We start from the raw sequence: 95387 nt of genomic DNA, 5'->3' as shown, positions 1-95387 counted from the left end.
TTAGAGCTTATCCATACTTTGGGTAATCTGAAATGCCATGATTACCCAAAGTCCTAACACGAAAATGTCCAAAAGTGATTTAGGCGCTTAAATAATACTTGCCTACAAACTTCTCTAATACAAAAAAAGCAGCTAACCACGGTTAGCTGCTTTTTAAAATTCTTTAATTCTTATGTGTATTCAGAAGAATAAGTTTCTGAATAAGAATGAGAATATAGTTCAAATAAGTTTCCAAATGGGTCTTCTAAATAGACCATTTTGTAAGGCTTATTATCATCTTCTGGATGATAGCGCATGATGTCCATTCTGACTTTACCGCCGAATTTTTCAACTCGCTCGATAACGCCTTCAAAGTCATCTGTTTCTAACGAGTAATGGAAGATACCGATTTTAGTGAAGTCGACATGATGTCTTTCTTCGCGGTCTTTCATTTCAAATAACTCAAAGCCGATGCCATCAGAAGTGACGAGGTGGGCGATGTTAAAACCTTTAAAACCATCACCAAATACCGCAATACACATTCTACCAATGGCAGTTTGTTTTTCTTCGATGACTGCTGAATTGCCCATGACAATTTCAAGACCTAATGCTTGGGTATAAAACTCGACGGCTTTATCCATGTCACCAACCATAATACCTACATGACTCATTTTCATAATAATCTCGCTTTATACGTTAATTGCTAAGTTGTTGCTTGTTCGTTTTGATGGAAGAAGTATAGGGCGAAGTAATGATTTAATAAAATTATCAAATTTTATAAAGATAATAATATTTTGTTATTAAATGTATAGTTGGATCTAGTGCATGCTTGGGTCAATTGTATGCTTGGGTCAATTGTATGGTTGGAGCCGAAAGAGATTTGCTGAAGCGGTTCGTGGTTAAGGCTTAGCACCTTTCGCCAGTCATCAGCTAACTGGCTTTAAAGGAGGTTTTGAATATAAAAGTAGATTACTGAGCTTTCATTGAGCGCCAAAATAATTCAAAGCTTGCTTGGCGCTGGCTTGGGTCATTGCCCCATTGCGGGTTGTCAGTAAAATAGCGAATAGCGGCAAGGTATTGGCCGTGACAGTTTTCAAGCATTAGCGCAACTGGAAAATCAGCAATAATCTTTTGTTGCTGGCCTTTACTAATAAGCTGCACTACAAAATGCAAAATACCGTTCATGGCTTGACCGCGAATTGCCGCATCAATGTCGCTGGACATAGAAAATTGCAAAAAGAAGCGCTGCTTAATAGGGTGCTTTAAGGCCCAATCAATCGCTTGTTGCCAAAGGTATTCGGCATCGGTTTTTAAATCTTCGCCAGCATTGTCAAAGGTGGACAATGCTTGAGTAATGTCATCAGCAAATTCTTGTTTAATTGAAACAAATAAATGATTGAGTAAATCATCTTTACTGGGAAAGTGATGAAATAATGTCCCAGTGGCGACAGCGGCTTTTTTAGCGATGGATGCGGTGGATGTGCCATGAAACCCTTGCTCAACAAATAGCTGTAAAGCGCTATCGAGTATCGCTTGTTTCTTGTCTACTTTAGGTTTTTTGTTGGCTACAGTTTGGGTCATATGCTGTTCGTATTTTCAATGAGCTATTTATTAATGGGCTCTTTATTAAAGGAGTGTTGATGAATGAGCGATTTATTAATCGGGATTTTGAGCGTGCGAGTTTATCACCAAGGCGATAATCGCACACTCAATTATTGGTATTTATCTAGCGCGTTAGCGTAAGAAAAACTTCATCAACAAGGCTTGGATTTTAGTGCCATAAGGCGGGTGCACCAGTAAACCTGAATTGAACTTGCCGCTTTTTAACACCGTTTTCGCATGGCTAAAAGTCAAAAAGCCTTCTTTACCGTGATAATGGCCCATACCTGATGGGCCAATGCCGCCAAACGGCGCGTCATCGGCTGCCACATGGAAGATAGTTTCGTTAATACATACGCCGCCAGAGTGAGTTTGTTGGATAATATTTTGCTGGGTTTGTCTGTTAAAACTCATGATATAAAGCGCTAATGGGCGCTCATTGTTATTGATATATTCAATGGCTTCATCAAGGTCTTTATACCCGATTATCGGCAGTAATGGCCCGAAGATTTCTTGTTGCATAATGGCCATATCTGCACTGACATTGGTCACTAGCTGTGTTGGTAATTTACGTATTTCGCTATCAATGTTGAACTCAGTTGCGGGGTGAATGGTCGCGCCTTTTTGTTTGGCGTCATCAAGTACCGCGAGTAAGCGACTGTATTGGCGCTGGTTAATCACATTGCCATAGTCTTCATTACTGGCAAAATCTGGGTACATGTTATTAAAACGAGTTTTGTAGGCACTGATTAGCGCATCGATTTTGTCTTCTGGACATAAAATATAATCGGGTGCGACGCAGATTTGGCCTGCATTTAAACACTTACCGTAAATAAGGCGCTCAACAGCAGTATCGATATCAATATCAGGCGCTACAATGACTGGTGACTTACCGCCTAGCTCAAGAGTCACTGGGGTGAGGTTATCAGCAGCTGCGCGCATGACATGGCGACCCACTGTTGTAGAACCTGTAAATAATAGGTGGTCAAAGGGTAGGGCTGAGAATTGCGCGGCAACATCGGCTTCGCCTTCCACTACGACCACTTCATCTTGGCTAAATATCTCTGCTAATAAGCGAATCAATACTTGGTTGGTGGCTGGGGTAAATTCTGACATTTTAAGCATGGCGCGATTACCTGCCGCAATGGCGGTAATTAACGGGCCAACAGCCAGCATGACTGGGAAATTCCACGGCACGATTATGCCAACAACGCCAAGGGGTTGGTAATGCACTGTGACCGAAGAAGGGGACAGTAATAACCCGGCATGGCGTTTATTGGGTTTCATCCATGATTTTAGATGTTTCAGACTGTAGTTGATGTTATTCACACAAGGCATGATGTCTGAAATCATGGTGTCATTGGCTGAGCGATGGCCATAATCTGTGGCTAATGCACTAACAAATTGCTCACTATAACTGAGCAACCCGGCTTTGAGTTTATTGAGTTTATCAACTCTGGATTGGTAACTAGGCGCAGGCATTGACTGATAGGCTTGGCGTTGCTGCTGAAGTAATTGTTGTAATGGACTTTGCTGAACATTGTTAGCGGCCATATTCATAAAGCGCTCCTAGAGTGATATTGATACTGACATCATTTCAATAAATTAAAAAAAACCGACTGATTAGTCGGTTTAGTATGTGCTGAGTTAGGTCTAATTGCAAGCCTTTGGATTCTTGAGCTGGGTCAAGGTGGTTTTTTACTATTTGCACTACACTTTAATTAGGAGGATATTTAAGTAGTTTGTATCTGAAACTATCATGCTATCTTTGATGCTAACTATCATGCTAACTATCATGCTAACTATCATGCTAACTATCATGCTAACTATCATGCTAACTATGATTGTTATTTATCACTATAGCCATGATTACATTGGTGATGCTTACTTTATAGCGTGAGCTATATTCAGCTAACGATATTCACATCGGTAAGTTGGATAAGTTAGTTTAATGCTCAAGCTTAGTTATTTTATCTACAGGAGGAACTCACATGCGTTCACGTTCAATATTATGGCCAACAGATTTTTCTGAAACGGCATCCCATGCGCTGCGATATGCCATTGAAATGGCCAATTTATATGAAGTGGGTATTCGTATTTTACATGTGGTTTCTCAGCCCCTTGGTGACGAGAACTACATGATTTTGGCTATTACTCCTGAGGAACTCGCTAAAAGCATGGAAGAGGCTGCAGCCACCAAAATGCAAAATTTACTTGCTGATTTAAATACTGACTTGAAGGTCGAAACCGTAATTAGGCGTGGTGATGCCATTGAAGAAATTGTCGATGAGGCCAACAAAGGCGACATTGGTATGGTGGTGATTGCCAGCCATGGACGCAGTGGTCTAGCGCATTTTCTGCACAGTAATGTTGCTGAAGAGGTGGCTAATCAGGCCAGTTGTCCTGTGCTTGTGGTTAAGTAGCGCTAGTTAACAAGTGCTAACTAGCGCTAACTCGCATTGGTTGATCATTTAGTGCCCGCTATTAGTTATTCTTCATTAGCCAATATGCCATTAAGATAAGCGTTTATATCCAATTACGGTAATCTTGCTTAATGGTTTGCATGGCTTTTTCGGCAATGAATAAGGCGTCTTTTTCAGCGATATAGGGCAGAGTTAAGCTGCCGCTAGCTAGGCCAATTTCGATATAGGCATGACCGCTGCGTTGTTGCCCTTTTGTTTGGGTGATAGATACGTGCTGTATTTTTTCATAAGGGATCCGTTTCCAATGATGGCCAAATAAGCCGCTATGTTGCCATAACACTTCATCTTCAATCACATAGCCCCACTGCTTGTACCGCAAAAATGTTAGTCCCATAACCGCAGTAGCAATCAATAAAGCCACTTCAGAGATCGGATTTAAGCCGGTAAAGATTAAAATTAATAGCGCTGGAATGTACATTAACAAGCCGCGTCTTAAAAACCATGCCAAAGCAATAGCTTGGTATCGCGCTGGGATATTAGTTGTCCCGCCTGCTAATTGCGGTATTTGCGCCAATATTGCAGCAATCTCTGCAGTTTTAACGCTGGGCAGTAACATATGCTCAGTAGTTTTTTGCTCAACCTCTTGGCCTTTAACCTGCTTAAAATACAGTGTCCATAAGCCTAATAATTTAGCTAAAAATGGCTGACTAAAGTGCACTAGCTGCACTCGGCGAATAGCTAATGCGTCTTGCTGGTGGGAGATCACCCCGCCGCTGCGCTGCAGGGTTTGTTGCTGTTTTTCTAATGTATAAGGATGATATTTAAGTACTGCCGCCACAATAGAAATTATTGAAAACAGGCAATATACCAACAACAATGTCAGCATAATGGCAATGGCTTGTAGAGCAATACTTGGGCCGCTATAGCTGACAACAGCGCTCCAAAATTGTTGAATAATAGGAAGCTCGACTATCTGCTCCCATTTAATTTGTCCCATAATGGGGCCTGCTATCACCGCAAACCAAATCAAATTATTTTGATAAAAACCAAATTGGATTAGCTGCTTTAAATTACGCACTACAATCGTGTTGTGGGTTTTATTGCTAGGTGTGTTAACACTATCGGCAGTGTTTTCAGTGCTGATTTCATCGATAGCGTCATTAGTTGCAAGTTGATGCTGGGGAGCGAGTTGCAGTAATTGCTGTTTAAGCTTGCTGGCTTGGGTTGAGTCAAGCGCCGATAAATGCGCTTCGTCATCTTTTGAGCCTGCAGTTTCAACGATTAAGGTGCCGAGCTTAAATGGCTTGAAATAAAATGGCTGGCTGTAACGAATATTTTGAATTTTGTTGAGTGGGATTTCATCTTTGCGGGTAAAAAACAGCCCACGTTTAATATTGAGTTGTTGCCCTGAAAGCTTAAAGCGGTAGGTTCGCCATTGAATGAATGAGAATATTGTCAGTAAAAGTATTGCTACAACAAAGCCGAGTAGACCCATTTGTAAATCAAAACCACTCTGCCAACCGGCATACACAACTGGAATGATGGCGTAACCATTAGATAAAATGGCTTTTGCGCTGCCAAAAATAAAGCTTAGCATTGACCAAGGAGACAGCGATTGCCACTGGGTTAAGGCATTGACATTTTTGTCAGCTGTAGTGGATTTTGAGCTTGACGTTGAAGTCGCTTTTTTTGCTTGTGATGAAGGATTCTCAGAGGTTTGCAGTGAAGAATGCGCTACTGAAATCTTGTTATCTTTTTGAGGCTCATTTGGCTGGTTACTCATCAGCGGCCTCTTTTGTTAGCGGCTTTTCAGTGTTTATTGCAGGGCTTATATTTGAGCTTGTATCTGAACTTATGTCAGAGCCTATATTAGAGCTTATGTCGGAGCCTAAATTAGAGCTTATATTAGAGCTTGTATCTGAGTTTATGCCAGATCCTATATTAGAGCTTATGTCAGAGCTTATATCTGAGGAGAGCGGTTGTTGATGATAAGAGGCTTTATTCAGTAAGTGCTGCCTTAACTTTTCTGCCAAGGTAAAGCTCAGTCCCGGGAGGAAAATCTCTGCTGCGCCACTGCCAGCACTGAAGCACTTTATGGTGGCTAAGTTGAAGCGCCTTTGCAATGGGTTTTGCGACAAACTCACATGCTGCAAGCGGCTATAAGGTAAAGCTGTGGTCTTTATCCACCATAAGCCTTGGCGTATTAATATTTCATGTTCAAGTACGCCGTAGCGCAACTTTTTAGCCGCCAAAAAGCGGATCAATGTCAGCACGACTCCGGCAATCAATACTCCACTAATGATGAGGTATTCATTACGCCCTAAGGCTTGGTTTAATGTCATGACGACAACTAACGCGGCTAATATTAACAGTAACAGCCCAATGCTTTGGCTGAATATTTGCTTCGGGTAGTTTTTATCTACCTTGGTTAATGTCACTTCTGTATAGCTCTGCCACTTTGCCTCAGCTATGAGCAGTTTTTCTGAGGTGCTAGCTACTGTCACATCTGATTCTGGTGTGGCCGACATATATAAATCCTTTTGCTAAGTTAGTCGCAACTGTTTGCTAAAAGCTTGTTTACTAAAAGCTTGATTGGTAGAGATTGATGAATAATAAGTGTCGATTAGTCTTTCTTAACCACTCATAATCCATTACTTTAAGCTTATATAGTATATGGGATTGAGTAATATGGAAAAAGTAACTGCTGCAGCGGCTAATAATGGATTTTTAGTGCGACCTGTCTCTAAAGCGCAAAAAGCGTTTTTACGTAAAATCTATCTGGCGGGACTCATTGAGCAGCAACAGCATAATTTGTTGTCATTACAAAAGCAGACCCAAATGCCAAGACGCACCTTGCAAGACAACATAGCAGCTTTCACTGACATAGGCATTGATGTGCAATTTGTACAGCAGGGGCAAAGACACAATGCGGGTTTTTATCAGCTGCTGGATTGGGGGCCGATTAATGGAGCTTGGGTAAACAGTCATTTTGATAAAATTACATTAGCACTTGAGCTATCTTTAACTGGCGACGCTATGGGTTAATGCCTGTTCACTATTACATATTCTGTTTCTGCCGGCTCGTTTAGCTTGATATAGGTGTTTATCGGCTTGTTCAATTAAGGCTGGTAATTGATAGATTTCAGCATTACTGGTCACTATGCCAATACTGGCTGTAACCTGCACTTTAACGTGTTGGTGCTGCAAATTGAGTTTGGCAATATTTTCACAAATCCGCATTGCTAAACTATCGGCCTCTTTTGCAGCCGTTTGCGGTAAAAAAACAATAAACTCTTCGCCACCCCAGCGCGCCACAATATCATTTTTTCGTAGGGTATCTCTAATGATAGATGCGACTTTAACCAAGACTAAATCACCAAAAATATGCCCATATTTATCATTAATATCTTTAAACTTATCGATATCAATCATTACGATAGAAGGGGTATTACTCGGCGATTCCATAGTGCCATTGGCTTGATTAAATTGCGGCTCCACTAATTGGTAAAAAGCGCGGCGATTATTAAGCAGGGTTAACGGATCCATTTGAGCCATCTTTTCTGCGATCAGTTTTTCATTTTCGATTCGTCTAAATCGCTCAGTTAATGCTAATGCCAGTAAAAGTACATCAATACCTACCCCTATTTCAGCAGCGCGATAAGTAAAGTCATTAAATGGAATATATGACCACACCGCAAGCGCGGTTATGGCAATACCTATCATTGATGATATTGAAGCCAGTAAAAATAACCGTGCGGAAATCTTGCCGAAATTTAATGACAGCACCCCTAATACAATCATCAAGCCACTGAATAACAGCATCAAATCAAAAGCAAAAATCAACCCTAATACTCGGTCTTGCAGTATCACTGCCAACAGCATCAATATTGGAAAAAGTACGCATAAGCTTTTTAAGATCTTATGTAATAGCGGCAGTTGATATCGCAGACGTAAAAAGTGGCACGCGAATACAATGCCACTGGAGCAGAAGGTGACCATAAGGATTGGCACAGCCCATTGTTGCCAATAAGGCGAATTTGGCCAAAGCCATAACGAACCATGACCGCTATATGCCATATTTAATATTAGAAAGTTAAGCAGGTATAGGCAGTAGTAAAAGTAGCTTCTCAGACGTAAGCCTAAAAATAAAATAAAGTTATAAATCAGCAGCGCAATAATCGCGCCGTATAAAAAACCGTAACTATAGGAGTTAAATATACTGTTTTGAGCGCTTTGGCTTTCATCAAATAAATATACCGGAATGACCATGGCATCTAAGGTTTGAAGCCTAATTAATACCGTGGTTATACCTGGTGGATAGCTATATTGAAAATTATAGCTGGGTTGAAAAGTCGGTTGTTTATAAAATAGCGATAGATCACCTTGGTGCTCAAAATGAGCAATTCTATCTGAGCTTAGCCAATAAGCACTGACTTCATCGAGCCAGTAATTATCAAAGTGGATGATGCGGTTTATCAGAGTTTGAGTTGGATTATTAATGGATAGACTAATCCATACAGGGTTAGAGCCGATGCCGTAGTTGCTAATTTCCTCGCTGCCTGACTGGAAGTGGCCATTACGGAATAATTGATAAGCTTGCGATGCGTTAATACGATCTGTTTCGGTGTAATACCCTATAGATTGGCCTATTGGCGCGGTGTAAGTCTCAGTTAAGTTGAGCTTTTCAGCATGGGCATTGCTGATGTTGAACATGGCAATGCTTAAGCTGAACATAATGCTTAGATTGACAAGCAGATCCAATATCCATTTCATAAGTGCAATAAACTACCTTTATCTTTTATAGACTAACAGTGCTAAAACCGCCGATAAGATAGTGGCGGCGCTGCTGCAATGACGGTGTTGGGATAAACATTAAGGCGGTTCACCTAGCTTAATAAAACAGCTTACGTTGTAATTTTAGGCTCTCATAAAGTTTAGTGAGTTAATATTAAAAAAATGTAAAATAATGTATTGGTATACTAAAGGATTAGTCACAAAGTGTCGGTTGTCAACGTTAGCCTCTCTTTAAGAGGCAAAAGGAGGGCGGGGGTGAAACAAATCGAGTTTAAATTATCTGTTCAGCACAGCAGTGACAATCAAAATAGCCCCAGCGCTAAATCCAAGAGCCATGGCGCGCCAATAACTGCGCCAATAACGTATATAAAGGGCTTTTTATCACGCGGGGAGCAGCAACAGTTGCTAGCCGATGCCGATAGCTACCCCTTTGAAAAACCGATAATTACGCTTTTTGGTAAACAGCATCCTATCCCTCGCGCTCAAGTATGGTTTGCTGATCCTGGTTGTGAATATCAATATTCTTCTTTATTAATTTCACCGCAGCCTTGGCCACACTTATTAGCAGATTTAAGGCAGCGGCTGCGGGATGAACTGCAGTTTAATTGCAACGGGGTATTGGTTAATCGTTATCAAAACGGTTTAGATTCTATGGGCTGGCATAGTGATGATGAGCCTGAAATAGTAGCCAATAGCGCAATTGTGTCAGTCAGTATTGGCGCCAGTCGAACTTTTGCCTTACGGCATAAAAGCCTCAATATAAAACAAAACGTTGAGCTTGAAAGCGGTGATTTACTCATTATGCATCAAGGGATGCAATCACAGTGGCAGCATGCAGTACCAAAGCGTTTAAAGGTGAAAACATGCAGGCTCAATCTGACCTTTAGGCAATTGATTGTCGGCTACCATCAATAGTCGGCTATTATCAATAGCAACAAATGCTTGCTGAGATGTGCTAGCTAGCATTGTTAACTTAAATTGCCACTTAAATCAGATTGCCGGCTCGCTAGTTTGATTTCTAGGGAGTTAAGCAGTAGTCTTCAAACTTTCAAATGTAGTTATAAAGAGTTTGTTATGTCAGTTGAAAAAATCATTAGCGAAAAACTGAACCAGTCCTTTAGCCCGATACATTTAGATGTACTTAATGAAAGCAATCGCCATCATGTGCCGCCTAACTCAGAAACTCACTTTAAAGTAGTGGTTGTCAGTGAGCAGTTTGAAGCGCAGCGATTAATTGCTCGCCATCGAGCGGTTAATGCAGTGTTAGCAGATGAGTTAGCTAACGGTGTCCACGCGCTCTCAATTAATGCGTATACTCAGGCTGAGTGGCAAGCATTAGATGTCGTGCCAAAAACACCAAACTGTAAAGGCTAATTACGATAGCGATACAGATACCAGTCGTGTTTGTTTAGCCGTTTTAGTTTAAATAAGATAAAAATAAAACCTCGTCATCCCGATGAGGTTTTTTGCTTTTTATTGTTTAGGTTTGAGTGCATTCAAAATGAAACTTGTCATCACAGTGTCTTTTTAATTTGCTATTACATGAAGATAACTCCTATTTACAGAGCTGTCGGTAGTGTTTTTTGATGCTATGATGCCAAACATCTTTTACTTAGCCTTAAGGAATGAGTCATGCCTTTACTTGATAGTTTCACTGTTGATCATACACGAATGGAAGCTCCTGCTGTGCGTGTCGCAAAGCATATGAGTACACCTAAAGGTGACACCATTACGGTATTTGACTTGCGTTTTTGTACGCCAAATAAAGATATTTTAAGTGAACGTGGTATTCATACCCTTGAGCACTTATTTGCCGGTTTTATGCGTGATCATTTGAATGGTGACTCGGTAGAAATTATTGATATTTCCCCTATGGGTTGCCGCACGGGTTTTTACATGAGCCTTATTGGTCAGCCCACTGAACGCGTCGTTGCTGATTCATGGCTAGCTGCAATGGGTGATGTACTTAAAGTGGTTGAACAAAGTGAGATCCCTGAATTAAATGAGTATCAGTGTGGCACTTATGACATGCACTCACTTGATCAAGCCCAAGATATTGCTCGTGCAATCATTGCCGCTGGTGTAAGTGTCAATCGTAATGATGACCTTAAATTGAGTGACGACATTTTAGGTACGCTATAGGCTAGCTGTTAATCCTAGGTTTTAGTTTGACACCAAAGCGGCTTCGGCCGCTTTGTTTTTTTTGTGGTTAATTTTATTAAAATACTGTTTTTATTTGCATGAAAACGTTATTGTTAAAAGTTAGTAATAGGATGTTATTTATAATAATAAAGGCGTAGCGGATTGCGATGCCGATGATGTATTTTGGGAGTTAACCATGTCTAAAGGCCAATTCAGCTTGTCTGTAATTGCTTCTGCTGTGCTGTTTGTGTGTCATTCTTCAAGTTTTGCTGCAAGCTCTGTGACGGCATCCTTGGATGAATCAAATAATACTGTTGTACTCGACCAGCCTCAGACAGCTCCATTTCATTATCGCAGCAGTACAATACCCCTAGCATTGTCAGGAATGACAATCATGCCTGCTGCCATGGGGCAAACCACTGACATCAGTCATCGCGGCGCGGTCAATGGCATTGCGATTTCTCAAGATAGAGTATCCTTTTCACCGTCTCCTTATTCAGCGCCTCATTTAGTGTTACAACCGAATTTAGCCTTACAAACCCAAGTGACTACAGCCAGCATGACTGGAGTGACAAAAGGCGGTAAAGGGGCTTTTGGTAGTGTGGATTACACCACGGCGCAGATCAGCCCAACAAAATTAGATGCTCAGGCTAACATCGAAATTAATGATAATGGTGGTGGCCGCGTGGGCGCCATTGCCAGTGGCTTAAATAAAGAATACGGCATGCTGTTTGCGGTGGATTACCAAAATACCGCCGAAGAAACAGGTTTTGTGACCAACCTTGATAGCGACCACAGCCAAACCGATATCATGTTCAAAATTAATGCTGATAGTCTTGCTGGCGCTAGAAACCCACAAACGACAGAGTTTATGTACCAATACACTAACTCAGAAAATGATCACTCCAATATCGGTTTAACCAGCCAAGATTGGCAGGCTAAACCGGGTAGGGCGTATTCGGCTACCGAAAATGATAACCGTGAAGGCCAGCGCCATAAGTATCAAGTGAGCCATATTGTTAATCTTAGTGATGGCTCGGTGGTGATGTCCGATTTTTATTACCAATCCTATGATGAGCAAATCTCGCAATTAAACTCGTTATCTGGCGTGTTTATTGGTACAACAGAATTATCAGCGATTTCAGCTTTTGATAAAGCCCCGACTACAGGCGGTTTGGCTTTAGGCTCTATGCTTGAAGATAATCAATATTCGGGCTATGGCTTGCAAACGGAAGGTGTAAGTCAATATGGCGCTCATCAAGTGACCTATGGTGCGCTGTTTCATTCAGATAAAGCCAAAATGCGTTTTGGCCAGCAAGATTGGACCTGGAGCCAAGATAGAAGTCTTGCGAGCACCAATATTGATAATGCGCTGCTAGCTTATATCGACGATGTTAACGTACTCATTACCAGCGCTGACGCCAAACTCAACTATGGCGCTTTGTCGATAAACTTAGGCTTGAGCTTTGAAAGTGTCAGTACTACTCGCGAAATTGACGTTGAAGCCTATGGCATAGAGGCGGCTGATTTTTCTGATGATGGCTGGATCCCGGCAATCGAAATTGCCTATACCACAGGTGCTTGGAAAGCGGCTGTTTCAGCTAAGCAAGCTTGGACAGCTGCATCAGCGGGCAATGCATTGCAACAAGCGCAGGAGTCGCTGCAGTATCAATTAGCACTTGGCTATAGCAATGATGCACTAAATGTTGGTTTAAATGCTTACGTACAAGACTTTGATAATCAACATGTGACTTGTATGTGGAGTATGGCGTGTGATTATTCACAGCGTTATGTACAAGACAATTTTAACGATACGTCCGTTAACGGCATCGACTTGTCGGTCGATTACACTGTCGGCTTTGATAGCTTTTCAATCCCTCTTTCTGCTCAATACCAATACAGCCAAGCTGAGTTTGGAGACTCTGGTTTTAACGACTTAATCGGTCTTTATGTAAAAGGCGAACAACTTCCTTGGGTACCTGAGCAACAATTAGCTTTAAATGCGGGCTTAATAATGGGTCAATTTAGTGTCATCGCCCAAGCTTTATATCAATCAGAAATGGGTTATGCCACTACCATTAATGGCGGTGAACAAATTGATACACAATGGAAGCTAGACTTAGCAGCTAACTATCATATTTCTAATGTGCACGAAGTTTATTTGCGTATAGAAAACTTACTTGACGAGGATTTAGTCAGTCAACAGTCTAATTTAGGCATTACTTCTCAAGGCGAGATGCTGAGTTACCTTGGATATCAGGCCAGATTTTAACTGTCTCACCTCTTCTTCCTCTTGTAGGTGCTTGTTTTAATTCTGCTTTAGTATGGGCTATTTTAGCTCGTACTAAAGCGAATTTTGTTAACAAATCCGTAAATCACTTCTTATATTATTTCTTTTAAAATTAATGTTATAGTGCCTGTGTTACTGAAATATTGCATTCAATGACGTTAAATCAGACTGTTCCACACCCTATTTGAGTGAATTGTTTAAAAATGAACAATCTAAAAATTCAATCACTGGTTTTTTTCGTGGCGATAGCGCACATTTTGGGGTAAAATGCGCGCGACCAGCGTGATTGCGATCGCATTTCCGTGATAAATCTGCGCTAGCTCAACACTGAAGTGTTTGTTAACACTTTGTTTTCTTTTGGGTAGGAACGCGGCGCATTGTCTTTCCTTCAAACGTAGTGCTTGTGGATATGATTACAATAAAGAAAGGATTGGAACTACCTCTAGCAGGTGGCCCTGAGCAAGTTATCCATAATGGCCCAGCCATTAAGAACGTAGCGACTTTGGGTGAAGAGTATATTGGCTTACGTCCAACGATGAAAATCAAGGTTGGCGAAAAAGTCTTGAAAGGTCAGGTGATTTTTGAAGATAAAAAGAACCTTGGCGTTAAATATACTGCTTTAGCTAGTGGTACTGTATTAGAAATTAACCGGGGTGCGAAACGTGTACTTCAGTCAGTGGTTATTGGCGTTGAAGGTGATGATAAAGTCAGCTTTACTCAATATAGTGCTGATGAACTTAACACGTTAGATGCTAACGTTGTCAGAGAAAACTTGATTGAATCAGGTCTTTGGACAGCTTTACGAACTCGCCCTTTCAGTAAAGTACCTGCTGTTGATTCAGTCGCTGCTGGTATTTTCGTCACCGCAATTGATACTCAACCACTTGCTGCAGATCCTGCTGTAGTGATTGCTGAGCATAAAGATGATTTTGCTAACGGCTTGACGCTACTAGCGAAATTAACAGAAGGCAAACTTTTCCTTGCTAAAGCGCCTGGTGCTGATATCCCTTCTGGCAATGCTCAAGTTGAAGAGTTTGCAGGTATACATCCTGCTGGCCTAGTGGGCACTCACATTCATCATCTTCTTCCTGCTTCTGCAACACGTACGGTTTGGCATATTGGCTACCAAGACGTGATTGCTGTTGGTCAATTATTCACTCAAGGTGAACTTAACACTCAACGTGTTATTGCGATTACTGGCCCTGAAGCTAAAAACCCACGTTTAGTTCGTACAGTATTAGGTGCTAGCACTGTTGAATTAACTGCTGGAGAAATTGAAACTGACAATGTTCGAGTTATCTCAGGTTCAGTATTAAGCGGGCGCCAAGCGGCGGGTCCTCATGGCTATTTAGGTCGCTATCATCAACAACTTAGCTTGTTGAAAGAAGGCAATGAAAAAGAATTATTTGGTTGGGCTATGCCTGGTGCTGATAAGTTCTCTATCACTCGCGCATTCTTAGGTCACTTAAACCGTACAGGTCTGTTCAATATGACCACAACTACGGGTGGTTCAGATCGTGCCATGGTGCCAATTGGTAACTATGAACGTGTTGTTCCATTAGATATCTTACCGACAATGTTACTTCGCGATCTTGTTTCTGGTGATTATGACGGTGCTGCTGCACTGGGCGCACTAGAGCTAGATGAAGAAGATTTGGCATTGTGTACCTTCGTATGTCCAGGCAAGTATGACTATGCATCATATCTGCGTGATTGTTTAGATACGATCGAGAGGGAAGGCTAATGAGCTTGAAAGATTTTATCGAGCGTATTGAACCGCAATTTGAAAAAGGCGGCAAGTACGAGAAGTGGTACGCCCTTTATGAAGCGGCTGCTACTGTGTTTTACACTCCAGGTAAAGTAAACAAAGGCACCACGCACGTGCGTGACAGCCTTGATCTAAAACGTATGATGATTACGGTTTGGGCCTGTACTTTCCCGGCAATGTTCTTTGGTATGTACAACGTTGGCTTGCAAGCTCAAGATGCGCTGATGGCTGGCTTTGCAACTCCTGATGTATGGCAAGTCAGCCTATTCAGCCTATTTGGTACTGAATTAACCGCAAGTTCAGGTGTGCCTGCACTGATGTGGTATGGCGCTTGTTGGTTCCTACCTATTTATGCGGTGACTTTTGCCGTTGGTGGTTTCTGGGAAGTCTTATTCGCGTCTGTACGTGGCCATGAAGTTAACGAAGGTTTCTTTGTAACTTCCATTCTATTTGCGCTGACCTTACCAGCAACTATTCCATTATGGATGGTTGCACTGGGTATTACCTTTGGTGTTGTGGTTGCAAAAGAAGTGTTTGGCGGCACAGGTCGTAACTTCTTAAACCCAGCGTTAGCGGGTCGTGCATTCTTATTCTTTGCGTATCCGTTAAGCATGTCAGGTGACACAACATGGGTTGTGGCTGACGGTTTCTCTGGTGCTACGGCATTGAGCCAAGCTGCACAGGGCACGTTTGAATATACTAGCGCTAACTGGTGGGATGCCTTCTTAGGTTTCATTCCAGGTTCCGTGGGTGAAGTCTCTACCTTTGCTATTTTGCTAGGTGGTGCAGTTATCGTTTATACCCGTATCGCCTCATGGCGTATTATTTCAGGTGTGATGTTGGGCATGATTGCAGTTTCTTACCTACTTAACTTTATCGGTAGCGACACTAATGCAATGTTTGCAACACCTTGGTATTGGCATCTTGTTTTAGGTGGATTTGCCTTCGGTATGATGTTTATGGCGACGGACCCAGTTTCTGCGTCTTTCACTAACAATGCTAAATGGGCTTACGGTATCTTAATTGGTGCAATGGCAGTGTTTATTCGCGTCATTAACCCAGCGTTCCCTGAAGGAATGATGTTAGCCATCCTGTTTGCTAACTTATTTGCACCGTTATTTGACCATTTCGTGGTTCAAGCAAATGTGAAGCGGAGGATTGCTCGTGGCCAGTAATAAAGAATCAATCGGCAAAACATTATTTGTTGTAATCGGCCTGTGTTTTATCTGCTCAATGTTGGTATCAACTGCAGCAGTATTACTTAAGCCAATTCAGCAAGAGAATAAATTGCTAGATAAGCAAAAGTACATTCTTGAAGCGGCAGGTTTAGTGGATACTAAAGCTGGCAAAGTTGAGAAAGACGTTATTATTGCAAAGTATGGTAAGTACGTTGAAGCTCGTCTTGTTGATTTAAAAACCGGTGAGTTTGTTGAAGGTGATGCTGATACTTTTGATGTTGAAAAAGCGGCACGTACGCCTGCAACGTCTTTTAAGCCTGAAAATGACATTGCCTCTGTTAAGCGCGTTGCAAATCAAGGTGTTGTTTATCTAGTTAAAGATGACAACAATGAACTACAAACCGTGATTATTCCTGTTAAAGGCTACGGTTTATGGTCAACCATGTTTGCATTCTTAGCGGTTGAAGCGGATATGAATACCATTCGCAGCTTAGTGTATTACGACTTCACTGGTTCTGGTGAAACACCGGGCCTAGGTGGTGAAGTTCAAAACCCTCAGTGGATTGCTAAGTGGGAAGGTAAAAAACTTTATGACGACAATGGCGACTTAGCTATTCAAGTCACTAAGATCCCGACAATTGCATCTTCAGTTCACGGTGTTGATGCCTTATCTGGTGCGACGTTGACCAGTAACGGTGTTCAGTACTCGCTAACGTTTTGGTTAGGTGAAGAAGGTTTTGCACGCTTTATCGAAAAAGCACGCAATGGAGGACTAGGCTAATGGCTGACGTTAAAGAACTTAAACAGGTTCTGACTGGACCTATCATTAATAACAACCCAATTGCTCTGCAAATTCTGGGTGTATGTAGTGCACTGGCTGTTACCGCTAAAATGGAAACGGCTATTGTTATGACATTAGCATTGACTGCGGTGACCGCGTGTTCGAACTTATTTATTTCGTTACTACGTAATCATATTCCAAGCAGCGTTCGTATTATTGTGCAAATGACAATTATTGCTTCATTAGTAATTGTTGTAGACCAAGTATTGCAAGCTTACGCCTATGACGTAGCGAAGCAATTATCAGTATTTGTTGGCTTGATTATCACCAACTGTATTGTAATGGGGCGCGCAGAAGCATACGCAATGAAAACGCCGCCTCTAATGAGCTTTATGGACGGTATTGGTAATGGCTTAGGCTATGGCGCCATCCTATTATCAGTTGGTTTCTTCCGTGAACTACTCGGTAATGGTTCATTGTTCGGCGTTGAAATCCTCAGCAAAATCTCTGACGGTGGTTGGTATCAGCCTAATGGCTTGTTACTTCTTCCTCCAAGTGCGTTCTTCTTGATCGGTATGCTGATCTGGATTATCCGTACTTATAAGCCAGAGCAAGTAGAAGCAAAAGGGTAGGCGCAATGGAACATTATATTAGTCTGTTAATTCGTTCGATTTTCATTGAGAACATGGCGTTAGCCTTCTTCCTCGGTATGTGTACTTTCTTGGCGGTATCAAAGAAAGTCACCACTGCTATGGGTCTAGGTGTTGCGGTAATTGTGGTACTGGCAATTTCAGTGCCTGTTAACCAAATCATCTATCAAGGTTTACTGGCTCCTGGCGCATTAGCTTGGGCCGGTGTACCTGATGCAGATTTGAGCTTCTTGAAGTTCATTACCTTTATTGGTGTTATTGCTGCATTAGTACAGATTCTGGAAATGGCATTAGATAAGTACTTTCCACCTTTGTACAACGCATTAGGTATTTTCTTACCATTGATCACGGTTAACTGTGCAATTTTTGGTGCGGTTTCATTCATGGTTGAGCGTGATTATAACCTTGGCGAGAGCTTGGTATTCGGTATCGGCTCAGGTGTTGGTTGGGCATTAGCAATTGTATTGCTTGCCGGTCTACGTGAGAAAATGAAGTATTCTGATGTGCCTAAAGGGCTACGTGGTTTAGGTATTACCTTCATCACTTCTGGCTTAATGGCGCTAGGTTTCATGTCGTTCTCAGGTGTGTCTCTTTAAGACACCCGTACGACGTATTAATTTGAACCTTAAAGGATAAGTTAATGGATATTCTTAAAGCTACTCCGATAGATGTTTATCTAGGTGTGAGTATGTTTACCGCGATTGTACTGGTTTTAGTATTAGTGATTTTATTTGCTAAATCTAAACTAGTAGCCAGTGGTGATATCACTATCTCAATTAATGATGATAGCGAAAAAGCAATTAAAACCGGTGCTGGTAGCAAGCTGCTCGGCGCACTAGCTAACAATGGTATTTTCGTTTCAAGTGCTTGTGGTGGCGGTGGCTCATGTGGTCAGTGTCGGGTAAACATTAAGTCTGGTGGTGGTGATATTCTGCCTACTGAACTTGATCACATAAGCAAAGGTGAAGCACGTCAAGGTTGTCGTTTAGCCTGTCAGGTTAACGTTAAAACTGACATGGAAATCGAACTTGATGAAGAGATTTTCGGCATCAAAAAATGGGAATGTGAAGTTATCTCTAACGATAACAAAGCGACGTTCATTAAAGAGCTTAAGCTGCAAATCCCTGATGGTGAGTCTGTGCCGTTCCGCGCGGGTGGCTATATTCAAATTGAAGCCCCAGCTCACCACGTTAAATATGCTGACTTTGATGTACCAGCGCAATACCGTGGCGACTGGGAACACTTTGGTTTCTTCAACTTAGAATCTAAGGTTGATGAAGAAACTATTCGTGCATACTCAATGGCTAACTACCCAGAAGAGTTTGGCATCATCATGTTGAACGTGCGTATCGCTACGCCGCCGCCAAGAAACTTAACTTTACCTTGCGGTAAGATGTCATCGTTTATTTGGAGCCTCAAAGAAGGTGACAAAGTAACGATTTCTGGTCCATTTGGTGAGTTCTTTGCTAAAGATACCGATGCTGAAATGGTGTTTGTCGGTGGTGGTGCAGGTATGGCGCCAATGCGTTCACATATCTTTGACCAACTTAAGCGTTTACAGTCTAAACGTAAGATGAGTTTTTGGTATGGTGCTCGTTCTAAGCGTGAAATGTTCTACGTAGAAGATTTCGATGGCTTAGCGGCTGAGAATGAAAACTTTAAGTGGCATGTTGCGTTATCTGATCCGCAAGCGGAAGATAACTGGGATGGCTACACAGGCTTTATTCATAACGTATTGTACGAAAACTACTTACGTGACCATGACGCACCAGAAGATTGTGAGTTCTACATGTGTGGACCTCCAATGATGAATGCTGCGGTAATTGGTATGCTTAAAGACTTAGGCGTTGAAGATGAAAACATCTTACTCGATGACTTTGGTGGTTAGTGACTAACTGCTAACCCTTTGCAAAAGACATTGAACGTCATAAATTGCAGCTAGCTGACACGGTGGTCACCATTGTTAAGCTAGCTGCAATTTTTATTTTAGGGACTTTGTAGTTTAGTCGTTGTTGCTTTAGCCACTGTTGCTTTAGCTAAGAATGATTTAAACATTAACCATATAAAAATTGAGAATTTGAACATTTACATGATAAAAATTTCGATGAAGACGCTGGCAGTATTTTTTGGTTTGTTGATTTTAGTCGGCTGTGGAACTGAAGATAAGATAGTGTCACTGTCAGGCAATACCATGGGGACCACTTATCATATAAAAGTGGTACGTAATGAGCGCCTGCCAACCACTCAACTACTACAAGCTGAAATTGATATCGCTCTTGAGTTAGTTAATGATCAAATGTCCACTTACAGACCGAAGTCAGAACTATCACGTTTTAACCAGCTAGGTGTTAATCAACGCCTGAAAGTTTCAGCGGATACAGCCAAGGTTTTAAATGAAGGCTTACGCCTTTACGACACGACTCAAGGCGCGCTGGATATTACCTTAGGGCCATTAGTTAACCTATGGGGCTTTGGTCCTGATAAGCGCCCAACAGCGATCCCAAGCGCTGAAACGATTGCCGAGATGAAAGCTAAATCGGATATTCATGGTTTTAGTGTCAAAGATTTAACTGTCACCAAGTTAAGCCCTGATCTCTACATTGATTTATCTTCCCTTGCTAAAGGCTATGGTGTCGATAAAATTGCTGCACTACTCAATAAATACCAAGTAGAGGGATACTTAGTGGAAATTGGTGGTGAGATTAGCGTTAAAGGTGTTAAAAATGACGGCAGCCCATGGCGTGTTGCAGTTGAGAAACCTTCGAGCCAAGGGGCGGCTATTCAACAGGTGATAGAGCCTGGTAATATGGCGCTAGCGACATCTGGCGATTACAGAATTTATTATGAAGAAAACGGCGAGCGTTTTTCGCATTTAATTGACCCTAGAAGCGGTTATCCAATAAAGCATAAGTTAGCGTCAGTAACCGTTTTGCACCCTAGTAGTATGACTGCAGACGCTTATGCAACTGCAATGATGGTATTAGGTACGGAAGAGTCTTTAGCGTTAGCTGAGCGTGAGAAACTGCCAGTTATGCTGATTGAAAAAGACGACGATAATTATGACGTATTTTATAGTGAGTCGTTTGCACCTTACATTCGTTAATGGCATTTAAAGATTTATTTGATGACCAATTTAGCTTGGAGAATATGATGAGTACTTTTATCGCAGCATTTGTGGTGTTGTTATTATTTTTTTTATTAATGTCCGTGGGCTATATCGTGAAGCGCAAGGCGGTTGAAGGCAGTTGTGGTGGTTTAGGTGTTTTGGGTATTGAGAAAGCTTGTGATTGTGATGACCCATGCGATAAACGCAAACGCCGCATGGCTGAAGCTGAAAGAGAAGCAAAACTGAATCAAAACCGGATTATCTAGTGCGCCAGCATTAACTTTAAGCCCACTTTCAAGTGGGCTTTTTTACGACTGTTACAAAATTTACAAAACTAATTACAGCTAACATTTACCCTTACTAGTGTGATTATTGTCACTATTAAAAACCAGCAGAATTAGCTAGAGATGTGATTCTATTAAGAAATATTCAAACGTGAAAATGCTGAAGCGAGATAAGAACCTAAGTTATAATGATAATAGTTATCAATGACTAAGTTTATGATAATAAAGGGGAATTGTTTTTTGAAGTCACATGTACTATGCTGGTCGAAATTGATCCAGATCAATCTAGCATTTAAGGACTAAATCATGAAAGGCCATCCAAAAGTAATTAGTCAGCTTAATCGTGTACTGACATGTGAGCTCACTGCCATTAATCAATATTTTCTTCACGCGCGTATGTTCAAGCATTGGGGACTCGAAAACCTCAATGAGAAAGAATATAAAAAATCTATTCAAGATATGAAACATGCAGACAAGTTAATTGAGCGGGTATTGTTTTTGGAAGGTTTACCTAACCTTCAACAATTAGACAAGTTACGCATTGGTGAGCATTGCGAAGAAATGTTTGATTGTGATCAGCAAGCGGTAGTCGAGCAGTTGGTCGTTTTACGAGAGGCGATTAAGCTTTGTGAAACAGAGCGCGATTACGTTACTCGTGATTTATTAGAAGATTTACTTGAAGATGAAGAAGAGCATCTAGACTGGATTGAAACCCAAAAAGAGCTGATTAACCAAACCGGTATTCAGAACTATCTTCAATCACAAATTAAAGATTAATAGGACATTATCATGAAAGGTAATCCAGAAGTTATTGCAGCTTTAAATGCATTATTAACTGGTGAGTTGTCAGCGATGGATCAATACTTTGTACATGCACACATGTACGAAGATTGGGGATTTGATGAGCTTTATACGCGCATCTTACATGAGTCAGATGACGAAAAAGCCCATGCTGCTAAGTTAGTTCAGCGCATTCTTTTCTTGGAAGGCACGCCAGATGTTGCAAGTCGTGAAGCATTAAACATCGGTAAAGACGTAGAAGAGATGCTTAAAAATGACTTGAGCTACGAATATCAAGTTGCTGATCATTTACGTGAAGTCATCGCTTTATGCGAAGTAAAAGGCGACTTCCAAACCCGTGAAATCTTAGAAGTACTACTTGATGATACTGAATCTGATCACATGTATTGGTTAGAAAAACAAATTCGATTAATTGATCGCGTTGGTTTACAAAATTATCTGCAAACCAAAATGTAATCATTGAGTTTGCTTCAAAACAAAATGTAATCATTGAGTTTGCTACAAAACAAAAGCCTAACTGAGTTAGGCTTTTTTTATGGGATTTTTAAGCGTTATATGTATTGGTAACGCTATAGTTTGAACTGATTAATCATATTGGTTAGCTCCACATTGATTGTGGCAATATTATCCGTTTCATTTCGCTGCATAATGCCTTCATCATTTAAGGTTTCAACCATATCGTGAATTTGGTGCATGCTTCGATTAATTTCCTGAATAACAATATTTTGCTCATTTGCTGAAGTGGATATCTGGCTATTGAGGGCATTGATTTGAGCAACAATAGTACTCATGGTTTGTAAATTATCAGAAGTATTACTGACCTCAGTAACCGTGTCTGAGCAGGCTCGTTCAGTACTGCCAATGGCCGCCACCACCGCAGTGGCTTCAGCTTTTAATTTTGCCAGCGCGATTTCAATTTCACTGGTACTTGTTTGGGTGCGACTGGCAAGGGCGCGCACTTCATCTGCAACCACAGCAAAACCACGCCCTTGCTCTCCGGCCCTTGCAGCTTCAATCGAGGCATTAAGCGCTAACAGGTTGGTTTGCTCTGCAATACTCCCAATCACATCAACAATGCTTTGAATACTGCTGGTTTCATTATTCATGTGCTCGACATTACCAGCAGTTTGATGGATTTCAGCAGCTAAACCTTGGATACCCACTTGGGTTAAGTTAATGGTCTTCAGTGATTGCTCGCCAGTAATATTAGCCTCATTAGTATGCTTGGCTGCGGTTTCGGTATTCTCAACCACAGTGACAGCGGTATTTGATAGCTCTTCAATGGCGGTCACAATTTGGGTTGTTTCATTGGTATGGGCTGTCAAAATTTGTTCGCTGTTTTGGCTATAGTGCTGCAGCTTATCAATACCGGTAGATAATTTAATTGTCGATTTATTGATGGCTAACAACATGGTTTGTAGTTGTGAAATAAAGGCGTTAATTCCGAGGGAAATTTTTCCGATATCGTCATCATTTTTGACTTCCAAACGACGGGTTAAATCACCATTACCTTGAGATAAGCCAGTGACTAAGTCACGTAGTTCATTAATCGGTTGATAGAGCTTATTCAGTAGTATTAATAACGCCACAACAGATAAGCCAAGTACCAATAATATGATGCCGCTGAGTTTTAATGTGGCATTAACAAGCGGTGCGAAAGCTGTTGCTTCATCGAGGGTGACAATCACATACCATTGGTTGTTATCAATTAAAGGGATTTTTTGACTAGCAATAATCGTGCTAACGTCATTTATATCACTGAGCGCCCATGAGCTATCCTGACCGAGAATACTTTGATAGATCTCGCTTAGTTGGCTATTGCTGCTGATATTGTCTTTTTGATTAGTTAAGGCTGAATTAGAGGCTAACACTAAGCCATTTTTATCAATAATAAAGCCAGTGGCACCTTCAATATCTGCTAATGCTTGTAGTTGCAGTTGCAAGTAGTCAAAACGTAAATCCGCCATGATGATCCCGCCATCAATTGGGTGCATAACCCCGACCATAGGTATACCGTCTGTACGGGTAAAAAACACTTCGCTGAGGGACAAGGTATTTTTTTGTTTGCCGTTTTGGTACCAAGGACGAGTGCGGGGATCATATTTATCGACTACACCGACGCCGTCAGGAAAAGACTCTGAAGCAATAGAGGCAAAGGATTGGCCATCATCAAACCCCATAATGACTTTAGAGACGCCACCTAATTTCGCTGTGTATTGAGTCATGGCGACATGGCCGGCATCCACATTGTTATGACGGTATAGACTCGCGAGTTCAGTTACCGCGGAAGTGGTGCGATTAAATGAGCTTTCTATTTCACTGACTTTGGTTTTTATTTGGTGGTGGATGTCGGTTGTCAGCTTGTCTGTTATTTGTTGTTTTAATAATTGGTGAGTGACCAGCCCGCTAATGATCAAGGCGAAAGCTAATAGAATTGTTAACGCAAATAGTAAACTCGCTTTAAAGCCAAACTTGTTCATAACTCACCTAATTGTATTATTATTTTTGTTTGATTGTACCTGCTTATAAATCAAAATATACCCTAAGCTTATAAAAAAGTTAGTGATTTGCATCATGTAATGTTGATTTTGTTTTTGTGTTGTCTGATGTTTAGTGTTCTTACTGTTATTTATTTGTATTGCAAATTAGCGCTATTTTGTAATTTGAAGCTTTCAACGCGACTGGTGATAAAGGTTTAATTTGAACACTGTTTTTATATACAGTATCATGATGTCATTCAGTGACTTCTTTATGAAAACGCCATGCGTAAAATTATCCACATTGATATGGATTGCTATTATGCCGCAGTTGAAATGCGTGATTTTCCACAATTGCGTGGTAAACCTATTGCTGTAGGTGGGCGCAGCGATCGCCGTGGTGTTATCAGTACCTGTAGTTATGAGGCGCGTAAATATGGCGTTCGTTCTGCTATGTCGAGTTATCAGGCATTAAAACTCTGCCCAGATTTGATATTGGTGCCAGGCAGGATGGAGGTTTACAAAGCGGTTTCGCTGCAAATCCGTGAAATATTCCATCGTTATACAGAATTAGTTGAGCCGTTATCATTGGACGAGGCGTATCTTGATGTTACTGATTGTGATGCATGTAAAGGTAGCGCCACCTTAATTGCTGAGCAGATCAGAGCTGAAATCTTTACGGTAACCGGGCTTACTGCTTCCGCGGGAGTCGCACCGATTAAGTTTTTAGCTAAAATAGCTTCTGACTTAAATAAGCCTAATGGTCAATATGTGATCACGCCTGCTGAGATCCCTTCGTTTATAAAATCATTATCCTTAAGTAAAATCCCTGGGGTGGGAAAAGTAACCTCGGCTAAGCTTGCAGCGCTCGGGCTTGAAACCTGTGAAGACGTGCAGCGCTACCCGAGTGACAAGCTCATCAGCGGTTTTGGTAAATTTGGCCGCGTGTTAATTGAGCGCACTCAAGGTATCGATACACGTCAAATAAGCCCAAATCGTATCAGAAAGTCGGTTGGGGTTGAGACCACCTTAGCCCAAGATATTTTTACTATAGAGCAATGCAGCAATGTCATGCCGCAGTTAATCCAAGAGCTTATTAGCCGGGTGCATCGCAGTGCTAAAGACCGGCAAATTCATAAACAGGTAGTAAAACTTAAATTTAACGATTTCAAGCAAACTACCATTGAGCATCGCAGTGATGAAATGTCGCTTAACTTATTCCAGACATTGTTAACTCAAGCACTAGAGCGGGCCAATGGTCGAGGTATAAGATTAATCGGTGTCAGTGTTGGTTTAGCTGATAATAGCCAGCCAGAAGTGGTTACAGATGATAATAGCGAGCAATTAGATTTGCAGTTCTAGTGATTATCGCTAGAAACAAAAAGGCTGCCTTTTCTTATATCAAGAATAGAGCAGCCTTTTTATTAAGCGCGTAATTTAATAGAGAGTTAAAGCTCAGCCTTTTGCTGGAATACGCTCTAGTACCGCAAGCAGTAGTTCCCAATATTGGCCAACAGTGGTGATGTTCACCATTTCGTCAGGGCTATGTGGGAAACGAATGGTTGGGCCAATAGAGACCATATCCATGGTTGGGTATGGTTCTTTAAATAGTCCACATTCAAGACCGGCATGGATAACCATAATCGTCGGGTCTTTCTTATAAATATCATTATACGTTTCACGGACAATGGCCATCACTGGTGAGCTATTATCAGGCTTCCAACCAGGGTAAGCGCCTGATAGATCAATGCTAGCACCTGAAAGGTTTGCTAATGCCGTTAATTGCGTTTCAATTTGCACTCGGCCTGAGTCAATCAATGAGCGGATAAGACATAGCACTTCAACAGATTCGTTGTCAGTGTTAATCACTCCGACGTTAAGCGATGTTTCAGTCACACCTTCAACTTCATCGCTCATACGCATTACGCCGTTAGGGCAGGCGTGCAGTAAATCGATTAAGGTATTTTGCGCATCTTCACTCATGACTTTTGCTGGAGCGTCAATGGCTGCAAGTGTTAGCAACATGTCAGGGTCAGCAATTGCCAGCTCTTCACGAACAATCGCTTGATATTGAGCAATGGCTTGCTCAAGCTTGGCTTTATTTTCGCTTGGCAGCATAAAGTTGATGCTAGCTTCACGGGGGATAGCATTACGTAAAGAGCCGCCAGTGAAGTTAACTAATTCAATTTGTAAATCATCACCATAACTAAATAAGAAACGGGCTAATAATTTATTGGCATTGCCGCGACCTAAATGAATGTTGACGCCTGAATGGCCGCCCTTTAAACCTGAAAGGGTTAAGCTAAAGCTGGCATTGCTTTGCTCAGGTGCTTGCCATGACATAGGAACGCTTAGCTGTGCATCAACACCGCCAGCGCAACCCATGTAGATTTCGCCTTCTTGTTCTGAGTCAGTATTAATTAAAATATCAGCATCAAGGTAACCAGCTTCAAGGCCGAAAGCGCCAGTCATGCCCGCTTCTTCATCAATGGTAAGCAGCACTTCTAATGGACCATGTTTAATGTTGTCAGCGCCAAGAATTGCTAACGCTGAAGCCATACCAATACCGTTATCAGCACCTAAGGTGGTGCCCTTGGCTTTTAGCCATTCGCCATCTACATAGGCTTCAATAGGATCTTTTTCAAAATCATGCACTTTATCGGCATTTTTTTGTGGAACCATATCAATGTGGGCTTGTAATACCACAGTCTTGCGTTCTTCCATTCCAGCATACGCTGGCTTTTTAATGATCAAGTTACCGACTTTATCTTCGACGACAGGCAAACCTTTCGATTTAGCCCATTGCTGGATATGTTCACTAAGTGCTTGTTCAAACTTGGATGGATGCGGAATCGCACAAATTTGTTCAAACCATTGCCATAATGGCTGGGGATATAATTGATTAATGGCGGTCACGAAGACTCCCTAAATGCTATGAATGTGGGAATAGATGCGCTGAAGTTTACCATATTGTCGTTACTAAGTAGTGACCTAGAGCAAGTAGAGAGGCTGGATTAAATTAATTTTTGTAAATATATTTTAACTCTATCGTAAAGCTAAGCTTATATACTTTAACCACCATTGGTCGTTATGATTTGTGATTCAGCACCTGAAATTACTGATTAGCAAGCAATAATAACAATCTATTTAAAAAGGATGCCCCATGTTTCAAGTCAATATCGTTGATGTAGCAAATGATCAAGCCATTTTTGAAGGCCATGGCTGGGACGCCGTAGTGGTAGTCGCCACCGATTTAGCCGCCATTGCCCAAGATGAAATAAAAATACTCGCCAAGCATGCGAAACAAATCGATCAGCGCATTGGTCAGTCGGCAACATTGTTACTGGCGCCCGGACTTGCGGGTGGCAGACTGATTGTCGCCCCAGTTGTTAATGCCACTAATGAATACAGTGATGTGAGTGTGTTTGCCAAAGCAGCTAGAGAAGGCATTGTTATTGCTAAGGCTGCGGGAGCAAAACAACCGCTGTTGGTGGTAGAAACCAGCCAAGATAAGCGCTATCAATTTGCTAAACAGGTTGCTGCACTTGCCTGTGGTCAGGAACTATGGCAATCACTGGAGCTGCGAGAAGCCACAGCAATTACCCCAGCATTTAGCGCCATTGGTTTGCTTGGCAGCGACAATTGCAGTGGCCTGCTCAATGCTGTCGAAGCCGGTAAGATTTTGGCAAGGGATCTATGCGGCACTGAGCCAGAAAGAATGGCGGCGCCAGCATTTGCTGATTATTGCGTTGAGGCGCTAAAAGACAGTGGTTTAGCAATCAGAGTCATTGAAGAACGTGAAGAGTTAGAGCGCGATTACCCGCTGCTTTGCGCAGTAGGGAGAGCCTCATTTAATGTGCCTCGGCATCAACCTCGCGTGGTTAAACTGGAATATGTGGCAGAGGGCGCCATTGATCGCACCTACTTGTTTGCTGGTAAAGGAGTTATTTACGATACTGGCGGCGCAGATATTAAAGTCGCCGGTGGCATGGCGGGTATGAGCCGAGATAAAGGCGGCGCTGCAGCGGTGGCAGGCTTAATGAAAACCTTATCTATCTTAAAGCCCAAAGGCATTAGAGTGATAGCAGAGTTAGGTTTGGTGCGAAACAGTATTGGCAGCGATGCCTTTGTTCCTGATGAAATCATTACCAGCCATGGCGGTGTTAGAGTGCGTATTGGTAATACTGATGCCGAAGGGCGCTTAGTGCTGGCAGACTTATTATCTCACTTAAGACTTCAGGCAATGACAGCAATTAAGCCGCAAGTATTTTCTGTGGCAACCTTAACCGGCCATGTGGTGCGCTGTTATGGCGGCTATACCGCACTAGTCGAGAACAAAGTGGCACAACAAGCTGGTATGGGTCACACCCTAGCTGGCATTGCTGAGCAATGGGGCGAACCATTTGAGTTATCTAGCTTGCGTCATGATGATTTTGCCAAGGTACATAATATCTCTGGCCAAGGGGAGTTATTGTCATCTAATAACGGCCCTTCTGCCATTACTGCCAGAGGCCATCAATATCCCGCAGCATTTTTAATTAATGCTTCAGGCTTGGGCCAACATGGCACAGGCTCTGCCATGCCATTGCCTTTTGCGCATCTTGATATTGCCGGTAGTGCCACAGAAGGCCATAGTTTGTATGGGAAACCCACAGCCTCGCCTTTGGTAACTTTATTACAAAGCGTTTTGGGCGGCAATGTGTAGTTTGTTTTTTGCTCAACCACTATATATTGTGCTATTTAGTGGTTGATTGTTTGCTAATGAGAACTCTAAATTCTTAATTTGTCATACAAGTGTGCTTTTATTTCATTTTTTGATTGAAATATAAAATAATTAAATAAATACTTGTAATAAAATTACACTTTGGTATTATTCCTCTCGTTGGACAGCGACGGTGCTTTCCAATTCTAGTTAATCCAGGATGGATATAGTCTCCAAGGAATCGAGTGATGAGTTGTCTCAATGGATTGAGAAAAGTTTGTTCCAAGGAACCGAGCCAAGCAAGACTAGGTTTTCGCAACTTTATTTGGAGTATGATTATGTCTTCTACAGACAGCTATACTATTTATGGACAAGGCACTTGGTTAAATCCAGCTGTTCTGTCTTTTGGCATTTATGCCATGACGTTTAAGGGCTAACCCTCCTTATTCATTGATTTACCGTATCAACCCTTTTTTCTGTCGCCTTTGGGCGGTTTTAGACAACAAGTAAATTGGTTCTCTATTGCCAATTTACTTTTTAAGTTTTATCACTTAATTGTGATGCAGTTTTCCTCTCCCCATACGGAAAACTTTTAACTTGTCTGCCTACTCTTTTGAGTAGGCATTTTTTTTGCCTGAAATTTATCAACCACTGGCTTTTCATTGAGTTAAATTGTCTTTCATACGAATATAAGTGTTTAGTTATCTAACATGGCTATAAACCTTATAAGTACCTATAATCCGAACGAATTAATTCACCTCTGATTTTGACTGTAATTAGCCAGTAGCGGCTATAGCAGCCAATTACACCCCCTTTTCAAGGAACAAGGCTTCATGTTAGAGAAACTGTTTAAACTCAAAGATAATCAAACGAATTTAAAACAAGAAGTTGTCGCGGGTCTCACTACCTTTCTCACCATGGCTTACATTATTTTTGTTAACCCTATGATGTTAGCTGATGCCGGCATGGATCATGGTGCAGTGTTTGTGGCCACTTGTTTAGCCGCGGCAGTGGGCTGTTTAGTGATGGGCTTAGTGGCCAATTACCCCATCGCATTAGCGCCGGGTATGGGGCTTAATGCTTTCTTCACTTATACCGTTGTCGGCGAAATGGGCTATAGCTGGGAAACTGCACTTGGCGCAGTATTTATGTCTGGTATTTGTTTCTTAATTTTATCTTTGGTGAAAATTAGAGAATGGATAGTTAACAGTATTCCAATGAGTCTGCGATTAGGTATTGCCGCGGGTATCGGTTTGTTCTTGGCCTTTATTGGCCTTAAAAGCGCCGGTATTGTGGTGGCAAGTCCGGCAACATTAGTCACTATGGGGGATATCACTTCATTCTCAGCTGTGATGGCTGCGGTGGGGTTTTTCTTGATCATTGCTATGGTACAGCGTGGCTACAAAGCGGCGGTGATATTAAGTATTTTCATTGTCACAGCCATTGCATTGTTAGCTGGTGAAGTGAGTTATAACGGCGTTATGTCGATGCCACCATCGATAGCACCGACATTCATGAAAATGGATTTATCCGCAGTGCTTGAAATCAGTATGATTTCAGTGATATTTGCCTTCTTGTTTGTGGATTTATTTGATACCTCAGGCACCTTGGTTGCAGTCGCGCAGCGTGGCGGATTTTTAGATGAACAAGGGCGTTTACCAAGAGTGAAACGCGCCTTAAGTGCAGACAGCTTAGCCACCATCGCAGGGGCGACGTTAGGAACATCAACGACCACTAGTTATATTGAAAGCACGGCAGGCGTTAGCGCCGGTGGCCGTACTGGCTTAACCGCTGTTGTCGTCGGTTTGTTGTTTATTGCTGCATTATTTTTTGCCCCACTTGCCGGCATGGTACCCGCTTATGCTACCAGTGGCGCCTTGTTTTATGTGGCGATTTTGATGATGTCTGGCTTAGTCAATGTTGAGTGGGAAGACTTAACAGAAGCGGCGCCTGTGGTCATTGTGTGTTTATTGATGCCATTAACCTTTTCAATTGCTAATGCCATAGGGTTTGGTTTTATCTCTTATGCGGTGATTAAACTACTTACTGGCCGTTTTAAAGAGTTAAATCTTGGTATCTTGTTTATTGCGGCACTATTTTTAGCTAAGTTTATTTGGGGTTAACCTTGGCTTTGCTCGCCATAACACCTGCTGGCTAAGCTCATGTGTGGGTTATCAAGCTGTAATTAAGCAGCAATGATAAATTAGTGATTTTTGTTAAGGGTTATGCAATGCATAGCCCTTTTTTATGCTGTATAACAAATAAATATAGTATTTGTTTACTCAATTATGGGCTTTACTATGAATTATTCGCTGAATTAGGTATAAAAATATTTCAGTCAATATTTTTGAGTTTGAAAAGGCAGTCATGACTTACAAGCGGGTCGTCGTAAAATTAGGGACCAGTGTCTTAACTTCGGGCAGTAACAAGCTCGATAAAGCACATATGGTGGAACTGGCCAGACAGATGTCTGTGCTTGTGCGTTCAGGTATTGAAGTTGTATTGTGCACATCTGGCGCAATAGCGGCTGGTCGCGAACATCTGCAATACCCCGTATTGCCCGATACTATGCCCAATAAACAATTATTAGCCGCCGTGGGTCAAAGTCAGCTTATTTTAGCTTGGTCAGAACTGTTCAGTATTTATGGTTTGCACGTGGGACAGTTATTGTTAACCCGCGCCGACTTACATGATCGTGAACGCTATCTAAATGCTCGAGATACACTCAATGCATTGTTAGATAATAATATTATTCCGATTATTAATGAAAATGATGCCGTTGCCACCAATGAAATTAAAGTGGGCGACAATGACAATTTATCAGCTAGGGCCGCATTATTATGTGATGCTGACTTATTAGTGTTATTGACTGATCAAATCGGCTTATTTGATGCCGATCCACGCAATAACCCCGATGCCAAGTTAATTACTTCAGTGGTCAATATTGATGATAACTTACGCTTGTTAGCGGGTGGCGCAGTTTCAGGTTTAGGCACTGGCGGCATGGCGACTAAGTTAGAAGCGGCCGATGTGGCTAGGCGAGCAGGTGTTGAAGTGGTCATTGCTTCAGGTCATTTGCCTAATGTGATTTCACAAGTAGTCAGTAAAGAATCGGTCGGCACTCATTTTAGTGTCACTAAAAATCCCCTTGAAAGCCGAAAACAATGGATTTTAGCTGGCCCTGCAACAGAAGGGCGGCTGATATTAGATGATGGCGCCTGTAAAGCGGTCGTTGAAAATGGTCGCAGCTTATTGCCTAAAGGGATTGTCAGCGTAGAAGGGCAATTTGAACGTGGCGCAACTGTGTTGATTGCCGATAAATCAGGTCACGTGCTTGCTAAAGGCATGAGCCGTTATTGTGCTAAAGCATTAACGATAATTGCAGGAAAGCACTCCAACGAGATTGAAACATTACTTGGCTATGATTACGGCGTAGCAGCAATACATCGTAATGACATGGTGGTACTAGATAGTGAATAAATTAAAGGACGAAAACATGTCACAGCAGCAATATTTAACCACGCTAGGTAAGCAAGCAAAAGCAGCAAGCTTTGCCCTTGCTAATTTATCGAGCCAAAACAAAAACGCTTTGCTTCGTTGTATTAGCGAGCAACTAACGCTAAATACCGAAGCGATTTTAGCGGCGAACGACCAAGACGTGCAGGCAGCAAAAGCCAATGGTTTAACCGATGCGATGATCGATAGATTATTGCTAGATAGCGAGCGATTAGCTGGCATTATTGCTGATATTGAAAATGTGATTAATCTTGCCGATCCTGTGGGCAGTGAATCAGCTAGCCAGTTATTAGATAACGGTTTACGTTTAACTCAACGCAAAGTGCCACTGGGAGTTGTTGGGGTGATTTACGAAGCACGCCCTAACGTCACTGTTGATATTGCCGTACTAGCACTAAAAACCGGTAATGTAGTGATCCTTCGTGGCGGTAAAGAAACCTTAACCTCAAATAAAGTTTTAAGTGAGGTGATCCGCACAGCGCTGACATTACAAGGTTTACCTGAAGATGCTGTGCAGCTGATTAACTCTACCGATCGCGACTTAGTGACTGGCTTACTGCGCCTTGACCAATATGTGGATATGATTATTCCTCGCGGCGGCCAAACCTTACAACGCCTTTGCGCTGAAAAAGCCAGTATTCCGGTGATTTTAGGCGGCATTGGTATTTGTCATTTATACCTTGATAAATCAGCGGATTTATCTCGCAGTGCTGAGGTGATCATTAATGCAAAAGTGCAGCGTCCAACAGTGTGTAATGCCTTAGATACCTTACTGGTTCACGAAGCTGTTGCGGCTGAGTTTTTAGCAGATCTGTTTACGCAGATGTCGGCATTAGGCGTGAGTTTTTATACTTGTGAAAAAACGCAGCAGTTATTTGCAGCAAGTCAGTTTGATATTCATCCTGCAACGGATGAAACCTTCAGTACTGAGTGGTTGTCATTAACACTTGGGGTTAAGATTGTGACTGATATTGACCAAGCGATTACCCATATTCGTCAACACTCTAGCGGTCACTCTGAAGCGATTTTATCTGACGATATTAATGCGACCTGCCACTTTATGAATCAAGTAGACTCAGCAGCGGTATATGTCAATGCCAGCACCCGTTTTACGGATGGCTCGCAATTTGGTTTAGGGGCTGAAGTGGCGGTCAGTACCCAAAAGCTACATGCTCGCGGACCAATGGCTCTTGATGCACTAACGACTTATAAGTGGTTGGCAACTGGTGATTATACTTCTCGCAGCTAAAATAAACTAACCCAAGCCAGATTTGAAGCTGACGATGCTGTGAGTGACAAACTGACTTGATTTGCGCTTAAAACTTAAAAAGCACCTCGGTGCTTTTTTTGTTTTTTTGAGCACTGAAATAGCAGCAGCTTTGAAATGTGCCGCTAGAGGTTATTGTCGCCAGAGGTTATTGCCGTTATAGGATTATTGCAGGTATAGCCCATGGCTGGAAATCGCAGGAGTAGATAAACGTATATAAGTGGTGTAACACCAAATCAAAAAGCTGCTCAGCGTCATAAATATGCTTACAAGCCTAGCTGCTTGAACATACTCCATGATAAGCGGGAAGTACTTTTCTTGTATGCTATTAGTGAAGTAGACCGCAGGAAAAACAAAAATACATATATACATGGCGGGGTATTGGGTTGAGATATCACCGTTGAGATATTCATAAAGCATAATAGCCGCGGTAAGCATTAAGCTATAGCTGCGAATTTTATTTTCTGTGGTGTCACTTAAATTCCATCTCGGCATTCCCATTGCCAATCTCCTCCTTGAAGCATCCTTTGTATCTTGTACACCGTATTAACTGCACACCTTATTAATAGCAACTAACTGCCATGTTGACAATAAAGTTTAAATTTTAATCGTTTAAATATCGTAAAATGCTTTAACCACTGCTACTTATTATGCTTATGGCTGATCTTTAAACTGGATTTTCTCAACAGCTGTGGGATTACCTTTTGCAATATTAACCCCGTTAAAATAAAGCATAGACCAATATAGGTACTGCTGGCGATTTGCTCTTTTAAGATTAGCGCGATAAACCCAACAGACAGCACAGGGGTTAAAAATACAAGCGTGGTGATGTTAGAGGTTTTCTCGGTGCTTTTAAGTGCCATAAGCCATAAAACAAAGGTGATACCCATTTCAAATAGCCCCACATACACTCCAGCAGTTAGCGCTTGCCAACTAAAGTCGCTTATGGGTTGATGGATTAGCATGGCAATAGTCACTAAAGGTAAACCAATTAAAAAGCTAAGTAATAAGCTTACAGTGGCATCGCCGTCATCCTTGGTATTGGTTACCCAATATAAGCACCAAATCACCGTACTGCTTAATACAAAAGCAATCCCTTTAGGGCTATCAAAGTTAAATGCGGTGATATTGCCGCCGGTTGCGATAATGTAAACGCCGCTATAGGCAATCAGCGCGGCAATGACATCAACCTTTGTGAGCTTATGACCCAGCAAAGGGACAGCTAAAATGGGCAATAAAATCGCCCAAGTGTAATTAAGGGATAAGGCTTGTTGAGCTGGAAGCAAATCGTAAGCTTCAAACAGCACAAAGTAATAAAGAAACGGATTCAGAATACCGCTAAGCAAATAAAATCCTGGGCGACGTTTAAATTGTCGCAGCATTAATGTGTGCTTTCTTTGCCATAGGATAATCACACTCAATGCAATAATAGAGGTGAGCACTGCAACAAATACCAATTGTAAGGGTGTATAAAAACTTAGCGCGACTTTAAATGCAGTCGCGACTGTCGACCAAAGTAAAACGGCAACTAAACCATAGATATAGGCAAGAGAAGTGTTTGGCAAAATCATTCCTAATAATAGTAATTATGCATAATATCCAAGGGGTGGATTAGTAAAGCAAGCAAGTATGGACAGATTGTATGCAATATACAAAATGAGGTCACGGGATATTTACTTAAGATATTTTTAATAATTTTTTTGATCAGCCCTTGTATTTTAGTTAGCTGTCCCAATATATGCAGTAAGGCTGATATGAGAGGCAAAAATTAGGACTTGAAAAATCAATTCCTGACCCCATATCAACAAACATAATCAAATTAGTTACATTAAAATTTTATATTTCGGAGATCCTCATGGGCAAAATTATTGGTATTGACTTAGGCACAACTAACTCTTGTGTGGCTGTCCTTGATGGCGGTACTGCTCGCGTAATCGAGAATGCTGAAGGCGAACGTACAACAGCATCTATCATCGCATATACCGATGACGAAACATTAGTAGGCTCACCTGCTAAGCGTCAAGCAGTTACAAACCCAACAAATACTTTTTTCGCGATTAAGCGTTTAATCGGTCGTCGTTTTAAAGATGACGAAGTTCAACGTGATGTTGACATCATGCCTTTCAAAATCATTGGTACTGACAATGGTGACGCATGGGTTGAAGCTCACGGCAAGAAAATGGCACCACCACAAGTATCTGCTGAAATCTTGAAAAAGATGAAGAAAACAGCTGAAGATTTCTTGGGTGAAGAAGTAACAGAAGCGGTTATTACTGTTCCTGCATACTTTAATGATTCACAACGTCAAGCAACTAAAGATGCTGGTCGTATTGCTGGTCTTGATGTTAAACGTATCATCAACGAGCCAACTGCTGCTGCACTAGCTTACGGTATCGACAAAAAACAAGGCGACAACGTTGTTGCAGTATACGATTTAGGTGGTGGTACTTTTGATATCTCTATCATTGAAATTGATAGCAACGATGGTGACCAAACTTTCGAAGTACTTGCTACTAACGGTGATACTCATTTAGGTGGTGAAGATTTCGATAACCGCCTAATTAACTACTTAGCTGACGAGTTCAAAAAAGAGCAAGGTCTAGACTTACGTAACGACCCGCTAGCAATGCAACGTGTTAAAGAAGCTGCAGAAAAAGCGAAAATTGAACTTTCAAGCACAACACAAACTGAAGTTAACCTGCCTTACATCACTGCTGATGCAACAGGTCCTAAGCATTTAGTGGTTAAAATCACTCGTGCTAAGTTAGAGTCTTTAGTTGACGACTTAATCCAACGTTCTTTAGAGCCATTAAAAGTTGCGCTAGCTGATGCAGACTTATCTGTTTCAGACATCAACGAAGTGATTTTAGTTGGTGGTCAAACTCGTATGCCTAAAGTACAGGCTGCAGTAACTGACTTCTTCGGTAAAGAGCCACGTAAAGACGTTAACCCAGATGAAGCCGTAGCCGTAGGCGCAGCAATTCAAGCTGGTGTACTTTCTGGTGACGTGAAAGACGTATTGCTACTTGACGTTACACCACTATCATTTGGTATCGAAACCATGGGTAGCGTAATGACTAAGCTTATCGAGAAGAACACCACTATCCCGACTAAAGCGAGTCAAACGTTCTCAACTGCTGAAGATAACCAAAGTGCAGTAACAATTCACGTACTTCAAGGTGAGCGTAAGCAAGCTAGCTACAACAAATCTCTAGGTCAATTCAACCTAGAAGGTATTGAACCAGCGCCACGTGGCATGCCACAAGTTGAAGTATCTTTCGACATCGATGCTGATGGTATCTTAAACGTATCAGCAACTGATAAGAAAACCGGTAAAGCGCAAAACATCACTATTAAAGCTAACTCAGGTCTAAGTGACGAAGAAGTAGAGCAAATGGTTCGTGATGCAGAAGCTCACGCTGATGAAGATGCTAAATTCGAAGAGCTAGTGACTGCACGTAACCAAGCTGATGGCATGGTTCACGCAACTAAGAAGCAAATCGAAGAAGCGGGTGAAGCATTACCAGCTGAAGAAAAAGAGAAAATTGAAGCAGCAATGGCTGACGTTGATACCGCAACTAAAGGTAACGACAAAGAAGCAATTGATAAAGCGACTCAAGCATTAATGGAAGCGTCTGCTAAGTTAATGGAAATCGCTCAAGCGAAAGCACAAGCGCAACAAGGTGAAGCTCCAGCACAAGATGCGCAAGAAGCTAAGCCTGAAGATGACGTTGTTGATGCTGAGTTTGAAGAAGTAAAAGACGACAAAAAGTAAGCTAAATTAGTTAGTTAACTTTCAGGCGGGCGTTGGGAGAAATCTCTAACGCCCGTTCGTACAATACCTGCTTGAGAAAACTGAGATTATGTCAAAGCGAGATTATTACGAAGTTCTAAGTGTCGGTCGCGATGCCAGTGAACGAGAAATCAAAAAAGCCTATAAGCGTCTAGCGATGAAATATCATCCTGACCGTAACCCAGGCGACAAAGAAGCTGAAGTTAACTTTAAAGAAGCTAAAGAAGCTTATGAAATTTTAACTGACGCGAATAAGAAAGCGGCTTATGACCAATTTGGTCATGCAGGCGTTGATCCTAATCGTGGCGGCGGTCAAGGTGGCGGCGGTGATTTCGGTGATATCTTTGGTGACGTGTTTGGCGATATCTTTGGCGGCGGTCGTCGTGGCGGTGGACAACGTCAAGCGGCTCGCGGTAGTGACTTACGTTACAACTTAGACTTATCACTTGAAGAAGCGGTTCGTGGCCTTACTAAAGAGTTACGTATTCCTACCTTAGCATCGTGTGATAGCTGTGATGGCAGCGGCGCTAAGAAAGGCTCGTCAGCAACCACTTGTGGTACCTGTCATGGTCAAGGCCAAGTACAAATGCGTCAAGGCTTCTTTGCTGTTCAGCAGGCGTGTCCGACTTGTCATGGCCGCGGCAAGATCATTAAAGATCCTTGTAAGAAGTGTCATGGCGAAGGCCGTGTTGAAAAGAGCAAAACCTTATCAGTTAAAATACCAGCTGGTGTTGATACTGGCGATCGTGTTCGCTTAACCGGTGAAGGTGAAGCGGGTGAGTTTGGCGCGCCTCCGGGTGACTTATATGTACAGGTGAGCGTTCGTGAACATAATATTTTTGTTCGTGATGGTAATAACCTCTACTGCGAAGTGCCAATTTCATTCAGCAAAGCTGCATTAGGTGGCGAGATTGAAGTGCCAACACTTGATGGTAAAGTGAATTTGAAAATACCTGCAGAAAGCCAAACTGGCCGTATGTTCCGCTTGCGCGGTAAAGGTGTTAAATCGGTTCGCAGCCACGCCGTTGGTGACTTACTTTGTAAAGTCGTCATGGAAACACCAGTTAAACTTAACGAAAAGCAAAAAGAGCTACTTCGTGAGTTTGAAGCGACCTTAACCGGTGAGTCAAAGAAGCACAGCCCTAAAGCTGAAGGGTTCTTTGATGGCGTAAAAAAGTTTTTTCACGATTTAAATAGCTAAATTTATTTATTAAATTTAGCTATTAGCGAGTCGATTAAAAGGTTAATTACTGCAAAGTAATTAGCCTTTTTTATTGGCAAGTTTTTAAAGCACTTTGCAGGCTATTAAACAAACACAGCTTAAGACAATGACGTCAGTGTGCGGTAGACTGCATCTCATTGCTTCTTTGGATCACTATTTCGATGTCTTTTTTACAGTTAAACCTCAATCCAAGCCTTATCTCAGCTTTACCTAAGCAATTAACAGCGGCCACTAAAATTCAAGCGCTGGCCATTCCTGCTGTGTTATCAGGTAAAGATGTATTGGCATTAGCACAAACAGGGAGCGGTAAAACTTACGCCTTTGGTTTGCCTATGCTGCAAGCTATTGATCTAGATAAAGCTGACCCTGTTCAAGCGCTAGTAATTGCGCCGACTCGTGAGCTGGCTAATCAGGTTTATCAAACGCTTAATCAGGTTGCGAAGCCTTTAGGCATAAAGGTGCAGCTTTTATGTGGCGGCATTGATGTTGAAGCCCAAGTCGCTGATTTGAAGAGATCGCCGCAGATTATCATCGCCACCCCAGCAAGGTTAGTGCAGTTTATAAAGCTGGAACATGTGTCTTTATCAGCGCTGAAGTTGTTAGTACTTGATGAAGCAGACCGGTTATTAGATATGGGCTTTTGGGCAGACATTAAAACCATTGTGCAGCAAACGCCGGTAAATAAGCAGACACTATTATTTTCAGCCACCATAGATGACACAGTAGCTAAACAAGTTAGTGTGATTTTGAAACATGATCTGATCCGTATTGAAGCTGATAAAGCCAATTCAGTGGTAGATCACATTGAAGAGCAGCTTTATTTGGTCAATAAAGGCAGTAAAGCACAAGCACTGATTGCGCTAATAAAGCAGCATCAATGGCAGCAAGTGTTGGTGTTTAGCAATACTAAAGATAGCGCAGATGCACTAACCAAAAAGCTGGTAAAAGCTGGAGTTAATGCGGCAGCATTGCATGGCGATAAAGAGCAAGCGATACGCACTAAAACCTTAAAGGACTTCAAATCAAAGGCGTTAACCGTATTAGTGGCAACTGATGTGTTAGCCCGCGGTATAGACATTGATGCATTACCTGTGATTATTAATGTGGATTTACCCGCAAGCGCAGCAGTGTATGTGCACCGCATTGGCCGCACGGCAAGGGCGGGTGCTAATGGTTTGGCGCTATCGTTAGTGTGTCATGGTGAATCTGATGCACTACAAGCTATCAGAACCTTAACTGAGCGCGCGCTGCCAACACTCGTCTTAGCAGATTTCCCGGTGACGGATAAACCGAGTTCGGGTAACAGTCAACGGCCAAAAAAAGATAAGCAAGCAAATCGCCGCAGTCAGAAAAAGCGCAGTATTAAGGACTTTAAAGGTAAATAAACACCAAGGTAAGCTGCTGTTTTTAGTGATTGCTGAGCTAAAAATGACTTACAATAGCGCGCAATAGGTTCATTTGTAATCAATCTATTGAGTACTAAATTTATGATGAACTATTGCCAACGCTCACAAAATAATAAAAGGATAATTATTATGAAAGCCGTTTTTTGGGGGCTATTTGCCACCATTTTTATCTCAGGTTGCGCAACCCACAAATCCCCAACTGGCCGCAGCCAAATGCTGTTATTTGATGAGTCTCAAATGTCACAAATGGGGGCGCAATCATTCGATGCGATGAAAAAAACGGAAAAAATCAGTACCGATAAACAGCAAACCGCCTATGTGAACTGTGTTGCCAATCGCATTACTGCAGTATTACCTGATCAAAGCTTAAACTGGGAAGTTGTGTTATTTGATTCAGATCAGATAAATGCTTTTGCACTGCCTGGTGGACATATTGGCGTGTACACAGGATTACTTAAGGTGGCGAGCGATCAAGACCAGTTAGCGACAGTAATAGGTCATGAAGTAGCCCATGTGCTAGCAAGGCATGGTAATGAGCAAGTTTCGCGTTCACAAATGACCAATGCAGGTATGCAAATGGCTGATATAGCCCTAGGTGCTGGCGGCGTGGCCAATAAAGATCTTTATATGGCGGGCTTAGGCTTAGGTGCGCAAGTCGGTATTTTATTACCCTTTGGCCGCGATCAAGAAAGTGAATCCGATGAGCTTGGTTTAGAGTTAATGGCTAAAGCGGGTTTTAATCCTGCTAAAAGCGTTACGCTTTGGCAAAATATGGCCAAAGCCGGTGGTGAACAAGGCCCTGAGCTATTTTCAACCCATCCATCTCATTCGACACGTATTGCCGATTTAAAAGCCCTTCAAGCTAAAGTGACACCAGTGTATCAAGCAGCTCTAAAGAAGACGCTTGCCAAGTGTCATTAAGGCTACTGAAAAATAGTCATAATCGAGGTAGATTAGCACCCATCAGCAACGAAAGTGTGGTAAACTGCCCCGCAAATTTTAACCGATGAATTAAGAGTAAATACGATATGTCAGAGTTCAACACAATGGAACAGCAAGCAAGTTACGGTGTAGGTCGTCAAATGGGTGAGCAATTAGCAGCTAACCCTTTCGAAGGCATCGATATCCCTGCTGTACAAGCTGGTCTAGCTGATGCATTCGCTGGTAAAGAAAGTGCTGTAGCGATGGAAGACTTACAAGTTGCTTTCACTGAAATCAGCCGTCGTTTACAAGCTGTTCAAGAAGAAGCTGCTGCTGCTGCATCTGCTGAAGGTGAAACATTCCTAGCTGAAAATGCTAAGCGTGAAGACATTATTGTTACTGAGTCAGGACTTCAATACGAAGTTATCACTCAAGGTGAAGGCGAAAAGCCAACGCTTGAATCAACTATTCGTGCACATTACCACGGTACTTTCATCAACGGTGAAGTATTCGATAGCTCTGTAGCTCGTGGCGAGCCTGCTGAATTCCCAGTTTCTGGTGTTATCGCTGGTTGGACTGAAGCATTACAACTAATGCCTGTTGGCACTAAGCTTAAACTATTCGTTCCACAACACTTAGCTTATGGCGAACGTGGTGCTGGCGCTTCTATCCCGCCATTCTCGGCGTTGGTATTTGAAGTCGAATTATTAGCAATCGTTTAATGAAAAGCGCCTAAGTTTACTTAGGCGTTTTTGTATCACTGGGAGAAGTAAATGACTGCAAAAGTAAGAGTCGCTGTTGTTGGTGCCAGTGGCCGTATGGGTCGCACACTGATTGAAGCTGCAAAGCAACATGAGGTCATATATTTGGGTGCTGCTATTGAGCGTACAGGTTCAACACTGATTGGTGTTGATGCTGGTGAGCTTGCTGGTGTTGGTACTATGAATGTCGCGATTACAGATTCATTAGATATTGCATCAGAACATTTTGATGTATTAATTGATTTTACCTCTCCAGAGTCGTCGTTAGTTCACCTTGATTGGTGCGCTAAAAACCATAAGGCGATTGTGATTGGTACTACTGGGTTCAATCATGCTCAAAAAGAGTTGATTGGTGCTTATGCTGAGCAAACACCGGTTGTGTTTGCACCGAATATGTCAGTAGGCGTTAACTTAACGCTGAAACTATTAGAGTTAACGGCAAAAGTAATGGGTGATTACACCGATATCGAAATCACCGAAGGCCATCATCGCTTTAAGAAAGACGCCCCTTCAGGGACGGCATTAAAGATGGGCGAAGTTATCGCTGAAACTTTAGGTCGTGATCTTGAAGAGTGCGCTGTATATGGTCGTGAAGGTATGACAGGCGAACGTGATAGAAATACCATTGGTTTTTCTACTATTCGTGCCGGTGATATTGTTGGCGACCATACCGTGATGTTTGCCGATATTGGTGAGCGAGTTGAAATAACGCATAAAGCCACCAGTCGCATGACCTTTGCAAATGGCGCAATGCGCGCCGCCTATTGGCTGTCCGATCAAGATGCTGGTCTTTATGACATGCAGCAAGTATTGGGACTCAATTAATATTTAAAGAAAACCACCGTTGGTGGTTTTTTTTTGGGAAAATATTGTTCCCAAAAAAACATAAATCAAGCATAGACGCTTATACATAATTCATATAGAATCGCCGGAATTTGCCAAATTTTCGTAATTTTGTAAATCTGTAGAAATTAAAAATAAATAATTTCAGTGGTTTGACTCTTATTTTTGGAGGTCACGTTGACACAGTCTGCCTTACTTGTACTCGAAGATGGAACCGTATTCTCTGGCACAGCAATTGGTGCCGATGGACTAACTGTTGGTGAAGTTGTATTTAATACTTCAATGACAGGTTATCAAGAGATTTTAACGGATCCGTCATATTCTCGCCAGATTGTCACTTTGACTTACCCGCACATTGGTAACACCGGAACAAACGATGAAGATACCGAATCTGATTCAGTTCATGCCTGTGGTCTAATCATCCGAGATCTCCCTCTATTAGCTAGCAACTTCCGTAATCAACAATCCTTAAGCGATTATTTAAAAGCGAATAATGTTGTTGGTATCGCTGATATCGATACCCGTAAATTAACTCGTATTTTACGTGAAAAGGGTGCCCAAGCCGGTTGTATTATGGTCGGCGATATCGATGAAGCTAAAGCATTAGCAGCAGCCAAAGCATTCCCTGGTTTGAAAGGCATGGATTTGGCTAAAGAAGTGACCACAGAGTCGACCTACCAATGGCGCAAAGGCACTTGGCGCTTAGTGGGTGGTTTACCGGACGAAACTCCAGCGTCAGAGCTTAAGTTTAAAATTGTTGCTTTTGATTATGGTATCAAGCGCAATATTTTACGCATGCTAGTTGACCGCGGTTGTGATGTTACTGTTGTCCCTGCACAAACACCGGCAGCTGAAGTATTAGCAATGAATCCTGATGGGATTTTCCTATCAAATGGCCCAGGCGACCCAGAGCCATGTGATTATGCGATTACGGCTATCCAAGAAATTTTAAAAACTGAAATCCCAGTATTTGGTATTTGTCTTGGTCACCAATTACTTGCATTAGCATCTGGGGCAAAAACTTTGAAAATGAAGTTTGGTCATCATGGCGCTAACCACCCGGTAAGTAATATTGAAAAAGGTAATGTGATGATCACCAGTCAAAACCACGGTTTTGCTGCTGATGAAGCGACGTTGCCTGCGAACATCAAAGTGACTCACAAATCGTTATTTGATGGGTCTTTGCAAGGTATTCACCTTACTGATAAACCAGCGTTTAGTTTCCAAGGTCACCCAGAAGCAAGCCCTGGACCGACCGATGCGTCACCACTGTTTGATCACTTTATTGAGTTGATTGAACAATATCGTCAAAACGCTAAATAGTTAGGTCATTCGGAGAATAGATAAGCAATGCCAAAACGTACTGATATTAAAAGTATTCTGATCCTAGGCGCTGGCCCAATTGTGATTGGTCAAGCCTGTGAATTTGACTATTCTGGCGCACAAGCGTGTAAAGCGCTGCGTGAAGAAGGTTATCGAGTTATCTTAGTTAACTCTAACCCTGCAACCATTATGACTGATCCAGAAATGGCTGATGCGACATACATCGAGCCAATTCACTGGGAAGTTGTGCGTAACATTATCGCTAAAGAAAAACCTGATGCGATTTTGCCAACTATGGGTGGCCAAACCGCACTTAACTGTGCACTGCAGCTAGAAGCTGAAGGTGTACTAGAAGAGTTTAACGTTGAAATGATTGGCGCGACAGCTGACGCAATTGATAAAGCTGAAGACCGTAGTCGTTTTGATACAGCAATGAAGTCAATTGGACTTGACTGTCCTCGTGCTGGTATTGCCCATACAATGGAAGAAGCTTACGGTGTTTTAGACCAAGTTGGCTTTCCGTGTATTATTCGTCCATCTTTCACCATGGGTGGCAGTGGCGGTGGTATTGCGTATAACAAAGAAGAGTTTGAAGACATTTGTTCTCAAGGCCTTGAGTTATCGCCAACTAGCGAGCTGCTAATCGATGAGTCACTAATCGGTTGGAAAGAGTACGAAATGGAAGTGGTTCGTGACCGCAATGATAACTGCATCATTGTGTGTGCCATTGAAAACTTCGATGCCATGGGCGTGCATACCGGTGATTCAATCACTGTTGCACCAGCGCAAACACTGACCGATAAAGAATACCAATTAATGCGTAACGCTTCTTTAGCGGTACTGCGTGAAATTGGTGTTGAAACCGGTGGTTCAAACGTTCAGTTTGGTATTTGTCCAAACACTGGCCGTATGGTCATTATTGAAATGAACCCGCGTGTTTCTCGCTCTTCTGCGTTAGCTTCTAAAGCAACCGGTTTCCCGATTGCTAAAATCGCCGCGAAATTAGCGGTAGGTTTCACCTTAGATGAGCTAATGAATGATATTACTGGTGGTCGCACCCCAGCATCATTCGAGCCTGCAATTGATTACGTTGTGACTAAAGTACCGCGCTTTAACTTTGAAAAATTTGCTGGCGCTAATGACCGTTTGACGACGCAAATGAAGTCAGTGGGTGAAGTCATGGCCATTGGCCGTACTTTCCAAGAGTCATTACAAAAAGCATTACGTGGACTTGAAGTTAACCGTAACGGTTTTGACCCGATTGTTGACCTTGCATCGCCTGAAGCAATGCAAACAATTCGTCATGAGTTAAAAGAGCCTGGTTGTGACCGTATTTGGTACATTGCTGATGCCTTCCGCGCTGGTCTAAGTCGTGATGATATCTTCAAGCTAACTAATGTTGATCATTGGTTCTTAGTCCAAATTGAAGATCTTATCGCCCAAGAAGCTAAAGTGGCTGAAGTGGGGATGTCAGGTCTTAACGAAGCCTTCTTACTGCAACTTAAGCGTAAAGGTTTCTCTGATGCACGTTTAGCACACATCTTAGGTGTCAGTGATAGCGAAGTGCGTAAAATTCGTGACCGCTTTGATATGCACCCAGTGTATAAGCGTGTCGATACCTGTGCGGCAGAATTTGCCACAGACACTGCTTACATGTACTCAACTTACGAAGAAGAATGTGAAGCCGCGCCATCAACCCGTGAAAAAATCATGATTCTTGGTGGCGGCCCTAACCGTATTGGTCAAGGTATTGAGTTTGATTACTGTTGTGTTCATGCGGCATTAGCATTGCGTGAAGACGGTTACGAGACCATTATGGTTAACTGTAACCCTGAGACAGTTTCGACCGATTATGACACCTCAGATCGCTTGTACTTTGAGCCAGTGACCTTTGAAGATGTGCTTGAAATCGTTCGTATTGAGAAGCCAAAAGGCGTTATCGTACAGTACGGTGGTCAAACACCGCTAAAACTGGCACGTGAACTAGAAGCGGCAGGTGTACCGATTATTGGTACAAGCCCCGATGCCATTGACCGCGCTGAAGACCGTGAGCGTTTCCAGCAAGCGATTCAACGTCTTGAAATGAAGCAACCTGAAAACGATACCGTAACAACGGTTGAAGGTGCGGTACTTTCTGCTGCCCGTATCGGTTACCCGTTAGTGGTTCGTCCATCTTATGTATTAGGTGGACGCGCAATGGAAATCGTTTATGACGAGCAAGACTTACGTCGCTACTTCAATGAAGCAGTAAGCGTATCTAACTCATCACCAGTATTGCTTGACCGTTTCCTCGATAATGCCATTGAAATCGATATCGATGCAGTTTGTGACGGCGAAATCGTGGTTGTGGGTTCTATCATGGAGCACATTGAACAAGCGGGGGTTCACTCAGGTGACTCAGGTTGTTCGTTGCCGCCATACAGCTTAAGCGAAGATGTTCAAAACCGTATGCGTGAGCAAGTGGCTAAATTAGCCATGGAGCTGGGCGTAATTGGTTTGATGAACGTTCAGTTTGCGGTTAAAGATGACGAAATCTACATGATTGAAGTCAATCCACGTGCTGCGCGTACAGTGCCATTTGTCTCTAAAGCAACCGGTATCCCGCTAGCGAAGATTGCTGCACGTGTAATGGCTGGTCAAAGCTTAGCATCGCAGAACTTCACTAAAGAAGTGATCCCACCATACTTCTCAGTAAAAGAAGTGGTATTGCCGTTTAACAAGTTCCCAGGTGTTGACCCAATGCTTGGCCCTGAAATGCGCTCTACAGGTGAAGTAATGGGTGTGGGTGAAACCTTTGCTGAAGCTTATGCTAAAGCCCAGCTTGGTGCCACAGCTGAAGTACCTAAGTCTGGCCGTGCATTAATTTCTGTGCGTAACAGTGATAAAGCGCGTGTGGCTGAACTTGCAGCTGAACTGATTGAGCTAGGTTATCAAATTGATGCAACTCATGGCACTGCAGTTATTCTAGGTGAAGCAGGTATTAATCCGCGCCTAGTTAACAAGGTACATGAAGGCCGTCCACATATTCTCGACCGTATTAAAAATGGTGAATACACTTACATCATTAATACCACTGAGGGGCGTCAAGCGATTGAAGATTCTCGTCAAATTCGTCGTGGTGCACTGCGTTATAAAGTGAACTACACCACAACATTGAATGCTGCATTTGCTACCTGTATGGCGCATTCAGCAGATGACCGTAATAACGTCAATTCAGTACAAGAATTGCATGAACGAATCGCTAAAAGTTAATAATATTTAATTTAACGTCGATTCGGTTAAAAAGGCTGCAGTCATGCAGCCTTTTTTATTACTATTTTTTGACACTCACTAGTAACTACTCGCAAGCTTATGTAAGCTTAGCTATCATCATTTGCTAGCCCTTCAGCGCGCGAGACTGTTTTGTTGCCACATGTCGCTATAAGTGAATGTGAGCATGACGACTCGACGTTTAATAATATAGATTTTACTGTGTTGATATGCGTGTCGACACGGGGTGCTTTTGTTTTTAAAGGAGACATAAGACATTATGAATACCGTCCCTATGACGATCATCGGAGCTGAACAGCTGCGTAAAGAATTAGATGAATTAAAATTTGTGCGTCGTCCAAGCATTACTGAAGCTATTGCTTCTGCACGTGAATTAGGCGACTTGAAAGAAAATGCTGAATATCATGCAGCCCGTGAAGAACAAGGTATTTGTGAAGCACGTATTCGTGATATTGAAGGCAAGTTATCAAATGCACAAATCATTGATGTGACATCAATGCCAAACAATGGCCGAGTGATTTTTGGCACAACAGTGACCATTGTCAATGTTGATACCGATGCAGAGTCAACTTACCGTATCGTCGGTGATGATGAAGCAAACATTAAAGAAAATCTTATTTCAGTGAATTCACCGATAGCGCGGGGATTAATTGGTAAGAACCTTGATGATGAAGTTGCCATTACCACACCTGGTGGCACCGCAGAATATGAAATTATCGCTGTAGAATACGTTTAATAAGTTACGACTTAAGACTGGTTTGCTATAGCGATAAAAAAACCACTGCATGGCAGTGGTTTTTTTAGGTCATATTCAATACCAGTTAATCAACAATCGACTAATATTAAGTAACCAGATGTTTGACGAAATTATTTTGCTTTTGGAACGGCAATTTTCATTTCAGCAGACTGACGGAAAATAACTAAGGTGTGACCGATAAGCTGTACTTTGGTAGATTGAGTTTCGCGAATAATCGCGTCAACTACAGCATTTTTAAGCTCTCTATCAGAAGAGCCTACTTTCACTTTAATTAGTTCATGATGAGTGAGTGCACTATCAATTTCAGCCAGTACACCTTCGGTCAAACCATTAGCACCAAGCAGCACTACAGGCTTTAAATTATGCGCCAGGCCTTTTAAATGCTGTTTTTGTTTGGTTGTTAAGTTCATTTGTACCAACTTTTTAAATGTTACTGTTGAAAAACGGCTATTCTACCCTTATATAAGCATGATGTAACTCCAAATCGTTACGGAATTTAAATGGCAACGAAGAAACGCTCGGCAAGTTCAAGCCGATGGATGCAAGAACATTTTGATGATCACTATGTAAAACTGTCTCAAAAGCGAGGTTTACGCTCTCGAGCTGCATTCAAGTTGGAAGAAATCCAACAAAAAGACAAATTAATTAAACCTGGTATGACAGTAGTAGACTTAGGCGCAGCGCCTGGCGGTTGGTCTCAAATTGCAGTTAAACTAGTGGGAGAAAAAGGTAAATTAGTCGCATGTGATATTTTACCTATGGACCCCATCGTGGGCGTCGACTTTTTACAGGGCGATTTCCGTGAAGAAAAAGTACTTGATGCTTTACTTGACCGCGTTGGTGAAGATAAAGTTGATGTAGTACTATCAGATATGGCGCCTAATATGAGTGGTTCAGATGGTGTGGATCAACCAAGGGCAATGTATTTAGTAGAATTAGCATTAGATATGTGCCATCAAGTTTTGGCATCTAATGGTAGTTTTGCAGTCAAAGTTTTTCAGGGGGAAGGCTTTGACGAATATATGAAAGCAGTGCGACAAGCTTTTACAACAGTGAAAACACGCAAACCAGATTCATCACGACCACGTTCACGTGAAGTTTATATAGTGGCGACTGGTTACAAGTTATAGTAGTCTAACGATTAATTATCGTGGGTCTTCAAGAGGTCTAACAATTTGAGTGACATGGCAAAAAATTTAATTCTCTGGGTTGTCATCGCCGTCGTGTTGATGTCAGTGTTTCAGGGCTATTCCCCCTCTTCTTCGTCAACGCAGAAGATGGATTATTCCGTATTCTTAGATAGTGTCCGAAACGGCAATATCAATTCGGTAGAAATTAAAAGTGATCAACGTACCATTGAAGGAGTAAGACGCTCTGGAGAGAAGTTCACTACAATCATGCCAATGTATGACCAAGATTTAATCAATGATCTTGATCGTAAAGGGATTTCAATGAAGGGCCAAGAAGCTGAAGAGTCAGGCTTCCTAACCCAAATCTTTATCTCTTGGTTCCCGATGCTGTTATTAATTGGTGTGTGGATATTCTTCATGCGCCAAATGCAAGGCGGTGGCGGTAAAGGCGCGATGTCATTTGGTAAGAGTAAAGCCAAATTGATGAGCGAAGACCAAATTAAAACCACTTTTGGTGATGTTGCAGGTTGTGACGAAGCAAAAGAAGACGTAAAAGAATTGGTTGATTACCTAAAAGAGCCAACCCGTTTCCAAAAGCTTGGTGGCCGCATTCCTACCGGTGTTCTTTTAGTTGGCCCACCGGGTACGGGTAAAACCTTACTTGCAAAAGCCATTGCTGGTGAAGCTAAAGTTCCGTTTTTCACTATTTCTGGTTCTGACTTTGTTGAAATGTTTGTCGGTGTCGGTGCATCACGTGTACGTGACATGTTTGAGCAAGCTAAAAAGTCTGCACCATGTATCATCTTTATCGATGAAATTGATGCTGTAGGTCGCCAACGTGGCGCTGGTGTTGGTGGCGGTCACGATGAGCGTGAGCAAACCTTGAACCAAATGCTGGTTGAAATGGATGGTTTTGAAGGTAACGAAGGTATTATTGTTATTGCTGCGACCAACAGACCAGATGTGTTGGATGCTGCATTGCTACGTCCAGGTCGTTTTGACCGTCAAGTGGTTGTTGGCTTACCGGATGTTCGTGGTCGTGAACAAATTTTAAAAGTTCATATGCGTAAAGTACCGTTAGCAGATGGTGTCAAAGCCAGCGTTATTGCTCGTGGTACCCCAGGGTTCTCAGGTGCTGATTTAGCAAACTTGGTGAATGAAGCTGCGCTATTTGCTGCTCGGGGTAATCGCCGCGTAGTGAGCATGGAAGAGTTTGAAAGTGCTAAAGACAAAATCATGATGGGTGCTGAGCGCCGCACGATGGTGATGTCTGAAGATGAAAAAGAAATGACCGCATACCATGAAGCAGGTCATGCGATTGTTGGTTGTTTAGTGCCTGAGCATGATCCTGTGCATAAGGTTACTATTATTCCACGCGGCCGTGCATTAGGTGTGACTTTCTTCTTACCTGAAGCTGATGCAATTAGTCAAAGTCGCCGTAAACTTGAAAGCCAAATTTCAGTTGCCTACGGCGGACGTTTAGCGGAAGAGATGATCTACGGTACAGAGCGCGTATCGACAGGTGCTTCACAAGACATTAAATATGCAACGTCAATTGCACGTAACATGGTGACCCAGTGGGGCTTCTCTGAAAAATTAGGCCCGGTACTTTATGCTGAAGATGAAAACGAAGTATTCCTAGGACGCAGTATGGGTAAAACCCAACATATGTCCGACGATACCGCCCGTATCATCGATGCCGAAGTAAAACACTTAATTGATTCAAATTACGATCGTGCGCATACTTACTTAAGTGACAACATGGATATCCTCCATGCCATGAAAGATGCGTTAATGAAATTTGAAACCATCGATGCCGATCAAATTGATGATTTAATGAATCGTCGCGAAGTTCGTCAGCCAGCCGATTGGGATGCTGATGACTCAATTGATGATAAAGATAAAGGCACGCCTGCAAACACGACAGAGACTAAAGCTGACTCTGAAGCTGCAGACGCAGATAAAGCAGATGATAAACCAGAATCGACACCAGATACTGATGCGCCTGCTAAATAACGCTGAGTTAAATTAACGTAAAAAACCCCGAAAGGGGTTTTTTTATATTTATTGCTTTGTGAACAAAAGTATTTTAATTCAGCTAATAGAGTTAAATATTATCTAACTCATTAAATTGAGTATAAGTGAGGTTGTGTGTTTGAACTTAAATCGGGAGATAAAACCCTCTCGCTAGCCAGTCCGATTGTTATGGCTATCATTAATGTAACCCCAGATTCTTTTTCTGATGGCGGTCAACATGCCACGTTTGAAAGTGCTTGTCAGCAAGTTGATAAAGTCATCAGTCAAGGGGCTAAAATAGTTGATATTGGCGGCGAGTCAACCAGACCAGGTGCTACAGCAGTTACTTTAGAAGAAGAGCTCGCTAGAGTTATTCCTGTCATCGAATATACTGCCCAAAACCATGATGTGTGGATTTCAATCGATACCAGTAAGCCGCAAGTCATGGAAAAAGCAGTTGCTGCAGGCGCCCATATTATTAATGATGTTCGTGCGCTACAAGAGCCCGGCGCGCTGGCAATGGCAACTATGCTCGATGTGCCCGTATGTTTAATGCATATGCAAGGGCAACCAAAAGATATGCAAGACTCACCAGAATACGACGATGTTATCCAACAAGTTAATGACTTTTTGTCGCTAAGGGTAGATTATTGTTTAGCAGCAGGTATGTCTCGAGAAAATATCATTTTAGATCCAGGCTTTGGCTTTGGTAAAACTCTTGAGCATAATTATCAGCTGTTAGCCAAGTTACCGGAACTACATAGTTTGCATTTTCCCGTGCTGGTAGGTTTATCAAGAAAAAGCATGATCGGGGATTTATTACAGCGTGATATTAATAATCGCTTAGCGGGTAGTCTTGCTGGGGCGATGATTGCGGCGCAGCAAGGGGCGCAAATTATACGGGTACATGATGTTGAAGAAACCGTGGATGCACTCACTGTGATGTCAGCGACAATGGCAAGTTTACATAACTAACCTTTTCAGTCATTTTAAACATGCATTTTTTGCCTAGGTTACGTTATCAAGTGGTATGAATTCACTTTGAGAGGTACACATGCAGCAAAGACAATTTTTTGGAACTGATGGTATTAGGGGCAAGGTCGGCGCGGGTAAAATGACCCCCGAGCTTGCTCTTAAGCTTGGCTGGGCAGCGGGAAGGGTGCTTTCACGCAGTGGCACCAAGAAAGTGATTATCGGTAAAGACACACGGATTTCGGGTTACCTGTTTGAATCCGTACTGGAAGCCGGCTTATCTGCCGCTGGCTTAAATGTATTATTGGTTGGGCCTATGCCGACGCCAGCTATTGCTTATTTAACCCGAACTTTTAGGGCCGAAGCTGGCATTGTTATTAGTGCCTCCCATAATCCCTATTACGATAATGGTATTAAGTTTTTTTCAGCTGACGGCAGTAAGTTAGATGATGCGCTTGAATTAGAAATAGAGCATGAACTTACCAAAGACTTAGTTTGTGTTGAGTCTCATTTATTGGGCAAAGCGGCAAGAATTGATGATGCAGCAGGGCGCTACATTGAATATTGTAAAGGTCATTTCCCTGCTGAGCTGACTTTAGCTGGGCTTAAAATTGTGGTTGATTGCGCTCACGGCGCAACATATCACATTGCTCCTAGTGTTTTTAAAGAGCTTGGCGCAGAAGTGATCACCATTGGTGATAAACCTAATGGATTAAATATTAATGACAATGTTGGCGCGACATCCATGGCGTCAATATGCGAGCAAGTGCTGCTAGAACAGGCTGATGTCGGCATTGCCTTAGATGGCGATGGTGATAGGATCATGATGGTGGATCACCAAGGTAATGTGATTGATGGCGATCAAATTCTTTATGTGCTTGCCGCTAATGCGCTTAATAATGGCACTTTGAAGGGCGGGGTTGTTGGCACCTTGATGTCAAATTTAGGCTTGGAGTTGGCACTTAAGAGATTGAATATCCCCTTTATGCGCTCAAAAGTAGGTGACCGTTATGTCATGGCGTTGATGCGTCAACACCACTGGCGTATTGGCGGCGAAAGCTCTGGACATATACTCGATTTAGATCACGGCACGACAGGGGACGGTATCGTGGCGGGAATTTTAGTGTTAGCGGCAATGCAGCAGCAACAATTATCGTTAGCACAGTTGGTTAAACCGCTAAAAATGTTGCCTCAAGTATTAATTAATGTCACTTTTAATAGTGAGACTGATCCATTATCAGCGTCAGCGGTCATCACTACCCTGCAGCATGTAGAGCAGCTATTAGGTAAAACCGGTCGAGTTTTACTTAGAAAATCCGGCACTGAGCCCTTAATAAGGGTGATGGTTGAAGGTGAAGATGTGGCATTGGTCACATCTTTTGCACAACAGATTGCTGATGCAGTGCAACGCGTTAGTAAATCCTAAATGTTATATATTAATTGTTTATTTATTAATACTTAATCGTACCGAGTAAAAAAACAACACTCTGACACGTTATAGTAATTATTCCTAACTTAGGTATTGTAACTTGTTTGGTGGTTCGTTATTATTCACGCCGCTTTGAAAGGAGACAGTAATGGCACTCAGACGTCCTATGGTAGCTGGCAACTGGAAAATGAATGGCAGTTCGGCTTTAGCCCAAGAGTTATTCAGCAAGTTCGCTACAAAGCTCCAAAATGATTCTGCTGAAGTAGTTTTGTGTCCACCTTCAATTTACCTTGAAAGTGTAAGACAACTACTTGAAGCAAATAAGCAAACCTTAGATGGCGCGCTTGTAAGAATGGGCGCACAAAACCTTAGTCAGCATGACTTTGGAGCCTACACTGGTGAAGTTTCCGGTAAAATGCTAAAAGATTCAGGATGTCGATATGTGATTATCGGCCATTCCGAACGCCGTCGTATGTATGGCGAAACAAGTAATATCGTTGCAGAGAAATTTGCTGCAGCACAGAAACATGGTTTAACGCCGATTCTTTGTGTTGGTGAATCTGGTCCAGCTCGTGAAGCAAGACGTACTTTTGAAGTGATTGCCGAAGAGTTAGACATTGTGATTGAAAAGAATGGCACCATGGCTTTTGATAATGCCATTATTGCTTACGAGCCTTTATGGGCTGTAGGTACTGGTAAGAGTGCAACTCCAGAGCAGGCACAAGAAGTCCATGCGTTTATTCGTCAAAGACTTTCTGAAGTGTCGCCGTTCATCGGAGAAAATATTCGTATTTTGTACGGTGGTAGTGTTACGCCTTCAAATGCAGCCGATATTTTTGCACAGCCAGATGTTGATGGTGGACTGATTGGCGGTGCTAGCTTAAACTCTAGCGAGTTTTTAAGTTTATGTTCCATAGCGATGAGCGCTTAATATTATGTATGAAGTTTTAATTGTAGTTTACTTGGTTGTTGCGATTGGTCTTGTTGGCCTAATCCTTCTTCAGCAAGGTAAAGGAGCTGATATGGGGTCTTCTTTTGGTGCTGGTGCATCAGGAACTCTATTTGGCTCAGGCGGTTCAGGTAATTTCCTGACACGTAGCACAGCAGTGCTAGCGATTGGTTTTTTCACTTTAAGCCTAGTATTAGGTAACTTAAGTGCTAACCATTCAAAGCAAGATGATGCATGGAATGATTTAGGTTCTGCAGTAGAGCAAGTTGAACAAGCTCCTACTCAAACTGAAACAAAGATTCCAGACTAAACAACAAATTGAGGCAACATAGTTTGTTGCTTCCATTAAGTCTTGTCTCTATTAGCTAAGTTAAGTTTCCCTCTCTCAAACTTAACCTCAGATTAGCTAATAGAAAATAGTAACAGTTACATATGCGGATGTGGCGGAATTGGTAGACGCGCCATCTTGAGGGGGTGGTGAGCTATGCTCGTGTGGGTTCAAGTCCCACCATCCGCACCAAATTTGATTAATCAAAGTTAATTGGATTAATCATTGCAAGAGAAGACGTAAGTTAATATAATTGCGCAAGTTGACGCGGGGTGGAGCAGTTTGGTAGCTCGTCGGGCTCATAACCCGAAGGTCGTCGGTTCAAATCCGGCCCCCGCAACCAGCTTATTGTCGATTGATTTTACGAAATTGCGTAAAACATTCTTCAATTAAAAGGTTCTATATTAAGACCTCGTCATTACGGGGTTTTTTGTTATATGGAGCTTGGTAACTCCGTGATTATACGGACTTTTTTGGGGCTTATGCCCTTTTTTTCGTTTTTGGGGGTCATTTTTGGCAACATTAGAAACTAAACTGACAGAAATGCTGACAGTACCTGTTGAGGCTATTGGTTTTCAACTTTGGGGTATTGAGTTTGTCCATGCTGGGCGTCATTCAATATTACGTGTATTTATTGATGGTGAAAGTGGTGTCAATATCGAAGATTGTGCCGAAGCCAGCCGTCAAGTTAGTGCTGTTCTAGATGTTGAAGACCCAATCTCGACAGAATACACATTAGAAGTTTCTTCGCCTGGGGTTGATAGACCTTTATTTACTGCAGCGCAATACGCTGCATATATTGGCGAAGATGCAAAAGTACAATTGACGATGCCAGTAGCGGGTAGTCGTAATTTAAAAGGTGTCATCACGGCAATCGAAGGGCAAATGCTAACGATAAACGTAGATGGTGAAGATTTGATAGTGGCTTTAGATAATGTACGCAAAGGCAACATTATTGCGAAGTTTTGATAGTTTCAAGGTGAACGAGGCAAGACATAATGAATAAAGAGATTCTGCTAGTCGCAGAGGCGGTATCAAATGAAAAAGCCGTCCCGCGTGAAAAAATATTCGAAGCGCTAGAAATTGCTCTAGCCACTGCAACTAAGAAAAAGTATGAAGGCGAAATTGAAGTTCGCGTTGCTATCGACCGTAAAACTGGCCACTACGACACTTTCCGTCGTTGGATGGTTGTCGATGATCAAGGTGAAGCTTTAGAAAACCCTTACAGCGAAATCACACTTGAAGCTGCGCGATATGAAAATCCAGAAATTCAACCTGGTGAGTTCATCGAAGATGAAATCGATTCAGTTGTGTTTGACCGTATTACGACGCAAACCGCGAAGCAAGTTATCGTACAAAAAGTACGTGAAGCTGAACGCGCTCAAATCGTTGAACAGTTCATTGAACGTGAAGGCGAGATTGTTACTGGTGTCGTTAAGAAAAGCACCCGTGAAAGCGTTGTTGTTGATCTAGGTAATAATGCTGATGGTGTTATTTACAAAGAAGACATCATTAGCCGTGAATCATTCCGTCCTGGTGACCGTGTACGTGCTTTACTTTATGCAGTTCGCCCAGAAGCTCGCGGTGCGCAGTTATTTTTAACGCGTAGCAAGCCTGAAATGATCATTGAGTTATTCAGAGTAGAAGTACCTGAAATCTTAGATGAAGTGATTGAAATCATGGGTGCAGCACGTGACCCAGGCGCTCGCGCTAAAATCGCCGTGAAAACCAATGACAAACGTATCGATCCTATCGGTGCTTGTGTTGGTATGCGTGGCGCACGTGTTCAAGCTGTTTCAAATGAGTTAAGTGGTGAGCGTGTTGATATCGTTATGTGGGATGACAATCCAGCACAATACGTTATTAACGCAATGGCACCTGCTGATGTTGCTTCAATTATTGTTGATGAAGACAACCACTCAATGGACATTGCTGTTGAAGCAGACAGCCTAGCACAAGCGATTGGTCGTAATGGTCAAAACGTACGTTTAGCGACTCAGTTAACAGGCTGGGAATTAAACGTAATGACTGTTGAAGACCTTAACAAGAAGCATCAGGCTGAAAGCGCTAAAATCGTTAACTTATTTGTTGAAACACTTGAAGTTGACGAAGATTTTGCAACAGTACTTGCAGAAGAAGGCTTTACGTCTTTAGAAGAAATTGTTTACGTACCTGAAACAGAATTATTAGACATTGATGGTTTTGACGAAGACATCGTAACTGCGCTACGCGAACGTGCAAAAGCGGCGATTTCAACTAGAGCATTAGCGTCAGAAGAAGCACTTGATGGTGCTGAACCGGCTGCAGATTTATTAGCGTTAGATGGTTTAGAAAAGCATTTAGCATATGTTCTTGCAAGTAAGGGTGTAATTACCTTAGAAGACTTAGCGGAACAAGGCATTGACGATTTAATTGATATTGAAGAATTGACAGAAGAAAAAGCAGGTGAGCTCATCATGGCTGCCCGTAATATCTGTTGGTTTGGCGAAGAAGCATAAGTCGATCAACAGGGGGATTTAATTGATGGCAGATACAAGTATAGATAAATTGGCCGCGGAAGTGGGCAAAAATGTAGACAGACTGATTGAACAGTTTGCCGACGCAGGGATCAAGAAAACCAAAGCTGATTCAGTTTCAGAAGCTGAAAAGCAAACATTGCTTGATCACTTGAAAAAGCAACACGGTGGCGATCAAGCGCCGCAAAAAATGACATTACAACGCAAAACCGTTTCAACACTCAGTGTTAATGCCGGTGGCGGGCAATCTAAAGACGTTAAAGTTGAAGTACGTAAAAAACGTACTTTTGTTAAACGTGACGATAGCGATGCAGCGAAAGAAGCTGAACTAGCAGCGCAAAAGCAGCAAGAAGCAGAAGCTGCGGCGAAAGCTGCTGCAGAAGCTAAGGCTAAAGCGGACGCAGAAGCGAAAGCGAAAAAAGATGCAGAAGCTAAAGCGAAGAAAGAAGCTGAAGCGGCTAAAGCCAAAGCAGCTAAAGCTGAAGATCCTGAGTCTGCTGCTGCGCAAGTAGAAGCTGATCGCCTTAAAGCGGTTCAAGAAGCGACATTAAAGAAAAAGCAAGAAGAAGAAGCGGCATTAGCTGCTGAAACTGCTCGCAAGTTAGCTGAAGAAAACTCAAAGCGTTGGGCTGAAGAAGAGCGTCAACGTATTGAAGCTGAAAAGAACGGTGATCACCATGTGACTACCTCTAAAGCGGCGCGTGCTGCTGAAGATACTTCAGATGCTAACGATGAAAAACGTGGCCGTCGTGCACGTAACAAGAATGCTAACAAGAAACGTGGTGGCAAAGGCGGTCGTGATAACCGTAGCAATGCTGCACGTAACAAGAGCACTGCTCCTGAATCTATGGCACATGGTTTCAACAAACCTGTTGCTGTGGTTAAAGGCGAAGTACGTATCGGTGAAACAGTATCTGTTGCTGAACTTGCTCAACGTATGTCTCTTAAAGCCACTGAAATCATCAAGCAGATGATGAAAATGGGCTCTATGGTTACCATTAACCAAATCTTAGACCAAGAAACAGCACAAATGGTTGCTGAAGAAATGGGTCATAAGGTTATTCTTCTTCGTGAAAACGAATTAGAGCATCAAGTACTTGGTGATCGTGATGAAGAAAATGTGGTACTAGAGACTCGTGCTCCAGTCGTTACCATCATGGGTCACGTTGACCACGGTAAGACTTCATTACTTGATTACATTCGTCGTGCCAAAGTTGCTGACGGTGAAGCCGGTGGTATTACCCAGCATATTGGTGCATACCATGTAGAAACTGAAAATGGCATGATCACTTTCTTAGATACTCCTGGTCACGCGGCGTTTACGTCAATGCGTGCTCGTGGTGCTAAAGCAACTGATATTGTTATTTTGGTTGTGGCTGCAGACGATGGTGCTATGCCGCAAACTATCGAAGCGATTCAACATGCTAAAGCTGGTAACGTGCCGTTAATCGTTGCAGTGAACAAAATGGATAAGCCAGAAGCTGACCCAGAGCGTGTTAAGAGTGAATTAGCTCAACACGGTGTTATGTCTGAAGATTGGGGCGGCGAACACATGTTCGTAAACGTTTCGGCTAAAGCGGGTACCGGTATTGACGAATTACTTGAAGGCATTTTACTTCAGTCTGAAGTATTAGAGCTTAAAGCTGACCGTTCAGGTATGGCTGCTGGTGTTGTTATTGAATCTAAATTGGATAAAGGTCGTGGCCCAGTTGCTACTGTACTTGTTCAAGAAGGTACTTTACGCCAAGGCGATATCGTTCTATGTGGTCTTGAGTACGGTAAAATCCGTGCAATGAAAGACGAGAACGGTAAAGCAATTACTGAAGCTGGTCCATCAATCCCTGTAGAGATCTTAGGTCTTTCAGGTGTACCTTCAGCTGGTGATGAAGCAACAGTTGTTCGTGATGAGCGTAAAGCACGTGAAGTTGCACTTTATCGTCAAGGTAAATTCCGTGATGTTAAACTAGCACGTCAGCAAAAATCTAAGCTTGAAAACATGTTCGCGAACATGACCGAAGGCGAAGTGCAAGAACTTAACATCGTTCTTAAAGCAGACGTTCAAGGCTCACTTGAAGCAATTTGTGAATCATTAGCTAAACTGTCTACTGATGAAGTTAAAGTTAATATCATCGCTCGTGGCGTTGGTGCATTAACTGAAACTGATGCTACGCTAGCTGCAGCTTCAAATGCCATCATGGTTGGTTTCAACGTGCGTGCTGATGCACAAGCGCGTAAGACTATCGATTCTGAAAGTGTTGATTTACGCTACTACAGCGTTATCTACGACTTGATTGATGAAGTTAAAGCGGCGATGACGGGCATGCTTGCTCCTGAATTCAAGCAACAAATCATTGGTCTGGCAGAAGTTCGTGATGTATTTAAGTCGCCTAAGATTGGTGCAATTGCCGGTTGTATGGTTACCGAAGGTACCATCAAGCGTAGCGCTCCTATCCGTGTACTACGTGACAACGTGGTTATCTACGAAGGTGAGCTAGAATCATTACGACGCTTTAAAGATGACGTTGCTGATGTTCGTAACGGCATGGAATGTGGTATCGGTGTGAAGAACTACAATGACGTCCGAGTGGGCGATCAGATTGAAGTCTTCGAGACGGTCGAAGTGGCCCGAACGCTGTAACACAGAAAGGGCGGCGTAAGCCGCCTTTTTTATTTATATAAGGCTATGGTAACAATATTATGGCAAAAGAATTTAGTCGTACTCGTCGAATCGCGCAGCAGCTGCAACAAGAGCTTGCTATGGTGTTACAGCGCGATATGAAAGACCCTCGCATCGGTTTTGTTACAGTAAACGATGTTGATGTGTCACGAGATTTAAGCTATGCAAAAGTATTTGTGACCTTCTTTGAAGAAGATCGTGAATTAGTCGATCAAAAAGTCGAAGCACTTGCTGCAGCAGCTCCTTACATCAGAACACTAATTGCTGGCCGCATGAAGCTACGTGTTATGCCTGAACTACGTTTTGTCTATGACAGTTCATTAGTTGAAGGTATGCGTATGTCTAACTTAGTAAGCCAAGTGATTACGAGTGATAAGGCAAAGCAAGAAAAGTTTGGTTCTGAAGAATCAACTGACGCTGAAGAAAATACAGAAGGAAAAGACTAATGGCTCGTCGTCGCAAAGGGCGTTTTATTGATGGCATAGTGCTATTAGATAAAGGAACTGGCATCAGTTCTAACCATGCTTTGCAACGTGTCAAACGTCTCTACCAAGCTAACAAAGCCGGCCATACTGGCGCTTTGGATCCATTGGCAACCGGGATGCTACCTATTTGTTTAGGTGAAGCAACCAAGTTTTCTCAACATTTACTTGATGCTGATAAGCGTTATTTAGTGACGGCCAAGTTAGGTGAAAGAACTGATACCAGTGATTCTGACGGTGAAGTTGTGCAGATAAGACCTGTCAATTTTACCCAAGAAAAGCTTGAAGTGTCACTTGAACACTTTCGTGGTAAAACCATGCAAGTTCCTTCTATGTATTCGGCATTAAAGTATCAAGGTCAGCCTTTATACAAATATGCACGTGAAGGCATTGAAGTCCCCCGTGAAGCCCGACCAATTAATGTGTTTGAGTTGCTATACGTCGGCTTAGAAGGTGATGAGTTAACCTTAGACATTCATTGTTCTAAAGGTACTTATATTCGCACCATCGTTGATGATTTAGGGGAAATGCTAGGCTGTGGGGCTCATGTCATTATGCTTAGACGTACTCAAGTTGCTGACTATCCATATGAAAAAATGGTGACCTTAGAGCAATTGATGGCGATGGTAGGTGAGGCTGAAAAGTCTGAAATACCTTCAAGTAATGTATTAGACCCATTACTATTACCAATGGATACCGCGGTCGCGAACTTTGCTGAAGTAAATTTACCTGAGACCAGTGCTCATTATATTTTACAAGGCCAACCTGTTCAGGCTGAAGGTGTGCTAGATGATCAACTTCTACGGATCACTTTAGGTGAGTCAAGAAAGTTTATTGGCATTGGCTTTAAAAATGATGATGGCTTACTCGCACCCAAAAGATTAGTGGTTGACCACAGTCAAGAGTAGTGGCTCTAACTTGTTAGTTTAATCTATATCAATCTGTATATTTTACTGTGGCAAGATTGCCGCAGTCGGATATGCAGATTTTTTATTGCGGTAAGCTGCGCTTTCGGTTAATATATCGCGCCCTCAGGCTGAGTTAGTGATCGGCTTGAGATAATTTAATTTTTTCTGGAGATATTTATGTCACTAAGTAATGAACAAAAAGCTAAAATCGTAGCTGAATTCGCACGTTGTGAAAACGACACTGGTTCAACTGAAGTACAAGTAGCTTTATTGACTGCACAGATTAACCATCTACAAGGTCATTTCAAAGAGCACATCCATGATCACCATTCACGTCGTGGTCTACTACGTATGGTTAGCGCACGTCGTAAGCTTACTGCTTACCTTAAGCGTACTGACGTAGCTCGTTATACTGCTCTAATCCAGAAGTTAGGTTTACGTCGTTAATAACGACGTTTAATTTGCTTATTGCTTGCGGTAAGTAGATCAAACCGTAAAAAAGGAGGCTATGCCTCCTTTTTTATTGGCTAAAATAAATGTAGTTTAACTAGCATTCTTGTTTACGCCTGCTCTACCTTTACCTGCTGCTCACCAAAATAGCGCGCTTCAAACTCGTCTTGTGGTAAAGGTTTACTAAATAGAAACCCCTGACCAACTTGGCAATGATGTTGTTGTAGCCATGCCAGCTGCGCTTGGTTTTCAATCCCTTCTGCAACAATATCCAGATTTAGCTGTTGCCCTAGCATTAGAATAGTGGAGGCGATGGCGCCATCATGGGGTAAGTCAGAGACAAAGCAGCGGTCGATTTTCATTGTGGTAATAGGCAAACGGCGTAAATAAGACAAAGATGAATAGCCGGTACCAAAATCATCCACGGCAATACCAAAACCGGCACTTTTAAGTTGTTCGAGTTTAGCGATGGCTTGAGTGATATCATTCATCAGTGATGTTTCGGTTATTTCGATTTCCAATAACTCGGGGCGAATTTGATAACGTAGCGCCAATTGTTTGATATCGGATACCAAGCTTGCATCAGCAAACTGCTGTGAAGCGACATTTACCGCAATGGGAATGACGCGATTGTATTTTTTCTCCCACTCACGGAGCAGCTTACAACTTTGTTCAATAACCCATCTGCCGATGGGAATGATAATGCCAGTTTCTTCAGCGATAGGAATAAACGCCATGGGTGGCACAAGTTTGCCGTCTTTTTGCCAGCGGATTAAGGCTTCACAGCCGACAATTTCATTAGTTTTAAGATCTAATTTGGGCTGAAAATAAAGCCTAAATTCATTTCGCTTAAGCGCATTGTGTAAAGAGGCCTCGGTTTTTAATCTAAGAGCGGCATGTTCGGTCATTTGCTGCTTGAAAAAGGCCCACTGGTTTGAACCCGCAGCTTTAGCGCTATACATGGCAATATCGGCGTGCCGGATAAGATCCTCAGCGCCTTGGCCATCTTCAGGGTATATCGCAATACCAATCGAGGCCGCAGGGTGAATCGTATGCTCATTCAGCTGTATTGGCATATTGAGTTGCTTTAACAGCTGTTCAACGAAATCAGCGGCGTGTTGCGGGGTTTTTATATCATCTGCAACGATAACAAACTCATCACCTCCTAGGCGGGCCACGCTGCCTTTATCAGCGATGCCCGATTCTAAAATTCGGGCTATTCTTACAAGGAATTGATCACCGATAGTATGCCCTAAAGAGTCATTTACATTTTTAAATCTATCGAGGTCAATAAATAATAGTGCGAATTGGCGTTTGTGAACGCGCGCACGTTGTATGGTGACACTTAATGTTTCAAGTAGTAGGGTTCTATTGGGCAAATTAGTGAGAGGATCTCGGGTGGCCATTTTTCGTAATTTGTTTTGAGCCTGACTGAACTGCAATAAGATTTGATTTAATTTTGTGGAGACAAGTCCAAGCTCGTCATCTTTATGGGCACAGGTTATGGGAATGAGGTTTTCATCCGGTAATTCAGGATCAATGTTATCAATGGCTTCGCTGATCTGCGCGATTGGCTGAGTGAGGAATCGGTGAAACACAATCGTGAGCACTAAAGTGAGCAATAAGGCTCTGGCTAAGGTGGCGATAAAACTTAACTGAAGTCGGTTAAACAAATTATTGGTCATTGCTTGAATATCGTAATGGATAGATAAGGTGCCAATTTGTTGCTGTTTTTTATCGCCCTCAAAATAGTGCGGTCGATACAAAGGTCGTGAGATTTCCTTTAACTCATCAAAGAGCAAGTAACTCAAACTGTCATAGTAAGTTGGATATCGTTTGGCCTGATGACTTGCTTCAACATACAAGGAATTGTCATCTAAGGTGATGATAGCAGAACGAATATCATCAATTTTTATAATACCTTCTAAGTTTTGCTGGGTCTGTTTGTCATCTAAAGCCCACACCACATTAGATATGGTTTGTTCAACAGAATTGACGAGTTCTTGCTGGGAGGCCTGGATTTGCTGTTTGGTGGTAATAACAACCAGTGCAAGCTCGACAATAAAAATAGCAATAGCAAAAAATAATGCTGTGAACACCACTAAATTTGTTTGCTTCCATGTCAAAGACTTAAACTGTGGCGGCATTATTTTATTTCCATTTGCAATAACGTTGAGCTTACTTTTGTTGGCGGGCTAACAAAATCTTAAATTACCTAAAAAACCTGCTTGTTATTGTTAGGTATTTTCTACCTTTCACTGTAGATAAATTTGTTCAAAAAGTCATTAAGTATAGCGTTTAGCCCAAGGATTAAAGCCTATTTTTCGGCCAGGGCATTGTTATTATCATTTTATATTGCCATGAGATATGAATTCATATAACCATATCGACCTTAAAAGGCAAAATATAAATTATTTTTTAGACTGATATGGCGATGACCTTTAACTATTATAAAAAATTGAAGTATACTTGTGCGCGTAATTTAAAGGTCAATAATTAAGGAATGGGTCACGTGAATCCAATTGTAAAGAGTTTTGAGTATGGTCAACATACTGTCACCTTAGAAACAGGTGTTATTGCACGTCAAGCTGATGCTGCAGTACTAGCGAGCATGGGCGATACAACTGTCCTTGTTACTGTAGTTGGTAAAAAAGTTGCGGATTTAAGCCGTGATTTCTTCCCACTAACAGTTAACTACCAAGAGAAGACTTACGCTGCTGGTAAGATCCCTGGTGGTTTCTTTAAGCGTGAAGGTCGTCCAAATGAAGACGAAACGCTTATTGCTCGTTTAATCGACCGTCCAATTCGTCCTTTATTTCCTAACGGTTTTAAAAACGAAGTCCAAGTCATTATTACTGTTGTTTCTGTAGACCAACAAATTGAGCCAGACATTGTGGCTATGATTGGTACTTCAGCAGCGCTGGCTATTTCTGGTATTCCATTCAATGGACCATTAGGTGCTGCACGTGTTGGTTATATCAACGGTGAATACTTACTTAACCCATCAGTAGATCAAGTTGCTGAAAGCGACTTAAATCTTGTTGTTGCAGGTACTAAAAGCGCTGTATTGATGGTTGAATCTGAAGCTAAGTCACTTGCTGAAGAAATCATGCTAGGCGCGGTAACTTACGGTCACGATCAACAACAAGTTGTGGTTGATGCGATTGCTGAGTTTAAAGCTGAAGCGGGCAAGCCTACTTGGGATTGGACTGCTCCTGTTCAAGATCAAGACTTAGTTGCTAAAATTAAAGATTTAGCTGAAGTTGGCATGACTGAAGCTTACCAAATTGAAGTTAAGCAAGATCGTTATGCGCAAGTTGGTGTTGTTAAAGCAGCAGCAAAAGCGGCATTAGTTGCTGAAAACGCAGATGTTGATCAACGTGAAGTTGATAACTTACTTGGTAGCTTAGAGAAGAACATTGTTCGTGGTCGTATTATCAGTGGCAAGCCACGTATCGACGGTCGTGAACCAGATATGATCCGCGCATTGAATGTACTTGCTGGTGTACTTCCACGTACTCACGGTAGCTCATTATTCACTCGTGGTGAAACTCAAGCGTTAGTTACTTGTACTTTAGGTACAGAACGTGATGCACAGAAAATTGATAGCATCATGGGCGAGCGTACTAACCGCTTCATGCTTCATTACAACTTCCCTCCATACTCAGTTGGTGAAACTGGCATGGTAGGTTCACCTAAGCGTCGCGAAATCGGTCACGGTAAGCTAGCTTGGCGTGGTATGAATGCCGTTATGCCTTCAGCTGAAGAATTCCCATACAGCATCCGCGTTGTTTCAGAAATTACTGAATCAAACGGCTCAAGCTCTATGGCTTCTGTTTGTGGTACTTCATTAGCATTAATGGATGCGGGTGTACCAATCAAGAGTTCAGTTGCTGGTATCGCAATGGGTCTAGTTAAAGAAGGCGACGACTTTGTTGTTCTTTCTGACATTTTAGGTGATGAAGATCACTTAGGTGACATGGACTTTAAAGTAGCTGGTACCCGTGATGGTATTACTGCTCTGCAGATGGATATCAAGATTGAAGGTATCACTCAAGAGATCATGGATATCGCTCTGCAACAAGCATACGGCGCTCGTGTTCATATTCTTAACGTGATGGACCAAGCAATTGGTGGCGCACGTGAAGATATCTCTGATCACGCTCCACGTATTACGACTATCAAGATTAATCCTGAAAAAATTCGTGACGTTATCGGTAAAGGTGGTGCAACTATTCGTGCACTTACTGAAGAAACCGGTACAACAATTGAATTAGATGACAACGGTACTGTTAAAATTGCTTCTTCAAATGGTGAAGCAACTAAAGAAGCTATCCGTCGCATCGAAGAGATTACTGCTGAAGTTGAAGTCGGCCGTATCTACAAAGGTAAAGTTATCCGTATCGTTGATTTTGGCGCATTCGTTAACATCTTACCTGGTAAAGATGGCTTAGTTCATATTTCTCAAATCAGTGAAGAGCGTGTTGCTAACGTTTCTGACCACCTTGAGATGAACCAAGAAGTTGACGTTAAAGTGATGGAAGTTGACCGTCAAGGTCGTGTAAGACTTTCTATCAAAGAAGCTGTTACTAAAGCAGAACCTGCTGCAGAATAGTTGTTAGATTAACTCAGTTAATCTAATCGATAAAGGAGAGCTAAGGCTCTCCTTTTTTATTGGCAAAATTTAGCCAATGATAAATTTATCTTTAACTGCGTAGCCCTTGGCGCTATTGGTTGATATGATGCAAACTAACTATAGAACCTGATAAGGTATTTAAATGGAACATAAATTACGGACCACTGTGGTAGCATTATGTGTCGGTGCCAGTATGTTATTGTCAGGTTGTGCTTCACTTTCAGGCAATGATAATAGCGCAGCGTCAGGCAAAGTGATGGTTTCTCCCAAAGTGCCTGATTACAAGTTAGAAGTCACTTTAGCTAAGCTCAATGACATTTTAGCCTCTATGGAATTAACCACTGAGCAACGAGCACGCTTTCATTATGACCGTGGTGTTATCTACGATAGTGTTGGCCTACGACTACTAGCTAAAATTGATTTTCACCAAGCGATAAAATTACAACCTAATCTTGCTGATGCATATAATTTCTTAGGGATTTATTACACCCAAGAAGGCGAGTTTGAACCTGCTTATGAGTCTTTTGATGGGGTCTTAGAGTTATCCCCCCAATACGATTATGCTTATCTCAACCGTGGTATTGCTTTGTATTACGGTGAACGCTATGAGTTAGCCACTGAAGATATGCGCACATTTTTGGCCCAAGCACCTGCTGATGGTTATCGTGCTTTGTGGTTATACCTAGTGCAAGTGCCGACAGATCAGCAAGCAGCGCAAGCCGAGCTATTAACTAACCGCCAATCGCTTAACGATCAGGCGTGGTCTTCAGTCATCATTGATTATTACCTTGGTAAGCTGACTAAAGAGCAAGTTTTTGATGCAGCTAAAGTCAACCTGACTCAACCTCAGGAGTATGCTGAGCGTCTGTGTGAAGCCTATTTCTACCTAGCTAAAAAAGCGGTGGAGCAAAAAGATTATCAACTGGCAGCGGATTATTATCGCTTAAGCTTGGCAACAAATATTTATGATTTTGTTGAACATCGTTATGCCAGAATAGAGCTAGCCCAAGCGCTGCAAATACTTGAACAATCTACAGTCGCTAATTAATAATAATTGTTAGCTCAGCACAAAGGCTAATGCATCGGCATTAGCCTTTTGGGTTTTTGAGTTTTTTAAACCATCACCATTTGGGTTTAAGTGAGTTTACCTAGCCAACCTAGATGGGAAACGCTATAATTTGCGCCTTTTTATTATGCTAGGGCAAGTAAACCATGTCAGTTCAAACAGTAGAGGTCGATAAACGTCGTACCTTCGCGATTATTTCGCATCCTGATGCCGGTAAGACCACTATTACTGAGAAAGTACTTTTATTCGGACAAGCAATTCAAACTGCAGGTACCGTTAAAGGTCGTGGCTCTAAACAGCATGCAAAATCTGACTGGATGGAAATGGAAAAAGACCGTGGTATTTCTATTACTACTTCGGTAATGCAATTTCCTTACAGTGATTGCCTAGTAAACCTACTTGATACTCCAGGTCACGAAGACTTCTCTGAAGATACTTACCGTACCTTAACCGCTGTTGACTCATGTCTTATGGTGATCGACGCGGCCAAAGGTGTCGAAGACCGAACCCGTAAACTAATGGAAGTTACCCGTTTACGTGACACACCAATCGTGACATTCATGAATAAATGTGACCGTGATATTCGCGATCCTATGGAAGTGATGGACGAAGTTGAAACTGAGCTAAAAATCGCATGTGCGCCAATCACTTGGCCGATTGGCTGTGGTAAGTCGTTTAAAGGGGTTTATCATATCCATCGCGACGAAGCAATTTTATACCAGTCAGGTTTAGGGCATAAAATTCAAGAAGTGCGTACAGTGAAAGGCCTTGATAATCCTGAACTTGATGTAGCAATTGGTGCTGAACTTGCTGAGTTATTACGTGAAGAATTAGAACTTGTGATCGGTGCATCACATGAGTTCGATTTAGAGGCGTTTCTAGCCGGTAAACTTTCACCTGTCTATTTTGGTACCGCATTAGGTAACTTTGGTGTTGATCATATACTTGACGGTTTAACTGAGTGGGCACCTAAGCCTCAACCTCGCGCCACTGAAGTACGTGATATTCATGCTGAAGAAGAAAAGTTCTCTGGCTTTATCTTCAAAATCCAAGCGAACATGGATCCTAAGCATCGTGACCGCGTCGCATTTATGCGTATTGTGTCTGGTAAGTACGAGAAAGGCATGAAAATGCATCATGTACGTGTCGGTAAAGATGTGCGTATTTCTGATGCGTTAACCTTCGTTGCTGGTGATCGTGAGCAAGTTGAAGAAGCCTACCCAGGTGATATTATCGGTTTACATAACCATGGCACCATTCAAATTGGTGATACTTTCAGCCAAGGTGAAAAAGTTAAGTTTACTGGTATTCCTAACTTTGCCCCTGAAATGTTCCGCCGTATTCGCTTAAAAGATCCGTTAAAGCAAAAGCAATTGCTTAAAGGTCTCGTACAGCTTGCCGAAGAAGGCGCTGTTCAAGTCTTTAGACCGCTAGATACCAACGACTTAATTGTGGGTGCAGTTGGCGTACTGCAGTTTGAAGTGGTTGTTGGACGCCTTAAGAGTGAATATAACGTCGAAGCGATTTATGAAGGCATTAGTGTTTCAACCGCCCGCTGGGTTTACTGTAAAGATGAGCGTAAACTCGAAGAGTTCCGTCGTAAGTGCAGCAGCAATTTAGCCTTAGATGGTGGTAATAACCTAACTTATATTGCACCGACTATGGTAAATCTGAATTTATCCATGGAACGTTACCCTGATGTAGAGTTCGCTAAAACTCGCGAAAACTAATCACTGGGGTGTTTGATGTTAAAAGGCGGTCTAACCGCCTTTTTTATTGGCTGTGATTTAAGCTTGAGGCTAATTTTATTCTATAGTGGCAAGATGAGTAACGTAAAAAGTGCTAAGCAGGTTTGCTGCATTAGCTGTGATTTGCAGTAAAGTTATTTGTTTGAGGGAAAGTGATGATAGATACCCATGCCCACCTTGATCTTGTGGATTTTGACCACGATAGAGCTGCTTTGTTTGCAAAGATGCGCGCAAACGGGATCGACAACGTCATTATTCCAGGGGTGAGTGAGTCATCTTGGGCTAAACAGCTAGAGGTTACCAGCGAGTTTGACTGCTATTTTGCCTTAGGTATCCACCCTTGGTATGTACCTGCTGACATTTCTCAAGCAGTGGCGGCGTTAAATAATCTCATCGCTAAACATAGGCCTAATCCAAGGTTTGTTGCCCTGGGGGAATGTGGTTTAGATAAGCTTCGACATTGGTCTCAATCACAGTTGGATTTACTCGAGGCTCAATTAGCATCAGCAATTGATTGGCAATTACCGGTGATTTTACATGCCGTAAAAGCTCATCCACAGCTATTAGCCATGTTGAAAAAATACCCTAACCCTAAAGGTGGGGTTATTCATGGCTTTTATGGCGCCCCAGAGTTGGCAAAATCTTATATTGAACTGGGCTATAAACTGGGAATAGGTGGGTTAATCATGAACCCTAGCGCCAAAAAGTTACAAAAAACGGTTACAGAAGTTGATATTAAACACTTCCTAATAGAAACCGACTCTCCCAGCATGGCGCCCTATAATTCACCAGATAAACGAAATACTCCGCTTCAGATAATAAGTTTTGTTGAACAGATAGCAAAATTACAAAAAAAAACCACTGTTTTAATTATGGAACAGTTGGGGTTAAATGCTCGACAACTGTTTGAGCTGTAATTCTTTTTTTTTAAACACCGTAGTTGATGGGCGTTGCTGTGGGATAAGATCCTGAAATTAAACTCTAAAACTATGAACTAATCCACGATTTTCATCCGCTCGTCAGTTATAATCACTAACTGAAAATAGGTGAGTTAACAACAATTATACATATCGTTAACAAATTAAAAAAGGGTCGTGATTAATGGATATACTAATGAGTCTAGTAGGTGTGGTTACCATACTAGCAATCGGTTATGCACTATCAAATAACAGAAAAGCAATTAATGTGCGTACTGTTGGTGGTGCTTTAGCTATTCAAGCATTCTTTGCAGGTTTCGTTTTATACGTACCAGTGGGGAAAGATATCTTACAAGGTATGTCAGATGCCGTATCTAGTGTAATTAGTTATGCACAATCGGGCATTAACTTCGTATTTGGCGATTTAGCTCAATTCAAAGTTGGCTTTATTTTCGCGGTAAATGTTTTACCCGTTATCGTGTTCTTCTCTTCATTAATCGCAGTGCTTTACTACTTAGGCATTATGCAGTGGATCATCCGTCTCATCGGTGGTGGCTTGCAAAAAGCATTAGGTACTAGCCGTACTGAGTCTATGTCAGCGACAGCGAATATTTTCGTTGGTCAAACTGAAGCGCCACTAGTTGTTCGTCCATTTATTGCGACTATGACTAACTCTGAATTATTCGCAATCATGGTTGGTGGTTTAGCATCAATCGCGGGTTCAGTATTAGCCGGTTACGCGCAAATGGGTGTACCAATTGAATACTTAGTTGCTGCATCATTCATGGCGGCTCCTGGTGGTTTGATGATGGCTAAACTAATGCATCCTGAAACTGAAGAAGCTAAAAATGACATGTCAGATCTTCCTGAAGATCCTGATAAACCAGCTAACGTATTAGACGCTGCTGCTGGCGGTGCTTCATCTGGTATGCATTTAGCACTAAACGTGGGTGCAATGTTAATTGCCTTCGTTGGTTTAATTGCAATGGTCAACGGTATCATCGGTGGTGTAACTGGTTGGTTTGGTCTTGAAGGTATTACTTTAGAACTTATTCTTGGTTACATTTTCATGCCTTTAGCATTCTTAATCGGTGTACCTTGGAACGAAGCACTTGTTGCTGGTTCTTTCATCGGTCAAAAGATTGTTGTAAACGAATTCGTTGCTTATCTTAACTTTGCTCCTTACTTACTTGATGCGTCTGCAGAAGGTTTCAAGGTAGTTGCTGAGACTGGCATGATGATGTCTGATAGAACTAAAGCTATCATTTCATTCGCATTATGTGGATTCGCTAACTTATCATCTATTGCTATTCTATTAGGTGGTTTAGGTTCAATGGCGCCTAGTCGTCGTCATGACCTTGCTAAGCTTGGTATCCGTGCTGTTATTGCCGGTTCACTTGCTAACTTAATGAGTGCAACATTAGCGGGTCTATTCTTAGCGATTTAATATCTGCTATGAGTTAAGCTTGGTTAGTCAAAAGGCCGTTATTATTTATTAATAACGGCCTTTTTTGTATCTAAAAATAGTGGTTATCCTTGCATTGGCATTATGTGGCGCTGCTCACTTATCCGCTATGGCTATGGCTATGGCTATGGCTATGCTAATAGCTGGATTAGCTGGATTAGCTGGATTAGCTGGATTAGCTGGTTCAATGGTGCCTAGTGGTCACCATGAGCTTGCTGAGCTTAATATACGTGCCGTTATTGCTAGCTCGCTTGTTAACTTCTTGGGTGCAACATTTACGGGTCAATTTTTAGCGATGTTATCACTACCATGATGTAAACATTACCAATAAAAAGGTCGTTATCATTTAGTAATAACGGCTTTTTTTTGTCTTTAAAAACAGGCATTCTCAGTGAATTTTACTTAATCAACTTTTGCTACAGCTGTTTATGGTATGTTACTTGCTAAGGTTTTATATAATGATATTGGGCATATAAATAGTTTTATAGATTATTTAATTATTGGTTGTTAGTTAAAAGTAGCGACATTGTTCACATTTTGGGATTAAGTATTCGTATTTTGTCTTTTTTGTATTGAGCTTTTGGCCGAAATAGGTACAATGCGAACGTTTATAAAAAACGCCATCCATGTAGGTGGTTAAAAACAAATATCAATGGGGTTGATAATGAAAAACGTTAAAACTTTAGCTTTAGCTGCAACAACTGTTGCTGCAATGTCTGCACCAGCAATGGCTGCTGACCGTACCGATTTACGTTCTGGCGATTACAGCTGGATGCAGTTCAACGCAATGTACGCAGTAAATGAGCTTCCACGCGATGGTTCTACTGATAATGGCCATGACTACTTAGAAATGGAATTTGGTGGTCGCGCTGGTATTGTTGATCTGTATGGCTACGTGGATGTTTTTAACATCACTAACCAGAATTATGGCGACAAAGGCGCTGGTGCTAGCAAGATGTTCATGAAGTTTGCTCCACGTTTTTCTCTTGATGCAATCACTGGCAAAGACCTTTCTTTTGGCCCAGTTCAAGAAGTTTACATCTCAACTTTGTTCAACTTCGGTGGCGGCGCTATCTCTGGTACTGATAAAAATGGCAACGTTTACGACGGTGACGTAAACAACGCTTCAGTTGGTATCGGTGCTGACGTTATGGTTCCATGGTTAGGTAAAACTGGCATGAACTTATACGGTTTCTACGACCTAAATGCCAAAGAGTGGAACGGTTACCAGTTCTCAGCTAACTGGTTTAAGCCAGTGGTTAACTTTGATAACGGTACTTTTATTTCTTTCCAGGGCTATGTTGATTACCAGTTCGGTGCAGATGAAGTTAATGCGTATAATGACGATGGTTCATTCTACAACACTACTTTCACCTCTAACGGTGGCGCGGCATATTTCGGTTTACATTGGCATTCAGACAACTACGCACTAGGTTACGGCTTAAAAGCGTATAAAGACGTTTACCTTCTTAAAGATGAAGGTACATTCGGTCTAGAAACTACCGGTTTCGCACATTACTTCACAGCAACTTACAAGTTCTAAGATTGCTTGAAAGTATAGAGCCACACTTGTGTGGCTCTATTTTTTTATTAATTTATGTTAGTATTTACTTAAATATACCGTAGAATTTGCTAAAGTGTATTTAGATAAATATTAAGGTCCAAATAAGTGATATTAGCTTGTCATTAATTTGGATTGATTTGCGCGCTAAAACGGATTTTTCGCGGAATGGATGAAACAATAATCTTTGTTTCACCTCTTCCGGTCTTCAAGGATTCAAGTCGTGGTACTCGTTATCAGATTGAATACTTAGTTCAGTAATTTATGAATTTATTTACTGGCAATGCTCGAAGGCCCGGCCCCATCAACACCCTAATGCCAGCTTAATTGCATTGCCATAACAAGATTAATTTATTTTTTGTTTTGGAGAGCACACATGAGTGATTTAAAAAAAGCAGCACAACTTGGCATTTCATTAATGGATTTAACCACATTAAATGATGATGATACTGACCAAAAGGTCATTGATTTATGTCATAAAGCGAATACTGCTGCTGGACATACCGCTGCAATTTGTATTTACCCTCGTTTTATCCCTATCGCTCGTAAAACCTTAAACGAACTTGATTGTGAAGACATCAAAATCGCCACAGTGACTAACTTCCCACACGGTAATGACGATATTGCTATCGCAGTATTAGAAACCCGTGCCGCAGTCGCTTACGGCGCAGACGAAGTTGATGTGGTATTTCCATACCGCTCATTAATGGCTGGCAACGAAAGCTTAGGTTTTGAGCTAGTCAAAGCGTGTAAAGAAGCCTGTGGCGATCAAGCTATCTTAAAAGTGATTATCGAATCAGGTGAGTTAAAAGATGCAGCGTTAATTCGTAAAGCATCTGAGCTTTCAATTGATGCAGGTGCTGACTTTATCAAAACATCAACCGGTAAAGTACCGGTTAATGCCACACTTGAAGCGGCTGAAATCATGTTAACCGTGATTAGCGAAAAGAACACCAATGTTGGTTTTAAACCAGCCGGTGGTGTACGTGACGCGGCTAAAACTGCCGAGTTTTTAGGTTTAGCTGAACGCATTCTAGGTGCTGACTGGGTTACTCCGGCACACTTTAGATTCGGCGCTTCAAGCTTATTAACTAGCTTACTTCATACTCTTGAGTTAGCCGATGCGCCTGCTGGTGCACAAGGTTACTAATCAAAGTTAGTATTGTACGGTTTTGACATAACGATTTAGCATGCACCGAATGGATCATTTTAGCCCATTCGGTGCCTTATTGTTGTAGCAAGATGGCTCAATAAATTCATCTTGCTGGAGGAAGTAGCATGTTTCTCGCTCAAGAAATTATTCGTAAAAAACGTAATGGTGATGCATTAAGCGCAGCTGAAATTCAATTTTTTGTTGATGGCATTACTCAAAATACCGTTTCAGAAGGCCAAATAGCCGCTTTTGGTATGGCTGTTTATTTTCAAGATATGAACATGGATGAACGTATTGCCTTAACCACAGGTATGCGTGACTCAGGTACTGTATTAAACTGGGATGCACTGTCACTTGACGGCCCCATTATTGATAAGCACAGCACCGGCGGTGTTGGTGATGTCATTAGCCTGATGCTTGGCCCAATGGCGGCGGCATGTGGTGGTTATGTACCGATGATTTCGGGTCGCGGCCTTGGTCATACTGGCGGCACCTTAGATAAATTTGATGCCATTCCTGGTTACCAAACCGAGCCATCAAGTGAGTTGTTTCGCAAAGTAGTTAAAGAAGCTGGCGTTGCCATTATTGGCCAAACCGGTGATTTAGTCCCAGCCGATAAGCGTTTCTATTCAATCCGTGATAATACCGCAACCGTTGAGTCTATCTCGTTAATTACCGCTTCAATTCTTTCTAAAAAGCTCGCAGCTGGGCTAGATGCTTTAGCAATGGACGTCAAAGTCGGTAGCGGCGCATTCATGCCTACTTATGAAGCCTCTGAAGAACTTGCTCGCAGTATTACAGCAGTGGCAAACGGTGCTGGCACTAAAACTACCGCTTTATTAACTGACATGAACCAAGTATTGGCATCATGTGCCGGTAACGCGGTTGAAGTGCGTGAAGCGATTAACTTTTTAACTGGCGCTTACCGTAACCCACGTCTTTACGAAGTCACTATGGGCTTATGTGCTGAAATGCTCGTACTTGGCGGCATTGCGCAAAATGATGCTGACGCACGTACAAAATTAAATACTGTTTTAAATAATGGTAAAGCGGCTGAAATTTTTGGCCGTATGGTATCAGGCCTTGGCGGGCCAGCAGATTTTGTTGAGTCTTATGACAAATATTTGCCACAGGCGAAAATTATTCGTCCTGTGTATGCCAACAAACAGGGTTTTGCTCATAGCATGGATACCCGAGAGTTAGGTTTAGCGGTAGTGACCTTAGGTGGTGGCCGCAGAAAGCCTGGCGACGCATTAGATTATAGCGTTGGATTAACAGAAGTATGTGCATTAGGTGATGAGATATCAGCTGATAAGCCTATCGCCATGGTACATGCTCAATCTGAAGCCGCTTTCGAAGAAGCCTCTGCTGCCGTTCAGCAGGCGATTAACATTGAAGATTCTGCGCCAGAAAAGACGCCTGAAATCTACCGTTATATCCGCGCTTCAGATTTATAATGGAGTAAAAATTATGAAACGTACATTTATTTTAATGTTGGATTCTTTTGGTGTTGGTGCTGCCACTGATGCTGAAAAATTCGGAGATACAGGTTCAGATACCTTTGGTCATATTGCTAAAGCCTGTGCTGAAGGCCGAGCCGATATTGGCCGAAAAGGACCATTAACACTGCCAAACCTGGCAAAGCTCGGTCTAGGCCATTTAGGTTTTGAAAGTACGGGTAAATTCGCCGATGGTTTCGCTGATAATATCGACGTGATTGGCGCTTATGGCCATGCGGATGAATTAAGCTCAGGTAAAGATACGCCTAGTGGACACTGGGAAATGGCTGGCGTGCCAGTATTGTATGAATGGGGTTACTTTTCTGATTTAACCAACTCTTTTCCAAAAGAGCTTACGGATAAAATCCTCAAACGTGCGGGCTTAACCGACTTTTTGGGTAATTGCCATGCTTCAGGTACAACAATTTTAGAAGAACTTGGCGAAGAACACATGCGCAGCGGTAAGCCAATTTTTTATACTTCAGCTGATTCAGTTTTTCAAATTGCCTGTCATGAAGAATCATTTGGTTTAGAAAACCTATACCGTTTGTGCGAAATTACCCGTGAAGAGCTAGAGCCTTACAATATTGGCCGCGTGATTGCGCGTCCATTTGTGGGCTCGGGTCCTGAAGATTTTGCCCGTACAGGTAATCGACATGATTATGCGGTATTACCGCCAGCGCCAACGGTATTAGATAAGCTTAAAGATGCCGGTGGTGAAGTGGTGAGTATTGGTAAAATTGCCGATATTTATGCTAACAGCGGTATTACCCAGAAATTTAAGGCAACAGGTCTTGAAGAGTTATTCGATGCAACCCTTGAGCAAATCAAGCGTGCTGAAGATAACACCATTGTATTTACTAACTTTGTTGACTTTGATTCCCACTACGGACACCGTCGTGATATTGCCGGTTACGCCAAAGCTTTAGAATACTTTGACCAACGTTTGCCAGAGTTATTAGCCTTACTTAACCCTGATGACTTGTTATTACTGACAGCCGATCATGGTTGCGATCCAAGCTGGGTTGGCACCGAGCATACCCGCGAACGTGTTCCTGTGATTGCTTTAGGCGCGGGGTTAGCTGCCGGTTCATTAGGCCGTAGAAACAGTTTTGCCGACATTGGGCAGTCTATTGCGACGTATTTTAAGCTTGAACCTATGGATTATGGCGAATCATTCATTAATTGATGATTCAAATGCTATCTACTAAGGTTAATCTGTTAATAAATATAGTAGAATCACGTCCGGCAGCGAAGGGGATGACTTTGCTGCCCACATATAAAGATATACGATAAAAATATAGGGGTTTTTCCATGGCTACACCACATATTAATGCTGTTGACGGTGCATTTGCTGAAACAGTTTTATTCCCAGGCGATCCATTACGTGCAAAATATATTGCTGAAACATTTTTAGAAAATGTAGAGCAAGTTACTGATGTACGTAACATGCTTGGTTTTACTGGAACATATAAAGGTACTCGCGTATCTGTAATGGGTTCTGGTATGGGTATCCCATCATGTTCTATTTATGCGCATGAGCTTATTTCTGATTACGGCGTTAAAAACCTAATCCGTGTGGGTTCATGTGGTGCAATTAGCACTGACGTAAAAGTGCGTGATGTGATTATCGGAATGGGCGCTTGTACTGACTCGCAAGCAAACCGTTTACGTTTTAAAGGTCAAGATTTTGCTGCGATTGCAGATTATGGCTTAATGAATGCGGTAATTGAATCAGCTAAAACGCACGAAACTAAAGTGCGTGTAGGTAACGTTTTCTCTGCTGATTTATTCTACACTCCAGATCCTTCTATGTTCGATACCATGGAAAAAATGGGTGTACTTGGGGTCGAAATGGAAGCGGCAGGCCTTTACGGTGTTGCACACGAACTTGGCGCTAAAGCATTATGCGTAGTGACAGTTTCTGACCACATCAGAACCGGAGAAAAAACCACTTCTGATGAACGTCAAAATACTTTCAACGAAATGATTATCATGACATTAGATGCAGTAGTTACTCTGTAGTTTAACGTTTATTATTTCGTAAAAAAGCGTAACTGATTTATCAGTTACGCTTTTTTTTAATGGTTAATTGGGTTTACTTTTATCATCAAGTCTGAGGTTTTCGGCTTCTAGTATCTCTTGTTTAAAAGTCATATTTTCATCGCTATCAGACTCTGTTATCAGTGATGATTTTGGGTTAGCGCTTTGGTCATCCACATCTGCCGGTTCAGTCCGGCTATCTTCAAGTTGATGCATTTCTTCAGACAAGCTTTTTTGCACTAATTGGCTATTTTTACGTCCTTGTTTGGCGCGAGTTTTACGTCGGTCGAAATCTGCGCGTTTAAACGAAAAGACCCGCGACAGCAGCAAACCAATAATACCTGCAATAATCAGCATAATTTGTTGTTGCTTCATATTTTCTTGATAGTGGCTTTTTAATTCATCAAAGAAAATATGTAAGTTTAACCTCACCTCGATATAGCCTAAGTTATTGTCACCTTGAAGCACGTTTTCAATTAAAGGTGGGTAGGGCGATAACATCTCAGTTAGTACTTTATCATCGGCGTCAAATTCGATGTCTGATACGCTTTGGGCAAACGCCAGCCTTACCCCTTGAGTACTGTACATGTTCACTGACATCACTTTTGGGTCGAGCACGAGCGCATTGGCTAGCCATTGTAGTTGCTCATCATTTTGTAGATGCATTGCTGGGGCTGCGCCATTGGCCACTTGTTGAGCTAATAAGCGCGCCATGATTTGGGTTTGCGAACTCAGCAGTTGCTGACCGTTATTAAGGCTCGACTTCCATAAATGCACTAAAGCAAATAATAAAATTACAGCAATGCTGATTTGAATTAATCTGCTGATTTTTTGGCTTTTTTTAAGACCTTTAACAAAAATCACTTTAATCCTTGGTCATTTTTCTATTTAATTAATACTAATCGAAATAATTCATTGTAGATAGTCGCAATCATTGGGGAAATGCAGTCCATGGAAACTCAGGTAAATATTCAGCCATTAACGTGGTTATTCTCAACATTTGATGCGACGTATAGCCATAATCATGTCACTTTAACTCGTTATTTTGAAGACGAGTATCTTAACAATGTTCAGGTTAAGTACCCTTATCGTTTTAGAGTGGTATTTGAAGCGCAATCTTTTGGGGCCATTAATGACTGGCTGGCAAAGTTAACCCAAGACTGCGCGATTACGCCTTTGATGAGACATAACGATTTACAAGGTTTTGAACTTGCCTCAACCTCAGCTTTAGGGACACTGATGAGTCAATTTCCGCAGCAGGTAAAAGCAGAACTTCTCAATATAACCGCGCCGCTAGCGAGCTTATTTAAACCGGGTCTATTAGTGATGGATATGGACTCCACCGCGATTCAAATAGAATGTATTGATGAATTAGCTGTGATGGCTGGCGTGGGTGAGGCGGTATCAGAAGTCACCGAAAGGGCCATGCAAGGGGAATTAGACTTTGAAGAGAGTTTACGCTTAAGGGTCAGTAAGCTTGCAGGCGCCAATGAGAGTATTATCAGCACTTTATGTGAGCAACTTCCTTTGATGCCAGGACTTAAAAGCCTAGTGGCAGAGCTAAAGTCTAACGAGTGGAAGTTAGTGTTAGCCTCGGGCGGATTCACCCCATTTGTGGGCTATTTAAAAGATTTACTGGATTTAGATGCCGCTTACGCCAATGAGCTGGTTATTGAAGCGGGTAAGTTAACCGGTGAAGTAACAGGTGATGTGGTTGATGCCCAATATAAAGCCAATGTGATTGATAAGTGCAGTGCCACTTGGCAAATTGCTGCAGGGCAACGGCTGGCCATTGGCGATGGCGCCAACGATATTCCTATGGTTAATGCTGCTGATTTTGGTATTGCCTTCCATGCTAAGCCGAAACTGCTTGCTGCAGCCGATGCGAGTATCAATAACTTGGATTTACGCTGCTTAGTGTATTACTTGCAAGCCTAAAAACACTGCAAGCATAATGTTAAATGACGGTTTAACCTAAGTGACTAAAAGCTGCCGATACCAGTATCAATAACTTGGATTTACGCTGCTTTGTTTATTACTTTGTGTATTACTTGCAAGCCTAAAAACACTGCAAGGGTAAAGAGCTGCAAGCATCAATGGCATCGACTCTTAGCTGTTTAGATATTGGCTGAGAGCACTTTTAAATGGTTCACTTTAAGTGAGCCATTTTTTATCTTGATTAGGCTTATTACTCTAATTAACTTGTAATTAACATTTACACTGATTACCGTATTAAGTTCATACACTCAAAATAGTCATATTCATTCCCATGCAGCAGTCACATTTTATTCCCTATCGAAATGGTCGCCTTCATATTCGGCATATCAAAGCAAACCCTAGCTTGGCTAAAGGCATGCCAATTTTGATGTTACATGGCGCAATGTCAAATGGACGGGTATTTTACAGTGCCTCGGGCAAAGGCTTAGGTTGCTATCTTGCTAGGCAAGGTTTTGATGTGTATATACTCGATACGGCAGGCAGAGGCTTAAGTGAGCCTAAAATCAGCGCGGCCTATTCCTTAGGTCAAACCGAAGTGATTTTAGAGCAGCTGCCCCTTGCCAATGAGTTTATTTTATCGCATTCATCAGCAAGTAAAGTGCATTGGTGCGCGCACTCATGGGGCGGGGTGTTAATGGCGAGCTGTTATGTTCGCTTAGCTAAGGTGCGTACTCAAGTGGCTTCATTTGTCACCTTTGGTAGTAAAAGAACCATCAAAATTAAATCTCTGCGTAAAACCATGATGGTGGATTTATTTTGGAATCGGTTGGCGCCATTTTTGTCAAAAGTGGATGGCTATTTAGCGGCAGATAAATATCGAATGGGTATGGACAATGAAAGCCGGCAATCATTAAGGCAAACCATAGATTGGGTAAAAGGTGATTGGGTAGATTGCCATGATAACTTTGATTATGCCGCTGCAGCTAGGCAGGTGACTTGGCCGCCTTGTTGGTTTTTAGCCGCTAAAAAGGACCGCGTGTTAGGTAACCCTTCAGATGTGCAAGATATGATGGGTGAGTGTCAGATGGTGGCAGCTGAGTATACTTTACTGGCTAAACATCGCGGCTTTAAGCGGGACTACACCCATGCAGGCATGTTAACCGACAAATCCGCAGTAGATGATCATTTCCCGTTAGTGAAAAGCTGGTATGACAGTTTGGCTAAGTAGCAACTTAAAAATAAACTGCAGCGATAAGCGCTAGCTGAAGTAATACAAACCAAGTGATTGCAATATATACTCTATTAGCGCTGTCGAGATTAGTGTATCAATTTGGTTTAGCATTAGCGCACTTTTGGTTTAGCATTAGCGCACTTAGGCTAGGAGCCTTCAAGTTTTGAGCAACTCAGGTTTTGAGTCATTCAGGTTTTGAGTCATTCAGATTTGGGGTATTTAGACTTGGTGTAACTCTGGATATCTCATTTCAACTTCAGCACTAATCTCTAACAGTTCTCCGGCTCCTAAAACCCGCCATAACTGGGCTTCAAGCTGTTTTGCTCTGTGGGAAGCATGGGTGGCAATATATTCCATTTCGCGGCGAATATAGCTCATGTCTGGCTTTTCAGTTGCGCCATAATAAACTCGTAATGCCACAAAGCGGCCAACAGTTTTAGCGTGGCGCACAAAGGCAATTTGAGCATCTCGGCTAGCGAAGTCGTTGACTAACTGAGATTGAATGTTAATTGCTCCTCTACCTTGACGAGACACCTGCAGGAATATCTCTATATATTTCAGGCCATCAATGGGCTTCATTGCTCGAACTGGATTAATAATTAGCTGCTTAAACTGGCTTTCATTAAATAATGGCGTCAAATTATAATTTAATGGTTTAGTGGAGCCAGCGGCAAATAGATGGCTAATAGCATCAGTTTTAACGCCGATCCCTAAGCATGATAGTTGCGCCGATTTTTGCGTTTTTTCTACAAAAAAGGGCACATTAGCCAGCTGTCTTAGGAGTAAGTTTTTCATGCCATCGGCTAGCTCTTTTAACTCGCCTTCACTATCTGATAATTGCTCAAGTTTATCCCGATTATGATTAATGAGTTTATTGATAAACTCAACTCCAGCATGGGGTTCGTGACCAATGTTGGCCGACAAATGCAGGGTTTGGTCATGATTACGGCTGCGGATCAATCGATATGGCAAGTTTGACAGTGATGTCTTGCCTGCAATTTGCTGCAGTTTAGGGAAACTAAGTAACACATCTGTAGGCTTTTTGAGGTTAAGATTATCTTCTAAAGCAAGCTGCAGCCCACGGGTGGATATATCATGGCTTATCCCACGGGTTTTATGGTTGTTGTGCTCAATATCTACCAAGGTTTTAAAGGCATAGCGCGCTTCTCGTCGTCGCTCGCTAAAGGGCATTGATAGACGTTTTATGCTGTTTTGTTTGAGCTTAGTTTGGTTAAACTTTTTAAGCTTATTGACGTTATCACTTGGGTTAAACCAGGTTTGATAATCGGATTGAACCTGCTCATTGGTTAAATCGATTAACTGCAGCACGTAGCTAAAGCCTGCCAGTTGTTGCTCTACTAGCGCTGAGTAGTGGGTTTCATCCCCTGGTAGCGTCGAGGTTTTATAATTCAGTTTATGGTCAATGCTTTGTTGGCTTACTTTGAACACTCGCCAACTAGTTTTGCTTGCGCCAAAGCCAAGGAATAACCCTAAGGCATCATGTTGCTTTAACTCATAAAGCGAGGCTGAAAAGTATTGGATTGTGTCGTTTGCTTGGTAGGTGAAGCAAAAAAATAAACTATGGTCACTGTCTTGTGGGTGCTTAATGAGATTGACTAAGCGATTATTGGTCAGTAAACCGGGTAGCTGATTAATCTCTTGCTCATCTTGAAAATATTGTAATGAAGCTTGGTTGCCTTGACTTAATAGCAAATGGCTAATGGTCGGTTTACCGTCATTTAAACTGATATAAATGGGGAGGTGAGCTAATAGTGGTAAATAATGGCGTTCAAACCCAAGCCCGGTTGCATTGACAATCACATCGTTGACATCCACTTTATAGCGAAAGCGGTAACTGCGGATCAGCTGGGTTAATAAGTTATCGAGCTCGTTACTTTCTCCAATACGGCATAGGCGCAATATGGCACTATCATCTTTGTGTTGTATATCGACGATTTTATAGTCGATGCCTTTTTGGAGATCGTCAAAAAAATACTCTTCGTTTAATTCAAGTAATTTAATACGCAGCGGCTTATCTTGATCAAAGCGAATGTCAGCAGGTAAGCGAACTCTCGCGCCACCGACAGATAAATCTAAGCTGGCGCCATTAACTTCGGGGCCACCTGTTTGTGAGGCTGAAATACGAATACTGTAATTCATTCGCTCTTCGCTACGATTAAAATAGCTGCCTAAAACCACCCCAGGCACAATTAACTGGGAGGTTTGTGCTACGGGTTGCTGATTGTTTTGGCGGGCTTTTTCTTTGCGTAATTTGTGCTGGTTGAGTACATGCTCATAAACGCCAACGATATACTTATTGCGATACAGCTGCAGTGCCTCTAGCAAGGAAAGCTTTGCTGGCTCATCGAGAAAATGACGTAGTTTTCCAACCTGAACCTCTTCACATTCAAGATCGCTTTTATCACGTAAATCAATGATCCGAGTACAAATCACCGCAATGCGATTTAATTCCATTTTCAATAAAAATCGAGTCGAGTTTGATTCGTCAGCCGTAAACATTTCAAAGGCATCCTTAAAATCAGGTTCCATTAAAAGTGGCTTTAATTGCTCTATAAGCTGACTGTGCTCTTCTAAACTCATGGCTTCTTTTCTATTGAGGGCTCAGATAAAGGTGATAATTGCAGGCTCGACTGGTAATCTTATCGGCTAGCATCAGGCTTACTTTATACAAAATTAGTCTAGGTGTCTGTTAAAGCTAAGGTAATAATGCGATTTTGGCGCCATTAGCTTAACAATTGAGCTGTGTAAATTTAATAAATTAATAAGTGCTTAAATCCCATAAGCAGCAATCTGACAAAAGTGATCTATGGCAAAAAATAAAACAGCGTATGTGTGTAATGAGTGCGGACAAGATTTTCCTCGCTGGCAAGGACAGTGCAATGCCTGCCAAGAGTGGAATACCATATCAGAAGTGCGCATTTCTGCGGTTAAATCGTCGACCAATTCGGTAGCTGGTTATGCAGGCTCTGTCGGCGGCGGCTCAAAAAAACTTCATGAAGTGGAAGAGTTTGAAGCCCAAAAAATGCTTACCGGCATTGGTGAACTTGATAGGGTCTTATGCGGTGGCTTAACCACAGGCTCAGTGAATATTATTTCAGGCGATCCTGGTGCAGGTAAAACTACTTTACTGTCCGATTTAATTGCCCGCATGTCACAAGTTATGCCTTCATTATATTGTACTGCTGAAGAGTCACTATCGCAGTTCAAAAATCGTGTTAACCGCTTAAAGCTCAGTTATAACGAAGAGAACCTATATTTAATGGCTGAAACCAGCGTTGAGGCGATTATTGCTGAGCTGGACGCTAAACAGGTAAAGTTTGCTGTTATCGACTCAATCCAAGCGGTGGTGTCTGAAAGCGCCAATGGCAGCCCTGGCTCGCCTTCACAAGTCAAAAGCTGCGCGCAGGCATTAACCCAGTATTGTAAGCAAAATAATGTCACCATGTTTTTAGTGGCGCACGTTAATAAAAACAATGAAACTGCCGGCCCGCAAACGCTTATTCACATTGTCGATTGTCTGACCCATATTGAATGCAATGACGGCCAAATTAGAACTCTAAGAGCCAATAAAAACCGTTTTGGTGATGTGGATACCGTGGGCATTTTTAAGATGACCGAGCGCGGTATGATAAGTGTTGATAACCCCAGTGAGATTTTCCTTTCGGGCTCAACCACTGAATCACCCGGCGCGGCCATTACCTGTATCCGTAAAGGCAACCGTAACTTATTGCTAGAAATTCAATGTCTAACCACTGAGACTGAAGGCGAGTTTCCGCAGCGAGTTTGTGTGGGGTTAAACATGAACCGGATTAAAATGCTCACGGGGATATTACGCAAGCATACTCGCACCAAGATTTATCATGATACTTATTTTAATTTGGTGGGTGGTTTGAAGATTGATGAATCAGAAACCTGTATTGATTTAGCCTTGGTGACGGCATTACTCAGCAGTTTAAATGACTTTGTGGTGCCCAGAACCACCTGCATTATGGGAGAGCTAAGTTTAAATGGTGATGTTAGGCCGATTGATAGTGGTGTGCCGAGAGTAAAAGAAGCGGTGCAACATGGTTTTACCGAGGTGTATATTCCCCATCGTAACTACCATAAATCAATGGAAGGGCTAGGCGCTAAAATCCATCCGATTAAAACCATTCATGAGTTATTAGAACTGATTAACTAAATTGATTAATAAATGGATTAACAAAACTTGTTAAGCATTAAAAAAGGAGCCAGTGGCTCCTTTTTTGTATTTACTTTATGACTCGAATCAAGCGACTAAATCAGTAAGTGTCCGCAAAGGGCGATAACCGGTAATGTCACTAAGGTACGCAAAATGAAAATCACAAACAACTCGAAGAAGTTAACTGGGATTTTACTGCCAATAAGTAATGCGCCGACTTCACTCATATAAATTAATTGGGTTACTGATAGGGCTGCAATCACAAAGCGAGTTAAGTCTGACTCAATTGAGCTGGCTAAAATTGAAGGCAAGAACATATCAGCAAAGCCAACCACAATCGTTGTCGATGCAACATCGGCTTCTGGTATTTGCAGTAATTCGAGCAGTGGAATAAATGGCATACCTAGATAATTAAAAATCGGCGTATTTTCAGCTAATACCAATGCGATGGTACCAATGGCCATAACCACAGGAATAATACCAAACACCATATCAACCACGTTCTTAACGCCTTCAGTTAATAGCTGTTTAACCCCACCAGCGCGCGAAGCTTTATTCATCGCTTGCTCAAAGCCCCAAGACATTACGCCATGACCTTGTGGGATCATTTCATCATCTGGGTGACGTGGGGTGTTGTCGATATATAAATCTTTTTTCCATGATAGCGGTGGTAATTTAGGCACTATGATAGCGGCAACAAAACCAGCGAGACAAACGGTTAAGTAAAATGGCACAAATAAATGCTCAAGTTTGACTTGAGAAATAACCACTAAACTAAAAGTAATAGATACCGCTGAGAAGGTAGTACCAATTACGGCCGCCTCACGCTCGGTATAAAGACGGGTTTCATACTGCTTGTTGGTCATTAAAATACCAACACTGCCATCGCCTAACCATGATGCCATACAGTCAATGGCACTTCTTCCTGGAAGGTTGAAGATTGGACGCATTAATTTGGTCAGCATGGTACCGAAAAATTCTAATAGACCGAAGTTAAGCAGTAACGGCAGCAGCATGCCTGCAAAAATGAACACTGACAGTAGTACTGGTAATAGGTCATTGAGTACCAAGGCTCCGGTATCAGCTGAGTAAATCACTTCTGAACCGATCTCTAAGTAGGTTAATACAATGAATATTGCCCCTAAGACGCGTACTAATAACCAAAATGGTGAAACATTCAGCAGCGAATGCAAAAACGGGCTCTTACGAACTAACTTTGGGTTTATTAGTTTAGTAAGCACCGACACGATTGCCATAAAGACTACGATACAGGTTACGATTAAAGGTAATATATCGGCGAATTGGTTTTGTACAAATTTTGATACGATAGCAATCGGAATGGTGATTGAGCCGTCGTAGCTAATAGGTGTCATAAACAATAACAATCCGATAAGTGACGGAATGATAAAGGTAAGTATTGTTTTGAGATTATATTTTGGTTTTTCTTGAGTCACTTTGTCTATGCCTTACCAATTAACTAAATAATCATGGTTGAGTTAATCAAACCGTCTTATGGGAAATGCTGTATGTCCATTCATAGGATATCTAAGCGAGGCAAGGTTACCTGCTTATCTATTCTAAGTAAAACTATTCACTAAAACGAATAGTTATGGGCTTTTTATGCTTATCTATATTGTATCGTTTCCCAACCGAATTGCACGGATTATTTTGTTTGTAATCATAGTGTTATGTAGTTGTTGTTGCTGTGGTGTTTTGTTATTACAATGGGTGAGTAGAACGTTGTAAGGTTGTTTGGGTCGTGCCCTCTATATTGACGTGGTTAATTGACTGAATACTAAACATTAGATGTCGATAGCGTTTTTATCAAAGGCGATTAAGTATGATAGAGCCTAATTTACAAGGAACAAGATACGCTGTGATAATAAGTAAAACGGAAAAAATTGCTCGATTAGCTTACCTGTTTGGTTTATTAGGCTTGATAGGGCTTTTTATCGGCATAGGTTTATCTGTGTTTATTGAGCATATGCAGCATGGTGATAAGTATAGTTTACTGCAATTTTCAATCAGTGAACTGGGGACTTACAACCGCTCTTCTTCTGCCTTATTGATTAATGGCGGGCTATTTTTTGGTAGCTTAAGCCTGACGATGAGTGCTTTATTTGGCCTACAAATAAACCGTACCATTACTGGTCGGTTATTTTGGCTGGCTCTTATCGTGACTTTTCTTGCCCTAGCTGCCACAGGGCTGTTTCCCCTTAATGTTTACCATTTACATATTCAAGCCGTGTCTATTTTTATTTACTTTGGCTTAATCAGTGCGCTACTGGGACTGGTTAACGGGATCATTATGCGCCAAGCCCAATATATGCTGCCATTGGTGTTTGCTGGTTTGATTGCGGTGATCCACGGCGCGATTTTAACTTGGCCATATTGGGGTGGGAGTTTAGGTGAGAACCCGCTCTCTGAAGGACTACTATTTCAAGCCATTGTGTCGCAGTCTCCTAAGCCACAAACTTGGTGGTTATCCATCTTATTTTGGCTAAGCATCATAACTACATGGCTGTGGGTTTTGAGCATTTGCCGCTGCTATTTTCTGCCCCAGGGGCAAAGTAAAGCAGATAAGCCTAAGCCAAAGGTATGACTCTTGGGCAATTGTAAGTAAGAGCCTTGTAAGTAAGAGCCTTGTCAGTAGGAGACTTGTTATAAGAGCCTTGTAAGTAAAAAGACTTGTAAGCAAAGAGGCTAAAGCTTACAGCGTTATTCACTGCCTTGCATTAGCCCCGATTACTAAGGTGTTAACTAGATTTTTTGTAAACCAGCGCCGCCGAACCAATAGCCATTACAGGATTTTGTGTTAGCAAACTCGCGAGTTTCCATCGCCATATCATCTTGAGTCTCATCACTGTTTGCTAAGCGCTTTGTGAGTTCATCTGCAAGCTCAATACAGGCTAATTGGCTAGGTGATACTCTAAAGTAGTTCACCCCCATTTGCTGCATTTGCATCATTTCAGCGGTTAAATCAACAAATGAAGCCGATTGAGTTTGGATGCCATTTAATCTCAGTAAATCCTGATGCTCTTGAGTTTGCACCAAAATCCCCTTTGGGTGTTGCTGACAAATGGTCTCACAATTGTCTTTACTCAAATTAAAGTGTTTGGCAGTAAAGCAGCGCGCTGAATGCGCCAGTGGCATATAACCATGGCCCATGACTTCCACTTCAAATTGCGGCGTGTTTTCGCCCTCACCAATCACGGTTTTAAGCCATGACTTTGATAATTCAAATGGCATAGCAAAGCGTTGCATACCCATTTTATGCAAAATATCTAAGCTGGCTCTATTGTAATTATTAATGGTTGGGCCACAAATGAACGGCAGTTTGGCCTCAGAGGCCAATTGCACGCCTGCCATATCATTGGCTTCAATAATAAACTCGCCATTATCGATATACTTTTTAAGTTCGCCAAGCTCAGATTGTGCCTCGATTAATGCCATGGTTGAAAGCACCACATTTTTGCCAGACTGCTTGAGCATAGTGGCAATGTCGAAGTAATCTTTAAATTTCATTAATCGACGTCTGCTGCAGACGGTTTCACCTAAATAAATAGTATCAACTTGGCTTTGCGCTGCCCTGTCATAAAATTGTTCCGTGGTGTCTTTGTCCCAGCAATAGCTAATGGCGCCCAGTGAGATTTTCATATTGTTATTTACTGCCATTGACGCTCGTACGCTCCTAATGTGGTGACTTGTCCTTCAGATACCTTGGCTAAGGTATGATTCCATCTGGCTTGCTCTTTAAAAGCGCTAGGATTGTTTTGATAGCTATCAATCGCTTCTCGCCAAACCCGCGTTACTTGCTCTACATATGCAGGGCTGCGTTGACGGCCTTCTATTTTTAGCGATTTGATCCCAGCTTGGGCAAGTTGAGGTAATAGGCTTAAGGTATTTAAGCTGGTGGGCGACTCTAACAGGTAATCGGCTTTGGTATCCGCTTCGGCAATGTAGCGGCCTTTACAGACCACGGGGTAGCCAAGTTGTTGGTCAATACCTGTGGTATCAATCAGCACGTCATTTAGCCTAGTTAGGCATTGGTTGCCTTGCTCTTGCCATCTCACATCTTTTGCTGGCGAGCAAGACCCGCCTGTATTAGGTGATTGGCCAGTGACATAAGACGATAAATGACAACGTCCTTCAGCCATAATACACAAGCTACCAAAGGCAAATACTTCTAACTCTACCGAGCTGCATTTGGCTAGGTCACGCACTTGCTTCATTGATAACACTCTAGGTAATACCGCGCGTTCAATATTAAAATTTTGCTGATAGAAATCGAGTGCGGCTTGATTGGTGGCCGAAGCTTGCACTGAAAGGTGCAATGGCAAATGTGGATAACGGTTGCTGGCATAATGAAGCAGGGATATATCGGCGGTAATAAGTGCATCCATTTGCAGCTGGGCGGCTAAATCTATTGCCTGATACCAGCGGCTTTCCTCTCCAGGTTTTGGATAAGTATTTAAGGTTAAAAATACTTTTCTGCCTTGGGCATGGGCAAGCTTGGTGGCTTGTTTTAGTTGTTCTGGGGTGAAGTTTAAACCTGCAAATGAACGGGCATTAGTATCATCCTTTAAACCTAGATAAACGGCGTCAGCGCCCGCTCTAAAAGCGGCTTTTAATGAGGCTAAATTTCCTGCAGGGCACAAGAGTTCCATATTCTCTCTCTCAAATTTCGATTGAAAGTGAGTGTAAAGTTGAATGACATCACATGATTTGATTTGAAACAGGTTTCAATTGATAAAATGTGAGTAAACTAGCTTAAATTGGAATCTTGTCAGTGTAGGAGTATGAATGTCTTTCGGTTTTTCAGGAAAGGTTGCTAAAAATTTGCTTAATATCGCCCCTAAAGTCGCCACCCAGTCTCTTGCTGTTGTCCCTGAAAAGGTAAAGTTGGATATTCTGGCTAAGATGTTGTCACTTTCGTTAAGTGAACAAATTAAATTTGGTGAGTTAGATTTTCTGCAAGGTAAGTGGGTTGCTATTTGTGTGCAAGACATCGCGCTCAACTTTGAAATTAGTTACGATCAACAGTTATTATTACGTCCTTTGACGCAAGCCGATGTAACTTTTACTGCCAATGTGCCTGAGTTATTACTGGTTGCTGCGGCCAAAGAAGATCCTGACACGTTATTTTTTCAACGTAAGCTGCGTATTGAAGGCGATACCGAACTCGGCCTTGAAGTGAAAAACTTATTGCTCGGTATTGAGCTTGATACGTTACCAGCAGCGGTAAAGCTTAGCATTGAAAAGTTAGCTATTACGCTACAAACGTTACAAGGCTATGCTAATGAGCAGGCAGCCGCAACGGCGTAATATTCAGTCATAATGGCTCAGATGATGAGCGTTAGACATGGGATGAATATAAACATCAAAAAAGGCGCTAATTAGCGCCTTTTTTGTCATGTAGTTTAAGGGTTAAACCTTACCTGTAATGACTTCATATTTATATTGCAGCTCAGCTGGGGTTTCTGCGTGGCTGGGATCAGGATCAATGCAATCAATAGGGCAAACCGAAACACAGGTCGGTTTAGCATAGTGGCCTACGCATTCGGTACATAGCGCAGGATCAATTTCATAGATCTCTTCACCCATGGTGATGGCCTCATTAGGGCACTCAGGCTCACACATGTCGCAGTTAATGCAGCTATCGTCGATTAGTAATGCCATCTAGTTCATATACCTTATAAAATTAATCTGTAACAATTGCTTATGTATATTCCATATAATGGTAAAAATTACCCTGTCCCGACTTTCAATGATTCATACAGCGGATTTTCATGCACTTAACCATGAATAATGACCTGAATGAAGACAAAGACTTAATAAGCGTTGAATGACTGCGCTGATCTAATGCATTTAAACACGCTATAAATCTTTCAATCGATGATTATATCACACAGAGATAGCCCGCCTAGGGTTAAGCGAGAAATTCACCGGCTAGCGCATGTTTTGCAGTGGAGATTATCGCGACCACTGCTAATTCAATGAAAGGATTCATTTTTGAAGGGTTTGACCCTCTATTTCAGATTATGAAGTGAATGAGTTCGCTACTATTATGTAGCAATTATCATTTAGCTACTATGATTTAACTAAGCCCTCAGAACCACTTTTTGCTGACTTATCGAGAATAAAAAAATGGAAGATAAAAGCCCAACCCAGCAACAGTATGATGATGTTTTATCATTTTCAGATCGATTACATCAATCAGGGTGCGCACCATACTCAGTGGCGAAATATACTCAGTCTTATGCGGCTCATCACCAGATAGATATCGCCATTGATGTTACCCCAACTAAAATTGTGACCATTTTCGAGCAACCCACTCAAAAAATGGTGATGCAAACTAAAAATCCACCGTCAGTCAATTTACGCAATTTGGTGGCAACCCTAAAGGCAATACACTCAAAAGAAAACTATCAAGGGGTGCCGAGTTACTCGAATTTTACTTTAGGCATTGCCAACCTATTACTGCCGCCTTGCTATTTGATGCTGGTGGGGAGCACGTATCTTGCGGCAATGATTTCGGTTTTTTTAGGGTTAATCGCCTGGTTAGCTCAACTAATGTGCACCGGGCAGCGAGCAATGCTGGTTGAGTTCATTGTGGCGTTTATTGCCAGTTTTGTGGTGGGGATATTAGCCGCTCAATTTCCTGAGTTACCGGTGTTAGCTTTATGCATCTCATCCATTGTGCTGTTTATTCCAGGACTTACTGTCACCAATGGTTTAGCCAGTCTTGCCTTAAATGACTTTCGCTCAGGCATAGAGTTATTGGCCCAAAGTAGTTTGGTGGTAATAAAAATATTCATTGGCGTGGTGATGGGCTTAGGTTTATCAAGCTTGCTTGTCGGCCATGTAGCCGCTGCGCCATTTATTAATGAAATCCCTTTAGGTTTGCATATTCTGGCGTTAATTGGCATATCGGTTGCGATTGGACTGATTTTTAATGCCAGTTGGCAAGACATTATTATTGGCCTGCCCGCTGCTGCAGTTGGCATGTGGGGGCCACATTGGTTTACCTCTGATTGGGTTATCGGCACTTGGATTAGCACCATGATTATCACTCTTTATGGGCTGTTAGCCGGTAAAGCACGTAAAGTGCCTGCGTTAGTGTATATTATCCAAGGGGTGATCATTTTAGTGCCAGGAAGCCGGATCATCGTTGGTGCCAGTGAGTCATTCTTTGCCACTGCAATATTGCCTATCCCCAGTATTGGTATGTCAGCATTATTGATGTTTTGTTCGATTATGGCAGGGCAGATCATGGTTTATTCTATTTTCAATGACCGCTTTTTGTTTAACCATAAACGCAACTAATCGATATTAATTGAGAAAAACTAAACACATGAAAAAAGCGCCTAATGGCGCTTTTTCGTTGTCATGTTTTGTCGACGTTTTTTGATTATCGATTAGACTGTCACATCGCGACGAATTGCTCTGCCAGGCTTAGCATCCATAAGCAATTGTCCCTTATCAATAATCGATTGGCCATTGACTAGTACATGCTGCATACCCACTGAAAGCTTATTGGGCTCAGTAAATGAGGCCATATCTTTAAAGCTATTGAGATCAAATACCACTATGTCAGCATCTTTACCCACTTGCATACGGCCTTTGTTACGCATTTGCGGCACAGCATCTTCGATGATATGACACGCATTGAGGCTGGTGCGCTTCATTGCCTCGACTAAGTTGACTTCTTTATACTCAACCACGTATTTATTTACAAAGCGGGCAAAACACCCGACCGAGCGGGGGTGAGCAAAAGCATCGTTAGGCAATGGCCATACATCACCTTCAATCAATTTACCTTTGCTGTCCATCCACGGCATGGCATCAGAGGCAATAGCGGCGTTAGGAAACAACACCGAACGCTTCATCATGCGTAAGTCTTCTTTACTGTCGTCAGGCTTTAAGAAGTGAATAACGATCACTTCACCAGGGTTGGTTTTTCGTAGTTCATCGATTTTGGTTTGGGTCATAGGTACGCCATTGGCTTCCATGTAACTTGCATCGGGAACGCCAAAGCGGTCAATCCATTCTGGGCCAGCAAATAAGGCCGCGCCCACAGGTGTTGAGCCTGCGCCATAGGGGTAAGCTTCAGTGGTAATCGGCAAACCAGAATCAACAGCTTCTTGCACTAGGTCGGCGCAATCATCAATGTCTCGCACCGAGGTACTGTTGAGGTGACAAATATGCATATGTGCCCCAGTGGTGGCGGCTAAACTGATTAACTCTTGATAGGCTTCAAAGCTTGATCTGGGCTCCATGCCGTTGGCATAACGTACATGGGTGAAGGTCGGTACATCAAAACTTTTGGCCAGTTTAGCTAAGCCGTAATACTCTTTATGGCCATAGGCGGGAGCATAACCGCCATTAATACCAATCCCTAAACCACCTTCTTTTAAGCCTTGTTCAACATCAGACAATATCGTATTTAGCTGTGCGTCGGTGGCGAGATCATTTTGCCAATTTTTTAAACTAAAGGCATTCTGAAACCAAGTAATGGTGCCATCTGCGGGCGAAATTTCACTTTCAATTGCCATAATGCGGGCATAGGTCCAAGCTACTGAGGCGCCGTAGTTTATTGGGCGACCTTCTTTAGCTGTGTCATCATAATACTTACCAATGGGTAATAGGCCTGATTCCAACTCAAGGGCGGTGGTGACACCATCGAAGGCTTGAGCTCTGGCTGCGGGTAATTGTTGTCCATGGGCGTGAAGGTCGATAAAGCCAGGGGCAACCACAAGCCCGCTGGCATCAATGACTTTTTTACCTGTGAGCTTTTCTGTCGATATAGCGGCAATTTTGTCGTCTTTAATGCCTACATTGCGTACGGCATCTAAACCCGTTTCGGCATCAATGACACGGCCATTAGTAATCACTACATCAAACGGGCCTGTTTGATTTGGCATTAACTGTGGCTTTTGTGGACCCTTGTTAGTTTCTGCTGTGGCAGTCGATGAAAGTGTTATTGCAGCGGCGCCAATAGCCAGTTTTTTCATGGTATCGCGCTTGGTTTGATCAACTTCAGCGGTTAATTTGTCATCTTGATTTAACTCGGACATCATTTACTCCTTTCTCGCCAGTATCCTTGATTATCATGCTATTAATTATCAGCCAAGCATTTACAGCTTGTCATTAACAGCTTTAGTGGGCCGTTTACTGCATAGTCGTTTTATATTTAAACCACTAAGCTAGCTAACTTTTCACGCATTATTTTTTCGTCCATGCCACCTTTGGGGGCAATAAAGACTAAACGGGTTGCTCTTGCTTCATCGTGTTCCCACGGCTCGCCAACAGTGACATTGGCGCGTTGGCCAGTACATTGAAATATACAGCGATGATCAGGTCGATCAGATAAATTTAAAATACCTTTCATGCGGTAGGCATCGACTGAAAACTGCTGTAATAGCGGATAGAGGCTTTGCAAAGACAGCGGCTTGTCGGTTTCGAAGCTAAAAGTATCAAAGCTGTGGGTTACATGGTCATGATGGTTGCATTGGCTGTGGTCATGGTCTGCACCTTGGTGCAGACAAGTATGCTCATGGCTAAGTTTTACTAACCGCTCAGGTACATCAAATAAAATCGGTAGCGCGACGTTTCCAAACTCCATTTCAACCAGTTTGGCAAAAGGGGCTTGGGTTTGGCACCATGCTTTAACTTTTTCCAGCTGCTCAGTTGCCACTAAATCAACTTTATTAACTAACACGATATCGGCGACTTGTATTTGTTGCTCTGACAAGCTGGCCATTGAACCTTCTAAACTTAAAATATTCTCAGCATCGATAGTGGTGATAATCGCGTTCAATGGCGCGTGTGCTTGTAGTTCAGGATCTTCAAATTGCAATGCCACTTCTTTAGGTTCGGCAATACCTGAGGTTTCAACAATAATATGATCAGGGCGCTCTTCAAGTGCCAGTATGCGCATCACTGAGACCACTAAACCTTCGGCAAGATTGCAACACACACAGCCATTTTCGAGGCTAATCATATTGTCGCTTTGGGAT

General features: G+C 42.2%; 79 protein-coding genes and 2 tRNA genes (1 of these 81 only partly in view). 61 read left to right on the top strand and 20 right to left on the bottom strand.

From position 1 onward, the window contains the following. Nucleotides 1-170: 170 nt before the first annotated feature. The 3 genes from Q4591_RS06800 to Q4591_RS06790 form a co-directional block, all read right to left on the bottom strand. Nucleotides 171-656, bottom strand: coding sequence for a VOC family protein (locus Q4591_RS06800; RefSeq protein WP_102531975.1), 486 nt, complete (start codon nucleotides 654-656; stop codon nucleotides 171-173). 292 nt (nucleotides 657-948) lie between these two features. Beyond that, the gene (locus Q4591_RS06795) at nucleotides 949-1560 is read right to left on the bottom strand and encodes a TetR/AcrR family transcriptional regulator (RefSeq protein ID WP_102477138.1); all 612 of its coding nucleotides are present in this window, start codon (nucleotides 1558-1560) and stop codon (nucleotides 949-951) included. A 153-nt stretch (nucleotides 1561-1713) separates the two neighbouring features. Beyond that, on the bottom strand, nucleotides 1714-3138 hold the full coding sequence (locus Q4591_RS06790) for a coniferyl aldehyde dehydrogenase (protein ID WP_102477139.1): 1425 nt from the start codon (nucleotides 3136-3138) through the stop codon (nucleotides 1714-1716). A gap of 431 nt (nucleotides 3139-3569) precedes the next feature. On the opposite strand from Q4591_RS06790, the gene Q4591_RS06785 reads away from it, so the two are divergent. After that, a complete protein-coding gene (locus Q4591_RS06785) occupies nucleotides 3570-4001 on the top strand; it encodes a universal stress protein (RefSeq protein WP_102437970.1) in 432 nt (143 codons plus the stop codon). A gap of 103 nt (nucleotides 4002-4104) precedes the next feature. On the opposite strand, the gene Q4591_RS06780 is transcribed toward Q4591_RS06785, so the two are convergent. Both Q4591_RS06780 and Q4591_RS06775 read right to left on the bottom strand, forming a co-directional pair. Further along, entirely contained in the window at nucleotides 4105-5784 is a 1680-nt protein-coding gene (locus Q4591_RS06780) for a PH domain-containing protein (protein ID WP_303445760.1), read from the bottom strand. Further along, the gene (locus tag Q4591_RS06775; RefSeq protein ID WP_102520121.1) at nucleotides 5777-6529 is read right to left on the bottom strand and encodes a PH domain-containing protein; all 753 of its coding nucleotides are present in this window, start codon (nucleotides 6527-6529) and stop codon (nucleotides 5777-5779) included. The genes Q4591_RS06780 and Q4591_RS06775 overlap by 8 nt, the downstream gene beginning before the upstream one ends. A 160-nt stretch (nucleotides 6530-6689) precedes the next feature. Between Q4591_RS06775 and Q4591_RS06770 the strand changes: the two genes are divergently transcribed. Beyond that, nucleotides 6690-7046: a winged helix-turn-helix domain-containing protein gene (locus Q4591_RS06770; protein ID WP_102437967.1), complete on the top strand. Its 357-nt coding sequence runs from the start codon at nucleotides 6690-6692 to the stop codon at nucleotides 7044-7046. Here the strand turns inward: Q4591_RS06770 and Q4591_RS06765 are convergent. Beyond that, a complete protein-coding gene (locus tag Q4591_RS06765; protein ID WP_303460080.1) occupies nucleotides 7023-8714 on the bottom strand; it encodes a diguanylate cyclase in 1692 nt (563 codons plus the stop codon). The two genes, Q4591_RS06770 and Q4591_RS06765, sit on opposite strands and share 24 nt — an antisense overlap. A 336-nt stretch (nucleotides 8715-9050) precedes the next feature. Here Q4591_RS06765 and Q4591_RS06760 point away from each other — a divergent pair, with 336 nt between their 5' ends. The 14 genes from Q4591_RS06760 (at nucleotide 9051) to bfr (Q4591_RS06695) (ending at nucleotide 22251) form a co-directional block, all read left to right on the top strand. After that, on the top strand, nucleotides 9051-9710 hold the full coding sequence (locus Q4591_RS06760) for an alpha-ketoglutarate-dependent dioxygenase AlkB (RefSeq protein ID WP_303460076.1): 660 nt from the start codon (nucleotides 9051-9053) through the stop codon (nucleotides 9708-9710). A 159-nt stretch (nucleotides 9711-9869) separates the two neighbouring features. Next, nucleotides 9870-10169 (top strand): BolA family transcriptional regulator, encoded by a 300-nt coding sequence (locus tag Q4591_RS06755; protein WP_303460070.1) that lies wholly within the window; start codon nucleotides 9870-9872, stop codon nucleotides 10167-10169. A gap of 258 nt (nucleotides 10170-10427) precedes the next feature. After that, on the top strand, nucleotides 10428-10937 hold the full coding sequence (luxS, locus tag Q4591_RS06750) for an S-ribosylhomocysteine lyase (RefSeq protein WP_303460067.1): 510 nt from the start codon (nucleotides 10428-10430) through the stop codon (nucleotides 10935-10937). A gap of 196 nt (nucleotides 10938-11133) precedes the next feature. Then, nucleotides 11134-13209, top strand: coding sequence for a TonB-dependent receptor (locus Q4591_RS06745; RefSeq protein WP_303460064.1), 2076 nt, complete (start codon nucleotides 11134-11136; stop codon nucleotides 13207-13209). 427 nt (nucleotides 13210-13636) lie between these two features. Then, the gene (locus tag Q4591_RS06740) at nucleotides 13637-14971 is read left to right on the top strand and encodes a Na(+)-translocating NADH-quinone reductase subunit A (protein WP_102437983.1); all 1335 of its coding nucleotides are present in this window, start codon (nucleotides 13637-13639) and stop codon (nucleotides 14969-14971) included. Beyond that, on the top strand, nucleotides 14971-16170 hold the full coding sequence (locus Q4591_RS06735; protein WP_102437961.1) for an NADH:ubiquinone reductase (Na(+)-transporting) subunit B: 1200 nt from the start codon (nucleotides 14971-14973) through the stop codon (nucleotides 16168-16170). The genes Q4591_RS06740 and Q4591_RS06735 overlap by 1 nt, the downstream gene beginning before the upstream one ends. Further along, nucleotides 16160-16954, top strand: a complete 795-nt coding sequence (locus tag Q4591_RS06730; RefSeq protein ID WP_102437960.1) for a Na(+)-translocating NADH-quinone reductase subunit C — start codon at nucleotides 16160-16162, stop codon at nucleotides 16952-16954. Before Q4591_RS06735 ends, Q4591_RS06730 begins: the two co-directional genes overlap by 11 nt. Then, complete coding sequence (locus tag Q4591_RS06725) at nucleotides 16954-17586, top strand: NADH:ubiquinone reductase (Na(+)-transporting) subunit D (RefSeq protein ID WP_076542777.1); 633 nt, start codon at nucleotides 16954-16956, stop codon at nucleotides 17584-17586. Before Q4591_RS06730 ends, Q4591_RS06725 begins: the two co-directional genes overlap by 1 nt. 5 nt (nucleotides 17587-17591) lie before the next feature. Continuing rightward, on the top strand, nucleotides 17592-18200 hold the full coding sequence (nqrE, locus tag Q4591_RS06720) for an NADH:ubiquinone reductase (Na(+)-transporting) subunit E (protein WP_076542779.1): 609 nt from the start codon (nucleotides 17592-17594) through the stop codon (nucleotides 18198-18200). Between the two features lie 44 nt (nucleotides 18201-18244). Then, complete coding sequence (nqrF, locus tag Q4591_RS06715; protein ID WP_102437959.1) at nucleotides 18245-19492, top strand: NADH:ubiquinone reductase (Na(+)-transporting) subunit F; 1248 nt, start codon at nucleotides 18245-18247, stop codon at nucleotides 19490-19492. A 216-nt stretch (nucleotides 19493-19708) separates the two neighbouring features. After that, complete coding sequence (locus tag Q4591_RS06710; RefSeq protein ID WP_241903506.1) at nucleotides 19709-20707, top strand: FAD:protein FMN transferase; 999 nt, start codon at nucleotides 19709-19711, stop codon at nucleotides 20705-20707. A 47-nt stretch (nucleotides 20708-20754) separates the two neighbouring features. Next, entirely contained in the window at nucleotides 20755-20976 is a 222-nt protein-coding gene (nqrM, locus tag Q4591_RS06705; RefSeq protein ID WP_076542875.1) for a (Na+)-NQR maturation NqrM, read from the top strand. A gap of 324 nt (nucleotides 20977-21300) precedes the next feature. After that, nucleotides 21301-21771 (top strand): bacterioferritin, encoded by a 471-nt coding sequence (gene bfr, locus Q4591_RS06700; protein ID WP_102520116.1) that lies wholly within the window; start codon nucleotides 21301-21303, stop codon nucleotides 21769-21771. Nucleotides 21772-21783: 12 nt separating this feature from the next. Next, nucleotides 21784-22251 (top strand): bacterioferritin, encoded by a 468-nt coding sequence (bfr, locus tag Q4591_RS06695; protein WP_102437953.1) that lies wholly within the window; start codon nucleotides 21784-21786, stop codon nucleotides 22249-22251. A gap of 113 nt (nucleotides 22252-22364) precedes the next feature. Here the strand turns inward: bfr (Q4591_RS06695) and Q4591_RS06690 are convergent, their stop codons facing one another. Further along, on the bottom strand, nucleotides 22365-24275 hold the full coding sequence (locus tag Q4591_RS06690; RefSeq protein WP_303460060.1) for a methyl-accepting chemotaxis protein: 1911 nt from the start codon (nucleotides 24273-24275) through the stop codon (nucleotides 22365-22367). Nucleotides 24276-24557: 282 nt separating this feature from the next. Here Q4591_RS06690 and dinB point away from each other — a divergent pair, with 282 nt between their 5' ends. Then, complete coding sequence (dinB, locus tag Q4591_RS06685) at nucleotides 24558-25634, top strand: DNA polymerase IV (RefSeq protein WP_102437949.1); 1077 nt, start codon at nucleotides 24558-24560, stop codon at nucleotides 25632-25634. 93 nt (nucleotides 25635-25727) lie between these two features. On the opposite strand, the gene Q4591_RS06680 is transcribed toward dinB, so the two are convergent. Next, entirely contained in the window at nucleotides 25728-27188 is a 1461-nt protein-coding gene (locus tag Q4591_RS06680) for an aminoacyl-histidine dipeptidase (protein ID WP_102530881.1), read from the bottom strand. A 247-nt stretch (nucleotides 27189-27435) separates the two neighbouring features. On the opposite strand from Q4591_RS06680, the gene Q4591_RS06675 reads away from it, so the two are divergent. From Q4591_RS06675 to Q4591_RS06660, 4 genes are all read left to right on the top strand, one after another. Continuing rightward, nucleotides 27436-28977 carry a leucyl aminopeptidase family protein gene (locus tag Q4591_RS06675; RefSeq protein WP_303445766.1) on the top strand — a complete coding sequence of 514 codons (1542 nt, stop codon included), beginning with the start codon at nucleotides 27436-27438 and terminating at the stop codon, nucleotides 28975-28977. An 830-nt stretch (nucleotides 28978-29807) separates the two neighbouring features. After that, complete coding sequence (locus tag Q4591_RS06670) at nucleotides 29808-31097, top strand: NCS2 family permease (protein ID WP_076542805.1); 1290 nt, start codon at nucleotides 29808-29810, stop codon at nucleotides 31095-31097. A 244-nt stretch (nucleotides 31098-31341) separates the two neighbouring features. Then, a complete protein-coding gene (gene proB, locus Q4591_RS06665; RefSeq protein WP_102477151.1) occupies nucleotides 31342-32454 on the top strand; it encodes a glutamate 5-kinase in 1113 nt (370 codons plus the stop codon). A gap of 16 nt (nucleotides 32455-32470) precedes the next feature. Further along, nucleotides 32471-33739 carry a glutamate-5-semialdehyde dehydrogenase gene (locus tag Q4591_RS06660; RefSeq protein ID WP_303460057.1) on the top strand — a complete coding sequence of 423 codons (1269 nt, stop codon included), beginning with the start codon at nucleotides 32471-32473 and terminating at the stop codon, nucleotides 33737-33739. A 183-nt stretch (nucleotides 33740-33922) separates the two neighbouring features. Here Q4591_RS06660 and Q4591_RS06655 read toward each other — a convergent pair whose 3' ends face one another. Together Q4591_RS06655 and Q4591_RS06650 are read right to left on the bottom strand one after the other, a co-directional pair. Continuing rightward, nucleotides 33923-34252 (bottom strand): hypothetical protein, encoded by a 330-nt coding sequence (locus tag Q4591_RS06655; RefSeq protein WP_241904024.1) that lies wholly within the window; start codon nucleotides 34250-34252, stop codon nucleotides 33923-33925. 146 nt (nucleotides 34253-34398) lie between these two features. Continuing rightward, entirely contained in the window at nucleotides 34399-35322 is a 924-nt protein-coding gene (locus Q4591_RS06650; RefSeq protein ID WP_303460054.1) for a DMT family transporter, read from the bottom strand. A gap of 290 nt (nucleotides 35323-35612) precedes the next feature. Between Q4591_RS06650 and dnaK the strand changes: the two genes are divergently transcribed. The 9 genes from dnaK (at nucleotide 35613) to greA (ending at nucleotide 48032) form a co-directional block, all read left to right on the top strand. Then, nucleotides 35613-37532, top strand: a complete 1920-nt coding sequence (gene dnaK, locus Q4591_RS06645; protein WP_102437933.1) for a molecular chaperone DnaK — start codon at nucleotides 35613-35615, stop codon at nucleotides 37530-37532. A gap of 88 nt (nucleotides 37533-37620) precedes the next feature. Beyond that, on the top strand, nucleotides 37621-38751 hold the full coding sequence (gene dnaJ, locus Q4591_RS06640) for a molecular chaperone DnaJ (protein WP_102437931.1): 1131 nt from the start codon (nucleotides 37621-37623) through the stop codon (nucleotides 38749-38751). Between the two features lie 182 nt (nucleotides 38752-38933). Then, nucleotides 38934-40157, top strand: coding sequence for a DEAD/DEAH box helicase (locus tag Q4591_RS06635; protein ID WP_303460051.1), 1224 nt, complete (start codon nucleotides 38934-38936; stop codon nucleotides 40155-40157). Between the two features lie 150 nt (nucleotides 40158-40307). Continuing rightward, the gene (locus tag Q4591_RS06630; RefSeq protein WP_303460048.1) at nucleotides 40308-41099 is read left to right on the top strand and encodes a M48 family metallopeptidase; all 792 of its coding nucleotides are present in this window, start codon (nucleotides 40308-40310) and stop codon (nucleotides 41097-41099) included. Nucleotides 41100-41206: 107 nt separating this feature from the next. Continuing rightward, nucleotides 41207-41821: an FKBP-type peptidyl-prolyl cis-trans isomerase gene (locus tag Q4591_RS06625; RefSeq protein WP_102437925.1), complete on the top strand. Its 615-nt coding sequence runs from the start codon at nucleotides 41207-41209 to the stop codon at nucleotides 41819-41821. A gap of 51 nt (nucleotides 41822-41872) precedes the next feature. Next, on the top strand, nucleotides 41873-42685 hold the full coding sequence (dapB, locus tag Q4591_RS06620) for a 4-hydroxy-tetrahydrodipicolinate reductase (RefSeq protein WP_303412135.1): 813 nt from the start codon (nucleotides 41873-41875) through the stop codon (nucleotides 42683-42685). A 183-nt stretch (nucleotides 42686-42868) separates the two neighbouring features. After that, the gene (carA, locus tag Q4591_RS06615; protein ID WP_102437921.1) at nucleotides 42869-44026 is read left to right on the top strand and encodes a glutamine-hydrolyzing carbamoyl-phosphate synthase small subunit; all 1158 of its coding nucleotides are present in this window, start codon (nucleotides 42869-42871) and stop codon (nucleotides 44024-44026) included. A 27-nt stretch (nucleotides 44027-44053) separates the two neighbouring features. After that, nucleotides 44054-47278: a carbamoyl-phosphate synthase large subunit gene (gene carB / locus Q4591_RS06610; RefSeq protein WP_102477158.1), complete on the top strand. Its 3225-nt coding sequence runs from the start codon at nucleotides 44054-44056 to the stop codon at nucleotides 47276-47278. Nucleotides 47279-47555: 277 nt separating this feature from the next. Next, complete coding sequence (gene greA / locus Q4591_RS06605) at nucleotides 47556-48032, top strand: transcription elongation factor GreA (RefSeq protein WP_076542843.1); 477 nt, start codon at nucleotides 47556-47558, stop codon at nucleotides 48030-48032. Nucleotides 48033-48163: 131 nt separating this feature from the next. On the opposite strand, the gene yhbY is transcribed toward greA, so the two are convergent. Continuing rightward, a complete protein-coding gene (yhbY, locus tag Q4591_RS06600; RefSeq protein ID WP_076542846.1) occupies nucleotides 48164-48463 on the bottom strand; it encodes a ribosome assembly RNA-binding protein YhbY in 300 nt (99 codons plus the stop codon). Nucleotides 48464-48553: 90 nt separating this feature from the next. Here yhbY and rlmE point away from each other — a divergent pair, with 90 nt between their 5' ends. From rlmE to rpsO, 14 genes are all read left to right on the top strand, one after another. Beyond that, nucleotides 48554-49183 carry a 23S rRNA (uridine(2552)-2'-O)-methyltransferase RlmE gene (gene rlmE / locus Q4591_RS06595; RefSeq protein ID WP_055023704.1) on the top strand — a complete coding sequence of 210 codons (630 nt, stop codon included), beginning with the start codon at nucleotides 48554-48556 and terminating at the stop codon, nucleotides 49181-49183. 54 nt (nucleotides 49184-49237) lie between these two features. Continuing rightward, entirely contained in the window at nucleotides 49238-51199 is a 1962-nt protein-coding gene (gene ftsH, locus Q4591_RS06590) for an ATP-dependent zinc metalloprotease FtsH (protein WP_303460044.1), read from the top strand. A 135-nt stretch (nucleotides 51200-51334) separates the two neighbouring features. Continuing rightward, nucleotides 51335-52174, top strand: a complete 840-nt coding sequence (gene folP / locus Q4591_RS06585) for a dihydropteroate synthase (protein ID WP_102437915.1) — start codon at nucleotides 51335-51337, stop codon at nucleotides 52172-52174. 79 nt (nucleotides 52175-52253) lie between these two features. Then, a complete protein-coding gene (gene glmM, locus Q4591_RS06580) occupies nucleotides 52254-53597 on the top strand; it encodes a phosphoglucosamine mutase (RefSeq protein WP_303460041.1) in 1344 nt (447 codons plus the stop codon). Nucleotides 53598-53748: 151 nt separating this feature from the next. After that, nucleotides 53749-54531, top strand: a complete 783-nt coding sequence (tpiA, locus tag Q4591_RS06575) for a triose-phosphate isomerase (RefSeq protein ID WP_076542857.1) — start codon at nucleotides 53749-53751, stop codon at nucleotides 54529-54531. Nucleotides 54532-54535: 4 nt separating this feature from the next. Then, nucleotides 54536-54859 (top strand): preprotein translocase subunit SecG, encoded by a 324-nt coding sequence (gene secG / locus Q4591_RS06570; protein ID WP_076542859.1) that lies wholly within the window; start codon nucleotides 54536-54538, stop codon nucleotides 54857-54859. A gap of 124 nt (nucleotides 54860-54983) precedes the next feature. Continuing rightward, nucleotides 54984-55069 (top strand) — tRNA-Leu (locus Q4591_RS06565). A 74-nt stretch (nucleotides 55070-55143) separates the two neighbouring features. Then, nucleotides 55144-55220 (top strand) — tRNA-Met (locus tag Q4591_RS06560). Between the two features lie 170 nt (nucleotides 55221-55390). Beyond that, nucleotides 55391-55846, top strand: coding sequence for a ribosome maturation factor RimP (gene rimP, locus Q4591_RS06555; RefSeq protein ID WP_076542862.1), 456 nt, complete (start codon nucleotides 55391-55393; stop codon nucleotides 55844-55846). Nucleotides 55847-55875: 29 nt separating this feature from the next. After that, nucleotides 55876-57375, top strand: coding sequence for a transcription termination factor NusA (gene nusA, locus Q4591_RS06550; RefSeq protein ID WP_076542863.1), 1500 nt, complete (start codon nucleotides 55876-55878; stop codon nucleotides 57373-57375). Between the two features lie 25 nt (nucleotides 57376-57400). After that, on the top strand, nucleotides 57401-60031 hold the full coding sequence (gene infB, locus Q4591_RS06545) for a translation initiation factor IF-2 (RefSeq protein WP_102477160.1): 2631 nt from the start codon (nucleotides 57401-57403) through the stop codon (nucleotides 60029-60031). Nucleotides 60032-60090: 59 nt separating this feature from the next. Continuing rightward, a complete protein-coding gene (rbfA, locus tag Q4591_RS06540; protein WP_102439559.1) occupies nucleotides 60091-60516 on the top strand; it encodes a 30S ribosome-binding factor RbfA in 426 nt (141 codons plus the stop codon). Beyond that, on the top strand, nucleotides 60516-61460 hold the full coding sequence (truB, locus tag Q4591_RS06535; RefSeq protein ID WP_303460038.1) for a tRNA pseudouridine(55) synthase TruB: 945 nt from the start codon (nucleotides 60516-60518) through the stop codon (nucleotides 61458-61460). Before rbfA ends, truB begins: the two co-directional genes overlap by 1 nt. Before the next feature lie 177 nt (nucleotides 61461-61637). Next, nucleotides 61638-61907 carry a 30S ribosomal protein S15 gene (gene rpsO / locus Q4591_RS06530; RefSeq protein ID WP_076542867.1) on the top strand — a complete coding sequence of 90 codons (270 nt, stop codon included), beginning with the start codon at nucleotides 61638-61640 and terminating at the stop codon, nucleotides 61905-61907. A 113-nt stretch (nucleotides 61908-62020) separates the two neighbouring features. On the opposite strand, the gene Q4591_RS06525 is transcribed toward rpsO, so the two are convergent. Continuing rightward, nucleotides 62021-64057 (bottom strand): bifunctional diguanylate cyclase/phosphodiesterase, encoded by a 2037-nt coding sequence (locus Q4591_RS06525; RefSeq protein WP_303460033.1) that lies wholly within the window; start codon nucleotides 64055-64057, stop codon nucleotides 62021-62023. A 365-nt stretch (nucleotides 64058-64422) separates the two neighbouring features. On the opposite strand from Q4591_RS06525, the gene pnp reads away from it, so the two are divergent. The 11 genes from pnp to deoD all read left to right on the top strand — a co-directional run bounded on the left by pnp (nucleotide 64423) and on the right by deoD (nucleotide 77980). Next, the gene (gene pnp / locus Q4591_RS06520; RefSeq protein ID WP_102439556.1) at nucleotides 64423-66525 is read left to right on the top strand and encodes a polyribonucleotide nucleotidyltransferase; all 2103 of its coding nucleotides are present in this window, start codon (nucleotides 64423-64425) and stop codon (nucleotides 66523-66525) included. 163 nt (nucleotides 66526-66688) lie between these two features. Continuing rightward, on the top strand, nucleotides 66689-67594 hold the full coding sequence (gene nlpI / locus Q4591_RS06515) for a lipoprotein NlpI (RefSeq protein WP_102439555.1): 906 nt from the start codon (nucleotides 66689-66691) through the stop codon (nucleotides 67592-67594). 164 nt (nucleotides 67595-67758) lie between these two features. Further along, entirely contained in the window at nucleotides 67759-69342 is a 1584-nt protein-coding gene (gene prfC, locus Q4591_RS06510) for a peptide chain release factor 3 (RefSeq protein ID WP_076542871.1), read from the top strand. 173 nt (nucleotides 69343-69515) lie between these two features. Further along, nucleotides 69516-70277 (top strand): TatD family hydrolase, encoded by a 762-nt coding sequence (locus tag Q4591_RS06505; protein ID WP_102439554.1) that lies wholly within the window; start codon nucleotides 69516-69518, stop codon nucleotides 70275-70277. Between the two features lie 184 nt (nucleotides 70278-70461). Continuing rightward, nucleotides 70462-71724 carry a NupC/NupG family nucleoside CNT transporter gene (locus Q4591_RS06500; protein WP_102439553.1) on the top strand — a complete coding sequence of 421 codons (1263 nt, stop codon included), beginning with the start codon at nucleotides 70462-70464 and terminating at the stop codon, nucleotides 71722-71724. Nucleotides 71725-71788: 64 nt separating this feature from the next. Continuing rightward, the gene (locus tag Q4591_RS06495; RefSeq protein ID WP_303460030.1) at nucleotides 71789-72055 is read left to right on the top strand and encodes a hypothetical protein; all 267 of its coding nucleotides are present in this window, start codon (nucleotides 71789-71791) and stop codon (nucleotides 72053-72055) included. 351 nt (nucleotides 72056-72406) lie between these two features. Next, nucleotides 72407-73285, top strand: coding sequence for an outer membrane protein OmpK (locus Q4591_RS06490; protein ID WP_303446835.1), 879 nt, complete (start codon nucleotides 72407-72409; stop codon nucleotides 73283-73285). A gap of 394 nt (nucleotides 73286-73679) precedes the next feature. After that, nucleotides 73680-74453: a deoxyribose-phosphate aldolase gene (deoC, locus tag Q4591_RS06485; RefSeq protein ID WP_076543290.1), complete on the top strand. Its 774-nt coding sequence runs from the start codon at nucleotides 73680-73682 to the stop codon at nucleotides 74451-74453. 128 nt (nucleotides 74454-74581) lie between these two features. Further along, the gene (deoA, locus tag Q4591_RS06480; RefSeq protein ID WP_102436198.1) at nucleotides 74582-75913 is read left to right on the top strand and encodes a thymidine phosphorylase; all 1332 of its coding nucleotides are present in this window, start codon (nucleotides 74582-74584) and stop codon (nucleotides 75911-75913) included. A 13-nt stretch (nucleotides 75914-75926) separates the two neighbouring features. After that, nucleotides 75927-77144, top strand: coding sequence for a phosphopentomutase (locus Q4591_RS06475; protein ID WP_102436196.1), 1218 nt, complete (start codon nucleotides 75927-75929; stop codon nucleotides 77142-77144). A 125-nt stretch (nucleotides 77145-77269) separates the two neighbouring features. Beyond that, nucleotides 77270-77980 carry a purine-nucleoside phosphorylase gene (gene deoD, locus Q4591_RS06470; RefSeq protein WP_076543293.1) on the top strand — a complete coding sequence of 237 codons (711 nt, stop codon included), beginning with the start codon at nucleotides 77270-77272 and terminating at the stop codon, nucleotides 77978-77980. 63 nt (nucleotides 77981-78043) lie between these two features. Here the strand turns inward: deoD and Q4591_RS06465 are convergent, their stop codons facing one another. After that, a complete protein-coding gene (locus Q4591_RS06465) occupies nucleotides 78044-78862 on the bottom strand; it encodes an AhpA/YtjB family protein (RefSeq protein ID WP_102436194.1) in 819 nt (272 codons plus the stop codon). Nucleotides 78863-78949: 87 nt separating this feature from the next. Between Q4591_RS06465 and serB the strand changes: the two genes are divergently transcribed. Together serB and Q4591_RS06455 are read left to right on the top strand one after the other, a co-directional pair. Continuing rightward, on the top strand, nucleotides 78950-79936 hold the full coding sequence (gene serB / locus Q4591_RS06460; RefSeq protein WP_102436192.1) for a phosphoserine phosphatase SerB: 987 nt from the start codon (nucleotides 78950-78952) through the stop codon (nucleotides 79934-79936). A gap of 331 nt (nucleotides 79937-80267) precedes the next feature. Then, nucleotides 80268-81164 (top strand): alpha/beta fold hydrolase, encoded by an 897-nt coding sequence (locus Q4591_RS06455; protein ID WP_102436190.1) that lies wholly within the window; start codon nucleotides 80268-80270, stop codon nucleotides 81162-81164. A gap of 222 nt (nucleotides 81165-81386) precedes the next feature. On the opposite strand, the gene Q4591_RS06450 is transcribed toward Q4591_RS06455, so the two are convergent. Next, nucleotides 81387-83768: a PilZ domain-containing protein gene (locus Q4591_RS06450; RefSeq protein WP_102520100.1), complete on the bottom strand. Its 2382-nt coding sequence runs from the start codon at nucleotides 83766-83768 to the stop codon at nucleotides 81387-81389. 226 nt (nucleotides 83769-83994) lie between these two features. Here Q4591_RS06450 and radA point away from each other — a divergent pair, with 226 nt between their 5' ends. Next, nucleotides 83995-85368, top strand: a complete 1374-nt coding sequence (gene radA / locus Q4591_RS06445) for a DNA repair protein RadA (RefSeq protein WP_102477169.1) — start codon at nucleotides 83995-83997, stop codon at nucleotides 85366-85368. A gap of 95 nt (nucleotides 85369-85463) precedes the next feature. On the opposite strand, the gene Q4591_RS06440 is transcribed toward radA, so the two are convergent. Continuing rightward, a complete protein-coding gene (locus Q4591_RS06440) occupies nucleotides 85464-86741 on the bottom strand; it encodes a YjiH family protein (protein ID WP_102477222.1) in 1278 nt (425 codons plus the stop codon). Between the two features lie 467 nt (nucleotides 86742-87208). Here Q4591_RS06440 and Q4591_RS06435 point away from each other — a divergent pair, with 467 nt between their 5' ends. After that, entirely contained in the window at nucleotides 87209-87970 is a 762-nt protein-coding gene (locus tag Q4591_RS06435) for a hypothetical protein (RefSeq protein ID WP_303446469.1), read from the top strand. Between the two features lie 158 nt (nucleotides 87971-88128). On the opposite strand, the gene Q4591_RS06430 is transcribed toward Q4591_RS06435, so the two are convergent. After that, nucleotides 88129-89025, bottom strand: coding sequence for a U32 family peptidase (locus Q4591_RS06430; RefSeq protein ID WP_303460086.1), 897 nt, complete (start codon nucleotides 89023-89025; stop codon nucleotides 88129-88131). 8 nt (nucleotides 89026-89033) lie between these two features. Continuing rightward, the gene (locus Q4591_RS06425; protein ID WP_102477171.1) at nucleotides 89034-90035 is read right to left on the bottom strand and encodes a peptidase U32 family protein; all 1002 of its coding nucleotides are present in this window, start codon (nucleotides 90033-90035) and stop codon (nucleotides 89034-89036) included. A gap of 136 nt (nucleotides 90036-90171) precedes the next feature. Between Q4591_RS06425 and Q4591_RS06420 the strand changes: the two genes are divergently transcribed. Continuing rightward, the gene (locus Q4591_RS06420) at nucleotides 90172-90693 is read left to right on the top strand and encodes an SCP2 domain-containing protein (RefSeq protein WP_102477172.1); all 522 of its coding nucleotides are present in this window, start codon (nucleotides 90172-90174) and stop codon (nucleotides 90691-90693) included. A 102-nt stretch (nucleotides 90694-90795) separates the two neighbouring features. On the opposite strand, the gene Q4591_RS06415 is transcribed toward Q4591_RS06420, so the two are convergent. Beyond that, nucleotides 90796-91047: a YfhL family 4Fe-4S dicluster ferredoxin gene (locus Q4591_RS06415; RefSeq protein WP_055023738.1), complete on the bottom strand. Its 252-nt coding sequence runs from the start codon at nucleotides 91045-91047 to the stop codon at nucleotides 90796-90798. Nucleotides 91048-91515: 468 nt separating this feature from the next. On the opposite strand from Q4591_RS06415, the gene Q4591_RS06410 reads away from it, so the two are divergent. Next, nucleotides 91516-92694, top strand: a complete 1179-nt coding sequence (locus Q4591_RS06410) for a threonine/serine exporter family protein (RefSeq protein WP_055023739.1) — start codon at nucleotides 91516-91518, stop codon at nucleotides 92692-92694. Nucleotides 92695-92786: 92 nt separating this feature from the next. Here the strand turns inward: Q4591_RS06410 and Q4591_RS06405 are convergent, their stop codons facing one another. Next, complete coding sequence (locus tag Q4591_RS06405; RefSeq protein WP_198590497.1) at nucleotides 92787-94448, bottom strand: amidohydrolase family protein; 1662 nt, start codon at nucleotides 94446-94448, stop codon at nucleotides 92787-92789. A gap of 113 nt (nucleotides 94449-94561) precedes the next feature. Further along, nucleotides 94562-95387, bottom strand: partial view of a GTP-binding protein gene (locus tag Q4591_RS06400; RefSeq protein WP_303460024.1) — the 3' portion only. The gene runs 158 nt beyond the window's last position; only the last 826 of its 984 coding nucleotides appear in the window; its start codon lies beyond the right edge, outside the window; its stop codon occupies nucleotides 94562-94564.

The organism is Shewanella sp. 3_MG-2023, assembly GCF_030548765.1.
In the GTDB taxonomy this organism is placed as follows: domain Bacteria; phylum Pseudomonadota; class Gammaproteobacteria; order Enterobacterales; family Shewanellaceae; genus Shewanella.
This window is presented reverse-complemented; position numbering and strand designations above follow the sequence as displayed.

Coding starts and splice junctions, on each gene's coding strand:
- Q4591_RS06675 (WP_303445766.1), top strand. CDS start 27,436: ATGTTTCAAGTCAATATCGTTGATGTAGCAAATGATCAAGCCATTTTT.
- Q4591_RS06405 (WP_198590497.1), bottom strand. CDS start 94,448: ATGATGTCCGAGTTAAATCAAGATGACAAATTAACCGCTGAAGTTGAT.
- luxS (WP_303460067.1), top strand. CDS start 10,428: ATGCCTTTACTTGATAGTTTCACTGTTGATCATACACGAATGGAAGCT.
- Q4591_RS06690 (WP_303460060.1), bottom strand. CDS start 24,275: ATGAACAAGTTTGGCTTTAAAGCGAGTTTACTATTTGCGTTAACAATT.
- nqrM (WP_076542875.1), top strand. CDS start 20,755: ATGAGTACTTTTATCGCAGCATTTGTGGTGTTGTTATTATTTTTTTTA.
- Q4591_RS06410 (WP_055023739.1), top strand. CDS start 91,516: ATGGAAGATAAAAGCCCAACCCAGCAACAGTATGATGATGTTTTATCA.
- Q4591_RS06525 (WP_303460033.1), bottom strand. CDS start 64,057: ATGCCGCCACAGTTTAAGTCTTTGACATGGAAGCAAACAAATTTAGTG.
- Q4591_RS06775 (WP_102520121.1), bottom strand. CDS start 6,529: ATGTCGGCCACACCAGAATCAGATGTGACAGTAGCTAGCACCTCAGAA.
- dnaK (WP_102437933.1), top strand. CDS start 35,613: ATGGGCAAAATTATTGGTATTGACTTAGGCACAACTAACTCTTGTGTG.
- greA (WP_076542843.1), top strand. CDS start 47,556: ATGAATACCGTCCCTATGACGATCATCGGAGCTGAACAGCTGCGTAAA.
- bfr (WP_102520116.1), top strand. CDS start 21,301: ATGAAAGGCCATCCAAAAGTAATTAGTCAGCTTAATCGTGTACTGACA.
- Q4591_RS06745 (WP_303460064.1), top strand. CDS start 11,134: ATGTCTAAAGGCCAATTCAGCTTGTCTGTAATTGCTTCTGCTGTGCTG.
- Q4591_RS06440 (WP_102477222.1), bottom strand. CDS start 86,741: ATGACACCTATTAGCTACGACGGCTCAATCACCATTCCGATTGCTATC.
- Q4591_RS06500 (WP_102439553.1), top strand. CDS start 70,462: ATGGATATACTAATGAGTCTAGTAGGTGTGGTTACCATACTAGCAATC.
- nusA (WP_076542863.1), top strand. CDS start 55,876: ATGAATAAAGAGATTCTGCTAGTCGCAGAGGCGGTATCAAATGAAAAA.
- Q4591_RS06625 (WP_102437925.1), top strand. CDS start 41,207: ATGTCAGAGTTCAACACAATGGAACAGCAAGCAAGTTACGGTGTAGGT.
- Q4591_RS06475 (WP_102436196.1), top strand. CDS start 75,927: ATGAAACGTACATTTATTTTAATGTTGGATTCTTTTGGTGTTGGTGCT.
- Q4591_RS06780 (WP_303445760.1), bottom strand. CDS start 5,784: ATGAGTAACCAGCCAAATGAGCCTCAAAAAGATAACAAGATTTCAGTA.
- Q4591_RS06435 (WP_303446469.1), top strand. CDS start 87,209: ATGATAGAGCCTAATTTACAAGGAACAAGATACGCTGTGATAATAAGT.
- truB (WP_303460038.1), top strand. CDS start 60,516: ATGGCTCGTCGTCGCAAAGGGCGTTTTATTGATGGCATAGTGCTATTA.
- Q4591_RS06740 (WP_102437983.1), top strand. CDS start 13,637: ATGATTACAATAAAGAAAGGATTGGAACTACCTCTAGCAGGTGGCCCT.
- carB (WP_102477158.1), top strand. CDS start 44,054: ATGCCAAAACGTACTGATATTAAAAGTATTCTGATCCTAGGCGCTGGC.
- rpsO (WP_076542867.1), top strand. CDS start 61,638: ATGTCACTAAGTAATGAACAAAAAGCTAAAATCGTAGCTGAATTCGCA.
- rlmE (WP_055023704.1), top strand. CDS start 48,554: ATGGCAACGAAGAAACGCTCGGCAAGTTCAAGCCGATGGATGCAAGAA.
- nqrE (WP_076542779.1), top strand. CDS start 17,592: ATGGAACATTATATTAGTCTGTTAATTCGTTCGATTTTCATTGAGAAC.
- Q4591_RS06505 (WP_102439554.1), top strand. CDS start 69,516: ATGATAGATACCCATGCCCACCTTGATCTTGTGGATTTTGACCACGAT.
- bfr (WP_102437953.1), top strand. CDS start 21,784: ATGAAAGGTAATCCAGAAGTTATTGCAGCTTTAAATGCATTATTAACT.
- Q4591_RS06655 (WP_241904024.1), bottom strand. CDS start 34,252: ATGCCGAGATGGAATTTAAGTGACACCACAGAAAATAAAATTCGCAGC.
- deoA (WP_102436198.1), top strand. CDS start 74,582: ATGTTTCTCGCTCAAGAAATTATTCGTAAAAAACGTAATGGTGATGCA.
- nlpI (WP_102439555.1), top strand. CDS start 66,689: ATGGAACATAAATTACGGACCACTGTGGTAGCATTATGTGTCGGTGCC.
- Q4591_RS06450 (WP_102520100.1), bottom strand. CDS start 83,768: ATGAGTTTAGAAGAGCACAGTCAGCTTATAGAGCAATTAAAGCCACTT.
- Q4591_RS06660 (WP_303460057.1), top strand. CDS start 32,471: ATGTCACAGCAGCAATATTTAACCACGCTAGGTAAGCAAGCAAAAGCA.
- Q4591_RS06490 (WP_303446835.1), top strand. CDS start 72,407: ATGAAAAACGTTAAAACTTTAGCTTTAGCTGCAACAACTGTTGCTGCA.
- deoD (WP_076543293.1), top strand. CDS start 77,270: ATGGCTACACCACATATTAATGCTGTTGACGGTGCATTTGCTGAAACA.
- glmM (WP_303460041.1), top strand. CDS start 52,254: ATGCAGCAAAGACAATTTTTTGGAACTGATGGTATTAGGGGCAAGGTC.
- deoC (WP_076543290.1), top strand. CDS start 73,680: ATGAGTGATTTAAAAAAAGCAGCACAACTTGGCATTTCATTAATGGAT.
- dnaJ (WP_102437931.1), top strand. CDS start 37,621: ATGTCAAAGCGAGATTATTACGAAGTTCTAAGTGTCGGTCGCGATGCC.
- Q4591_RS06710 (WP_241903506.1), top strand. CDS start 19,709: ATGAAGACGCTGGCAGTATTTTTTGGTTTGTTGATTTTAGTCGGCTGT.
- proB (WP_102477151.1), top strand. CDS start 31,342: ATGACTTACAAGCGGGTCGTCGTAAAATTAGGGACCAGTGTCTTAACT.
- Q4591_RS06800 (WP_102531975.1), bottom strand. CDS start 656: ATGAAAATGAGTCATGTAGGTATTATGGTTGGTGACATGGATAAAGCC.
- Q4591_RS06790 (WP_102477139.1), bottom strand. CDS start 3,138: ATGAATATGGCCGCTAACAATGTTCAGCAAAGTCCATTACAACAATTA.
- rbfA (WP_102439559.1), top strand. CDS start 60,091: ATGGCAAAAGAATTTAGTCGTACTCGTCGAATCGCGCAGCAGCTGCAA.
- Q4591_RS06420 (WP_102477172.1), top strand. CDS start 90,172: ATGTCTTTCGGTTTTTCAGGAAAGGTTGCTAAAAATTTGCTTAATATC.
- Q4591_RS06765 (WP_303460080.1), bottom strand. CDS start 8,714: ATGTTCAACATCAGCAATGCCCATGCTGAAAAGCTCAACTTAACTGAG.
- Q4591_RS06755 (WP_303460070.1), top strand. CDS start 9,870: ATGTCAGTTGAAAAAATCATTAGCGAAAAACTGAACCAGTCCTTTAGC.
- Q4591_RS06735 (WP_102437961.1), top strand. CDS start 14,971: ATGAGCTTGAAAGATTTTATCGAGCGTATTGAACCGCAATTTGAAAAA.
- radA (WP_102477169.1), top strand. CDS start 83,995: ATGGCAAAAAATAAAACAGCGTATGTGTGTAATGAGTGCGGACAAGAT.
- Q4591_RS06635 (WP_303460051.1), top strand. CDS start 38,934: ATGTCTTTTTTACAGTTAAACCTCAATCCAAGCCTTATCTCAGCTTTA.
- Q4591_RS06770 (WP_102437967.1), top strand. CDS start 6,690: ATGGAAAAAGTAACTGCTGCAGCGGCTAATAATGGATTTTTAGTGCGA.
- prfC (WP_076542871.1), top strand. CDS start 67,759: ATGTCAGTTCAAACAGTAGAGGTCGATAAACGTCGTACCTTCGCGATT.
- infB (WP_102477160.1), top strand. CDS start 57,401: ATGGCAGATACAAGTATAGATAAATTGGCCGCGGAAGTGGGCAAAAAT.
- tpiA (WP_076542857.1), top strand. CDS start 53,749: ATGGCACTCAGACGTCCTATGGTAGCTGGCAACTGGAAAATGAATGGC.
- Q4591_RS06455 (WP_102436190.1), top strand. CDS start 80,268: ATGCAGCAGTCACATTTTATTCCCTATCGAAATGGTCGCCTTCATATT.
- Q4591_RS06425 (WP_102477171.1), bottom strand. CDS start 90,035: ATGGAACTCTTGTGCCCTGCAGGAAATTTAGCCTCATTAAAAGCCGCT.
- Q4591_RS06725 (WP_076542777.1), top strand. CDS start 16,954: ATGGCTGACGTTAAAGAACTTAAACAGGTTCTGACTGGACCTATCATT.
- Q4591_RS06795 (WP_102477138.1), bottom strand. CDS start 1,560: ATGACCCAAACTGTAGCCAACAAAAAACCTAAAGTAGACAAGAAACAA.
- nqrF (WP_102437959.1), top strand. CDS start 18,245: ATGGATATTCTTAAAGCTACTCCGATAGATGTTTATCTAGGTGTGAGT.
- Q4591_RS06630 (WP_303460048.1), top strand. CDS start 40,308: ATGAAAGCCGTTTTTTGGGGGCTATTTGCCACCATTTTTATCTCAGGT.
- dinB (WP_102437949.1), top strand. CDS start 24,558: ATGCGTAAAATTATCCACATTGATATGGATTGCTATTATGCCGCAGTT.
- secG (WP_076542859.1), top strand. CDS start 54,536: ATGTATGAAGTTTTAATTGTAGTTTACTTGGTTGTTGCGATTGGTCTT.
- Q4591_RS06430 (WP_303460086.1), bottom strand. CDS start 89,025: ATGAAAATCTCACTGGGCGCCATTAGCTATTGCTGGGACAAAGACACC.
- Q4591_RS06415 (WP_055023738.1), bottom strand. CDS start 91,047: ATGGCATTACTAATCGACGATAGCTGCATTAACTGCGACATGTGTGAG.
- Q4591_RS06785 (WP_102437970.1), top strand. CDS start 3,570: ATGCGTTCACGTTCAATATTATGGCCAACAGATTTTTCTGAAACGGCA.
- dapB (WP_303412135.1), top strand. CDS start 41,873: ATGACTGCAAAAGTAAGAGTCGCTGTTGTTGGTGCCAGTGGCCGTATG.
- ftsH (WP_303460044.1), top strand. CDS start 49,238: ATGGCAAAAAATTTAATTCTCTGGGTTGTCATCGCCGTCGTGTTGATG.
- Q4591_RS06670 (WP_076542805.1), top strand. CDS start 29,808: ATGTTAGAGAAACTGTTTAAACTCAAAGATAATCAAACGAATTTAAAA.
- serB (WP_102436192.1), top strand. CDS start 78,950: ATGGAAACTCAGGTAAATATTCAGCCATTAACGTGGTTATTCTCAACA.
- yhbY (WP_076542846.1), bottom strand. CDS start 48,463: ATGAACTTAACAACCAAACAAAAACAGCATTTAAAAGGCCTGGCGCAT.